The 112,560-nt window shown below is 72.0% G+C and carries 108 protein-coding genes (2 of these 108 cut by a window edge); 66 read left to right on the forward strand and 42 right to left on the reverse strand.

The annotated features are described in order from the left end of the window. On the reverse strand, positions 1-902 hold the 5' portion of the coding sequence (locus tag LTT61_RS28980; protein WP_233017182.1) for an acyl-CoA dehydrogenase family protein. Its footprint begins 259 nt before the window's first position; only the first 902 of its 1,161 coding nucleotides appear in the window; the start codon lies at positions 900-902; its stop codon lies off the left edge, out of view. A gap of 144 nt (positions 903-1,046) precedes the next feature. Between LTT61_RS28980 and LTT61_RS28985 the strand changes: the two genes are divergently transcribed. From LTT61_RS28985 to LTT61_RS29005, 5 genes are all read left to right on the forward strand, one after another. Next, positions 1,047-1,973 (forward strand): PDR/VanB family oxidoreductase, encoded by a 927-nt coding sequence (locus tag LTT61_RS28985; protein WP_233017183.1) that lies wholly within the window; start codon positions 1,047-1,049, stop codon positions 1,971-1,973. Positions 1,974-2,031: 58 nt separating this feature from the next. Continuing rightward, complete coding sequence (locus LTT61_RS28990; RefSeq protein ID WP_420094709.1) at positions 2,032-2,736, forward strand: hypothetical protein; 705 nt, start codon at positions 2,032-2,034, stop codon at positions 2,734-2,736. 145 nt (positions 2,737-2,881) lie between these two features. Further along, positions 2,882-3,148, forward strand: a complete 267-nt coding sequence (locus LTT61_RS28995; protein ID WP_233017184.1) for a hypothetical protein — start codon at positions 2,882-2,884, stop codon at positions 3,146-3,148. Positions 3,149-3,308: 160 nt separating this feature from the next. Beyond that, positions 3,309-3,770, forward strand: coding sequence for a GNAT family N-acetyltransferase (locus tag LTT61_RS29000; RefSeq protein ID WP_233017185.1), 462 nt, complete (start codon positions 3,309-3,311; stop codon positions 3,768-3,770). A gap of 43 nt (positions 3,771-3,813) precedes the next feature. Further along, positions 3,814-4,593: a hypothetical protein gene (locus tag LTT61_RS29005; protein WP_233017186.1), complete on the forward strand. Its 780-nt coding sequence runs from the start codon at positions 3,814-3,816 to the stop codon at positions 4,591-4,593. A 5-nt stretch (positions 4,594-4,598) separates the two neighbouring features. Here LTT61_RS29005 and LTT61_RS29010 read toward each other — a convergent pair whose 3' ends face one another. The 4 genes from LTT61_RS29010 to LTT61_RS29025 are packed head-to-tail and all read right to left on the reverse strand — an operon-like array spanning position 4,599 to position 9,334. Beyond that, on the reverse strand, positions 4,599-5,570 hold the full coding sequence (locus LTT61_RS29010) for an SCO2521 family protein (RefSeq protein WP_233017187.1): 972 nt from the start codon (positions 5,568-5,570) through the stop codon (positions 4,599-4,601). Position 5,571: 1 nt separating this feature from the next. After that, positions 5,572-6,579: an SCO2522 family protein gene (locus LTT61_RS29015; protein ID WP_233017188.1), complete on the reverse strand. Its 1,008-nt coding sequence runs from the start codon at positions 6,577-6,579 to the stop codon at positions 5,572-5,574. Positions 6,580-6,582: 3 nt separating this feature from the next. Then, positions 6,583-7,497, reverse strand: a complete 915-nt coding sequence (locus tag LTT61_RS29020; RefSeq protein WP_233017189.1) for an SCO2523 family variant P-loop protein — start codon at positions 7,495-7,497, stop codon at positions 6,583-6,585. Positions 7,498-7,504: 7 nt separating this feature from the next. Further along, a complete protein-coding gene (locus LTT61_RS29025; RefSeq protein WP_233017190.1) occupies positions 7,505-9,334 on the reverse strand; it encodes an SCO2524 family protein in 1,830 nt (609 codons plus the stop codon). 702 nt (positions 9,335-10,036) lie between these two features. Here LTT61_RS29025 and LTT61_RS29030 point away from each other — a divergent pair. From LTT61_RS29030 to LTT61_RS29045, 4 genes are read left to right on the forward strand one after another with little or no spacing between them, the layout of a single operon-like run. Next, the gene (locus LTT61_RS29030; protein ID WP_233017191.1) at positions 10,037-11,920 is read left to right on the forward strand and encodes an SCO2524 family protein; all 1,884 of its coding nucleotides are present in this window, start codon (positions 10,037-10,039) and stop codon (positions 11,918-11,920) included. Then, positions 11,917-12,843, forward strand: coding sequence for an SCO2523 family variant P-loop protein (locus LTT61_RS29035; RefSeq protein ID WP_233017192.1), 927 nt, complete (start codon positions 11,917-11,919; stop codon positions 12,841-12,843). The genes LTT61_RS29030 and LTT61_RS29035 overlap by 4 nt, the downstream gene beginning before the upstream one ends. A 42-nt stretch (positions 12,844-12,885) precedes the next feature. After that, the gene (locus LTT61_RS29040) at positions 12,886-13,893 is read left to right on the forward strand and encodes an SCO2522 family protein (protein WP_233017193.1); all 1,008 of its coding nucleotides are present in this window, start codon (positions 12,886-12,888) and stop codon (positions 13,891-13,893) included. Continuing rightward, positions 13,893-15,005 (forward strand): SCO2521 family protein, encoded by a 1,113-nt coding sequence (locus LTT61_RS29045; protein WP_233017194.1) that lies wholly within the window; start codon positions 13,893-13,895, stop codon positions 15,003-15,005. The genes LTT61_RS29040 and LTT61_RS29045 overlap by 1 nt, the downstream gene beginning before the upstream one ends. Before the next feature lie 24 nt (positions 15,006-15,029). Here LTT61_RS29045 and LTT61_RS29050 read toward each other — a convergent pair whose 3' ends face one another. Further along, positions 15,030-15,566 carry a GNAT family N-acetyltransferase gene (locus LTT61_RS29050; protein ID WP_233017195.1) on the reverse strand — a complete coding sequence of 179 codons (537 nt, stop codon included), beginning with the start codon at positions 15,564-15,566 and terminating at the stop codon, positions 15,030-15,032. A gap of 656 nt (positions 15,567-16,222) precedes the next feature. Between LTT61_RS29050 and LTT61_RS29055 the strand changes: the two genes are divergently transcribed. The 10 genes from LTT61_RS29055 (at position 16,223) to LTT61_RS29100 (ending at position 28,271) form a co-directional block, all read left to right on the forward strand. Next, positions 16,223-17,860: an ABC transporter substrate-binding protein gene (locus LTT61_RS29055; RefSeq protein ID WP_233017196.1), complete on the forward strand. Its 1,638-nt coding sequence runs from the start codon at positions 16,223-16,225 to the stop codon at positions 17,858-17,860. A gap of 4 nt (positions 17,861-17,864) precedes the next feature. After that, positions 17,865-18,890, forward strand: a complete 1,026-nt coding sequence (locus LTT61_RS29060) for an ABC transporter permease (RefSeq protein ID WP_233017197.1) — start codon at positions 17,865-17,867, stop codon at positions 18,888-18,890. Continuing rightward, on the forward strand, positions 18,887-19,750 hold the full coding sequence (locus tag LTT61_RS29065; RefSeq protein WP_233017198.1) for an ABC transporter permease: 864 nt from the start codon (positions 18,887-18,889) through the stop codon (positions 19,748-19,750). The genes LTT61_RS29060 and LTT61_RS29065 overlap by 4 nt, the downstream gene beginning before the upstream one ends. After that, positions 19,747-21,384 (forward strand): dipeptide ABC transporter ATP-binding protein, encoded by a 1,638-nt coding sequence (locus LTT61_RS29070; protein WP_233017199.1) that lies wholly within the window; start codon positions 19,747-19,749, stop codon positions 21,382-21,384. Before LTT61_RS29065 ends, LTT61_RS29070 begins: the two co-directional genes overlap by 4 nt. Continuing rightward, positions 21,381-22,619, forward strand: a complete 1,239-nt coding sequence (locus LTT61_RS29075) for an acyl-CoA dehydrogenase family protein (protein WP_233017200.1) — start codon at positions 21,381-21,383, stop codon at positions 22,617-22,619. Before LTT61_RS29070 ends, LTT61_RS29075 begins: the two co-directional genes overlap by 4 nt. After that, positions 22,616-23,854 (forward strand): LLM class flavin-dependent oxidoreductase, encoded by a 1,239-nt coding sequence (locus LTT61_RS29080; RefSeq protein ID WP_233017201.1) that lies wholly within the window; start codon positions 22,616-22,618, stop codon positions 23,852-23,854. The genes LTT61_RS29075 and LTT61_RS29080 overlap by 4 nt, the downstream gene beginning before the upstream one ends. Positions 23,855-23,868: 14 nt before the next feature. Next, positions 23,869-24,855: an LLM class flavin-dependent oxidoreductase gene (locus LTT61_RS29085; protein WP_233017202.1), complete on the forward strand. Its 987-nt coding sequence runs from the start codon at positions 23,869-23,871 to the stop codon at positions 24,853-24,855. Next, entirely contained in the window at positions 24,852-26,213 is a 1,362-nt protein-coding gene (locus tag LTT61_RS29090; protein ID WP_233017203.1) for an acyl-CoA dehydrogenase family protein, read from the forward strand. The genes LTT61_RS29085 and LTT61_RS29090 overlap by 4 nt, the downstream gene beginning before the upstream one ends. A 28-nt stretch (positions 26,214-26,241) precedes the next feature. Continuing rightward, positions 26,242-27,273 (forward strand): aldo/keto reductase, encoded by a 1,032-nt coding sequence (locus tag LTT61_RS29095; RefSeq protein WP_233017204.1) that lies wholly within the window; start codon positions 26,242-26,244, stop codon positions 27,271-27,273. Positions 27,274-27,389: 116 nt separating this feature from the next. Continuing rightward, a complete protein-coding gene (locus LTT61_RS29100; protein ID WP_269821814.1) occupies positions 27,390-28,271 on the forward strand; it encodes an alpha/beta fold hydrolase in 882 nt (293 codons plus the stop codon). A gap of 7 nt (positions 28,272-28,278) precedes the next feature. Here the strand turns inward: LTT61_RS29100 and LTT61_RS29105 are convergent, their stop codons facing one another. From LTT61_RS29105 to LTT61_RS29125, 5 genes are all read right to left on the reverse strand, one after another. Further along, positions 28,279-29,478 (reverse strand): MFS transporter, encoded by a 1,200-nt coding sequence (locus LTT61_RS29105; protein ID WP_233017205.1) that lies wholly within the window; start codon positions 29,476-29,478, stop codon positions 28,279-28,281. Continuing rightward, positions 29,475-30,542: an LLM class flavin-dependent oxidoreductase gene (locus tag LTT61_RS29110; RefSeq protein WP_233017206.1), complete on the reverse strand. Its 1,068-nt coding sequence runs from the start codon at positions 30,540-30,542 to the stop codon at positions 29,475-29,477. Before LTT61_RS29110 ends, LTT61_RS29105 begins: the two co-directional genes overlap by 4 nt. Before the next feature lie 22 nt (positions 30,543-30,564). Continuing rightward, positions 30,565-31,674: an acyl-CoA dehydrogenase family protein gene (locus tag LTT61_RS29115; protein WP_233017207.1), complete on the reverse strand. Its 1,110-nt coding sequence runs from the start codon at positions 31,672-31,674 to the stop codon at positions 30,565-30,567. A gap of 220 nt (positions 31,675-31,894) precedes the next feature. Then, complete coding sequence (locus LTT61_RS29120) at positions 31,895-32,353, reverse strand: PPOX class F420-dependent oxidoreductase (protein ID WP_233017208.1); 459 nt, start codon at positions 32,351-32,353, stop codon at positions 31,895-31,897. A 22-nt stretch (positions 32,354-32,375) separates the two neighbouring features. Further along, a complete protein-coding gene (locus LTT61_RS29125) occupies positions 32,376-32,573 on the reverse strand; it encodes a hypothetical protein (RefSeq protein WP_233017209.1) in 198 nt (65 codons plus the stop codon). Between the two features lie 100 nt (positions 32,574-32,673). Here LTT61_RS29125 and LTT61_RS29130 point away from each other — a divergent pair, with 100 nt between their 5' ends. Continuing rightward, complete coding sequence (locus LTT61_RS29130; RefSeq protein ID WP_233017210.1) at positions 32,674-32,991, forward strand: helix-turn-helix domain-containing protein; 318 nt, start codon at positions 32,674-32,676, stop codon at positions 32,989-32,991. A gap of 31 nt (positions 32,992-33,022) precedes the next feature. Here the strand turns inward: LTT61_RS29130 and LTT61_RS29135 are convergent, their stop codons facing one another. From LTT61_RS29135 to LTT61_RS32750, 4 genes are all read right to left on the reverse strand, one after another. Continuing rightward, the gene (locus LTT61_RS29135; protein ID WP_233017211.1) at positions 33,023-33,619 is read right to left on the reverse strand and encodes a ClpP family protease; all 597 of its coding nucleotides are present in this window, start codon (positions 33,617-33,619) and stop codon (positions 33,023-33,025) included. After that, positions 33,616-34,221: a ClpP family protease gene (locus LTT61_RS29140; protein WP_233017212.1), complete on the reverse strand. Its 606-nt coding sequence runs from the start codon at positions 34,219-34,221 to the stop codon at positions 33,616-33,618. Before LTT61_RS29140 ends, LTT61_RS29135 begins: the two co-directional genes overlap by 4 nt. Before the next feature lie 84 nt (positions 34,222-34,305). Continuing rightward, positions 34,306-35,469 carry a phosphotransferase family protein gene (locus tag LTT61_RS29145; RefSeq protein ID WP_233017213.1) on the reverse strand — a complete coding sequence of 388 codons (1,164 nt, stop codon included), beginning with the start codon at positions 35,467-35,469 and terminating at the stop codon, positions 34,306-34,308. Between the two features lie 86 nt (positions 35,470-35,555). Continuing rightward, on the reverse strand, positions 35,556-36,137 hold the full coding sequence (locus tag LTT61_RS32750; RefSeq protein WP_269821815.1) for a TetR/AcrR family transcriptional regulator: 582 nt from the start codon (positions 36,135-36,137) through the stop codon (positions 35,556-35,558). Positions 36,138-36,205: 68 nt separating this feature from the next. On the opposite strand from LTT61_RS32750, the gene LTT61_RS29160 reads away from it, so the two are divergent. Together LTT61_RS29160 and LTT61_RS29165 are read left to right on the forward strand one after the other, a co-directional pair. Beyond that, a complete protein-coding gene (locus LTT61_RS29160) occupies positions 36,206-37,060 on the forward strand; it encodes an SDR family oxidoreductase (protein ID WP_233017214.1) in 855 nt (284 codons plus the stop codon). Between the two features lie 4 nt (positions 37,061-37,064). Further along, entirely contained in the window at positions 37,065-37,808 is a 744-nt protein-coding gene (locus LTT61_RS29165; protein ID WP_233017215.1) for an amidohydrolase family protein, read from the forward strand. Here the strand turns inward: LTT61_RS29165 and LTT61_RS29170 are convergent. Further along, a complete protein-coding gene (locus tag LTT61_RS29170) occupies positions 37,793-39,979 on the reverse strand; it encodes a molybdopterin-containing oxidoreductase family protein (protein WP_420094710.1) in 2,187 nt (728 codons plus the stop codon). The two genes, LTT61_RS29165 and LTT61_RS29170, sit on opposite strands and share 16 nt — an antisense overlap. An 80-nt stretch (positions 39,980-40,059) precedes the next feature. Further along, complete coding sequence (locus LTT61_RS29175) at positions 40,060-40,722, reverse strand: lysophospholipid acyltransferase family protein (protein ID WP_233017216.1); 663 nt, start codon at positions 40,720-40,722, stop codon at positions 40,060-40,062. Positions 40,723-40,761: 39 nt separating this feature from the next. Between LTT61_RS29175 and LTT61_RS29180 the strand changes: the two genes are divergently transcribed. Together LTT61_RS29180 and LTT61_RS29185 are read left to right on the forward strand one after the other, a co-directional pair. Further along, positions 40,762-41,208 carry a hypothetical protein gene (locus tag LTT61_RS29180; protein ID WP_233017217.1) on the forward strand — a complete coding sequence of 149 codons (447 nt, stop codon included), beginning with the start codon at positions 40,762-40,764 and terminating at the stop codon, positions 41,206-41,208. Next, positions 41,205-41,936: a 2-phosphosulfolactate phosphatase gene (locus LTT61_RS29185; RefSeq protein WP_233017218.1), complete on the forward strand. Its 732-nt coding sequence runs from the start codon at positions 41,205-41,207 to the stop codon at positions 41,934-41,936. The genes LTT61_RS29180 and LTT61_RS29185 overlap by 4 nt, the downstream gene beginning before the upstream one ends. A 55-nt stretch (positions 41,937-41,991) precedes the next feature. Here the strand turns inward: LTT61_RS29185 and LTT61_RS29190 are convergent, their stop codons facing one another. Continuing rightward, positions 41,992-42,702, reverse strand: a complete 711-nt coding sequence (locus LTT61_RS29190; RefSeq protein ID WP_233017219.1) for a GNAT family N-acetyltransferase — start codon at positions 42,700-42,702, stop codon at positions 41,992-41,994. A gap of 241 nt (positions 42,703-42,943) precedes the next feature. Here LTT61_RS29190 and LTT61_RS29195 point away from each other — a divergent pair, with 241 nt between their 5' ends. Both LTT61_RS29195 and LTT61_RS29200 read left to right on the forward strand, forming a co-directional pair. Next, on the forward strand, positions 42,944-44,158 hold the full coding sequence (locus LTT61_RS29195; protein WP_233017220.1) for an LLM class flavin-dependent oxidoreductase: 1,215 nt from the start codon (positions 42,944-42,946) through the stop codon (positions 44,156-44,158). An 11-nt stretch (positions 44,159-44,169) separates the two neighbouring features. Further along, positions 44,170-45,531 carry an NtaA/DmoA family FMN-dependent monooxygenase gene (locus LTT61_RS29200; protein ID WP_233017221.1) on the forward strand — a complete coding sequence of 454 codons (1,362 nt, stop codon included), beginning with the start codon at positions 44,170-44,172 and terminating at the stop codon, positions 45,529-45,531. Positions 45,532-45,583: 52 nt separating this feature from the next. On the opposite strand, the gene LTT61_RS29205 is transcribed toward LTT61_RS29200, so the two are convergent. Both LTT61_RS29205 and LTT61_RS29210 read right to left on the reverse strand, forming a co-directional pair. Next, positions 45,584-46,930, reverse strand: a complete 1,347-nt coding sequence (locus tag LTT61_RS29205) for a permease prefix domain 1-containing protein (RefSeq protein ID WP_233017222.1) — start codon at positions 46,928-46,930, stop codon at positions 45,584-45,586. Beyond that, a complete protein-coding gene (locus tag LTT61_RS29210) occupies positions 46,927-47,283 on the reverse strand; it encodes a PadR family transcriptional regulator (RefSeq protein ID WP_233017223.1) in 357 nt (118 codons plus the stop codon). The genes LTT61_RS29205 and LTT61_RS29210 overlap by 4 nt, the downstream gene beginning before the upstream one ends. 137 nt (positions 47,284-47,420) lie before the next feature. On the opposite strand from LTT61_RS29210, the gene LTT61_RS29215 reads away from it, so the two are divergent. Both LTT61_RS29215 and LTT61_RS29220 read left to right on the forward strand, forming a co-directional pair. Continuing rightward, positions 47,421-48,278 carry a haloalkane dehalogenase gene (locus LTT61_RS29215; RefSeq protein ID WP_233017224.1) on the forward strand — a complete coding sequence of 286 codons (858 nt, stop codon included), beginning with the start codon at positions 47,421-47,423 and terminating at the stop codon, positions 48,276-48,278. Continuing rightward, a complete protein-coding gene (locus tag LTT61_RS29220; protein ID WP_233017225.1) occupies positions 48,275-49,213 on the forward strand; it encodes an RNA polymerase sigma factor in 939 nt (312 codons plus the stop codon). The genes LTT61_RS29215 and LTT61_RS29220 overlap by 4 nt, the downstream gene beginning before the upstream one ends. Before the next feature lie 230 nt (positions 49,214-49,443). Here LTT61_RS29220 and LTT61_RS29225 read toward each other — a convergent pair whose 3' ends face one another. The 6 genes from LTT61_RS29225 to LTT61_RS29250 are packed head-to-tail and all read right to left on the reverse strand — an operon-like array spanning position 49,444 to position 55,454. Next, a complete protein-coding gene (locus tag LTT61_RS29225) occupies positions 49,444-50,421 on the reverse strand; it encodes an NAD-dependent epimerase/dehydratase family protein (protein ID WP_233017226.1) in 978 nt (325 codons plus the stop codon). Positions 50,422-50,457: 36 nt separating this feature from the next. Continuing rightward, a complete protein-coding gene (locus LTT61_RS29230) occupies positions 50,458-50,604 on the reverse strand; it encodes a hypothetical protein (RefSeq protein WP_233017227.1) in 147 nt (48 codons plus the stop codon). Positions 50,605-50,645: 41 nt separating this feature from the next. Then, entirely contained in the window at positions 50,646-52,217 is a 1,572-nt protein-coding gene (locus tag LTT61_RS29235; RefSeq protein WP_233017228.1) for a serine/threonine-protein kinase, read from the reverse strand. A gap of 27 nt (positions 52,218-52,244) precedes the next feature. Then, positions 52,245-52,994 (reverse strand): SDR family oxidoreductase, encoded by a 750-nt coding sequence (locus tag LTT61_RS29240; RefSeq protein ID WP_233017229.1) that lies wholly within the window; start codon positions 52,992-52,994, stop codon positions 52,245-52,247. After that, on the reverse strand, positions 52,991-54,250 hold the full coding sequence (locus tag LTT61_RS29245; RefSeq protein ID WP_233017230.1) for an acyl-CoA dehydrogenase family protein: 1,260 nt from the start codon (positions 54,248-54,250) through the stop codon (positions 52,991-52,993). The genes LTT61_RS29240 and LTT61_RS29245 overlap by 4 nt, the downstream gene beginning before the upstream one ends. Before the next feature lie 55 nt (positions 54,251-54,305). Further along, on the reverse strand, positions 54,306-55,454 hold the full coding sequence (locus LTT61_RS29250) for a DUF3089 domain-containing protein (protein ID WP_233017231.1): 1,149 nt from the start codon (positions 55,452-55,454) through the stop codon (positions 54,306-54,308). A 118-nt stretch (positions 55,455-55,572) separates the two neighbouring features. On the opposite strand from LTT61_RS29250, the gene LTT61_RS29255 reads away from it, so the two are divergent. Continuing rightward, positions 55,573-56,859 carry an NtaA/DmoA family FMN-dependent monooxygenase gene (locus tag LTT61_RS29255; protein ID WP_233017232.1) on the forward strand — a complete coding sequence of 429 codons (1,287 nt, stop codon included), beginning with the start codon at positions 55,573-55,575 and terminating at the stop codon, positions 56,857-56,859. A gap of 3 nt (positions 56,860-56,862) precedes the next feature. Here the strand turns inward: LTT61_RS29255 and fabG are convergent, their stop codons facing one another. Both fabG and LTT61_RS29265 read right to left on the reverse strand, forming a co-directional pair. After that, positions 56,863-57,624, reverse strand: a complete 762-nt coding sequence (gene fabG, locus LTT61_RS29260) for a 3-oxoacyl-ACP reductase FabG (protein WP_233017233.1) — start codon at positions 57,622-57,624, stop codon at positions 56,863-56,865. A gap of 68 nt (positions 57,625-57,692) precedes the next feature. Continuing rightward, positions 57,693-59,153 (reverse strand): flavin-containing monooxygenase, encoded by a 1,461-nt coding sequence (locus LTT61_RS29265; protein ID WP_233017234.1) that lies wholly within the window; start codon positions 59,151-59,153, stop codon positions 57,693-57,695. A 161-nt stretch (positions 59,154-59,314) separates the two neighbouring features. Between LTT61_RS29265 and LTT61_RS29270 the strand changes: the two genes are divergently transcribed. Genes LTT61_RS29270 through LTT61_RS29280 form a run of 3 tightly spaced genes read left to right on the forward strand, consistent with a single transcriptional unit; the run spans position 59,315 to position 62,450 of the window. Then, the gene (locus LTT61_RS29270) at positions 59,315-60,649 is read left to right on the forward strand and encodes a flavin-containing monooxygenase (RefSeq protein ID WP_233017235.1); all 1,335 of its coding nucleotides are present in this window, start codon (positions 59,315-59,317) and stop codon (positions 60,647-60,649) included. Further along, complete coding sequence (locus tag LTT61_RS29275; protein WP_233017236.1) at positions 60,646-61,284, forward strand: TetR/AcrR family transcriptional regulator; 639 nt, start codon at positions 60,646-60,648, stop codon at positions 61,282-61,284. Before LTT61_RS29270 ends, LTT61_RS29275 begins: the two co-directional genes overlap by 4 nt. Next, on the forward strand, positions 61,281-62,450 hold the full coding sequence (locus tag LTT61_RS29280; protein WP_420094711.1) for an alpha/beta fold hydrolase: 1,170 nt from the start codon (positions 61,281-61,283) through the stop codon (positions 62,448-62,450). Before LTT61_RS29275 ends, LTT61_RS29280 begins: the two co-directional genes overlap by 4 nt. 61 nt (positions 62,451-62,511) lie before the next feature. On the opposite strand, the gene LTT61_RS29285 is transcribed toward LTT61_RS29280, so the two are convergent. Next, positions 62,512-63,105, reverse strand: a complete 594-nt coding sequence (locus LTT61_RS29285; protein ID WP_233017237.1) for a helix-turn-helix domain-containing protein — start codon at positions 63,103-63,105, stop codon at positions 62,512-62,514. Between the two features lie 94 nt (positions 63,106-63,199). On the opposite strand from LTT61_RS29285, the gene LTT61_RS29290 reads away from it, so the two are divergent. Then, positions 63,200-64,171 carry an NAD(P)/FAD-dependent oxidoreductase gene (locus LTT61_RS29290; protein ID WP_233017238.1) on the forward strand — a complete coding sequence of 324 codons (972 nt, stop codon included), beginning with the start codon at positions 63,200-63,202 and terminating at the stop codon, positions 64,169-64,171. Between the two features lie 144 nt (positions 64,172-64,315). On the opposite strand, the gene LTT61_RS29295 is transcribed toward LTT61_RS29290, so the two are convergent. Both LTT61_RS29295 and LTT61_RS29300 read right to left on the reverse strand, forming a co-directional pair. After that, positions 64,316-65,359, reverse strand: coding sequence for a dihydrodipicolinate reductase (locus tag LTT61_RS29295; RefSeq protein WP_233017239.1), 1,044 nt, complete (start codon positions 65,357-65,359; stop codon positions 64,316-64,318). 7 nt (positions 65,360-65,366) lie between these two features. Continuing rightward, a complete protein-coding gene (locus LTT61_RS29300; protein ID WP_233017240.1) occupies positions 65,367-66,200 on the reverse strand; it encodes an SDR family oxidoreductase in 834 nt (277 codons plus the stop codon). Positions 66,201-66,306: 106 nt separating this feature from the next. On the opposite strand from LTT61_RS29300, the gene LTT61_RS29305 reads away from it, so the two are divergent. Beyond that, on the forward strand, positions 66,307-67,263 hold the full coding sequence (locus LTT61_RS29305; protein WP_233021246.1) for an LLM class F420-dependent oxidoreductase: 957 nt from the start codon (positions 66,307-66,309) through the stop codon (positions 67,261-67,263). Positions 67,264-67,392: 129 nt separating this feature from the next. Here LTT61_RS29305 and LTT61_RS29310 read toward each other — a convergent pair whose 3' ends face one another. Next, complete coding sequence (locus LTT61_RS29310) at positions 67,393-67,701, reverse strand: 2Fe-2S iron-sulfur cluster-binding protein (RefSeq protein ID WP_233017241.1); 309 nt, start codon at positions 67,699-67,701, stop codon at positions 67,393-67,395. A gap of 70 nt (positions 67,702-67,771) precedes the next feature. On the opposite strand from LTT61_RS29310, the gene LTT61_RS29315 reads away from it, so the two are divergent. The 6 genes from LTT61_RS29315 to LTT61_RS29340 are packed head-to-tail and all read left to right on the forward strand — an operon-like array spanning position 67,772 to position 72,659. Beyond that, entirely contained in the window at positions 67,772-69,172 is a 1,401-nt protein-coding gene (locus tag LTT61_RS29315) for a class I adenylate-forming enzyme family protein (RefSeq protein ID WP_233017242.1), read from the forward strand. Beyond that, complete coding sequence (locus LTT61_RS29320) at positions 69,150-70,085, forward strand: acyl-CoA dehydrogenase family protein (RefSeq protein WP_233017243.1); 936 nt, start codon at positions 69,150-69,152, stop codon at positions 70,083-70,085. The genes LTT61_RS29315 and LTT61_RS29320 overlap by 23 nt, the downstream gene beginning before the upstream one ends. After that, complete coding sequence (locus tag LTT61_RS29325; protein ID WP_233017244.1) at positions 70,072-71,160, forward strand: acyl-CoA dehydrogenase family protein; 1,089 nt, start codon at positions 70,072-70,074, stop codon at positions 71,158-71,160. The genes LTT61_RS29320 and LTT61_RS29325 overlap by 14 nt, the downstream gene beginning before the upstream one ends. 2 nt (positions 71,161-71,162) lie before the next feature. Next, positions 71,163-71,927: an enoyl-CoA hydratase/isomerase family protein gene (locus LTT61_RS29330; RefSeq protein WP_233017245.1), complete on the forward strand. Its 765-nt coding sequence runs from the start codon at positions 71,163-71,165 to the stop codon at positions 71,925-71,927. 58 nt (positions 71,928-71,985) lie between these two features. Further along, entirely contained in the window at positions 71,986-72,228 is a 243-nt protein-coding gene (locus LTT61_RS29335) for a CopG family transcriptional regulator (protein WP_233017246.1), read from the forward strand. Then, on the forward strand, positions 72,225-72,659 hold the full coding sequence (locus tag LTT61_RS29340) for a type II toxin-antitoxin system VapC family toxin (protein ID WP_233017247.1): 435 nt from the start codon (positions 72,225-72,227) through the stop codon (positions 72,657-72,659). Before LTT61_RS29335 ends, LTT61_RS29340 begins: the two co-directional genes overlap by 4 nt. A 133-nt stretch (positions 72,660-72,792) precedes the next feature. Here the strand turns inward: LTT61_RS29340 and LTT61_RS29345 are convergent, their stop codons facing one another. Next, positions 72,793-73,557, reverse strand: a complete 765-nt coding sequence (locus LTT61_RS29345; RefSeq protein WP_233017248.1) for an SDR family NAD(P)-dependent oxidoreductase — start codon at positions 73,555-73,557, stop codon at positions 72,793-72,795. A 76-nt stretch (positions 73,558-73,633) separates the two neighbouring features. On the opposite strand from LTT61_RS29345, the gene LTT61_RS29350 reads away from it, so the two are divergent. After that, positions 73,634-74,779: a thiolase family protein gene (locus LTT61_RS29350; RefSeq protein WP_233017249.1), complete on the forward strand. Its 1,146-nt coding sequence runs from the start codon at positions 73,634-73,636 to the stop codon at positions 74,777-74,779. Between the two features lie 114 nt (positions 74,780-74,893). Here LTT61_RS29350 and LTT61_RS29355 read toward each other — a convergent pair whose 3' ends face one another. Then, positions 74,894-75,559 carry a TetR/AcrR family transcriptional regulator gene (locus LTT61_RS29355; protein WP_378612280.1) on the reverse strand — a complete coding sequence of 222 codons (666 nt, stop codon included), beginning with the start codon at positions 75,557-75,559 and terminating at the stop codon, positions 74,894-74,896. A gap of 158 nt (positions 75,560-75,717) precedes the next feature. Between LTT61_RS29355 and LTT61_RS29360 the strand changes: the two genes are divergently transcribed. Together LTT61_RS29360 and LTT61_RS29365 are read left to right on the forward strand one after the other, a co-directional pair. After that, entirely contained in the window at positions 75,718-76,500 is a 783-nt protein-coding gene (locus LTT61_RS29360; protein WP_233017251.1) for an enoyl-CoA hydratase, read from the forward strand. Between the two features lie 44 nt (positions 76,501-76,544). Further along, positions 76,545-77,045 (forward strand): hypothetical protein, encoded by a 501-nt coding sequence (locus tag LTT61_RS29365; protein ID WP_233017252.1) that lies wholly within the window; start codon positions 76,545-76,547, stop codon positions 77,043-77,045. 65 nt (positions 77,046-77,110) lie between these two features. Here the strand turns inward: LTT61_RS29365 and LTT61_RS32755 are convergent, their stop codons facing one another. The 6 genes from LTT61_RS32755 to LTT61_RS29390 all read right to left on the reverse strand — a co-directional run bounded on the left by LTT61_RS32755 (position 77,111) and on the right by LTT61_RS29390 (position 82,460). Further along, positions 77,111-77,827 (reverse strand): amidase family protein, encoded by a 717-nt coding sequence (locus LTT61_RS32755; RefSeq protein WP_332909260.1) that lies wholly within the window; start codon positions 77,825-77,827, stop codon positions 77,111-77,113. Continuing rightward, the gene (locus LTT61_RS32760; RefSeq protein ID WP_269821816.1) at positions 77,764-78,561 is read right to left on the reverse strand and encodes an amidase family protein; all 798 of its coding nucleotides are present in this window, start codon (positions 78,559-78,561) and stop codon (positions 77,764-77,766) included. The genes LTT61_RS32755 and LTT61_RS32760 overlap by 64 nt, the downstream gene beginning before the upstream one ends. A 138-nt stretch (positions 78,562-78,699) precedes the next feature. Then, entirely contained in the window at positions 78,700-79,653 is a 954-nt protein-coding gene (locus LTT61_RS29375; RefSeq protein WP_233021247.1) for an acyl-CoA dehydrogenase family protein, read from the reverse strand. A gap of 29 nt (positions 79,654-79,682) precedes the next feature. Further along, positions 79,683-80,813 carry an acyl-CoA dehydrogenase family protein gene (locus tag LTT61_RS29380; protein WP_233017253.1) on the reverse strand — a complete coding sequence of 377 codons (1,131 nt, stop codon included), beginning with the start codon at positions 80,811-80,813 and terminating at the stop codon, positions 79,683-79,685. Between the two features lie 32 nt (positions 80,814-80,845). Then, positions 80,846-81,262, reverse strand: coding sequence for a nuclear transport factor 2 family protein (locus LTT61_RS29385; protein WP_233017254.1), 417 nt, complete (start codon positions 81,260-81,262; stop codon positions 80,846-80,848). Continuing rightward, entirely contained in the window at positions 81,249-82,460 is a 1,212-nt protein-coding gene (locus LTT61_RS29390) for a metal-dependent hydrolase family protein (protein ID WP_233021248.1), read from the reverse strand. The genes LTT61_RS29385 and LTT61_RS29390 overlap by 14 nt, the downstream gene beginning before the upstream one ends. A 223-nt stretch (positions 82,461-82,683) precedes the next feature. On the opposite strand from LTT61_RS29390, the gene LTT61_RS29395 reads away from it, so the two are divergent. The 14 genes from LTT61_RS29395 (at position 82,684) to LTT61_RS29460 (ending at position 97,285) form a co-directional block, all read left to right on the forward strand. Further along, a complete protein-coding gene (locus tag LTT61_RS29395) occupies positions 82,684-84,069 on the forward strand; it encodes an ABC transporter substrate-binding protein (RefSeq protein WP_233017255.1) in 1,386 nt (461 codons plus the stop codon). Between the two features lie 16 nt (positions 84,070-84,085). Then, positions 84,086-86,209 carry an ABC transporter permease gene (locus tag LTT61_RS29400; RefSeq protein ID WP_233017256.1) on the forward strand — a complete coding sequence of 708 codons (2,124 nt, stop codon included), beginning with the start codon at positions 84,086-84,088 and terminating at the stop codon, positions 86,207-86,209. Continuing rightward, positions 86,187-86,900: an ABC transporter ATP-binding protein gene (locus LTT61_RS29405; RefSeq protein ID WP_233017257.1), complete on the forward strand. Its 714-nt coding sequence runs from the start codon at positions 86,187-86,189 to the stop codon at positions 86,898-86,900. Before LTT61_RS29400 ends, LTT61_RS29405 begins: the two co-directional genes overlap by 23 nt. Next, positions 86,897-87,655, forward strand: coding sequence for an ABC transporter ATP-binding protein (locus tag LTT61_RS29410; RefSeq protein WP_233017258.1), 759 nt, complete (start codon positions 86,897-86,899; stop codon positions 87,653-87,655). The genes LTT61_RS29405 and LTT61_RS29410 overlap by 4 nt, the downstream gene beginning before the upstream one ends. Then, positions 87,652-88,035 carry a hypothetical protein gene (locus LTT61_RS29415; protein ID WP_233017259.1) on the forward strand — a complete coding sequence of 128 codons (384 nt, stop codon included), beginning with the start codon at positions 87,652-87,654 and terminating at the stop codon, positions 88,033-88,035. The genes LTT61_RS29410 and LTT61_RS29415 overlap by 4 nt, the downstream gene beginning before the upstream one ends. Before the next feature lie 192 nt (positions 88,036-88,227). Beyond that, on the forward strand, positions 88,228-89,394 hold the full coding sequence (locus LTT61_RS29420; protein ID WP_233017260.1) for an acyl-CoA dehydrogenase family protein: 1,167 nt from the start codon (positions 88,228-88,230) through the stop codon (positions 89,392-89,394). After that, entirely contained in the window at positions 89,394-90,158 is a 765-nt protein-coding gene (locus tag LTT61_RS29425; RefSeq protein ID WP_233017261.1) for an SDR family NAD(P)-dependent oxidoreductase, read from the forward strand. Before LTT61_RS29420 ends, LTT61_RS29425 begins: the two co-directional genes overlap by 1 nt. Further along, positions 90,158-91,381, forward strand: coding sequence for a CaiB/BaiF CoA transferase family protein (locus LTT61_RS29430; RefSeq protein WP_233017262.1), 1,224 nt, complete (start codon positions 90,158-90,160; stop codon positions 91,379-91,381). The genes LTT61_RS29425 and LTT61_RS29430 overlap by 1 nt, the downstream gene beginning before the upstream one ends. Continuing rightward, a complete protein-coding gene (locus LTT61_RS29435) occupies positions 91,378-92,199 on the forward strand; it encodes an enoyl-CoA hydratase/isomerase family protein (RefSeq protein WP_233017263.1) in 822 nt (273 codons plus the stop codon). The genes LTT61_RS29430 and LTT61_RS29435 overlap by 4 nt, the downstream gene beginning before the upstream one ends. 2 nt (positions 92,200-92,201) lie before the next feature. Further along, entirely contained in the window at positions 92,202-93,335 is a 1,134-nt protein-coding gene (locus LTT61_RS29440; RefSeq protein WP_233017264.1) for a thiolase family protein, read from the forward strand. 2 nt (positions 93,336-93,337) lie between these two features. Then, positions 93,338-94,489 (forward strand): acyl-CoA dehydrogenase family protein, encoded by a 1,152-nt coding sequence (locus LTT61_RS29445; protein WP_233017265.1) that lies wholly within the window; start codon positions 93,338-93,340, stop codon positions 94,487-94,489. A gap of 196 nt (positions 94,490-94,685) precedes the next feature. Next, the gene (locus LTT61_RS29450) at positions 94,686-96,008 is read left to right on the forward strand and encodes an aromatic ring-hydroxylating oxygenase subunit alpha (protein WP_233017266.1); all 1,323 of its coding nucleotides are present in this window, start codon (positions 94,686-94,688) and stop codon (positions 96,006-96,008) included. After that, a complete protein-coding gene (locus LTT61_RS29455; RefSeq protein ID WP_233017267.1) occupies positions 96,001-96,330 on the forward strand; it encodes a hypothetical protein in 330 nt (109 codons plus the stop codon). The genes LTT61_RS29450 and LTT61_RS29455 overlap by 8 nt, the downstream gene beginning before the upstream one ends. Before the next feature lie 64 nt (positions 96,331-96,394). After that, positions 96,395-97,285, forward strand: a complete 891-nt coding sequence (locus LTT61_RS29460; protein ID WP_233017268.1) for an SGNH/GDSL hydrolase family protein — start codon at positions 96,395-96,397, stop codon at positions 97,283-97,285. Between the two features lie 74 nt (positions 97,286-97,359). Here LTT61_RS29460 and LTT61_RS29465 read toward each other — a convergent pair whose 3' ends face one another. After that, a complete protein-coding gene (locus tag LTT61_RS29465) occupies positions 97,360-98,235 on the reverse strand; it encodes an alpha/beta hydrolase (protein ID WP_233017269.1) in 876 nt (291 codons plus the stop codon). Positions 98,236-98,431: 196 nt separating this feature from the next. Here LTT61_RS29465 and LTT61_RS29470 point away from each other — a divergent pair, with 196 nt between their 5' ends. The 7 genes from LTT61_RS29470 to LTT61_RS29500 are packed head-to-tail and all read left to right on the forward strand — an operon-like array spanning position 98,432 to position 108,555. Then, positions 98,432-101,122, forward strand: a complete 2,691-nt coding sequence (locus LTT61_RS29470) for a phosphoenolpyruvate synthase (protein WP_233021249.1) — start codon at positions 98,432-98,434, stop codon at positions 101,120-101,122. Beyond that, positions 101,112-104,462, forward strand: coding sequence for an AMP-binding protein (locus tag LTT61_RS29475; protein ID WP_233017270.1), 3,351 nt, complete (start codon positions 101,112-101,114; stop codon positions 104,460-104,462). The genes LTT61_RS29470 and LTT61_RS29475 overlap by 11 nt, the downstream gene beginning before the upstream one ends. Then, a complete protein-coding gene (locus LTT61_RS29480; protein ID WP_233017271.1) occupies positions 104,459-104,716 on the forward strand; it encodes an acyl carrier protein in 258 nt (85 codons plus the stop codon). Before LTT61_RS29475 ends, LTT61_RS29480 begins: the two co-directional genes overlap by 4 nt. Then, positions 104,713-105,759, forward strand: a complete 1,047-nt coding sequence (locus LTT61_RS29485) for an SDR family oxidoreductase (RefSeq protein ID WP_233017272.1) — start codon at positions 104,713-104,715, stop codon at positions 105,757-105,759. Before LTT61_RS29480 ends, LTT61_RS29485 begins: the two co-directional genes overlap by 4 nt. Next, the gene (locus tag LTT61_RS29490) at positions 105,756-106,658 is read left to right on the forward strand and encodes a nucleoside-diphosphate kinase (protein WP_233017273.1); all 903 of its coding nucleotides are present in this window, start codon (positions 105,756-105,758) and stop codon (positions 106,656-106,658) included. Before LTT61_RS29485 ends, LTT61_RS29490 begins: the two co-directional genes overlap by 4 nt. Further along, entirely contained in the window at positions 106,655-107,656 is a 1,002-nt protein-coding gene (locus LTT61_RS29495) for a ScbA/BarX family gamma-butyrolactone biosynthesis protein (protein WP_233017274.1), read from the forward strand. Before LTT61_RS29490 ends, LTT61_RS29495 begins: the two co-directional genes overlap by 4 nt. Next, positions 107,653-108,555 (forward strand): hypothetical protein, encoded by a 903-nt coding sequence (locus tag LTT61_RS29500; protein ID WP_233017275.1) that lies wholly within the window; start codon positions 107,653-107,655, stop codon positions 108,553-108,555. Before LTT61_RS29495 ends, LTT61_RS29500 begins: the two co-directional genes overlap by 4 nt. Here the strand turns inward: LTT61_RS29500 and LTT61_RS29505 are convergent. Beyond that, positions 108,527-111,130 carry a cytochrome P450 gene (locus LTT61_RS29505; RefSeq protein WP_233017276.1) on the reverse strand — a complete coding sequence of 868 codons (2,604 nt, stop codon included), beginning with the start codon at positions 111,128-111,130 and terminating at the stop codon, positions 108,527-108,529. The two genes, LTT61_RS29500 and LTT61_RS29505, sit on opposite strands and share 29 nt — an antisense overlap. A 26-nt stretch (positions 111,131-111,156) precedes the next feature. On the opposite strand from LTT61_RS29505, the gene LTT61_RS29510 reads away from it, so the two are divergent. Then, positions 111,157-112,437, forward strand: a complete 1,281-nt coding sequence (locus tag LTT61_RS29510) for a glycosyltransferase (protein ID WP_233017277.1) — start codon at positions 111,157-111,159, stop codon at positions 112,435-112,437. Continuing rightward, positions 112,434-112,560 carry the beginning of an ABC transporter permease gene (locus LTT61_RS29515; protein WP_332909214.1) on the forward strand. It continues 635 nt past the right edge of the window, so only the first 127 of its 762 coding nucleotides appear in the window; it begins with the start codon at positions 112,434-112,436; its stop codon lies off the right edge, out of view. Before LTT61_RS29510 ends, LTT61_RS29515 begins: the two co-directional genes overlap by 4 nt.

The raw sequence follows: 112,560 nt of genomic DNA on the forward strand, positions 1-112,560 counted from the left end.
GTGCGGATGACGCCGCGCGCCGCGACGATGTCCATCTCGCTGTCCGCGACCAGTGCCTGCGCCATGCCGTGCTCGGCGATCGGCGACCCGAACGAGGTGCGCGCGTTGATGTGCCGCAGCGCCAGGTGGTGCCCGCGCACCGCGAGCCCGAGCCAGTTCATCGCGAACACCAGCCGCGAGGGTGCCAGCCGGACCTGGGCCAGCGGCAGCCCGTGGCCGACCGCGCCGAGCACCGCCGAGTCGGGCACCTCGCACTCCTCGAAGAACACCTCGCAGTGCCCGCCCGGCGCGCTGGTGTAGTCCATGGTCGGCATCCGCCGCCCGACCCGGAAGCCCGGATTGTCCGCGTCGACCAGGAACATGGTGGCGCCGTCATCGGTGTTCGCCACGCAGATGACGAAGGCCGCCCCCTGCGCGCCGGTGCAGAAGTGCTTGGCGCCGTCGATCACCCAGCCGCCGTCGGTCTCCCTGGCGTAGGTCCGCAGCATGCCGGGATCGGAGCCCGCCCCCGGCGCGGGCTCGGTCATGGCGATGGCCGAGCGGACCTCGCCCGCGGCCAGCGGAGCCAGGTAGCGGCGCTGCTGCTCCTCGTTCGCGACGTGCGCGAGCAGGTGGATGTTGCCGTCGTCGGGCGCCCAGGCGTTCAGCGAGAGCGGGCCGAGCAGGCTGGCGCCCGCCGCCTCCAGCACCTGCGCCTGCTCCGCGGTGTTCAGTCCGAGCCCGCCGTAGCGCGGATCGGAGAGCGGCCCGAAGACCCCCGCCTCCCTGGCCAGTTTCTGCAGCTCCAGCCGCAGCGCGTCGTCCATCACCCGGCCGTCGACGACGACCTCGCGCTCCACCGGGACAACCTGCTCGTTGATGAACTGCGTGGTCCGCTCCACCAGATCCGCGACGTTGTGCATGGCGCCAGTCTGGGTCGGCTGGTTCCGGGCGTGTCGGGGCGATAGGCGTTGTCGATCGACCGAATCATCCACCCGTTCGCGCCCTGCGCGGCGGTCGGTTTCCGGTGACGGTTACCGCGTCACACCGTCCGGTGAGGAGACCAGATGACCGACATCACGGCACGGGTGCGCGCCCGCAGGGACGAGGCGGAAGGCGTCTTCGCGCTCGACCTGGCCGACGCCTCCGGCGCCCCGCTGCCGCGCTGGCGTCCGGGTGCCCACATCGACGTCGCCGTGGGCCCGACCGGGGTCAGGCAGTACTCGCTCTGCGGCGACCCCGGCGACTCCGCGAGCTGGCGCATCGCCGTCCTGCACGAACCCGGCGGCCGGGGCGGCTCGGACCACCTGCACCGCACCGCGCTGGAGGGCTCGCTGCTCCAGGTCTCCGAGCCCCGTAACAACTTCGAGCTGGTCGAGGCCGAGGAGTACCTGTTCGTGGCGGGCGGGATCGGCATCACCCCGATCCTGGCCATGACCACCACCGCCGCGGCACCGTGGTCGCTCTACTACGGCGGCCGCAGCCGTGCCCACATGGCCTTCGCCGGATTGCTGGCGGAGCGCCACCCGGACGCCACGAGATTGCTGCCGCAGGACGAGCACGGCCTGCTCCCCATCACCGAGCTGCTTGACCGCCACCCCCGCGCCACCGTCTACTGCTGCGGCCCCGAACCGCTGCTCGCCGCCACCGTCGCGGCGGGCACCGAGCGCGGAATGCCCGTACACGTCGAACGATTCGCGCCCAAGCCGGTCGTGGCGGGGGCCGACACCGAGTTCGAGGTGCGGCTGGCGAGCACCGGCCGGACCTTCGTCGTGCCACCGGGACGATCCATCGCCGACGTGCTGGAGGGCGCGGGCGTCCCGGTCATCACCTCCTGCCGCGAAGGCACCTGCGGCAGCTGCGAGACGACCGTGCTCGCCGGCGCCGTCGACCACCGCGACTCACTGCTCACCGAGGACGAACGGGCCGCCGGGAAAACCATGATGCTCTGCGTCTCCCGCGCCCGGCAGGAGCTGCTCGTCCTCGACCTCTGAACTTCCCGCGGCCCGACCGGGCCGCCGGGTGCACCGAAAACCGAGAGGAAACATCAGGATGAGGAAGATCGTCGCGGTGGCCGCGGGCCTGGTCGCCGCCTGCGGAATCGCGTCCGGCACCGCCGGCGCGGCCCCGGCCGGTGACGGCACCGTCGATTTCACCGCGCACGCCACCGACACCCAGAGCATCATCAGCGTCGACGAGGGCTCCCTCGTGATCGAGGACGCCGCGCTGAAGATCAAGGCCCCGAACGGCGACCTCATCGCCGGGACGCCCCTGAGCTTCCGCGTCGACGACTTCGAGTTCCCCATCGTCGCGCAGATCGCGGACCGCACCGCGACCCTGACCCCGCAGCTCGACGTGGCGCAGGCCGTCTACAAGCCGGTCGCGCTGCCGTACGAGGACAAGGCGCCGTTCAAGAACGAGTACGACCGTGAGGTCGCCGCCTGGTCGCGGCTGACCAGCACGATCAGCGCCGGCGCCACCATCGGCACCCTGGTCGGCGGGCTCGTCGGCGGCGCGGCCGGTTGCGTGCTCGGCGGCATCGCCGGGGCGACCGTCGCCTCCGCGACCATCGTCGGGCTGTTCGGCCCGTTCGTCCCGGCGGCGGCCATCGGCTGCATCGGCGGGATCCTCGCCATCGGGGCGCTCGGCACGCTGGTCGGGCAGATCGTGGTCACCGCGCCGGTGATCATCGGTGCGGCCATCCAGTACTTCTCCACGATCAACGCGCCCGCGCCGGTTCCGCCGGCGGCGAAGTAGGGCGTACAGGCCCGGCGGTAGGTCCGGGGGACAGGCGGCTCCATCCGGGTTGGTCCGGGTGGAGCCGCTGTGCGTTTCGCCACCGGGTTCCTGCTACCCCGCTGAGCGGCGTTTATCCGATTCGCAGGCGGGCATCTCCGGCGATGTGCTGCTCCTGCCCGCCCCCGAATCCGCCGCCTCCGACTCGGTGCTCCCGAGCACCTCCGGCCCACCCGCCGATGACCGCGCCGCCGCCGTCATCATGCTGGTCTACGGCCTCACATCGGACCAGGGCGAGTACCTCCTCGGCCTGTGCGCCGAGCGCTCCGGCGAACCACGCGATCGTTTCGCCGCCGAATTGTGCCGAGCCGCGGAACAGTCCGGCGCCCCGTCCGCGACGGTCCGCGCGCGCCTCGACCCGCTGCTCGGCTGACTGTTGCCGTGACGGAGTTGCTGTGACCGAAGCTGCGACATACAGCGGGCTTCAAATCCGTTCGGATTTTCGGTCGAGCGATGTTCAGTCCCGTGACTGCGGTGCCCATCTAGACTGACGTAGGCCGTCTCGGCGGTGTCGCGACCAATCGGAGGGCAGCATGAGTACACCTACCGAACTCGAGCTGAAGTGCCGACCGGCCTGCTCGGCCGACCTCGCCCGGATCGTTGCCATCGAAGCGGACGCTTTTCCCGACCCCTACCCCTACCTTGTGCTGCGCCAGCTATTCGACGTGCACAGCAGTACCTGGCTCGTCGTGGAGGCGGAGGGACTGGTGATCGGATACGCTCTGATGCTCGAGAATGATGGCGAGGCAATGCTTTTCACCTTCGCCGTCCATTCGGACTACCGAGGCCACGGTTACGGCAGCGCGCTGTTGCGTGACGCGCTGACAGATCAGGAGAAGGCCGGGAGCAAGCGGGTGTGGCTGACGGTGCGGCCCGACAACGAAGAGGCCATCAGGCGGTTCGCGCGTGCGGGCTTCCGGCCGTCGGGCTATGAGGAAGAGTATTTCGGACCGAACGAACCCAGGTTCGTCTACGAGTATTTGATCGACCGATGAAGTAGGACGCTCTATGGGGGGCTTGGAATCGTCGGACGCCTCGATGCAGGATCGCATCCTCAATCGTGCGCTCCGCTATCGCCCGGACGAGGATGCGAACCGACCGATACTTCACGAATTCGATGAGAAGGTCGAGGAACTTCTCGTTCACTACACGCCGTCGGTTGCCCGAAATCGCTCGCATGCCCTGTTCTTCCACCAGTTGTACAAAGCCGCGATCGATCCCGAACCCGATGATGTGCCCGGCCCGGTGCCGAGTGCCGTTATCGCTGCCTTCCTGGCCGCAGAATTGGAGTACCGCAGCCCGCTGCGGCTGAGCGGCAGGCAGAGCATCCAGCTCGCGGAGGAATTCGAGGCGGTAGCCGGGGCCTGCTCGGCGGCCGGCCTGCATCGGCACGCGGTCCGGGCCTATCAGCGGGCGAAGGCGCTGCACCGGATGACCGAGGACACCGAGGGCGAGGACAGGTGCGGGCTGCTGCTCGCCAGAGCCCGCACGGCCGCCCAGCCAGATCCCTGGCGCCGCCGGCTGGGCCGGCTCGCCGACATTCTGTGCGGCTACGGCTATCGGCCCTCGTGGCTGCTCGGCTGGGTTGTGGCGCAGCTGGCGTTCTTCACCGCCCTGGTGCTGGCGATCGGGGGTGGCGAGTCGAACTGGAACCTCACCTACATGGCGCTGACCACCTTCCTCGGCCCGCTCGGCCCTGGCAATCTCGGGCAGGTCGACGGTGCTGCGCACGTGGTCTTCGGGGTCGAATCCTGGGCTGGAGCCCTCACCATGGCGGTCTACTTCGCCCTGCTCGTCCGGCGCTGGTTCCGGCTGTAGCCTGCCTACCGGTCGAACCCCAGCGCCCGCTGTCGGAGGAATTCCAGCGTCGACACCGCGATGCCGTCGCGGATCCGCGCTGCCAGGATGTTCCACTGTCGAGTGAATCCCGGGTCGGTCTGCAGCTCCTTCCACAGGGTGCGCATGGAGGCGGGGGTGTGTGCCCCCGGCATCCACAGCCCCGTGAGGTGCACGAGGGCCGGGCTCAGGATCTCGAGCTGGTCCCTGCTCGCGACGCCGAAGCGGTCCGCCTCCGCGAGCAGCGCGGTGAGCACGGTCAGCAGCCAGTCGTGCGCCGCGAGGTCCTCGCAGAATCGTTGCGCGTCCTCGATCCCGGCCTCGTCGCGGATGACGAGCCGCACCGAGCGGGTGGTGTCGTCATCGAGCGACATGGAGATCGACGGCCCGGTATCACCGCCGATACGAGCCGTCCACCGCAGGCGGGTGGCACCCACCCGTACCGGGGGCCGCTGATCCAGCATGGGGTGACTGCGGGCGCCGGCCAGTAGTCGCTCGCTGATCGAGCCGAGATCGAGGATGTCGCCGTGGCGGGTGCCGCCGAGGAACCCGTCCTCGAGCATCGGGCTCGCCACGGCGCGCGCCGGAATGGAATCGATGACCTCGACCGTCCCCTTCCGGTGCAGATAGTGCGGCCACGGCCGCCGCCGCTGTTCCGCCGCTCGCACCACCGCTGTGCCGGCCGACGACTGCAGTACCCGGCCGCCCGCCAGCCGGAGATTCGTCGCGACTGTCCCGACGACACGGGCGGGCCCGGGACGCAGTGCGAGCAGGCAATCGACCCCGACGGCCAGCGACGGCGAGATCGCCAGCGTGCCCGGCCGCTCCCGCCACCACACGGAACGTCCCGGAATCAGGCCGAGGAACTCCCCGGCCGCCGGCCGATCGAGCGCGACCGCCGACGGCAGCAGGCAGGTCCGGGTCTCGCCCAGCACGATCAATGGAGTGTCCGACGGCATGTCACGAACCGTCGAGCAGTAGGTGTGACACTCGCTCGTTGATGTTGCGGGACACCACGATCGGAATGTCGTCGCCGGCGCCGCGGGAGACGATGTCGTGGGTGACGTCGTCGTCCAGATCCAGGTGGTCCAGGATCACCCGGACGGCGTGCTCGATCGGAAGATGATGTTTCGGCAGCATCGACAGGGTCTTGAAGGCGGCGAACGGCGCTGCCGTCGGGTTCAGCTGCATGACGGGCGGCAGGTCTTGCCACTCCTCCGGCCATGGCCTGCCCTGCCAGAGATGCGGCTCGGCCACCACCGCTCCGTGGTGCCGCAGCATGCCGAGCCGGAACAGGTGCCACACCGCTGCCAGGAACTGACAGGACCACTGTTTGCCGGGCTGCCCCTGCGCGCTCCGGGTGGTCCAGAGCTCGACGTCGAGGAAGATCGAGTGCGACCGTCGGCCGAACTCCTCCGGCGGCCGGTAGGAGCGGGTCCGCATCGCCTGGCTCGGCTCGTACTCGGAGGACCGTCGCCCATTGCACAGCCATCCCGACTGGGCGGTGGGCGGCCTGCTGCCGTTGTCGGGCGGTGCGGGCTCCGAAACAATTCGCGCCGCTGCCATTTCGGCGACCGGGAGAGGTTCACCACGGGGCGCGCCGTTGGCGAACGGCGCGGCTCGCCAGCATCCCGACTCCCGCCCCAGGTAGTCGATCACCAACCCCGCCTCGCTCGCCGCGGTGAGCAGTTCGGGAATGATCTCCGACGGATCGGAGTCCGGCTGGAAGTAGTCGTCGAGCAGGTAGCAGGTGCTTATGCGGGCCCCGTCGCCGTAGCGGAGGCGGGTGGATTCCACGAAGGCCGAGATCAGCGGCACGATCCGGCGGAACTCCGTGCGCACGAGGGCCGGGTCGTCGGTGATCTCTTTCAGCCGGAAGTGTCCGACCTCGATCGACAGGTGCGACAGCGGAACGTGGGCGACCGGTGCGTGCTCGGTGGCCTCGTCGTAGGAGGGGTGAAGGGGCATCGGCTACATCTCCCAGGCGGCGTCGTCCACGAGACGCCGGGCGAGTTCCTGATAGGCGGTCACGGTTTCGGGATTCGCGATGTGGGCGTTGATGTCGTTGTCGAGGATCACCTGCTCCCGCCAGAGCAGGATCGGTTCGATCGGGGTGGTACCGAGCACCTTGGTCTTTCCGACGTTGTTGGTGGCGGCGAGCCTGCGGAGCACTTCGTCCTGGGCTTGCAGCCACGCCGCCTGAGCACCGCGCTCGGCTCCGACCTGGCCGGGCGAGACCGGCACGGCGGTGCGGACGAATCGGGTGGCACCGAGCAGCCGACTCCTGTCGTGACCGGACTGGACCCCGAGATCCAGGAGCCCGTGCGGTTCGTAGACGAGGCCTGCGGCCGCCAGGATGTGCTGTCTCGTCCACCGGTGGAAGACCAGCCAGCGCGCTGTCGTCCCACGCAGCGGGCTCAGCGCTGTCGCCCGGAGCGCGATGTCGAGCGCGCCGGTGCGGCCCGCGCTGAGGTCGACGATCACCACATGGAATTCGCTCGCGAGGTGCGCCAGCAGCTCGGCGCAGCGCTGGACGACCTCGTCGTTCGTGGTGAGCAGGTCGGCGCCGCCCTCGTCACCGGGGAACAGTGCCAGCCTGCCCGCGCGCTGGGCCACCCGCTTGAATTCCGCGCGCTCCGTCACTGAGCCGACATCGAGCCGAACCGCTTCTCCGGTCCTGCCGAGAAGGTAGGAGTGCACTCCGCCACCGGCCTTGACGCCGCGCTCGTAGCCGTCGATCTCGAACAGCGCACCCGCGGTGGGGGAGCCGAAGTCGAAGTCGACATAGGCGACATTCCGCCCCGCGAGGGTGAGCCGATGGGCGATATTGCAACTGGTGACCGAGCGCCCGGTGCCGCCCTTGTCGGACGTCGCGAAGACCAGCATCACGGCCTCACCGAGTCGCTTGCCTGCGCGCGTAGGCCAGGTCGTCCAGCGCGACGAGGGCCTCCGCTGCCAGGCTGTGCGCGGTGGCGGGTTGCTCGGTCAGGATGTCGCGTGCCCGGTCGAGTTTCTGCCGGATCCGGCCGACCTCGCGCTCGCTGTGCGAGAGCTGATAGCCCTCGATGCGCAGCTCCTCGCGATTGAGCAGATGCTCGGCCTCGCTGATCAGATCGACCGCGCGATTGACCATGGTGCCGGGCGCGAGCGGATCCGTCTCGAAGGTGTTGTGCGCGACAACCAGGCATTCCATCATCCGTTCGGTGATGAACCAGGAGACGCCCGAGTCGCCACCCGCGACCGCGGGGTCCGGCTCGTCCCACAGCCCGGCGGCCGCGCCGCCGCGCTTCATCCGGGCGGTGAGGTGCTCCATCGCCGCCTCCGCGAGGCTCATCAGCTGATCGCGGGTCCGTACGTCGGTACGCAATCTGCTCGCCTGCAGGCAGCGTTTCAGCAGCATGGTCGCGTAATCGGAGACGTACCAGTGCAGCAGCGAACCACCGTCGATATCGCTGCCCGCGAGCTCCATCAGGACGCCGGGGTGATGCAGCGCGAGGGCGGGGTCGGCGGTCGTGGCCCGGCTGGTGATCCGGCCGCGCCGGGCCAGCTGGTCGAAGACCGCAACGGTGCGCGCCAGGTCGTCGGTGCTGTCCCGGTAGACGAGATCCTGGATCAGGATGGCCGTCACCACCAGGCTGTAGTAGTCGGACTCCTGACCGTCCGAGGTACGCCACGGAATGTCCTCCAGCGGCCAGCGCCCGCCGCCGAACCGGGCGACCGTGCTCCAGTAGGTCCGCGCCAGCTCGAATCGCAGCTGCAGGGCGTCGCCCAGGGCTCGCTGCTCGTCGTTCAGCAGCTCGAGTTCCCGGATGCGTTGCGAGGAGAGATCGCTGATTCCGTCGAGCGCGACCGCCGTGAAGTAGAGGTACGGGCGGGGTGCGGCGTGCCCCGGTGCGCTGCCGAGCCGGGTGGGCACGATGTCGACCTCGGCCGCGGTCCGGACGATGCCCCAGCCCCAGCCGCACTCGAACAGCCGCCGGTCGTCGGCGACGTCGACCCCGGAGAGCTGCCCGAACTCGACCTCGTTCGAGGCGCGCACCCGCAACCGCTCGAGTTCGCGAGTGAGCCGCGGGAGCGTCTCCGAGGGAGAGCGGTTCTGGCTCACCATCCGGAGTATCTCGCCGTGCGCATCGTCGGCCGACGCGGGAGTGTTGATGACGAAGCTGCGGACCAACCCGGTCATCGCCGCGGTGAGCCTTGCGCTCGTCTTCGCGCGGAGCGGCCCTATTCGCTCGTAGACGTCCCGGTCGGACTGACGTAGCTCCCCCGCCAGCGCACCCTCCAGTCCGCGGAGGAAGCGGAGCGCCGCGATGCACAGGCTCAGCGACATGGAATAGGAGTCGACGACGTCGAGCGCGAGTTGCGCGTCGGTGGGGTGGCCGTCGGCTGCGCGAAAGTAGGAGCCCGCGCTGAAGACCGGCTCCCCGTCCGGATCGGTGTAGCGCTGGAAATACTCCTCGAGCAGCCCGACGAGCAGGCCACCGGCCTCGGTCGAATCGCCCCACGGCTCCAGTGCCCGATGCACGTCGGGCGCGACCCTGTCCGGCTGATCGAGGGCGAATGCATCGATCTCGGTCGCCGGGTACAGCAGGCACAGCAGCTGCTCGGCATCGCTGATCGAATTCGAATCTTCGCGACCTCCGCCGAGCCAGGCGTCGGCCGAGCGATAGGTCACAACCGCTCGCCACAGCTCCAGCAACTGCTGCCGTGGCTTGATCCGCACAGATCCCCCTGCGGGCCCGTTGCCCGGTTCTTTTACCGACCTTCGTTCCGACAGTGTGCCCGAATACGGGCACTGTGCCCAGGAAAGTACCCAACTATGCCGTTCAGCGCGCTCGGTGCACCAGGATGCGACAGCTACGATAATCGAATTTCGTATTGAGAGCTTTGATGCGAAGCCACGCCCGGATCGTTGCGTGACGCGCCGATCGAAGTGTGGCTCGGTGACGAATATGCTGCGATGCAACGACTTTGCGAACGGCTCGACAGCGAGGGGAGCGGGGTACCGCGAACGGGCCGGCCGCGTGAATCGGGGCTGGAGTGTCTGCCCGCGAGGCTCTGTGCCAAAGAGTAGCCTGGCCGCCGTGACCATTGTGGATTCTTCGTCTTCGGCTCTCACTGGGGATGATATTCGTCCTGTCAGGGGCATTGTCGATGCGAAACTTCGACCTGCGAGCCGGAGTGAACGGGATGTTTGCCGAGCGCTTGTACCTGGGGTGTGCGGGCGCCATTTCGGACCGATTGGTATCCATCTGGACGGCGCTCGCCCGATCGCTTACGCTGGCGCGCGCGCCTCTTGGATCGAAAGGCGTAGAGGCGCAATGGATTGCGGTATAGTGGTACTTTTCTCGGAACGACGCTCACGCGAGTCGGTTCGCGGTGGCCTGGATGCGGCTCGCACACTCGGGGGAAGGACTGCGGGCAGGTGCGAATAAGACCGCGGCAGCAAATTCTGGAAATCTGGGCTGCACTGCTCTCCTGCTGCTGGGACGGAAAGAATTGGAGCTGGGCCGGGCGGGATGCCGAGGGCGAACCGCTCTCCGGGGGCAACTCCATCAGCGATTCCGAGCAGTTGCTGTGTCTGCTGTATCCCGCGACCGAGATCGAGAGCCTCGCGCTCGATCGTCCGGACGACATGGCCGACGACGTCCGCGCGGTGCTCGAGCCGCTGGGCGGGCAGACTCGCATCGGCTCCGTCGTGGTGCGGTTGCTCGAGGAGTACATCGAACGCAATACGAAACCGGACGGCACCCCGGACTTCTCGGCGGGTGACTATCTCCGCGGCCAGGAAGATCTGCCACCGGTCAGCGCGCAGCGGGCTATCGAGGTGGTCGACTCCTACTCGATGTCCACCACCCTGTGCATCGCCGGGCTCGGCTTTCTCCGGGTCTTCGAGATCTGGGTCAGGTCGGGGGCGAGAGATGAATTGGTGGCACGGATCGAGCTGCTGCGTTCGGCGCTGAGTGCCCGGTTGACGGCGGCGATGGCCGGCCTCGTGCGCAGTTTCGTCGTGCACACCGCGACCCCGAAGTCCCCGGCGGGGCAGAACATGTTGCGTATGCTCAATCCGGCGAAACTGCCCGAGCGCGTCGTGGTGGACAAGATCGCCCAGGATCTCGAGCGGGTCCGCAACCGCCTGCGCAGTGACATCAGCCTCGGGCAGAGTCCGGACACCGAACTCGACGACGAGGGCAAGCTCTTCGAATGCGGGTGGAGCTGGGGCATCGTCGAGAACTCGTCCGAAATCATCGACGCCGCCGATATCCCCATCGCCAAGCAGCAGGGATATGCCGAAGCGCGACCGTTCCTGTACTTCACCATCATCGCGCTCGACGGCAGTAACGACCTCATCTCGCCGCGCACCCGTGAGCTGAATCTGCTCAACGAGGATCAGCGGCGGTTGACCGAGGCGCTGCGGCTGCGCTGGGACCTGACCCAGGGCTACTGGTCGACGATCGCCCGCTTCGGCGACCCGAGCTGGCCGCTGGAGGATATTCCGTGGCGCACGTCGGACGGTGAGGAATCCGACTACTTCAGCCTCATCGTCTCCGCGGTGCTGATCCAGGACCTTATTCGTCGCGCTGCGACGGACGACGATCTGACTCGGTCGATCGGAGTCTTCGACGAACTCGCCCGACGGGGCCGGATACTGCGCCGCGCGACGCGCGAGGACCCCGCCGTCGCGCTGCACACCACGGGCGTTGGGCTCGCACTGCGCGGTAGCGAGAAGGTCGGCGAAGGTCCGGAATTGCGCTGGATGGTCTCGGATTTCGCCGCCGTGCTGCTCAAGCGGGTCCTGCAGGCCGCGCACCTCTCCGGCAATATCGGGTCGCGGGACAGGCTGATGGAGCTCGCCAAGTCGGTGATGGATCACCTGGACTCACGGGTTCTGCGCAGCGCGTTCGGAAAGGGGCTGTGGGACAACCCGACAGCGATTTTCGACCCCGGGTCGGCCGAGCCGACGCACCCCTCGTGGTACATGACCGAGCGAGTTGTCGAATGCCTGGTGGCAGCGGACCGGAACTTCCGGGAGGCTCCCCTCACCTCCCCCGCCATGATCAACCGGGCCGTGGAGTTGCTGAACGAAGCGGAACACCTGCTCAATCAGGAGTTGCTGAACGTCGGCATCGATGACGTGTCGGAGAAGCGCGTGACCCTCGATCGCGTGGAGAACAATCTGGAGCAGGCGCGGCAGCTCGTGGCGCGGCGGCAGGCCGGCACCGCGTTCGTGCTGGCCTCGGACGCGCTGCGGGACCTGAACCAGCTCGCGTTCGCGCGGCGGGACGCCACGAGGAGCGTGTACTCGTGATCGTCTTCTCGACCTCGGACAAGGGAGGCACCGGGCGCTCGGTGACGAGCTGCAACATCGCCTACCGGCTGTGCGCCGGAGGGCGGAGTGTCGCATACCTGGACTTCGATTTCGGATCGCCGACGGCGGGTGCCCTGTTCGAAATCGGCGGGGTCGAGCAGGGGGTGCCGGAGAAGGGGCTGCACTCCTATCTGACGCACGGGAGTGAGCCGGTGGCGCGGGTCGATATCCGTGCCGCGACGGACCGTCCCGCACTCCGCAATATCCGGTCGCGCACCGGACAGCTCGTTCTCTTTCCCGGCGACGAGGGCGGCGCGGAGTTCAACGGCATCGATGACGAGACCGATGCGGTCGTGGATCGCTGTATCACCCTGCTGGCGGCACTCGAGCAGGAATTCGACGTCGCCGTCGTCGATCTCAGCGCGGGGCGCTCGCTCGCCATGGAGCTCGCGCTGCGCGCGACCGCGAGCCCGCACCTCTCCTCCGCGACCGTGCGGTGGCTCGTCTTCCATCGGTGGACGCGGCAACACATCCTCGCTGCCAGCGGCCTCGTGCACGGGCATCACGGTCTGCTGGCGGGCGCGGCGCTCTGGGGCCACGACAAGAAGAAATTCCTCGAGAACCTGCGTTATGTGCGGACAGCGGTGCCCCGGCTGAACAAGTCGGTGGACGGCGTTTACCGGGGAGCGCAGGCGGCGTGGCTGACGGAGCAGAACGCCGCACTCAAGGCGCTGGCCGCACGGCACCTGATCGGCGCCACTTCCCTCCTCGGCGAGACACCGGTCGAACCGGTGCTGCAGTGGCGGGAGCAGGTCATTCTCGACACCGATGTCGCGAACAAAATCGCAAATCTGGAAACCGCGGCGGCATTCGACGAGCTGACTGCTCGCCTGATCGACACGGAATACTGGGAACAGTTTTGATGTTCGGACTCCCGCACTTCTTCGGAAAGGAAATCGGCGACAGTGGAGCATGGCAGCGGATACGATGAGGCCAGCACACAACTACGTGTAGCCCGGGTTCCGCTGTCCCACTTATCCATCGAGGTGGGGCATCTGTACATGTCGGACCTCCGCCGGGGAGGCGAAGCGATCCGTCGGCAGCTGAAGCGGGTCGCGCCTATGCTCCACGCGATCACGGCGAGTGCGGAGGCGGAGTTCGGGAGCAACGCGCGCATCAGTACCTGTTTTCTTCTCGATGACTACTTCGACGACGGTGGAAATCCAGCGGAGGTCATCGGCAAGCTGCTGGAGATCACCTCCGAATTCGGAGTCGGGATCGATTACCTCGGCCGGGAGTCGGCTTGTCACGAAGCTCCGGCCGCGCGTGCCGGGGAGTTCGTACCTCTCGCGGAGATGGTGGCCGCCCGAATCGTAGAAGAGCCGGCCAAAGGCGAGACCGGAAGCCGGCCGCCCGCGCTGAAATCCGGCTGGCTCGCCAATGGGAAGCGGGGATCGGATGGTATCCGCGTCGGCCAGGCCATGCGTTCACGCAGCTATCAACACCCGGAAGAACTGAGCCGCCGGGAGCACTCGATCTTTCTCGACGTCGAGATGTGGCGGAAGAGCCGCACCGGCGTGAACGGTACGGCGACGACGACGGTGAAGTGGTCCTGCCCCTTCCTGGCGTCGGTCTGGCAGCTGCTCCGGCTGGGAATTCTCCGTGATCAGGGGAATCCGGTGGCTCAGCCGGTCAACTGGGAAGATCGCACGGTCTGGCCCGATCGCTGGGCGGACCTGCCCGCGATCGTTCAGCTCGAGCCGAGGGCCAAACCCTTCGCCGCATACCGCTCGTTGTCGATCATGCCTCGGTACTATCTGGGTATCGAACACGCGGTTCGTGTTGTCATCGACCACCTCCAGCTCGATAGCGAAATCGTGGACGACATCGTGGATCGCGGCACCGCCGAGTTGGTGGATGTCTCACGCGATGCCGGTGAGCGGCTGGACTATGTCTTCCTCGGCGGTTGCTGATGGACACACCGAACGCGGTCGGTTTCGCGGAGCCCGATTACACGCTCGCGCAATTCGGCGGCTTGGAAGCGGTCGACGGAGTCGAGCATGCTCCCCCATTCGAAACGCTCCACGGCGTTCTGCCCGACCTACAGCGGGGGGTGGCTCGAGCCGGAGCGGTTGATCCGATCCTCGTCACCGGGGAGATTCATACGCGCCTCGTTCCCCATTCCACTGCCCTGACCCGAGCCTCCGCGGAAGAAATGCTGACCATCGTGCCCGGCTACCCGGTGCGGTGGCGTACCAGGCCCAGCAGTGTCGGCACCTCGCCGACGATCGCCGCGGGATTCGACTGCGGACTCCCGCGGGTGTCGGGCGCCGCGGTACACGCGATCGGTACCGCAGCGGTGCATGCGGTCGTCTGCGGCGGTCGGGTCCTGCAGAGCTCGGCCCATACGGGGGTGGTGGCGGCGGAATCGTCGCAGCGGCAGGTCTGGTCGCACTACCTTTCCAGGGTGGGGGTCGCCGAGGTGGTCAGCCGGGTTACTCCGCAGACCCGGAAGCGGCTCGTCGACGGATTTCTCGGCTTCGTCGACCCGCCGCCGGGCACCGTGGACATGCCGTCGATCACGCAGCACCTGCTCAATCGAGTGAGTATGTGGAGCGGGCTCGATCAGCGAGCCCCGTTCCGCGCGGTCACGACCAGGTTGCGCTGGGCCGCGCACATCGGTGCCGCGGCAACCCTGCGATTCCGGCTCGAAGAGGGGCGGGTTCGCACTGTCGTGGTGACTGTGCGGAACGAGACCGAACTCGCCGCTGTCGGCGCGTTCTGCGAAGATCTGGCCCGGCACGATTGGCTGCTCACCGTTGTCGAGGCCATCACCGACCAGGTGGATGCGATGCCGTTGGGGGCGGATGTGACGCAGGCCGTCGCCCCGGTACTCGCCGGTGTCACACACCTGTGGACGCCGGGCGTCCACACTCCGGCTGTGCTCCGGCCGCTGTGGCGCCAGCTGGAGGCCGACCCCGCCTTCTCGGCGGAATGGTTCGCGCGGCTCGGTCACCTCCGTAGCCGCACGGATTTCGTGGCTCCGGCCGCGTCCCAGCGCGAATTCGCGGTCAAGACCTGGTGAGGTGGCGGACGCGAACGTCCCGGATCATCGGAGTCCGGGGCGTTCCTTCTGCCACGGGTCGGTAACCGTATCGGTCAGCGGACGGGGTTCCGGGCGGTCGAACCGGCAGATGAGGACATCCCTGCCCTCGCCAGGGCCGAAGTAGTCCGGGTCGTGTTCGATGCGGACGAAACCGGATTTGCGGTAGAGCCCGACGGCCGGATGATCGCTCGGCCGGACGGTCAGGAGGATCTGCGGTACGGCCGCCGAGCGGCAACGGTCGACAGTGCTTCGCAGCAGTATGCCGCCGTAACCGCGGCGGTGATATCGCGAGTCGACTGCGAGGCCGAGGATCCACGCGGTACCCCCATCGCTCGTGGCGACCATGGAGTATCCGCAGAGCTGCCCCTCGATCTCCGCGATCAGCCACTGTGGCCCGTGGACGTCGAACAACTGACGCAATGCGAAGTACGGGTAGGCGAAGCGATCGAACTCGGCTCGTTCGAGCGCGTCGATCGCGGCGAGGTCTTCCAGGCGGGCCGCCCGGAAAGTGGGTGTCTCCGAACTCGTCGACAGAATCACCGTTGTCTCCCCTTCGGCGATGGGCGACGGGGGCCCAGCGTGGGTCGGAATGTGCTCCGGGAATACCGGATGCTCGCGGATTGCGGACCGGTGGCGATCCGGACGGCTGCGACGGACCCAGCGGCCAGCGCGGTCCGTAACGCATAAATCCCTTGCTCGTCCGTGCCCGGCGGCTACACGCCGGCACCGTTCCTAGAGTGTGCCCTGTGAACTCGCAACCGGCCGAAGAAACGGGAGAGTGTGAGCAACAACGTCAATTATGGTGACGCGCAACTGCTTAGAGGAATTCGAATGTGACAGTTCGAGATGAGAGACTCCTGATTCTCCTGCCCCGCCGGGTGAGCACTCTCCTCCCGCGCTGAGCGAGTCCGACTCGGGCTTCGCGAGGTGCCGGCGGGGCGGGGTCGTGGGTGCCGTTGGTGCTCAGCAGGACGACGGCACCGGGGGCGGGGAGTGGGTGAGGTGGTCGACGGCGACCTTCGTCCCGAAGCGGGAAGGTGCGCACCGACCCGTGCGCGGCCAAGGCGAAGTGCCCACGCCGGGAGTTCGAATCACGGTGAGCTGACCCGTCGTCCCGGCCGGTCCGGGAATGGTCAACTCTCTGGCGACAGCGCCGGACCTTCGGCGTGCGATTTCGAGGAAGACCCACCACCGCCATGAGGAATATCCGTTTCCGCAGACTTCTGGCCGCCGCGACGGTGGCGACCGCTCTCGTGACAGCGCTCGCCGGGTGCGGCGGGCCGTCGAATTCGCCGGAGGCGGAGGGGGGTACTCCGGTGTACGGGGGGACGCTGAACTTCTACGATCCGGTGCAGTACACGGCGTGGTTGCCGACGGCGTCGATCTGGTCGAACAGCCAGGTCGCGAACAACCTCGCGGACCGGCTGACCTGGCAGGATCCGGAGTCGGGCGAGGTGAAGCCGTGGCTGGCGAAGTCCTGGGAAATCAGCCAGGACAAGCTGAGCTACACCTTCACGCTGCGCGAAGGGGTGACGTTCAGCAACGGTGATCCGGTGGACGCGGCGATCGTGAAGGCCAATTACGACCAGCACGGTTTCGGGGACAAGGCGCTCGGAATTCCGGCGGATTCCTTCTTCGCCAATTACACGGGCAGTGAAGTCGTGGGCCCGCTCACCGTGAAGGTGAACTTCAGCAAGCCGAATGTGGGCTTCCTGCAGGTGACCTCTTTCTATCGGGCCGGCTCGATTCTGGCGAAGCCGTTCCTGGAGAGGGATCTGAACGGGCAGGGGCAGGCGCAGAACTGGATCGCCTCGGGGCCGTTCGTGGTGGAGTCGGTGAACGGCACCACCGGGATCACGCTGAAGCGGCGCGAGGATTACAACTGGGCGCCGACGGGCTCCGGCCACGAGGGCCGGGCGTACCTGGAGCGGGTGGTCTTCAAGACGGTGCCGGAGGCGGGCACCCGGGTCGGCGCGCTGCAGTCCGGTGAGGCGCACATCTCGCGCAATATCGCCCCGTACGACGAGGAGACGGTCGGCGCGCAGGGCGGGCGGATCGCGGCCTTCCCGGTGCAGGGGCAGACGAACAAGCTGTCGCCGCAGCTGGATTCGACCGCACCGGTGATCGACAAGAACGTGCGGCTGGCGCTGCAGGCGGCGACGAACCGGGAGGAGATCAACCAGACGGTGCTCTCCCCGAGCTACCCGATCCCGGGCAGCATCCTGGTGCAGGGGACGCCGCAGCGGCCGGACGCGGGCGACGCGCTGAAGTACGACCTGGACAGGGCGAATTCGCTGCTGGAGCAGGCGGGCTGGCAGAAGGGCTCGGACGGGATCAGGGCGAAGGACGGCAAGCGGCTGCGGATCGAGATCTGGATCGCGCCGTATTACCAGGTCGCGCAGCCGGTGCTGGAGCTGCTGCAGTCGCAGTGGAAGAAGGCCGGGATCGAGCTGAACATCAACGCCACCTCGCTCACCGAGTACGAGGCCACCCAGACCGCCCGCGCCGACAGCTGGGCGCTGGTGCAGGGGCAGCTCTCCCGCGCGGAGCCGGACGTGCTGCGCTCGGCCTACGACAGCACCGCCACCAACGAGCTGCACAACCCCACCCCGGACGCGAAGCTGGACGAGCTGGTCCGCGCGCAGGCCTTCGAGTTCGACCCGGCCGAGCGGGCGCGGGCGGTGCGGGCGATCCAGGACCACCTGCTCGCCGAGGGGTACGTGATCCCGCTCTACGACGAGACCCAGGTGTTCGGGCTCGCGCCGTCGGTGCACGGCTTCGGCACCGAGTCGACCGCCCGCACCTGGCTGTACGACACCTGGATCGCGGAGTAGCGGGATGCGCGGCTACGTCCTGAAGCGGCTCGCGCAGGCGGTGCTGGTGCTGCTCGCGGCCTACACCCTGTCGTTCGCGCTGCTCAGCGCCTTGCCGGGGGATTCGGTGAACAACCGGATCCAGAACCCGGACGCGCAGATCTCGCCGGAGGCGGGGCGGATGATGCTGGAGTACTACGGGCTGGACCGGCCGCTCCACGAGCAGTACCTGCACGGGCTGGCGGCGGCGCTGCGCGGTGAGTTCGGCTTCTCGCTCTCCACCGGGACCCCGGTCGCGGAGATGATCGGGACCGCGCTGCCCGGCACGCTGGCGCTGACCGGGCTGGCCCTGGTCTTCGGGCTGGTCTTCGCCGGCGTGGTCGCGATCGTGATCAACTACGCCCGGTGGGCGTGGCTGCGCGACCTCGCCGGGTCGGTGCCCGCGCTCTTCGCCTCGGTGCCGACGTTCGTGGTCGGCATCCTGGCGCTGCAGTTCCTCTCCTTCCGGTTCCACCTCATCCCGTCGGTGGACGACGGGTCGGCGCGGGCGCTGGTCGCGCCGGCCGCGACGCTGGGGCTGCTGGTGGCGGCGCCGATGTCGCAGGTCTTCGCCACCTCGATCCGCGGCACGCGGCGGCAGCCCTTCGTGCACGTGCTGCGGGCCAAGGGCGCGGGGGAGGGCTTCGTCTTCCGCAAGGACGTGCTGCGCAACTCCTCGCTGCCGGTGCTGACGCTGCTCGGGCTGACCTTCGGCGAGCTCATCGCCGGCTCCGTCGTCACCGAGGCGGTCTACGCGCGGGACGGGATCGGGCAGCTCACGGTCGGCGCGGTGGAGACCCAGGACCTGCCGGTGGTGCAGGGCGTCGTGCTGCTCTCCGCGGCGGCGTACGTGCTGGTGAATCTCGCGGTCGACCTGGTGTATCCGTTCGTCGACCCGCGGGTGCTCGTCGACGGCCGGACGCAGCGGTTCACCAGGGCCCGTGCCGGTCTCGCCCGCACGCGCGTGGTCGTTCCGCCGCGCGGGCTCCCGGCCGAGGTGGCAATGCCGTGACCGCCGTCCTGGAACCCGAGAAGAACTCGCGGGCGCCCGAGCGGAAGGCGGCCCGGCCGCGCCGGCTCGGCGCGAACTGGACGCTGGTGCTTGCGCTCGCCGTGGTGGCGACCGCGCTGCTCTGGGCGCTGGTCCCGCAGCTGTTCGTCGGCTACGACCCGCTGCTGCCGGACCCGGCGAACAAGCTGAAGCCGCCCTCGGGCGAGCACTGGTTCGGCACCGACCAGCTCGGCCGCGACCTCTACACCCGGGTGGTCTACGGTGCCCGCGCCTCACTGCTCGGCTCGGCGGTGGCGGTCGGCGTCGGCGTGCTGGTCGGCTCGCTGCTCGGCGCGCTCGCCGGATGGTTCTCCGGTTTCACCGACAGCGCGCTCATGCGGGTGATCGATGTGGTGCTGGCGATCCCGGGGTTCCTGCTCGCCATCACCATCGTGGTGCTGCTCGGCTTCGGGGTGCTGCAGGCCGGGATCGCGGTCGGGCTCACCACCTCGGCGACCTTCGCCCGGCTCATCCGCTCCGAGGTGCTCAAGGCGCGGACCAGCAGCTACGTGGAGGCCGCGATCACCAGCGGCGCCTCGACGCTGGACATCCTGCGCAGGCACGTGATCCCGAACTCGATCGCGCCGACGGTCTCGCTGATCACGGTGCAGTTCGGCATCGCGATCATCTGGATCGCCTCGCTCAGTTTCCTCGGGCTCGGCGCGCAGCCGCCGGAGCCGGAGTGGGGGCGGCTGGTCTCCGACGGCCGCAACTACATCGCGACCCGCGGCTGGCTGACGCTGTGGCCCGGGCTCGCCGTCGTCGCGGTGGTGCTGGCCACCAACCACATCGCGCACCACATCACGAGGAGGCAGCCGTGACCCTGGTCGACGCGGAGCTCAGCACCACCGCGACCGCCGTGCTCTCGGTGCGCGACCTGAGCGTCGGGTACCGCACCGGCCGCGGGCTCACGCCGGTGCTGCGCAACGTCTCCTTCGAGGTGGCGCCGGGGCAGGTGCTCGCGCTGGTCGGCGAGTCGGGGTCGGGCAAGACCACCACCGCGCACGCCGTGCTCGGGCTGCTGCCGGAGAACGGCGAGGTGCTCGGCGGGCGGATCTCGTTCGCCGGGCAGGAGCTCACCGAGCTGTCGGAGAAGGGCTGGCGGGGCATCCGCGGCCGGGCGGTGAGCCTGATCCCGCAGGACCCGGCGGTCTCGCTGGATCCGGTGCGCCGGGTCGGCCACCAGGTCGAGGATGTGCTGCTGCTGCACACCGACCTGGACGCGGCGGCGCGCCGGGCCCGGGTGTACGAGCTCTTCGAACTGGTCGGCTTCACCGAGGTGGAGCGGCGCTACCGGCAGTACCCGCACGAGCTCTCCGGCGGCATGCGGCAGCGGGTGCTGATCGCGGCCGCGGTCGCCGCCGAGCCGGAGCTGATCATCGCCGACGAGCCGACCTCCGCGCTCGACGCCACGGTGCAGAAGCAGGTGCTCGACCTGATCGACGACATCCGGCGCCGCCTCGGCACCAGCGTCGTCCTGGTCACCCACGACCTCGGCGTCGCCGCCGACCGCTCCGACGTGATCGGCGTGATGCGCGGCGGCGAGCTGGTCGAGGTCGGTCCGACGCGGGAGATCGTCGCCGGGCCGCGGCACGAGTACACCAGGACGCTGCTGGACAGCGTGCCGTCCCGGATCGGCCGGATCCGGCCCCGAGCGGCCGCCCCCGCGGACCGGGAGACGGTGATCGAGGTCGCCGGGCTGCGCAAGGAGTACGGCGACGTGACCGCCGTGGACGGGATCACGTTCCAGGTCGAGCGCGGCGAGACCTTCGCCATCGTCGGCGAATCCGGGTCGGGGAAGTCGACGACCGCCCGGATCCTGACCGGGCTCACCGAGGCCACCGGTGGCAGCGCCACCCTGCTCGGCACCGACATCACCCGGCTGCGGCGCAGCGAGTTCCGCGCGCTGCGCCGGAACGTGCAGATCGTCTACCAGAACCCGTACTCCTCCTTCGACCCGCGCTTCGACGTCTACGACGTGGTCGACGAGCCGCTGCGCTCGTTCGGCGGGAAGCGCCGGGGAAAGCGGCCGAACGAGGAGCAGGTCGTGGCGGCGCTGGAGGCGGCCGCGCTGCCCGCCGACTTCGTCCGGCGGCACCCGCGCGAGCTCTCCGGCGGCCAGCGGCAGCGGGTCGCGATCGCCCGCGCCCTCGTGCTCGAGCCCGAGGTGGTGGTGCTGGACGAGCCGATCTCCGCGCTCGACGTCTCGGTGGCTGCCCAGCTCCTCGACCTGCTGCGCACCCTCCAGGAGGAGCGCGGCCTGACCTACCTGTTCATCTCGCACGACCTCGCGGTCGTCCGGGCCATCTCGGACCGGGTCGCGGTCATGCGGCAGGGCCGGATCGTCGAGCAGGGCCCGGTCGAGCAGGTCTTCGCGCACCCCGCCGACGACTACACGGTCCGGCTGGTCGACGCCATCGCCGGGCGCGACCTCATCTCTGGAGGACAGCCATGAGCACACCACACGAGACCCTGGCCGCCGCGCTGGAGCACATCCGGGCGGTGCTGCTGGAGCTGGCCAAGGGCGTCGGCGAGCGCGACCTGGCCTTCGAGCACCCGGAGGCGCTGATCCAGGAGCTGGCCGACGCCGGCTTCGGGCGGCTGCGGGTGCCGGTGGAGTTCGGCGGCTTCGGCGTCGAGCTGCCGGTGCTGTTCGAGCTGCTCGCCGAGGCGGCGCAGGCCGACTCCAACGTCCCGCAGATCTTTCGCGGCCACTTCACCACGGTCGAGATCCTGCTGCGGGAGACCGATCCCGAGGTGCGCGCGCACTGGCTGCGCCGGATCGGCGACGGCGCGGTGTTCGGCAATGCGCAGTCGGAGCCGTCGGCGGTGGTCGCGGAGGCGGTGAGCGCCGGTGACGTGGCGCCGGGGTGGGGTGGGTCGACCACGAAGGTGCGGGTCGCCGCAGACGGGCGGCGGCTGGTCTCCGGCACCAAGTTCTACTCGACCGGCGCGCGGTTCGCCGACTACATCCGGGCGGCGGTGGCCGACGACGAGGGTGGCCGCGGCTTCGTGGTGATCCCGGCCAGGCACCCCGGCGTCACGCACGTGGACGACTGGGACGGCATCGGGCAGCGCCAGACCGGCAGCGGGACGACGCTGTTCGCGGACGTCCCGGTGGAGCCGAACGGCGATGTCGGGAAGTTCAAGGAGTCGCTGCGCGGGCTGGACTCGTTCGTGCAGATCGTGCACCTGGCCAACCTGACCGGGATCGCGCGCAGCATCGTCGCCGAGACGGTCGACATCGTGCGCGCCCGCACCAGGACCAGCCTGCACGCGCTCACCCAGAAGGCGGCCGATGACCCCGAGGTGCTCGGCGTGGTCGGGCTGCTGGAGGCGCGCAGGCTCACCGCCGAGACGTTGCTCCGGCTGGCCGGTGAACGACTGCAGGCGGCGCACGACAGCGGCGAGGAAAGTGCCTACACGCGGGCGTATCTCGACACTTCGGCCGCGCAGATCGCGGTGATCGAGGCGGTGCTGGACGCGGCGAACCGCGCCTTCGACGCCGGTGGCTCCTCGACGGCGCGGAACAGCGCGCACCTGGATCGGCACTGGCGCAACGCCCGCACGCTGGCCTCGCACAACCCCGTCGTCTACAAGCCGCGGGTGGTCGGGGCGTATTTGGTGAACGGGGAGTCGCCGGAGCCGGGGTACTACCGGAACCGCCCGTCGGCGGAGGTGTCGGCATGACGAAGCAGCTGCATCTCAACGTCAATATCTTGAATTCCGGTGTGTTCGGCGGGTCCTGGCGGTTCCCCGGGACCGACGGGCTGGCCTCGTACACGATCGAGCACTACACCTCGATCGCGCGCAAGGCCGAGGAGGCACGGCTGGACGCCGTCTTCCTGGCCGACGGCCCCTCGCTCGACCCGTCGACCAAGCACCGCACCGGCAACAACCTGGAGCCGACCACGGTGCTGGCCCGGATCGCGGCGCGGACCGAGCGGATCGGGCTCATCGCCACGCTCTCGTCGTCCTACAACGACCCCGCCGAGCTGGCCGGGCGCCTCGGCGACCTGGACCACCTGAGCGGCGGGCGGTTCGGCTGGAACGTGGTGACCACGGCGGGGCCGGTGGCCGCGGCGAACTTCGGCCGCGCGGGCGAGCCGGAGCACGGGCTGCGGTACCGGCGCGCGGGCGAGTTCGTCGAGCAGGTCGTCGCCGCGTGGGCGGCGCGCACCGAGTACGTGTCGCCGCAGGGGCGGCCGGTGGTGGTGCAGGCCGGTGGCTCGGCGGACGGCAAGCGGCTGGCCGCGCGGGTCGGCGAGGTGATCTTCTCCGCCGAGCAGGACATCGACGCGGCTCGGGACTTCCGCACCGAACTGCGGGAGGGCGCGCGGCGCTTCGGGCGCGACCCGGACGAGATCGTGGTGCTGCCCGGGCTCTCCACCGTGCTCGGCAGCACCGAGGCCGAGGCGCGGGAGCGCCGCGAACTGCTGGACGACGTCCTGCCGGACGCCTACGCGCGCGCCCGGCTCGCCGGGCAGCTCGGCTTCGCCCTCGACGGGCTGCCCGACGACGAGCCGCTCCCCGCCGAGCTGCTCGAGGCCCCCGACGCCGGCGCTGGTTCGCAGACCTTCAACCGGGTCGTGCGCGACATCATCGCGCGGGAGAACCCGACGCTGCGGCAGCTGCTGCTGCGACTCTCCGGCGGTGGCGGGCACCGGATCGTGGTCGGCACCCCGGAGCGGGTCGCCGACGATATCGAGCGCTGGTTCCGGCACGGCGCGGCCGACGGCTTCAACGTCATGCCGGACGTGCTGCCCTCCGGTTTCGACGATTTCGCCGACCACCTGGTGCCGGAGCTGCGGCGGCGCGGGCTCTTCCGCGCCGAGTACGACGGGACCACGCTGCGCGACCACCTCGGGCTCGGGCTGCCCGCCGCTCCGGCGGCGGAGCGCGGGCCCCTCGAAGCGGCGCGCTGAGGGGGAGAGAAGCGATGACTGTTCCTGTTCTGCTGGAAATCGCCGTCGGCGGGGTGGCGACGCCCACCGCGGGTGACGCATTCGCCGCGGGCGGATCGCTCGCTGCGGGCGGATCGCTCGCCGCAGGCGGACTGCTCGCCGCGGGCGGATCGCCCGGTCTCGTGCCGCTCGCCGCGGCGGCGGAGGTGGCGGCCGCGGCCGAGCGCGCCGGCGTGGTGGCGCTGCGGGTGCGCGCCGATGCCGTCGGTGCCGGCGGCGCGGCGCCGGCGCTCGATCCGAGCGTTGTGGCCGCCTACCTCGCCGGGCGCACCACCGAGCTCGGCTACCTGATCGACCTGCCGACCACCGGCAACGCCCCCTACAACGCGGCGCGCCGGGTGCTCTCCTTCGACCGGGCCGTCGGCGGCCGGGCCGGGGTGGTGCTGCGCCCCGGTGCCGGCGACGAGGTGAGCGCCGCCGCGGCCCCTGATCCGGGCGCAGATTCGCCCGCCGAGCGCTGGGCCGAGTACGCGACCGTGCTGACCCGGCTCTGGGAGTCGTTCCCGCGCTCCGCGCTGCTCGGCGACCAGGAGCGGGCACTCGTGCTCGACGACGCCCTGATCACGCCGATCGACTTCGCCGGCCGGTACTACCGGGTCGCCGGGCCGCTGGACGGACCGTCCTCGGTGCAGGGCCGCCCGGTGCTCGCGGTCGAGGCGGCGGCGGCTGTCGCGGACCGCGCGCTCGCGGACGTGGTGATCGTCGAACGCGGCGCGGCGGCGCCCGCCGGTTCCTTCGCGCTGATCGGGCGCGCGGAGGTCTCCGCGGCGACCGACCCCGCGGAGCTCGCCACCTGGGCATCCGGCTTCGACGCGGTCCTGCTGGCCCCGGTCGGCGGCGCCGAGGCGGTGCGCGACACCATCGACCGGGTGGTCCCCGCGCTCGCCCGCCACGAACCGCACCCGACCCTGCGGGCCGCACTCGGCCTGCCCGTCCCGACGATCGAGGAGGTCCCGGCATGACCGCACTGCAGGAACCGGCGGGCGGCTCCGGGCCGGAGGCACCTACCGCCGACACCACCACCTTCGCCGGCGGGGACGATGCCCCCGGTCGCCGCGCCGTCTTCACCGGTCCCCGGGTGACCGGAGACGACGGGAGCCCCGCAGCACCGCCCGCCGAAGGCGAACCCGATCCGGCCGCGGAGCAGCTCACCGTGGCGGGGATCCGCGCGGCGATCGCCCCGATCCTGGCCCGCCTCGCCGCGACCGCGAAGCACCGCGAGGAGACCCGCGACTACGCCTTCGCCGACGTCCGCGCACTGGCCGAGGCCGGCATCGCGCTCACCGGCATCCCGGCGCACGAGGGCGGCGCGGGCGGCTCGCTGCGCGACGTCGCCGAGGTGATCATCGAGATCGCCCGCGCCGACTCCAATATCGCGCAGGCGCTGCGCAGCAGCTTCCTCACCGCCGAGCAGGTGGTGGCCCGCCCGGACCGCCCGCAGCGCGACCGCACCCTGGCCCGGCTGCGCGCCCGCGACCTCTTCGCAGGCACCGCCAACGAGCGCACCGGCGGGGCGAGCGGCCGGATCAACGCCACCGCGCGGCCGGACGGCGCCGACTGGATCGTGAACGGCGAGAAGTACTACTCCACCGGCGGCCTCTACGCCGCCTGGTTCTCCACCCAGGCGCGCGCCGATGACGACACCGTGGTGCGCTTCACCGTCCCGCTGGATCGGGACGGCATCGAGCGGCTGGACGACTTCGACGCCGTCGGCCAGCGCCTCACCGCCAGCGGCACCACCCGCTTCACCGAGGTCAGGGTCCGGGCCGACGAGGTCACCGAGCTCGGCACCCCGGAGCCGGCCAACCCGTGGACCGGTGCCTTCGCCCAGCTCTACCTGGCCGCGGTGCAGGCGGGGGTGGCGGCGCGGGCGCTGGACGACGCGGTCTGGTACGTCCGGGAGAAGGCCCGCCCGATCAAGCACAGCACCGCGACGGCGAGCGTGGACGACCCGTACGTCCGGCAGACCGTGGGCGAGATCGCCGCCCGCGCCCAGGCCGCGCGGGCCGTGGTACTGCTCGCCGCCGAGACCCTCGCCGGCGTGCACGGGCTGACCGGCGACGCGCTCCGGGCCGCGGGCGCCGCGGCGTCGGTGCACGTGGCCCAGGCCGGCGTGATCGCCATCGAATCCGCGCTCGCCGCCGCCGAGCTGCTCTTCGATGTCGGCGGCGGCTCGATCACCAGCCGCGACCTCGGCTACGACCGGCACTGGCGCAATGCCCGCACCGCCGCCAACCACAATCCGCGGCAGTGGAAGTCGGCCGTCGCCGGCGCCTACCACCTCACCGGCGAGGAACCGCCGACCACCGGGCTCTTCTGAACCTCGACAGCAAAGGAACGCACATCCGATGTCCCATGGAGCATTCGAACCGACCTACACGGCCGCCCCGAACCGGTACGAGCGGATCCCGTACCGGCGCACCGGGAACTCCGGGCTCGACCTGCCCGCCTTCTCCTTCGGGCTGTGGCAGAAGTTCGGCACCGACTACGCCTACGAGACCCAGCGCGAGATCATCCTGCACGCCTTCGATCTCGGCATCACGCACTTCGACAACGCCGACCGCTACGGCCCGCCGCACCGCGCCGCGCAGCAGAACTTCGGCCGGGTGCTCGGCAGGGAGCTCGCGCCGTACCGGGACGAGCTGATCCTCTCCACCAAGGCGGGCAACCCGATCGGCCCGAGCCCCTACCTGAGGGGCGGCTCGCGCAAGTCCATCCTGACCTCGCTCGACCACAGCCTGCGCGACCTCGGCACCGACTACGTCGACATCTTCTACCACCACAGCCCCGACCTCACCACGCCGCTGGAGGAGTCGGTCGGCGCGCTGGTCAGCGCGGTGCAGCAGGGCAAGGCGCTCTACGTCGGCATCTCCAACTACCAGCCGGACCGCACGCACGCCGTCGCCGAGCTGCTCCGCGAAGCCGGTGTGCCGCTGCTCATCCACCAGGCGCGCTACAGCATCTACGACCGCCGCCCGGAGCAGAACGGGCTGCTGGAGACGGCGCAGGACGACGGCTTCGGCGTGATCGTCTACTCGCCGCTGGCGCAGGGGCTGCTCACCGACAAGTACCTGGGTGGCATCCCGGAGGGGGCGCGGGCGCAGAACAGCACCTTCCTCTCGCCGGACGTCATCGACGACACCTACCGGCAGCGCACCGCCGAGCTGAACAAGCTCGCCGAGTCGCGCGGCCAGTCGCTGGCCCAGCTGGCGCTGCAGTGGGTGCTGCGCAGGCCGGAGGTCACCTCGGCGCTGATCGGCGCCAGCTCCACCGCCCAGCTGGACCACAACCTGGCCGCGGTGAGCTTCCCCGAGCTGACCGCCGACGAGCTCGCGCTCATCGACGAGCACGGTGTGCACGGGACCGGGCTGAAGCTCTGATCTCGTCCTGAAGCGGGCCGGAACTCGATAGGTTCCGGCCCGTTTTTCGTGCTCTGATACGGACATATCAGTTTTCGTGGTACGTTCATATTAACAACTCAGGGAGGGTGGAGAGCATGGCGAAGGTCGGTAGGTTCAGTAGCGCGGCGGGCGCGGCGCGGTTCCGCGCGGCCTACGACGCGCTGGCCGCGCGGTGGCCGGTGCCGTCGACGGAGCACGAGGTGCCGACCTCGTTCGGCAGCACCTATGTGCGGAGGTCCGGCACCGGGACCGGTGCCCCGATCGTGCTGCTGCCCGGCATCGGCGGCAACGGGCAGATCTGGTACCCGTTCATCGAGGAGCTGGCGCGCGACCACGTCGTCTACACCCCGGACGTCATCGGCTGGGCCGGGCGCTGCGTCCAGACGGCCCCGGTGCGCGATACCGCCGATATCGCCGCCTGGTTCGCCGAGGTGCTCGACGGACTCGGCGAGCGGCGGGTGCACCTGGCCGGGAACTCGCTCGGCGCCTGGCTCGCCGGCGCTGTCGCGGTGCACCGCTCGGACCGGCTCGCCAGCCTGACGCTGCTCGAGCCGAGCGCCGCCACCTTCGCCCGGCCGCGGCTCGGGCTGCTGTGGAAGTTCATCGTGGGCGGGATCAACCCGACTCCGGAGCGGATGCGGAAGTTCAACCGGTGGCTCATGCCGCGCTACGTCATGGACGACGCCGGTATCGAACTGGCGGGCGCCATCACGAAGTTCCGGATGGCCATGCCGTGGGACCGCGCGTTCACCGACGAGCAGCTCGCCGCCATCGACGCCCCCACCCTGGTGCTCTTCGGCGCGGAGACGATCGTCGCCGACCCCGAGTTCGGCGCCGCCCGGGCGCGGGAGGGGATCGCCCGGGCGCAGGCCGAGATCATCCCCGGCGTCGGCCACGACCTGCTCTGGGCCAACCCGGAGCAGGTCGTCCCGCGCTTCCTCGCCTTCGTCGAGAGCCACGAGCAGGCCAGAACCTGAGCGGTGCTCAGGGCGCGGGCGGCCGCGCGACCGGAAGCAGCGCGAGCGCCGCGAGCAGGCACGCCGCGCCGAGCAGCACCAGGAAGCGCCAGTCCCCGATCCAGGCCGCCGCCAGCGGAGTGCCAGCCCTGGAGAGCGCGATCGGCACCGTCATCAGCGCCAGGATGCTGCCGAAGCGCGCCACCCCGAAGGTCTCCGCGACGATCGACGGCCTGGCCACCACGCTGATCCCGTAGCCGAGGCCGAAGGCGCCGACGCAGGCGAGGGTGAGCGGCAGCGAGGTGCCCGCCAGCGGCAGCGCCAGCAGTCCGGCGCCCTGCACCGCGAAGGACACCGCCGTCACCCTGGCCATGCCGAACCGGCGGGCCAGCGGCGCCAGCCCCATCCGGGACGCGACCTGCAGCACCCCGACCCCGATCGGCAGCGCCGCCGCCACCGTGGGGGAGAAGCCGACATCGCGGAACCAGGTCACCATCATCAGCAGGAACGCCGAGGTCGCCCCGCTCTGCGCGACGAAGGCGACGACCAGGAACCAGAAACCGGCGCTGCGCAGCGCGGCACCGACCGGCACCCCGTCCCGCCCGGTGACCCGCAGACTGTGCGCGGTGCGCCCGGGAACCGCCCACAGGTGCGCGGGCACCGCCACCACCGCCAGGATCAGCGCCAGCACCACGAGCGTGTGCCGCCAGCCGAGCTGCCCCTCCAGCCAGCCGGCCAGGAAGTAGTAGAAGCTGGTGGCGAGGCCGCAGATCATGGTCACCGCGATGATCGCGCCGTCCCGGTGCCGCGCGTCGGTGACCACAACCAGCACCGCGAACGCCGCCTCGTAGGTCGACATCGCCAGCGCCGGCCCGGCCAGCACGAAGGCGAGGTAGAGCTGGGGCAGCCCGGTGGCCTGCGACCACAGCAGCACCGCGACCACCCCGATCGCCGACCCCGCGGTCATGAGCAGCCTGCCGCCGTACCGGTCGAGCATGGTGCCGATCGGCACCGCCGCGAACGCCCCGATCAGCGTGGAGATGGTGGCCGCCACCGCCACCTCGGTGCGCGAGACGCGCAGCGCCTCCGACATCGGGACGAGCAGCACCGTGAACGCCTGGATGAGCGCGCCGTAGGTGACGGTGTTGGTCAGCGCGAAGACGCCGACCAGGCGCTGCCGGCGCAGGTCGGGCGGGGCGGCGGGAGCGGAGGTGAGCTCCGCGCTCATCCTCGGAGCAGCGGGAGCAGCTGATCCCCCTGCCTGCCGATCTCGCGCAGGTACGGGGTGTCGGAGAGCACGAAGTGCGTGATGCCGAGATCCTGGTAGCGGCGCAGCGATTGCGCGACGTCCTCGGCCGAGCCGACCAGCCAGGTGGTGCCCGCGCCGCCACCGCCGTAGCGGCCGGGCGCGGTGTAGAGGTTGTCGTCGAGCACGTCGCCGCGCTCGGCCAGGTCGAGCAGCCGCTGCTGCCCGACGGCGGTGCGCCGGAACGGGTTCCGGTGGTCGAGGTCGCCCTGCTGCGCCGCCATCTCGGCGACCTTGGCCTCCGCCTCCGCCCACGCCTGCTCGGTGGTGTCGCGCACGAAGGTGGTGACCCGCAGCCCGAATTCGAGCGGGGCGTGCTCGCGGCCCAACTCTGCGCCGAGCGCCTTCAGCCGCTCGATCCGCTCCTGCACGCCGGAGAGCGGCTCACCCCAGAAGAGCTGCACGTCGGCCTCGGTCGCCGCCACCCGCTCGGCCGCCTCGGAGGCGCCGCCGAAGTAGAGCTTCGGGTGCCTGCGCTCGCCGCGCCTGGCGATGCGCGGCCGCACTGTGGAGTTGGTGACCCGGTAGTGCTCGCCGCGGTAGGTGACGTCGTCCTCGGTCCACAGCTTGCGGACCAGCTGCATGAACTCCCTGGTGCGGCCGTAGCGGTCGGCCTGGTCGCCCTCGGTGTCGCCGTAGGCGCCGAGATCGTCCTTGCCGGAGACGATATTGACCCGCACCCGGCCGCCGGTCAGGTGGTCGAGCGCGGCGGCCGACGCGGCGAAGTTCGCGGGCCGCCAGTAGCCGGGGCGCACCGCGATCAGCGGCTCGAAGGTGGTGGTGCGGGCGGCGAGCGCGGTGGCGACGGTGAAGGTGTCCGGGCGGCCCCAGCCCGCGCCGAGCAGCGCGCCGCGCCAGCCGTGCTCCTCCAGCGCCCTGGCCTGGGCGGTGAGCGTCTCCAGGCTGTTGTGGTCCGCCGAGACGGGCTCGCCGCGGTGGCCCGCGACGACCTGATTCGGGATGTACCAGAGGAATTCGAGCGTCATCGAGCGTGGTTCCTGTTCGTGTTCAGCGGGCGAGCCGGGTGAGCTGGGCGCGCCGGACATCGCCGGTCTGCCCCTGGACCAGCACGAAGAGCGCGGAGCGCGCGTGCAGCTGCGCGGTGTCGTCGCTGCCGAGGCCGCGGCCGGAGCGGACGATCAGCAGCGCGCGGGTGAGCGTGCCGAGCGCCTCGCCGCTGGCCGCCTTGGTGGCGAGCCGCTCGGCCAGCCGGTGCGGGCCGCCGCCCCGGGCCAGCGCCTCGTCGGCGAGCGCGTAGGCGGAGTCCCTGAGCCGGGCGACCCGCGGGCGCCAGGTCGCGGCGACCGCGTCGGCGTCCGGGTCCGGGGCGGCCTCCAGTTCGCGCAGCACCGTCTCGGCGAGGCCGAAGTGGTGGCCGCGGGCATCGCTGGCGGTGCCGATGTCGTCGTATCTGGTCTTCTCCAGGGTCTGCGCGGTGAGCACGTTGGCGTCCGGTACGAAGACCGACTCGATCCGCACCCGCGCGGTCCGGCTGCCCGCGACCGCGCCCAGCTCGAGCAGCCCCTCGCTGTGCACGCCGTCGGCGATCGGGACCAGCGCGGTGACCACGGTCTCCGTCGCCGCCTGCACCGCCGCGACGGTGAGCACCGAGTTCAGCCCCCAGCCGCTGACCCAGGAGATGGTGCCGTCGAAGACCCAGCCGCCCTCGACCCTCCTGGCCGCGATGTAGTGGTCGGGGAAGCGCCGCACGTCGCTGACCCCGGCGCCGAGCAGCAGCTCGCCGCGCAGGATCCGCTCGGCCAGTTCGGGAATCGGCTTGTCCCGCTTACGCAGCTCGGTGATCCGCCCGGCCAGCGGCGCGTGCTGCGCCCACACCAGCCAGGTGTCGAAGCAGGCGCCCGCGACGATCTCGTGCAGCCTGCGGTCGGTGTTGCGGTCCAGCGCGAGCCCGCCGTACTCCGCGGGCGCCAGGTGGTTGAGCAGCCCGAGCCCGGCCAGGTCGTCGATGTGCGCGCGCGGGACGCCCTCGCGATCGGTGCGCAGCGCGGCCGGGCGCAGCACCCGCTCGGCGTATTCGCGCACCCGGGCGACCACGGGATGCCCGTCCGCCGCCGTGACCGCGGCGCCCGCACCGAACTCCGTCTTCGCCGCCGTCATCGCGGTCCCTTCGTCCGAGCGCACGCCGAACGCGGGCCGCATCCGGACTCGGAGAATTATTGCCCCGGCTACCGATCCCGCCCCGGGTTCGCGGCCGCTCCGGCGCCTCGATGACCGCCTCGACCAGCCGGTACTTCCTTCGGCGGGAAATAAATTCTCACCGATTCGAGCGCCTGCACCCGGGCCGCCGCCGACCGCGCGCTCCACCGGCCCGACTCGCTCACGCGAGTTCCGGGGGGAACCCGCCGGTCGCGATCGGACCCCAGCGCTCGATCGTCACCCGGATCAGCGATTTGTCCTGCCTGGCCATGGCCGCGCGGTACTCGTCCCAGTCCGGGTGCTCGCCCGCGATGCAGCGGTAGTAGTCGACCAGCCCGTCCAGCGCCGCGGGCATGTGCAGCACCTCGGCGGTGCCGTCCACCTGCACCCAGGCGCCGTCCCAGTCGTCGGAGAGCACCAGCACCGAGACCTGCGGCGTGCGCTCGAGATTGCGGGTCTTGGCCCGGCCCGGGTAGGTGGAGATCACGATCCGCCCGTCCTGATCCACCCCGCAGGTGACCGGCGAGATCTGCGGCCGCCCGTCGGCCCGGACCGTGCTGAGCAGGGCGTGGTGCCGCGGCCGCAGGAAATCCAGCAGCGCCGGGCGCTGCACCACGTCGGCGGTGGCGATACGGGGCACGGGGTGTCCTTCCTCGAACGGGTCAGTGGTCCGCGCTGCCCGCGCGGCCGCCGATGTAGGCGCGCAGCGCCGGATCGTCCGACACCAGCCGGTCGACCTCCTCGCCGCCGGTGCAGGGCAGCAGCGCGACGGTGATCGCGCCAGCACCACCGGCGACGACCCGCCAGGTGCCGCCGGAGTCGGTCCAGCGGCGCAGCGCCGCCACGGGATCGTCGGTCATGCCCTCCGAGCCTAGCCCCGGCCCGCAGCGCCCTGAGCGGCTGTCCGCTCTGCGCGAAATCGGGGGTCGGACCGGGTGGGTGCGGCTCTAGGCTCGATCCATGAGCGAGCAGCGGCGATTCCAGGTGATTCCGGGCGGGCGGGCCGAGGCCGAGCCGCTGTGGCGCGAGGTGCTCGGCGAGCGGCTGCGCGCCCTGCGCACCGAGCGCGGCGAGCGGCTGGTGGAGACGGCGGGGCGGGCGGGCATCTCGCCGCAGTACCTCTCCGAGGTGGAGCGCGGGCGCAAGGAGCCGTCCAGCGAGATGATCGCCGCGCTGGCAGGCGCGCTCGGCACCTCGCTCGGCGAGCTGGCCGGTGCGGTGGCGGGCGAGCTGAGCCGCCCCGCCGCCGCGCCGACCGCCATGCTGCGCGCCGCCTGATCCGCGCGCGGCGTGCGATGCCGCGCGCCGCCTAGACCGACCGGGCCGGCAACACCCGGTCCACCAGCCCGTACTCCACCGCGGCGCTCGCGGTGAAGACCCGGTCCCGGTCGGTGTCGTGGCGCAGCCGCTCCACCGGCTGCCCGGTGTGCCGCGCCAGGATCGCCTCGATGTCGGTGCGCATCCGGACCAGCTCGTCGGCCTGGATGATCAGGTCCGGGATGGTGCCGCGGCCGCTGGCGGCGGGCTGGTGCAGCACCACCCGCGCGTGCGGGAGCAGGCTGCGCTCGCCCGGTTGGCCGCCCGCGAGCAGGACCGCGCCGACCGCGATGGCCTGGCCGACGCAGGTGGTCTGCACCGGGGCGTTGATGTGCTGCATCGTGTCGTAGACGGCGAGCATGGCGGAGAGGTCGCCGCCCTCGCAGTTGACGTAGAGCTGGATCGGCTGCTCGTGGTTCTCCGACTCCAGGTGCAGCAGCTGCGCGATGAGCGCGTTCGCGACACCGGAGTCGATCACCGTGCCCAGGTAGACGATGCGCTCGCTGAGCAGGTGCGAGTAGATGTCGGTGATCCGCTCGCCCCCGCGCGGGTGCGAGGCGACGACGTTGGGGATCGTGTAGCCGCTCACGACGTGATCCCCACCCGCTGCCGCTCCGGCACGACCTGCCCGAACGAATCCACGATGTGGTCGATGAAGCCGTACTCGCGCGCCTGGGTGGCGGTGAACCACCGGTCGTGCAGCGAGTCCTCGTACACCCGGTCGTAGGGCTGGCCGGTGTCGGCCGCGATCAGCCCGAGCACCGTCTCCACGGTGTAGCGCAGATCCTCCGCCTGCACCTCCACCTCGACCGCGCTGCCGCCGATCCCGGCCGAGCCCTGGTGCATGAGGATGCGCGCGTGCGGCAGCGCGTACCTGCGCCCCGGCGAGCCCGCGGAGAGCAGGAACTGCCCCGCGCTGCACGCCAACCCGAGCGCCAGCGTGCTCACCTCGCAGGGCACGAGCCGGAGCACGTCCCTGATCGCGAGCATCGACGGCACCGAGCCGCCGGGGGAGTGGATCCAGAGCGCGATCCCGGCCCGCGCGTCCTCCGCGGCCAGGGTGAGGATCTGGGTCATGAGCAGGGTGCCGTTGTCGTCGTCGAGCGCGCCGTCCAGCACCACGATGCGGCGGGCGAGCAACTGCTCACGGGCCCGCCGATCGAACATCGGGATTTTGTCGTCGTGTGCCATGGCTCCACCGTGCCGCAGCCGCAACGGTTTCCGCGGCCCGTGCTGCCCTGAGCGGATCCGCTCAGGGCAGCACGGGCGGGCGGTTCAGTTCTTGCGCGCGTCGATCAGCTCGGTGAGCAGCCCGAACCCGTCGTGCGCCGCGACCGCGGCGACCGCGCGCTGCACGCCGACCGCGGAGACCTCCAGCGGCTGCATCCGGTCGCTCGCCTCCGCGGTGCAGACCGCGTTCAGGTAGAACTCGGTGGTGGCGGCGCGGTACAGGGTCCACATCCGCTCGGCCTCCACCTCGATCCCGGCCGCCGCCAGCCGGGCCGTGTACCGATCGACCAGCCCGCGCTCGACCTTGCGCAGCAACTCCGGCTCCATCGAGGCGGTGAGGCTGTAGGCGACGTCCCTGATGCCGGGGCCCGCGGTCGCGATCTGCCAGTCCAGGAAGCCGGGGCCCGCGTCGGTGAAGTACAGGTTGCCCAGGTGCGGGTCGCCGTGCATGAGCGTCTGCGGCACCGACGCCCAGAAGGCGTCGATCTCGGGGGCGCGCTGGTAGAAGATCCGGCACTGCGCCTGCATCTCCGCCGGGATGAGCTCGGCGGCATGGCCGTTGATCTTCTCCAGGAAGCGGCGCCGGATCAGGTTCGCCAGCTGGATCGATGCCGTGGTGCGCGCGGCCAGCGGGGCGAGGTCGGTGGCGAAGCGGTCGGTGCCCCAGAAGGCGGCGTGCAGGTCGGCGAAGGCGTCGACCAGCGCCTCGGCCTCGGTGTCGCTGATCGAGTCGAGCACGGTGCGGAACCGCGCCACCTCGGAGAGGTCCTCCAGCACCAGCAGCGACCGCTTCCGGAACCCGGACACCTTCGCCGCGTAGCAGCGCGGCACCCGCACCGGCGGCTCGTCGCCGAGCGCCCGGTAGGCGATGGTCTCCTTGATGCCCATGCCGAACACGTTCATCATCACGTGCTGCAGGTAGTTCTCCGGCGGCAGCTTGAGGAACAGGTGCTCGGGGATGTCCGCGGTGCTCCGCACCGCGATCCGGGCCCGCGCCGCGGTGCCCGAGTGCTCGTCGAGCACCTCGATGGCGGTGATGCTGCCCTCCGGCAGCCCCAGCACGTTCTCCAGCCACCGCGGCTTGATCCGCTCGGCCTTCAGCGGGATGTCGGCGCCGAAGCCGATGCTCCGGTCGAATGCGGCGCGCAGCGCTTCGCGCACACCCATGCCGATACTCATGGCCGTCGCCACCGGGGTGGGAATCGTCACGTCTGTCCTGTCTCGTCTCCGTGCCTGCAACTCTCGAGGGATCCTAACGAGTTTCGCTCCGGCGTGTGGCGGCGTGTGACCCCGCACTACCGGGAAGCCGCAGTGCCGGTATCGGATTCGGCGCCGTTCAGGGCCAGGGTGACCAGGCGGGCGGCCTGCTCGGGACCGCTGTGCTCCCCGGTCCAGGCGGCGGCGCCGATGAGGGCGGTGAGGTCGGCGGGGGTCAATGCGGGGAGGGCGCCTGCCGCGTTGGCGGCGGTGAGCAGGGTGGCGCCGATGTGGTCCATGCGCAGGCAGGCGGCGTGCAGTTCGCCGTCGGCGTCGTCGAGGCCGGTGGCGAGGACGTCGGCGAGGCCGCGGTAGATGGCGGCGTGTTCGATCACGGCGGTGATCCAGGCGGTGAGCGGCTCCCGGCCGGGGGGAGTGGCGGTGAGGCGGTCGCCGGTGGCGAAGAGCTCGGCGTTGCGGTCGGCGAGGAGGGCGGCGATGAGGGCGCGGCGGGTGGGGAAGTGGCCGTAGAGGGTGCCGATGCCGACGCCGGCGGCGCGGGCGATCGGCTCCAGGGGGGCGTCGGTGCCGTCGGCGGTGAAGGCTCGGGCGGCGGCGGCGAGGATCCGGTCCCGATTGCGGCGGGCGTCGGCGCGCAGCGGGCGGGCGGGGGTGTCCATGTCGCACCTTCCAAGTCGAGGGTTCCTCGAGTTAGTATTCCGAGGGTGTTTCGACTTCAGCAGACCACATGATCCTGGTGACCGGTGCGACCGGTTCCATCGGCCGCCCGCTCGTGGCGGAGCTCCATCGGCGCGGGGCGGCGTTCCGGTCGCTCGTCCGCGATCCGGCGCGGGCGAACCTGCCCGGCGCGGTGGCGGTGGGCGACTTCGACGACCCCGCCTCGCTCGACCGCGCGCTCGACGGCGTCACCCGGGTCTTCCTCTGTTCGCCGGGCGCCGTACCGGCACCGGGGCCGCAGCCGATGATCGCGCAGCAGGGCGCGGTGATCGAGGCCGCGGTGCGGGCGGGGGTGCGGCGGATCGTCAAGGTGTCGGTGCAGGGGGCCCGGGCGGGCGGGCTGCTCGCGGAGGGGGCGCACGCGGTGCTCGAGGAGCGGCTGCGCGCGGCCGGGCCGGAGTGGGTGCTCCTGCGGCCCTCCGGTTTCATGCAGAACTTCCGCACCGGGACCGGCGCCTTCACCGCGGACGGTGATCTGGTCGGCGCCTACGGCGAAGGCCGGGTCGCCTACATCGACGCCGCCGACATCGCGGCCTGCGCGGTGCCGCCGCTGCTCGAATCCGGCTACGCGGGCGAGACCTTCGTGCTCACCGGCCCGGAGGCGCTGAGCCACACCGAGATCGCGGCCCAGCTCACCGCCGCGACCGGGCGCGCGGTCCGCTACCGGGACCTGCCCGCGGCGGAATTCGCCGAGACGCTGGTCGCGCAGGGGTTGCCCGCACCGTTCGCCGCCGACGTCGCCGCGCTCTTCGCCGAGGTGGCGCGGGGCGGGCTCGCCACGGTCACCGACACGGTCGAGCTTCTCACCGGCCGCCCCGCCACCACCTTCCGCGCCTTCCTGGCCCGCGAGCGCGCCCTAGGGTGAGCGGATGCGCCTCTTCGACGCCCACCTGCACATCATCGACCCGCGCTTCCCGCTGACCGAGAACAACGGCTACCTGCCGCCGGAGTTCACCGCGGCGCGGTACCGGGAGCGGGTGGCGGGGTTGGAGATCGCGGGCGGCGCGGTGGTCTCCGGCTCGTTCCAGGGCTTCGACCAGGGGTATCTGCGGGCGGCGCTGGCCGAGCTCGGTCCGGGGTTCGTCGGCGTGACGCAGGTTCCGGCCGAGGTCACCGACGCGGAGATCGCGGAGCTGGACGCGGCGGGGGTGCGGGCGGTGCGGTTCAACGTGCGGCGCGGGGGGTCGGCGGCGCCGACCGAGCTGGATCGGCTGGCGCGGCGGGTGCACGAGGTCGCCGGGTGGCACGCGGAGCTCTACATCGACGCCCGGGATCTGGCGGAGCTGGCGGGCACGATCGCGGCGCTGCCCGCGGTGAGCATCGACCACCTCGGGCTGCACGCGGACGGTTTGCCCGAGCTGCTGCGGCTGGTCGAGCGGGGGGTGAAGGTGAAGGCGACCGGGTTCGGGCGGGTCGAGCTCGATCCGGCGGTTGCGATGCGCGCCGTGCTCGAGGTCGACCCGTCCGCGCTGCTCACCGGCACCGACCTGCCGTCCACCCGGGCTCGAAGGCCGTTCGCCGACGCCGATCTCGAGCTGGTGGCCGAGGTGGCCGGCGCGCACGCGGCGGCCGTGCTGTGGGACAACGCCGCCACCTTCTACCGGCTCGGCTGAACCCGCTCGACCGCGACGTGGACCGCGTTCAGCGCCGCGGTCTGGGAGAGCGGGTCGACGGTGGTGTCGGCGAGCAGGTTGCGGTTGGCGCCGTATACCTCGGGGCCGGCGCCGCCGTGCGGGTCGAAGACGCGGGAGCCCCAGCCGTGGTCGACCACGACGATGCCGCGGCGCGGCCGGTCGCTCAGCGCGGCCCGCAGCTCGATGGCGCCGGTGGGGGAGCTGACCCGGACGAGGTCGCCGTCGGCGATGCCGAGCGCGGCGGCGTCGTCGGGGTGCAGCAGGGCGTCGTTGCGTTTGCCGCCCGGGTGCAGGCCGGGGATTTCGTTGAGCCAGGAGTTCATCGAGTGTCTGCGGCGGCGGTTGCCGAGCTGGAACGGGAACCCGGGTGGGGCCGCGGGCACCGGCTCGGCGAGCAGCTCGCGGGTGCGGGCGATGAACTCCGGCGGCGCGATCCGGACCCGGTTGCCCTCGGTGCGCAGCGCCTTGCGGAAGTGCCCGTACTCGCGCGGGCCGAGCACGAGCCCGTGCGGCGCGGCGGCGATCTCCCGCCAGCGCGGTTTGCGCCCGCCGAAGCGCCGCGCGGAGGCGACCATGAGCCGGTCCACCCAGTGTGCGCCGAAGGCGAGCCCGGGGCGGCCGGTGCGCGCGGCGAGCAGGCGGGTGGCGCGGACGAAGCCGTTCAGCCCGCGGGCCCCGAACAGCGGAACGTCCATGGCGAGCGCCAGATCGAGGAAGATCCGCCACTCCTCGCGCACCTGCGGCGGTGGGCGCAGCACCGCGCGGCCGTAGTGCACGAAGGGCTCGTCGTGCATGCCGCTGGTGAGCGCCAGCAGGTCGTCGCGCTCCAGCCAGTGCGTGGCGGGGAGCAGCCAGTGCGCGTGCCGGTGGCTCTCCCGCTGCACGACATCGATGGCGACGAGCAGCTCGAGGTCGGCGAGCGCGGCGTCGAGCGCCGCGCCGTCCGGGCCGGAGACGACGGGGTTGCCGCAGTTCAGCACCAGTGCGCGGAGTTGCCCGCGGCCGGGCGTGGTGATCTCGGCCGGCAGCTCGCTCAGCGCGTGCGCACCGGCCACCAGCGGGCGGCCCGCGATCCGGCTGCGGTGCGGGGTCGCCGGGGCGAGCGCGGTGATCCGCAGCGCGTCCAGCACGCCGGGCTCGAAGCGGCGCCCGCCGGGGCGGTCCATGCGGCCGGTGACGAGGTTGAGGACGTGGCCGAGCCACTCGGCGACGGTGCCGGAGGTGTGCAGCGCGGTCCCGGTGCGGGTGACCGCCATGGCCGCGGGGGCGGTGGCGAAATCCCTGGCCACCTCGCGGATCAGCGGCGCGGGGATGTCGCAGCGGGCGGCCAGGTCGTCGATGTCGGCCGCGGCGGCCATGGCGCGCAGCTCGGGCAGGCCGGTGACCAGGTCGGCGCAGTCGCCGTTGTGCTCGAGCCCCTCGCCGAGGATCACCGCCACCAGGGCGAGCAGCAGCGCCCAGTCCTGGCCCGGCCGCACGGCCAGGTGCAGGTCGGCCCGGTCGGCGCTCTCGGTGCGCAGCGGGTCGACCACCACGATCCGGGCACCGGCGCGCTGCCGCTCCAGGGCCCGCTGCCAGCCGGCGGGCGCCGACTCCAGCCAGTTCCAGGCGCTCACCGCCGGGTTGGCGCCGACCAGCAGGAAGTAATCGCAGCGGTCGATGTCCGAGGTCGGGATCATGATCGGGGAGCCGTAGAGCGCGTCGGCCACCACGTGCGCGGCGTTCTGGTCGACCGAGCCGACGGCGTAGCGGTTCTGCGTGCCGATCCCGTCCAGCCAGGCGTTCATGAACACCAGGTTCGAGGTGGAGAAACCGGCCGGGTTGCCGTAATAGGCGCCGACCGCGTCCGGCCCGCCGCGCTCGACCAGCGCGGTCATCCTGGCCGCGATATCGGCGAGCGCCTCCTCCCAGGTGGCCTCGACATACCCGTCGCCGACCCGCCGCATGGGCGCCAGGATCCGGCGCGGGTGCTCGACGAGCTTGCCCGCGGTGCGGCCCTTGCCGCAGAAATCGCGCCAGCTGTGCGGGTTCTGCTTGTCCGGGAAGATGGTGAGCACCCGGTTCTCCTCGACGGTCACCTTCAGCCCGCAGGCCGCCGGACAGTAGCGGCAGAAGGTGTAGCGGGTCTGCGGGATCGGCTCGGCGGCCACAGCGGCTCCTTACGTTCTCCTTCGAGGAGAGTTCCGTTCTCGGAACGGTACGAGGGATCCGGCCGTCTGTCGAGGGGTGGTCAGCCGCGCAGCTCCTCGATGCGCTCGCGCAGGTGGCTCAGCAGCGCCTCCGGCGAATCGAAGTCGGCGGGATCGATGGGCAGGCCGAAGCGGATGGTCACCGGGCGGGTGCGGTCGAAGCGGCCCGTGCCCTCCGCGCCGCGCAGCGGGAGCACGTCGTCGGTGCCGGTGGTGCCGACCGGGATGATCGGCACCCCGGTGCCGAACGCGAGCTTCGCCACGCCCGGCTTGTACGGCTCGACCTCGCCGGGCCGCACGCAGCGCCCCTCCGGGTAGATGATCAGCACGCCGCCGTGGCGCAGCACCCATTCGGCCTGCTCCAGCGCCGCGCGGCCGGAGTCGGGGTCGCGGCGGATCACCGGGATGTGCCCGAGCCCGCGCACCAGCACCCCGACCACCGGCCAGGTCCACAGCTCGGCCATGGCCACCGCCATGGCGCGGCGGCGCAGCGCGCCCCAGAGGAAGACCGCGTCCAGCATGGAGATGTGGTTGCTCGCCACCAGCACCGGCCCGCGCGCCGGGACCATCTCGCGGTCGATCACCGTCACCCGGACGATCCGCGACCAGGCCAGGAACCGCAGCACCCGGCGCACCAGTTTCGTGGTGACCCAGGCCCGCAGCCCGAGCCCGACCGGGCGCCGCCGATCCTGCTCGCGCGTCATGCTCGCTCCTCCCCGGCCCGAGCCGGTTAGGCTGCGGCCGTGACAATCCTGCTGATCGTGCTTCTGGTCATTGTCATCGTCGGGCTGGTCGGCGGTGTCATCGCACTGACCGTCGTCTTCGTCACCGGCCGGGTCGGGCAGTCGTCGGCGAGCGCCGTCGAGGCCGCCTTCGCGCCCGGCGAGGTGCTGCGCAGCGACCCCATGGCGAACTACTTCGGCTGGGCGTCGAAGGGCGGCAAACAGATTCGTGGCAACGGCGCGCTGGTGCTCACCGGGCAGCGGCTGTGGTTCCGCCGCGCCGGATCGTCCGAGCCGCTGGAGATTCCGCTCACCGCGGTGACCGGGGTCGATATCGTGGGCTCGCACAACGGCAAGTCGGTGCGCCGGGACCTGCTGCGGATCTCCGTCGACGGCGACAGCGTGGCCTGGTTGGTGCGCGAGCCGAAGGTCTGGGAGGGGCACCTCCGCTCGCTGCTGCCGCGGTGAATCCCGAGCATCGGCAGGGGGAGTACCGGGTCCGCTTCGACTGGGGGCCCGTCGGCGCGGAGGCCGTGCGCGCCGAGGTGACCGTCGTGGTCGACGTGCTCTCCTTCACCACCACGCTCTCGGTCGCCGCCGACCTCGGGATCGAGGTGTTCCCGTACCGGTGGGGGCACGACGGGGTCGCCGAGTACGCCGCCGCGCGGGGCGCCGTCGGCGCGGTCGGGCGCCGGGTGGCCGGGCCGGGGCAGGTGAGCCTCTCACCGGGGACCATTCGCCGGGCCGCGCCCTTCGAGCGGCTGGTGCTGCCCTCGCCCAACGGTTCGACGATCGCGCACCGGCTCGCCGCGGCGGGGTCGCTGTGCGCGGGGGCGTCGCTGCGCAATGCCGCCGCGGTGGCCGAGTGGATCGGGGGGCGCAGCGTCGCCGTGGTGGCGGCGGGGGAGCGCTGGCCGGACGGGTCGCTGCGGCCCGCCGTCGAGGATCTGTGGGGGGCGGGGGCCGTGCTCGCGAATCTCCGCGGCCGGGAGGGGTTCTCGCCGGAGGCGCGGATGGCGGTGCAGGCGTGGCTGGCGGTCGAGGGGGAGGTCGGGAGTGCGCTGCGCGAGTGTGGTTCCGGGCGGGAGTTGATCGCGGGCGGGTACCCGGAGGATGTGGCGATCGCGGGGGAGGTCGGGGTGAGCGGGGTGGTGCCGGTGCTGGCGGGCGAGCGGTTCCGGCCGGGCGGCGGCTGATCGGCCCGAGCCGGTGCAGCCCGCGTCGCGAAACCGCGGCGTTGGCAGGCGAACCTCAGCCCGGTGCCCGCACCAGCGTCACCCTCGACCGCTTCCGCAGCGTGAACCCCAGCGTCTCGTACAGGCTGATGGCCGTGTGGTTGTGCGCCACCGCGTGCAGGAACGGCACCTCCCCGCGCTCGCGCACCACCGCCCCGACCGCCCGCACCAGCCGCGACGCGTACCCGCGCCCGCGGAACTCGGCATCGGTGCAGACCGCGCTGATCTCGGTCCACCCGGTCGGGTGCATCCGCTCCCCGGCCATGGCGACCAGCCGCCCGCGCTCCCTGATCCCGAGGTAGGTGCCCATCTCGATGGTGCGCGGGGCGAACGGGCCGGGTTCGGTGCGGGCGATGAGCTCCAGGATCTCCGGGACGTCCGCGCCGGTGAGCACCTCGAGGGCGGGGTCGGGCTCGGTGCGCAGGGCGCTGCCGTCGAGCTGGACGGAGTCGAACTCCCTGAGCATGGTCCAGCCGTCCGGGAGCACGTGGCCGAAGCCGCGCAGCCCGGTGCTGCCGCCGGGGCCGAGGACGGCGGCGAGATCGAGCCAGTCCCGGTCGTCGAGGGCGGGCGGGTGGCCGACGAACGCGGCGACCTCGGGGTGGTAGCGGGCGATCCGCCCGGTCCAGGTGGCGAAGCGGCGGTGCGCGCCGCGCAGCGAGGACCGCACCGGGTCGTCCAGCGGGTGCAGCGCGATCTCGGGTTCGATGGCCGTGTCGATGGTCAACGCACGCTCCTCCTGCAACGGTGTCCGGCCTTGGACGTTAGCGAGGCGCACGATCGCGGGCACGGGTTGCGCTCACCGCAATTCCATTCGGGGTGCTGTTCCCGCGCGCTCGAGCTGATCCGAATCGTTGACACCCGAGGCGACCAGCGGGGCCGGTTCGACGGCCCGGTGCACGGCGTTCGTCGCACCGCCGGACGACGTTGCACGGAGTGACCATCCACGCGCACAGAAACGGGAGACGATGGCACCGAAACCCCTCCACATCGGCGTCGCGCTCGACGGTGCCGGGTGGCACCCGGCCGCATGGCGGGAGCCGAACTCCCGGCCCACCGAGCTCTTCACCCCCGGGTACTGGACCGACCTGGTCGGCACCGCGGAGGCCGGGCTGCTCGACTTCGTCACCATCGAGGACAGCCTGCGCACCCCCGGCGACCGGCACGACGAGAACCCCGGCTCCGCCGACCAGGTCAGGGCCAGGATCGACGCGCAGCTGATCGCCGCGCGGGTGGCGCCGGTGACCGGTCACATCGGGCTCATTCCGACGGTCACGGTCACGCACACCGAGCCGTTCCACGTCTCCAAGGCGCTGGCCACGCTGGACTTCACCTCGCGCGGCCGGGCCGGCTGGCAGGCGAGGGTCTCCGCCTCCGGCTCCGAGGCGAAGCACTTCGGCCGCAGGGAGATCCGCGATCTCACCGCCGCCGAGCACGCCGAGGCCATCGCCACCGGCACCTACCCGGCGCACATCCCCGAGCTCTTCGAGGAGGCCGCCGACGTGGTCGAGGTGGTGCGCCGGCTCTGGGACTCCTGGGAGGACGACGCCGAGATCCGCGACGTCGAGAACCGCCGCTTCATCGACCGCGACAAACTGCACCGCATCGACTTCGAAGGCCGCTTCTTCTCCGTGCGCGGCCCCTCCATCACCCCGCGCCCGCCGCAGGGCCAGCCGGTGGTGACGGCGCTCGCGCACGCCCCGCTGGTCTACGAATTCGCCGCGCGCGGCGCCGATCTGGTGTTCGTCACGCCCGGCAGGAAGCACGGCCCCGCGCCGATCGTGGCGCAGGTCGCCGCGGCCGCCGAGAAGGTCGGGCGGAGCGGCGAGCCGCTGCGGATCTTCGCCGACCTCGTCGTCTTCCTCGACACCGAAGCGGAGAGCGGCGCGCGGCGGCTGGCCCGGCTGAACGAGCTCGCCGGCGCCGAGTACCGCTCGGACGCGGTCGTCTTCACCGGCAGCGCCGACGAGCTGGCCGAGCTGCTCACCGCCTGGGGCGGGCAGGGGCTGGACGGCTTCCGGCTGCGCCCCGGCGTCGCCGTGGACGACCTGGCCGCGATCACCGCCGCGCTCGTCCCCGCGCTGCAGCGGCGCGGCGCCTTCCGCACCGGCTACCCGGACGGCGGCCTGCGCGCCGTGCTCGAGCTGCCGACCACCGTTCCCAACCGCTACGCGACCGCCTGAGCGAGGCCACCATGAGCAGCAGCAACCGCAAGCAGGTCATCCTCGGCGCCTACCTGGGCGGGGTCAACCACCACACCGCGTGGTGGGATCCGCGGGCGGGCAGCCAGATCGACTTCTCCAGCTTCGAGCACACCGCGCGCACCGCCGAGCGCGGCAGGTTCGACTTCTTCTTCCTCGCCGAGGGGCTGATCCTGCGCGAGCGCGCCGGGCAGGTCTTCGACCAGGACGTCATCGGCCGCCCGGACACCTTCACCGTGCTCGCCTCGATCGCCGCCGTCACCGAGCACCTGGGGCTGGCAGGCACGATCAACGCCACCTTCAACGAGCCCTACGAGCTGGCGAGGCAGTTCGCCAGCCTGGACCACCTCTCCGGCGGCCGGGCCGCCTGGAACGTCGTCACCTCGTTCGACGCCTTCACCGGGCAGAACTTCCGGCGCGGCGGCTTCCTGCACCGGGACGACCGCTACGTGCGCGCCGAGGAGACGGTGCACGCGGTGCGCGAGCTCTGGGACTCGTGGGCCGCCGACGACATCGTCGCCGACAAGGAGTCGGGGCAGTTCCTGGCCCGGCCGGACGCGGGCGCCTTCGCCATCCGCGGGCAGCAGTTCGACATCGAGGGCCGGTTCACCGTGCCGCGCAGCCCGCAGGGCAGGCCGGTGCTGCTGCAGGCCGGGGTCTCGCCGCAGGGCCGGGCCTTCGCCGCGGGCAATGCCGACGCCATCTTCTCGCCCTACGGCCAACTGCCGGAGGCGGCCGACTTCTACCGCGACATCAAGGCGCGCGCGGTGGCGGCGGGCAGGCAGCCGGATGACATCAAGATCCTGCCCTCGGCGAGTTTCGTGCTCGGCGACACCGAGGCCGAGGCGATCGAGAAGTACCACGACGTGCGCAATCAGCAGGTCACCGGGCAGACCGCGCTGATCCTGCTGGAGCAGATCTGGAACCGCGACCTCTCCGCCTTCGACCCCGACGGCCCGGTCCCCGACATCGAGCCGGACCCAAAGGCGCCGCCGATCATCCAGGGCCGTGCCTTCGTGCACCAGGACCGTTTCGCCACCGTGCGGAGGCTGCGCGAGGTGTCGGAGGCCAAGAAGCTCTCGCTGCGCGAGGTGGTCATCGACCAGTTCGAGCGCGGTCCGCTGGTCGGCACGCCGGAGCAGGTGGCGCGGCAGATCGACGACTTCGTGCAGAACGACGGCTCGGACGGCTTCATCCTCGGCTCGCACCTGGTGCCGACCGGGCTGGACGAGTTCGTCGACCGGGTGGTGCCGCTGCTGCAGGAGCGCGGCGCGCTGCGCACCGAGTACAGCGGAACCACGCTGCGCGACAACCTCGGCCTGCCCAATGCCGATCGGGTCGCCGCCGACGCCTGAGCGCGCCGGGACGGGCGGCACCGCGCCGCCCGGCCCCGGCCCCGGCCCCGGCTCAGGCGAAGTCGAACAGCGGCGGCCAGAGCGCGAGCACCACTGCCGCCCAGATCCCGAAGACCGGGAGGTAGCCGGTCTGCCAGCGCTCGATGGCGGCGAAGCCGCGCCTGCGGCGCAGGAACCCGGCCGCCAGGTAGGCCGCGCCCGCCAGGTTCACCAGCAGCACCAGGTTCATCCCGAGCGCCGCCGTCTTGTTGGCGGTGGCGCCGAACTCGGCGATCCTGCTGGTCATCACCGCGAGCATGAGCAGGTCGGCCGCGAGCGCGAGGGCGATCAGCAGCAGCTGCAGGTGGTCGAAGAGGTCGGGCGGGCGCAGCGGGTCGCGCGCGGAGACGGCGTAGAGCACCAGCCCGAACACCAGGATCAGGATGGCGTCCATGGTGATCAGCAGGCCGCGATCCACGTCGGCGACATTGCCGCTCGCGGCCAGCGCCACCAGCAGCGCCAGCAGCATGAGAATCGTGAGCGGGGTGAAGACGCGGGTGAGCACCGGCGCGATGTTCTCCACCACGCTCTGCTTCGCCTCGACCAGCCAGGCCGCCACCACCAGCGCGGCGCCCGCGTAGATCGGCAGCACCCACTCGACCACGAAGTCCTCGGCGTCCAGCCCGACCGCGTCGAAGGCGCCGACGGTCAGCCCGATCAACACGCCGCCGCCGAGCGCGAGCAGCGTCAGGTAGACCACCCACTCGCCGGTGAACCGGACGAAGTCCATCCGGCGCCGGTCCGAGCGCCACTCGCCGCCGAGATAGGCCAGACCGACCGCGAGCCACAGCACGATCGGCGCGTGCACGACGACGACGACCTCGACATCGCCGTCCTCGACGAACGGGTAGACGTTCAGCAGCACCCCGGCCAGCACGAACGGCACCGGCAGCAGCGCCGCCGCGCGCAGCGGCATCCGCCGCTTCCAGGCGAAGTAGATCGCGAGGAAGGGCAGCACGAAGAGCCCGATATTCCGCGCGACCAGGTTGTCGTCCGGCTCGAGCAGCCGCACCAGCTCCAGCGTCAGCCCGGCGCCGAGCCCGAGCGCCAGCACCACCAGCAGCTCCAGGTCGGGCTTGCGGCCGCCGGCGCGGGCCGGTTCGGGCGGCAGCACCAGCTGCTTCCACAGCCGGTCGGAGTGTTCGCGGGCGAATTCGCGGGAGATGTCGTCCACCCGGCCCATGCGCTTCACCGCCACCAGGAACGCCTCGTCCGGCTCCAGCCCGGCGGCGCCGAGCTCGGCGATCTGATCGCGCAGATGGTCCTCCATCTCGTCGGCGTCCGCGGCCGAGATCGCCCGGTGCCGCACGACGTAGCCGCGCCACTGCCCGATCTGCGCGTCCAGCGCCACGTCGGTCACGCGGGGCTGCCCGCGGTGACCGGGGGAAGGCCGCGCCAGACCTGGTCGAGCGCGTCGGCGACCACTACCCACTGGCTGCGGCGCTGCGCCAGCGCCTCGTGGCCGGTCGGGGTGATGGCGTAGTGCTTGCGCCGCCGCCCGGTCGCCGAGCTGCCCCAGCTGGCCGAGACGTACCCGGCGCGCTCCAGCCGGTGCAGCAGCGGGTAGAGCATGCCGTCGGACCACTGCATCCGCCCGCCGGACAGCTCCCTGACCCGTTGCAGGATCGCGTAGCCGTAGGACTCGCCGTCGGCCAGGATGCCGAGCACCAGCGGCGTCGCCGACGCCGCCACCAGATCCTTGTCGATATACATGGCACCCCTATGCCTAGTTCCACTAGGTATGTGCGGCCAGCCTAGCAGCTCGAGGTATGGGTGACGTGGATCACGGTCACAGCGGGCCGGGCGCGGTGTCGAAACCGGTATCCGACCCCGGCGAAGGGATGCCAGCCGTGCCCGCACTGCCCGTACTCGATTCGTTCCTGCACTACCTCGACACCGGTGCCGGTGCCGTCCCGGTGGTGTTCCTGCACGGGAACCCCACCTCCTCCTACATCTGGCGGAACGTGCTCCCGCACGTGGCGGCCGACAACCGCTGCCTCGCGCCCGACCTCATCGGCATGGGTGATTCCGGTAAGCCGGAGATCGGCTACCGGTTCGCCGATCACGCCCGCTACCTGGACGCCTGGTTCGACGCGGTGGTCGAAGGTGAGGTGGTGCTGGTCGGCCACGACTGGGGCGGGGCGCTCGGCATGGACTGGGCGGCAAGGCACCCGGGGCGGGTGCGCGGGATCGCGCTGGTCGAGACGTTCCTGCGGCCGCTGCGCTGGGCCGAGTTGCCGCCGCGGGGGGCCGAGCTCTTCCGTCGGTTCCGCTCGCCGGAGGGGGAGGCGATGGTGTTGCGGGAGAACATGTTCCTGGAGTTCAACCTGCCGAGTCAGGTGCCGGGGCTGACGGTGGAGGATCTCGACGTCTACCGGGCGCCGTACCCGACGCCGCGGTCGCGGTTGCCCATGCTCGCCTGGCCGCGCGAGTTTCCGCTGGATGGGGAGCCCGCCGATGTGGTGGCGATCGTCGAGCGGTACGGGCGGTGGATGGCCGGGTCGCCGGAGGTGCCCAAGCTGCTGATGGCGGTCGAGAACGGGGTCGGGCTCGGCTCGCCCGAGATGATCGACCTGGCCCTGCGGGAGTTCGCCGCGGTCGAGGTGGTGTCGATCGGGGCGGGCGGGCATCACGCGCCGGAGGAGCGGCCGGACGAGATCGGCGCCGCCGTCGCGGCGTGGCTCCGGCGGCCCGGGCTGACCGGGTGAGCGCGCTTGCCGCGGGGTCGGGCGGGGGTGACGATCAGGGCATGGTGGACGAGGCCGACGCGGAGCCGGACGATGACCGACCGGTCGCCGGTGCCGGGGTTGCGGAGCCGGGCGATGCCGAACTGGTCGCCAGGGCGGTGGGCGGCGAGGTCGCCGCGGTCGACGCGGTGCTCCGGCGGGTGCAGGACCCGCTCTACCGGCTGGCGCTGCGGATGACCGGCAACCGCGCCGACGCGGAGGACGCCACCCAGGAGATCCTGCTCCGCGTGCTCACCCACCTCGCCACCTGGCGCGGCGAGGCGGCGCTGCTCACCTGGGCCTACCGGATCGGCGTCAACCACCTGCTGAACCAGCGCCGCCGCTCCCCGCAGGAGCGCGGCGGGATCGACCTGGAGATCTTCGCGAACACCCTGCTCGACGGCCTCGCCACCACCGATCAGCGCGGCCCCGAGGCCGAGCTGCTCGCCACCGAGGTCAGGTTGCAGTGCAGCCAGGCCATGCTGCAGTGCCTGGACCGCGCCGAACGGGTCGGCTTCGTGCTGGCCGAGGTCTTCGAGCTGAGCTCGGCCGATGCCGCCTGGATCCTCGGCATCGCCCCGGCGGCGTACCGGAAGCGGTTGCAGCGCACCAGGGCCAGGCTGGGTGCCTTCCTCACCGCCAACTGCGGCCGGGTCGACAGCGGGGCCCGCTGCCGCTGCACCCGACGGATCGAGGCCGCCACCGCGCGCGGCCGCATCGACCCCGCCCGCCCCGCCTTCACCGGCCACCCGGTCACCCCCGGTGGGCGCGATGCCGCCGCGGCCGAGCGGCAGATGGTCCGGCTACACGACGCCGCCGCCGTCTTCCGCGCGCACCCGGACTACGCCGCCCCGGCGGAGAAGGTGGAGGGTGTCGTCGCGCTGCTCCGCTCGGGCCGTTTCCCGCTGCTCGGCTGAGCCGCCCGCCGGATCAGCCTGCGGGCGGTCGCCGGGGCGCCCGCCGCATGACCGAAAGTACGGCCGGTAGCCCGGCTGCTCATTCAGCGGACGAGACGGCTACGGCCTACTGCATCCCCTGCGTGACAACGGCGTTCAGGGCGTCGATCGCGGCCTGCCCTGTTCACCGGAGAGGCGGGCGGTGCCGCCGCAGGTTCAGGCCCAGAGGGCGAGGTCGGTACCGGAGCGGGTCAGCGGGAGGCGGCGAGCGCGGCGAGGGTCTCCGCCGCGGTGTGTGTCGGCTGCCAGCCGAGGTCGCGCTTGGCGCGGGTGGTGTCCATGACCACAGGGGTGCGCACGATGTGCAGCCACTCCAGGGTGGCGGGGACGAAGGGGAGCCGGGCCAGCGCGGCGGAGGCGACGGTGGCGGTCGCGGCGGGGACCCGCACCGGGCGGCCGCCGAGCGCGGTGGCGACCTCGGAGAGGGTGAGGGTGCCGTCGCCCGCGATGTTGTAGGGGCCGGGCGCGGCTGAGGTGGTGGCGGCGAGCGCGATCGCGGCGGCGACGTCGTCGTGGTGCACCAGCTGCAGCGGGTGCCCGGGGTCCGGGACGACCGGTTTGAAGAGCGGCGCGGAGCGCATCAGCGCGCGGATCGGGCCGGGCACCTTCTCCCACGGGAGGTCGTGCAGGGCAGGCGCTTTCGGCCCGGCGACGATGCACGGGCGGAGCACGTAGACCTCGAGGCCGGAGTTCGCGGTGAGCTCGAGCAGCGCGCGCTCGCAGGCGGCCTTCTGCTCGGAGTAGTAGTGCTCGGGGGAGCCGTTCGGCGGCACGTCCTCGGTGATCGGCGACGGGTTCTCCGGGTGGTAGCCGTAGGCGGCGACCGAGGAGGTGTAGACGAGGCGGCGCGGACGGCCCGCGGCCACGGTCGCGGCGAAGACGGTGCGGGTGCCCTCCAGGTTGACCCGGGCGCTCTCCGCGCGCGAGCCCATGATGACGAAGGCCAGGTGGATCACGACGTCGGCGTCGGCGACCAGGGCGTCGACCGCGGCCCGGTCCAGGATGTCGCCGCGCCGGTACTCGGTCCGGGTCCAGCCGTGCGCGGCCGGGTCGAAGGGGCGGCGGGCCATCCCGATGATCCGGTCGACGGCGGGGTCCTTTTCCAGCGCGGTGACGGCGGAGATGCCGATCTCACCGGTCGGACCGGTGACGGCGACGGTGATTCCCATGGAGCCGGGATGCCCGCGCCGCCACCGGTGAAACAGTCAGTCGGGGGGCTCGACGTCGCCGGCGTCCTCGTTGACGTCCTCGTTCTCCGGGATCTTCCGCTGCTCGGATTCGTAGTCGTCGGGGTGCGTGGTGTCGGTGTGCTCGCCGAGATCGGGCGCTGTGGTGTTTCCGGGTTCGGTCACGGAAGCGGGTTTACCCATTCGGGGCGCGGAATACGCGGGATTCAGTTGATCTGCTCGGCGGCGGCGATCAGGTAGGAGCCGCCGTCCGGTTGCAGGGTGAGGACCCGCTGTTCCCGGCGGACGCTGCCGTCCGTCCCGGTCAGGACCAGGTCGAGGGAGACCCGGTTCCGGGGCGCGTCCACGCCGGTGACGGCGACCGAGAGCGCGGCGATGCCCGACCAGAACTCGGTGTGCGCGGTCCGGCCGATTCTGCGCTGGTAGGCGGGGGTGAAGCGGGTCCAGCTGGAGGCGGGGTCGGCGGGGAGGTCGGCGTAGTGCGCGCGGACGAAGTTCGCCATCGCGTCGTCCACCGGCGGGCCGGGCGGGATGGGCGGGGTGGTGAGCGGGGCCGCGGCAGGCGGGGTGGCGGTCGGTGTGGTCGCGGAAGCGACGGGGGTGGTCGCGGAAGCGCTGGGTGTGGTCGCGGAAGCGCTGGGTGTGGCGGAGCCGGTGGCGTCGGCGAGGCCGATGGCGGAGCCGGTCGAATCCGGACGCAGGATCAGCGCCGCGACCGTCGCGATCGCGAGTATCGGCACTGCGACCGCCGCGCCGATCACCAGCCGCCTCCGCCGCCCGCGCGTGGTGCCCGGCGTCCTCCGCTGCCCGCGCGCAGCGCCCGGCGTCGTCGCCGCCGTCCGGGTCTCGTGCGCGGCCGGTACTGCCGAGGCCGATCCGAGTTCGGTCGGCGCGGTGCGCGGCTCGCGTCCCGGTACCCCCGCCCCGAGCACCGTGGGCGCGGTCCGAACCCGGTGCCCCTGCCCGCCCGCGACCGCCGCGGCCTGTGCCGCCGCCGCGAGCGCCCCCGCGGTGGCGTACCGCGTGTCCGGCTCCTTCGCCATCCCGCACCGGATCACCGCGTCGAACTCCGCGGGCACCCCGGGAAGCACCTGCGAGGGTGCGGGCGGCGGCGTGTTCAGGTGCGCCACGATCTGGTGCTGAATGCTGTCGCCGGGAAACGGCAGCTGCCCGGTCAGCGCCTGGTGCAGCACGCAGGCCAGCGCGTAGACGTCGGCGCGGGCGTCGACCTCGGCCGCGCCGAGCCGCTCCGGCGCCATGTAGGTGAAGGTGCCGATGGTGGCGCCGGTGCTGGTGATCCCGGTCGCGGCCAGATCCTTGGCGATGCCGAAGTCGATGAGGTAGGCGAAACCGGTGCGGGTGACGATGACGTTCGACGGCTTGACGTCGCGGTGCAGCAGCCCGGCCCGGTGCGCGGCGTCGAGCGCCTGCGCGACCTGCTCGACGTAGTGGACGGCGTCGGCGGGCGCGAGCGGCCCCGCCGCGATGATCTTCCCCAGGTCGGTGCCGTCGACCAACCGCATGTCGAGGAAGAGCTGCCCGTCGATCTCGCCGTAGTCGTGGATCGGGACGACGTGCGGGTCGGTGAGCCGGGCGGCGGCATGCGCCTCGCGCCGGAACCGCTCGCGGAACCCGGCGTCCGAGGCGTACTGCTCGGGCAGCACCTTGAGCGCGACGGTCCGGTCGGTGCCGGTGTCGTGCGCCCGGTAGACCCGGCCCATGCCGCCCGCGCCGAGCAGATCGAGCAGCCGGTACCGGCCGAACTGTGTGCCCTCCATCCCGTACTCGTACCACGAGCTCGCGCGTCAGGTGAGCCTGCGCACCACCGAGAGCGGCAGCCCCCGCAGCGCGTAGCCGAGCGGAATCCACGGCCACGCGGGCACGTACGCCTGTGCCTTCTCCTTCTCGACGGCGGCGACGATGGCCCTGACCCCGGTCTCGGTGTCGACCATGAACGGCGTCTTCTGCGTGACGTGCTCGTTCATCTCGGAGCGGATGTAGCCGGGGTAGACGGTCGTGACCTTCACCCCGGGGATCCGCTCCGAGCGCACCCCCTCGGCCAGGTGCGCCAGCCCGGCCTTGGTGGCGGCGTAGGTGGTGAGCGTCTTGCGCATGCCGCGCAGCCCGGAGATCGAGGAGATCACCACCAGGTGCCCGCCGCCCGCGGCGCGGAAGATCTCCAGCGCCGCCTCCATCTGGGCCAGCGCGCCGACGAAGTTGGTGAGCGCGGTTTCCCGGTTGGCGTCGGCGCGGCCGGTGCCGAGCGGGGCGCCCTTGCCGAGCCCGGCGTTCACGATCACCCGGTCCAGCCGCCCGAACGCCTCCGCGATCTCCGCGAAGACCCCGGGCACCGCGTCGAAATCGGTGACGTCGAGGGTGCGCACCTCGACCCTGGTGCCCGGGTGGATGGCGGCGATCTCGCCCGCCAGCTGCTCCAGCCGCTCGGTGCGGCGCGCGGTGAGCGCGAGATCGTAGCCGCGCGCGGCGAACTGGCGCGCCATCTCGGCGCCGAGCCCGGAGCTGGCGCCGGTGATCAGGACGACCCCGCGGCTCATCGCCTCGCCCCGTGCTTGCCGAGCTCCAGCCGCGCGATGACGCCCTTGTGCACCTCGTCGGGCCCGTCGGCGAGCCGCAGCGCGCGGGCACTGGTCCACGCCGCCGCCAGCGGGAAGTCGTCGGAGAGGCCGCCGCCGCCGTGCAGCTGGATGGCGAAGTCGATCACCCGCTGGGCCATGGTCGGCGCCGCGACCTTGATCTGGCTGACCTCGCTGAGCGCGTTCAGCGGCCCGCCCTCGTCCAGCTTCCACGCGGTGTTGAGCACGAGCAGCCGGGTGGAGTCGATGGCGATCCGCGCCTCCGCGATCCGCTCCCGGTTGCCGCCGAGGTTCACCAGCGGCTTGCCGAACGCGGTCCGGGCGAGGCCGCGCTCGCAGGCCAGCTCCAGCGCCTTCTCGGCGAGCCCGATCAGCCGCATGCAGTGGTGCACCCGGCCCGGCCCGAGCCTGCCCTGGGCGATCTCGAAGGCCCGCCCCGGCCCGGCGATCACGTTCGACAGCGGCACCCGGACATCGGTGAAGGAGACCTCGCCGTGGCCGAACGGCTCGTCCTGCATCCCCATGGTGGAGAGCATCCGCTCCACCTTCACGCCGGGGGCGTCGCGCGGCACGAGCACCATGGAGTGCCTGCTGTGCCGCGCGGCCTCGGGGTCGGTGAGCCCCATGACGATCAGGATCTTGCAGTCCGGGTGGCCGACGCCGGTGGACCACCACTTGCGGCCGTTGATCACCATCTCGTCGCCGTCGACGACGGCGCTGAGCTCCATGGTGGTGGCGTCGGAGGAGGCCACGTCCGGCTCGGTCATGCAGAAGGCGCTGCGGATCCGGCCCTCGAGCAGCGGCTCCAGCCACTCCGCGCGCTGCGCCTCGTCGCCGTACTTGAGCAGCACCTCCATGTTGCCGGTGTCGGGGGCATTGCAGTTGAACAGGTACGGCGCCAGGAAGGAGCGGCCGGTGACCTCGGCGATCGGCGCGTAGTCGGCATTGCTCAGCCCGGCGCCGCCCGCGGTGCCGTACCGCGCGGCGTAGGCGTCGCCCTCGCCGGCGGGCAGGGAGAGGTTCCACAACCCCTGCGCCCGCGCCTTCTCCCGCAGCTCGGCCAGGAGCGGCAGCGGCTGCCACGGGTCGCCGCCGGATTCGCGGAGCGCGGCCACCTCGTGGTGGTACCGCGCCTCCACCGGCTCGATCTCGGTGTCCAGGAACGCGCGGGCCGCGGCGGTGAGTTCGGCGGCGCGGTCGGAGGGCCGGAAGTCCATGTCCCGACCCTAACCCACTATTGATCGCTGATCGATAAGATCCCGTGCACCGCGCTCAGTGCCGCCGGTACGCGCTGATCTGGGCGGCCACCGTGTCGACGGCGTCGCCGAGCGGGAGCGTCAGGTCGGCGACGTGCAGCCCCCAGCCGGGGTCGGGGAACGGGCCGAGCGGCGGGGCGCCCGGCTCCGGCGCGGCCAGCAGCACGTGCGCGCCGCCGACGTGCGCGCACTGCGCCCGGTAGCGCTGCGCGGGCCGCAGCCAGGGGGTCGGCGGGGTGGGCAGGGCGGTGCCGAGCGGCTGCGGCGCGCTCCCGGTGCGGACCAGCGTGTGCAACGCGACCTCGTCGGTGCTGCCGGGCGCGGCCGGGTGCACGCAGGCCACCTCGTAGCCGGCGCCGTACGGCTGCGGCGCGGCCTCGGGCGTGGTCGGCGTGGTGCCGTAGCGCGCCTCCGCGGGCGGAGTCTCGCCGAAGAGCGACCAGGCCAGCGCGCAGTGCGTCTGCGCGCGCTCGCGGCAGAGCGGCACGGTGCGGAAATCGCCGCCGACGTCGGCGCCGCGCGGTACCACCACATTGCCGCCCGCCAGCACCGCCGACACCAGCCGCGCGTTCACCGCCGGATCCGGCTCGATCCGTTCGCCGAGCAGTTGCCGGAGCATCCTGGTCCCCTGCGAGTGCCCGATCAGCACGACCCCGCGGCCGCCATTGTCGTTGACGAGGTACTGCTCCCAGGCCCGCGCCACGTCGGCGAAGGCGAGCTCGGCCGCGGCCCGCGCCTGCTCCGGCGAGCCGGGGGAGCGCAGCGCGAGCAGGGTGCGCTGCCGGTAGACCGGCGCGTACACGTCGCACACCTGGGAGAAGCGCTGCGCCTGCTGCGCGGCGATGAACCGCAGCGGCGGCGCGACCTCCCTGCTCGCGGAGTAGGAGAGCTCGGTGGAGACCGTCGGGTAGACGTAGAAGCAGTCCACGTCGCGCGGCCCGGCCGCGGGCCGGACCACCTCGGGCGGCTGCCCGTCGCGGTAGACGGTGGTGCCGAGGTCGCCGCGGCACGGGTCGGCGGGGAGGTCGGGGCGGCAGAGCCAGACCACGTCGTCCGGTTGCTCCGGCAGCGCCACCGCGCCCGCCGCGGCGGCGACCAGGGCGAAGAGCAGGGCCAGCAGCGTCGTCACCCCGCGCCGCGGGGACACCGGAGAGACAGGGGCCACCGGAACCTCCTTCGATCGGGCTCACTGTACGGCGCTCACCCCCGGTTCCGGGGTGGGTACGAATCCGGCTGAGCGCAAACGGTGCCCGGCGCGGCGGCGGCTCGTAGCGTCGGCTGTCATGGTCCGTGCGCGCCGCCCCCTCAAGACCGTGACCGGAGTCAGCGGAGGGGCGGACGTCTACGCCGCCGCCGTCGACCCGGCCCGCTCCACCCTCGACACCGCGATCGAGATCGCCCGGCTGGCCGAGGAGCACCGGATCGACGCGCTCTTCGCCGCCGACCTGCTCTCCTTCGGCAAGCAGGGCGCCATCGGCGCACAGGAGCCGCTGATCTTCCTGGCCGCGCTCGCCGGGGTGACCAGCGGGGCCGGGCTGATCGCCACCGTCACCACCACCTTCCACCACCCGTACAACCTGGCCAGGCTCTTCGGCACGCTGGACCACGTCAGCAACGGCCGCGCCGCCTGGAACGCCGTCACCTCCTCGCTCGGCGAGGAGAACTACGGCGCCGGGGAGCTGCCCAGCCCCGAGGAGCGGTACGCCCGCGCGACCGAGGTGCTCGAGGTGACCAACGCGCTCTTCGACAGCTGGGCGCCGGGCGCGCTCACCCCCGACGGCAGCGGCGGCGCCGTGCTCGACCCCGCGCTGGTGCGCCCGATCGAGCACACCGGCGAGTACTTCTCGGTGCGCGGCCCGCTGAACATCCCGACGCTGCCGCAGCGCAGGCCGGTGCAGTTCCAGGCCGGGCAGTCCGCGGGCGGCGTCGAGCTCGGCGCGCGCTTCGCCGAGGTGGTCTTCACCTCGCTCGCCACCCTGCAGGACGCGCTGGTCTTCACGAAGCGGATCCGTTCCCGCGCCGCCGAACTCGGCCGCACCGACGGGCTGCCGCTGATCTTCAGCTCGCTGCACGCCACCTACGGCGGCACCGAGGATGAGGCCCGCAGGCTCGCCGCCGAGCGCGCCGAGAACACCGACCTGGAGGCGGGCCGCAGGGGGCTGGAGGACATGCTCGGCGGCGGCGTCGACCTCGCCGAGCTGCCGCTGGACCGCCCGCTGCCGGAATCGCTGCTCCCCGACGTCACCGCGGTGAACCGGCGGCGCGGCCGGGCCGAGATCTTCACCCGGCTCGCCCGCTCCGGCAAGACGCTGCGCGAACTCATCGTGGCGGCGAAGGACACCGGGCACTGGGCCGAGGTGGGCACCGTCGAGCAGATCGCCGACGCGATCGCGGAGCGCTACGACGCGGGCGTGCTCGACCTCGTCACCCTGGGCGGGCTCGCCGACCCGCGCGGCCGCGAGTACGTGCTCGACGGCCTGCTTCCGCTGCTGCGGAAGCGCGGCATCGTCGGCGAGGACTACATCGGCGGCACCTTCCGGGAGAACCTGGAGCTGCCGCCGCTGCCCTGACGGTCAGTCCGTCGGGCCGCCCGCCACGTAGATGACCTGGCCGGAGACGAAGCCCGCGCCCTCGCTCACCAGGAACGACGCGGTGTGCGCGATGTCGTCCGGCTGCCCGGCCCTGCCCACCGGGATCTGCCCGACCACGGCCTCGGTGAACTGCTCGAAGGTGACGCCGACCCGCTCGGCGGTCGCCGCGGTCATGTCGGTGGCGATGAAGCCGGGCGCGATGGCGTTCACCGTGACCCCGAACTTGCCGAGCTCGATGGCGAGCGTCTTGGTGAAGCCCTGAAGCCCGGCCTTGGCCGCGGAGTAGTTGGCCTGGCCGCGGTTGCCGAGCGCGGAGGTGCTGGAGAGGTTCACGATCCGGCCGAACTTCGCCTCGGTCATGTACTTCTGGGTGGCCCTGCTCATCAGGAAGGCACCGCGCAGGTGCACGTTCATGACCGCGTCCCAGTCGCCCGTCGTCATCTTGAACAGCAGGTTGTCGCGCAGGATGCCGGCATTGTTGACCAGCACGGTCGGCGCGCCGAGCTCCTCGGCGACCCGGCTCACGCCGCGCTGCACCGCCTCCTCGTCGGAGACGTCGACCGAGAGCCCGATCGCCCGGCCGCCCGCCGCGGTGATCTGCTCCGCGGAGGCCAGGCTGGCCGCCTCGTCGAGGTCGAAGACGGCGACCGCGAGGCCGTCGGCGGCCAGGCGGCGCGCGGTGGCGGCGCCGATGCCGCGCGCGGCTCCGGTGACGATCGCCGTGCGGGGTGCGGTGCTGGTCATATCGGTCCTCTCGTCGGATGTCCTCGATGATTCATACTCGATCGGGTTCCCGGCCGGTGTGGACGGGATCAGCCGGGCGGCGGTGACAGCAGGCGGTAGTCGCGCTTCCGCGGGCGCCGGGCGCGCAACCGGTACTCGATGAGCGCGCCCGGCCAGTTGTGCGCGTCCCGGCCCGCGGCATCGCGGTACCAGCTGAGGCAGCCCGAGTTCCAGGCCAGCGGGCGGGCGAAGCGGCGGTCGAGCAGCCGGGACCAGCGGGCGAAGGCGGTTTCGGTCACCTCGAGCGCGCTGCCCGGCGGGGCGGCGGCGAGCCGGGTGACGGCGGCGGCGATGTGCGCCGCCTGGGTCTCCAGCATGAAGACGATGGAGCCGGAGCCGAGGTTGGTGTTCGGGCCGTAGACCAGGAAGAGATTCGGGAAGCCGGGCACGGTGAGCCCGAGGTGCGCGCGGGCGCCGCCCGCCCACTGCTCGGCCAGCGTCGCGCCGGTGCGGCCGGTGATGTCGAGGGTGGTGGCGAAGCCGCCGGTGTCGAAGCCGGTGGCGAAGACCAGGGTGTCGGCCGGGTGCCGCCCGGCGGCGGTGCGCACGGCGCCCGGCTCGACGGCGGCGATCGGCGCGGTGACCAGCGTGACGTGCGGGCGGGTGAGCGCGGCGTGGTACCCGTCGGCCATCAGGATGCGCTTGCACCCGGCCCGGTCCGCCGGGGTGAGCGCGGCCCGCAGCGCGGGGTCGGCCACGGTGCGCCGCAGCGTCCGCGCGTGCGCGCGCTCGATCGGCCGGAGCAGCGCGGGCCAGCGCCAGAAGCCGAGGGTCATCGCCTCCAGCCCGGCCCAGAGCGCGGCCCGCGTCGCCCGGCGCACCGCGGGGAAGCGCCGGTGCAGCGCCCGCACCCGGTACGGCACATCGGGTTTCGGCAGCACGTAGGGCGCGCTGCGCTGCACCACGGTGAGCGCCGCCGCCCGCCGGGCGAGCTCCGGGATCAGCTGCACCGCGCTGGCCCCGGTGCCGACCACCGCGATCCGGCGGCCGGTCGGGTCGAAATCGTCCGGCCAGTCCGCGGTGTGCAGCACCCGGCCGCCGAACTCGGCGAGTCCGGGCAGCGGCGGCACCGCGGGCACCGCGAGCTGCCCGGTGGCGGCGACCAGCACGTCGAACCGCTCGGCGGTGCCGTCGCCGAGCCTCAGCAGCCAATCCCGGCCGGACCACGTCGCGGCGGTGACCGCGGTTCCGGTGCGCAGGGTGAGGCCGGCGGCGCAGCGCTCGAGGTAGCCGCGGATCTCGGCGCCCGGCGCGAACCGGCGCGACCACGCGGGCGGCTCGGTGAAGGAGTAGCTGTACACGTGCGAGGGGGCGTCGCAGGCTACCCCGGGGTAGCGGTTCGCCGCCCAGGTGCCGCCGGCCCCGTCCCGTGCGTCGAACACCGTGACTTCCCGGTGCCCGGCCGCGCGCAGCCGCAGCGCCGCGCAGATCCCGCCGAACCCGGCGCCGACCACGGCAACCCGGACCGCACGGAAATCGTTGCTGCACATGGCTTCTCCCGATCACCCCGGTGACCCGGGGCATCGATCACCGTAGCTGGAACCTGTTCCAGAAACAAGCGTGGATTTTTATTGACGCGCGTCGAATAGCGGCTTAGAGTGCGTGTGATCGCCGTCACGCTACCGTCGACGGCACAGTGGCAGGAGGCCCGATGCCCCATCCGACGGTCGCCGTGATCGGCGCCGGGATCAGCGGTTTGACCACCGGGAAGATGCTCGGCGACTACGGGATCCCGTACACCTGCTTCGAGTCGTCCGACCGGATCGGCGGCAACTGGGCCTTCGGCAACCCGAACGGGCACAGCGCCGCCTACCGCTCGCTGCACATCGACACCTCGAAGTACCAGCTCTCCTTCCGGGACTACCCGATGCCGGAGACCTACCCGGACTTCCCGCACCACAGCCAGATCAAGGAGTACCTGGAGGGGTACGCCAGCGCCTTCGAGCTGAAGCGCCGGATCGAGTTCGGCAACGGCGTCGCGCACGCCGAGCGGCTGCCCGACGGCGGCTGGAACATCGCCACCCAGCGCGGCGAGCAGCGCCGCTTCGACCTGCTGGTGGTGGCGAACGGGCACCACTGGGACCCGCGCTTCCCCGACTTCCCCGGCGAGTTCACCGGCGATGCGATCCACTCGCACGCCTACGTCGACCCGCGCACCCCGCTCGACCTGTACGGCAAGCGCATCCTGATCGTCGGCATCGGCAACAGCGCCGCCGACATCACCGTCGAGCTCTCCTCGCGCGCCATGGACAACGAGGTCTGGCTCTCCACCCGCTCCGGCGCCTGGGTGGTGCCGAAGTACCTGGCGGGCACCCCCGCCGACCGCTACTACCGCACCCTGCCGTACGTGCCGCTGCGCTGGCAGCGCAAGCTGGCGCAGCTCTTCACCCCGGTCATCTCCGGCAACCCGGTGAACTACGGGCTGCCCGCGCCGAACCACAAGTTCATGGAGGCGCACCCGACCCAGTCGGTCGAGCTGCCGCTGCGGCTCGGCAGCGGCGACGTCACCGCGGTCGGCAACGTCGCCCGGCTGGACGGGCGCACCGTGCACTTCGAGGACGGGCAGGCGAAGGACTTCGACGTCATCATCTACTGCACCGGCTACAACATCACCTTCCCCTTCTTCGACCCGGAGTTCCTCAGCGCGCCGGGCAACCGGATCCAGCTCTACAAGCGGATCTTCAAGCCGGGGCTGGACGATCTGGCCTTCGTCGGCTTCGCGCAGCCGTTCCCGACGCTCTTCCCGTTCGTCGAGTGCCAGGCCCGGCTGGTCGCGGCCTTCGCGGCCGGGCACTACCGGCCGCCGTCGGACTCGGAGATGCAGGCGGTGATCGACGAGGACGAGCAGAAGTTCATCGGGCACATGATGAACACCGCCAGGCACACCCAGCAGCTGGACTACTGGCTCTACGAACACGACCTGCGGGTGCGCGAGCTGCCCGCCGGGTACCGCAGGGCGGGGGCGCTCGCCGGGCGGGCCACGTGAGCGCTCGGGCGCGCACCGACCGCCGCGCGCCGCACCGCGGCGACCTGCGGCGCTCCGCCCTGCTCGGCGCGCTGGCCGAGCTGCTGAAGGACAGCGGCGGCGACCTGGACCCGATCACCATCGCGGAGATCTCCAAGCGCGCCGGGGTGACCCGCTCCGCCTTCTACTTCTACTTCGAGAACAAGGCGGCCGCGGTGGCCGCGACGCTCGAGGAGATGTACGACGAGATCTTCGCGGTGACCGACGTGCTGGTCGGCGCGGGCGACCCGGCGGTGCGGATCGAGCACACCGCGCGCGGCCTCGTCGAATTCTCCGAGCGGCACCGGCACCTGCTGCGCGCCGCGCTGGAGGCGCGCTACGCCTCGCCCGAGGTGCGGCGCATGTGGGAGGCGGATCGGCAGGCCTTCATCCCGGCCATCGCCGCCATGATCGACGGCGAGCGCGCGGCGGGCCGCGCCCCCGACGGCGCGGACGCCACCGCGCTCGCCGATGTACTGCTGCTGCTCAACGAGCGGCTGCTGGAACGGCTCACGCTCGGCGACGGGCTGGAGCGGGAGAACTACGTCAATGCCGTGGTCACCGTGTGGCTGCGCACCGTCTACGGCCGGACGCCGGCCGATCGGGGAACGTCATGACCACAACGCTGCCGGTGGGCGCCACCGCGCTGACCTTCGACTCGGCCGGGATACGCTGCGAGGCGTGGCATTTCGCGGCCACCGCGGACGATCTCGCCGGCCCGGCCGGGCGGCCGGTCGCGGTGCTCGCGCACGGGTTCGGCGGGACCAAGGACTCGGGGCTCGCCCCCTTCGCCACCGCGCTGGCCGGGGCCGGAATCGACGCGCTCGCCATCGACTTCCGCGGGTTCGGCGGGAGTGCGGGGGAGCCGCGGCAGCGCATGCGGATGGGCGAGCAGATCGCCGACTACCGCGCCGCGATCTCGGCCGCCGCCGGGCTGCCCGGCGTCGATCCCGAGCGGATCGTGCTGTGGGGCGTTTCGATGTCGGGAGGCCATGTGCTCGCCCTGGCGGCCGAGTACGGCGCCGCGAGTGCGCAGGGCGTGAACAGCGCGCGGGCTGCCAGCGGCGCGCAGGCCCCGAATGGCGCGCAGGCCCCGAATGGCGCGCAGGCCCCGAACGGCGCGCAGGCCCCGAACGGTGCGCAGGCCCCGAACGGTGCGCAGGCCCCGAACGGTGCGCAGGCCCCGAACGGTGCGCAGGCCTCGAGCGATGCGCTGGGGCTCGTGCCGGACGGCGTGGGTGCTTCGGTACCGCGGATCGGCGGCGTCGAGCCGCTGGTGGCGGCGGTGGTCTCGATGACCCCGCTGGTCGACGGCCGCGCAGCGGTGCGGCACGCGCTGCGGCACGGCGGCCCGCTCGCCTCGCTGCGGGGCGCGGCGGGCGGCGTGCGCGCCGGAATCGCCCGGCTGCGCGGCAAACCCGGGCTCATCCCGCTGGTCGGCGCGCCCGGCAGCGGCGCGGCGCTCTCGCTCGACGGCTACGAGCGCTCCTACCGCGCGCTCAGCGGCCCCACCTGGCAGAACGGCATCGACCCCGCCGTGCTGCTGACGCTCCCGGGCTACCGCCCGGCTCGCCGCGCCGCCGACATCACCGTGCCGGTGCTGGTGCAGATCGCCGACTTCGACCGCGCCGCCCCGCCGCACGCCGCCGCCAAGGCCGCCTTCGCCGCCCGCGCCGAGGTCAGGCACTACCCGTGCGACCACTTCGACGTCTGGCCCGGCGGCGAATTCCACACCGCCACGGTCGAGCACCAGCTGCACTTCCTGCGCAGGCACCTGGGCTGAGCCGCCCTCGGAGCGCGGCAGGCGCGACCGGATGCCGAGATAACCGCGGCGGCAGCAGGTCTCAGCCCGGCTCGGCGCGCGGGCGGGCGCGCAGGTGCGCGCGCTCGCCCTGCTTGCCGAAGAGGCTGAGGAACTCGACCGATTCGGCGTCCGCGGAGCCGAACCAGTGCGGCACCCGGCAGTCGAACTCGGCCGCCTCGCCCGGGGTGAGCACCAGGTCGTGCTCGCCGAGCACCAGCCGCAACCGGCCGTTCAGCACGTAGATCCACTCGTAGCCCTCGTGCGTCTGCTGGGTCGGTTCGCGGCGGCTGTCGCCCGCCGGGATCACCAGCTTGTAGGCCTGGATCCCGCCGGGGCGCTTGGTGAGCGGGAGGAAGGTCATGCCGCCGCGGCCCGGGACCGGGCGCAGGTGCACCCGCGGGTCGCCGGTCGGCGGCGCGTCGACCAGCTCGTCCAGGGTGACGCCGTGCGCCCTGGCCAGCGGGAACAGTAGCTCGAGGGTCGGCTTGCGGCTGCCCGACTCCAGCCGGGAGAGCGTGCTCACCGAGATGCCGGTGGTCTCGGCGAGCGAGGCCAGCGTGGTCTCGCGCTGCTTGCGCAGGGCCCGCAGCCGGGGGCCGACCGCCTCCAGCGCGCGGTCCAGGTCGTCGTCCATCGCCCCATTCTGCCCAGCGAGTTGCCACTTCGGCAAACAAAGTTGCCGCTTTCCTAGGTCGGCGGGCACCCTCGGAGCCGAGGAGGTGGTCAGGGTGACCGAAGAATTGCGGGACGACTACGACGTGGTGGTGATCGGTGGCGGCGCCGCCGGGCTGAACGGGGCGCTCATGCTGGCGCGCTCGCGGCGCTCGGTGCTGGTGATCGACGCGGGCGCGCCGCGCAATGCCCCGGCGGACGGGGTGCACGGCCTGCTGGCCAGGGACGGGACCCCGCCCGCCGAGCTGGTGGCGCGCGGGCAGGCCGAGGTGCGCGGGTACGGCGGGCAGATCGTGCGTGGCGAGGTGCGCGAGGTGACCCGCGCGGGCGACGGCTTCACGGTGACGCTCGCCGACGGTCGGGCGGTGTCGGCGCTGCGGCTGCTCGTCGCGACCGGGCTGGTTGACGAGTTGCCGGAGATTCCAGGGGTGCGCGAGCGGTGGGGGCGGGACGTGCTGCACTGCCCCTACTGTCACGGCTGGGAGGTGCGCGACCGGGCGATCGGGATCATCGCCACCGGGCCGAACGCGGTGCACCAGGCGCTGCTCTTCCGGCAGCTGAGCGCCGACGTCACGGTGTTCGCGCACACCGCGCCGCCCGGCGCCGAGCAGGTCGAGCAGCTCGCCGCGCGCGGGATCGCGCTCGTGCCGGGCACCGTCGAAGAAGTGGTGATCGCCGATGACCGGATCACCGGGGTGCGGCTGGGCGACGGCACCGTGCTGTCGCGCGAGGTGATCGTGGTCGGGCCGCGCATGGTGGCGCGCGGTGGGCTGCTCGCCGGGCTCGGGCTGGCGACCGAGGAGCACCCGTCCGGCATGGGCGAGACTGTGCCCGCCGACGCCCTCGGCCGCACCGCGGTGCCTGGCATCTGGGTCGCGGGCAACGTCGCCGACCTCTCCGCGCAGGTCGGCGCCGCAGCCGCGGCCGGGGCGATGGCGGGGGTGCAGATCAACGCCGACCTGGTGCTGGCGGAGACGCAGGCCGCGGTCGAGCTGCACCGCGCCGGTACGTCGGTGGCCGCCGGATAGCGGTGACCGGGGCCGCCTCGGCAGCGTCCCGAATCGCCCGCGCCGGGTTCGCGGCGGGTCGGCGGCGCTGGTGGTGCCTCAGCCGGGCGCAACAGCTCGGCCCGGCCGTAGCCCTCGACCCGGCCGTACCCGGCCCGGCCGTACTCAGCCCAGCCGGGGGATGATCTGCGGCAACTCGACGCTGCTGCGGATCCCCGGCCCGGCCGCGCACACCGCCGCGACCACGTTCACCGCCCGGTTGGCGGTGAACGCGGGCGAGACCGCCGCCATCCGCTCCAGCGGCACCGCGAACCGGAGGTCGACCTCGAGCGGGGCGTCGCCGCGCACCGAGATGTGCCAGCCGGTGTCGCCGATCGGCCACTCGACCGCCAGATCGGGGGTGCAGTACCAGGTGGCGCGGAAGGTGAGCAGCGGCGCGCCCGCGCGGATGCCGTTCACGGTGATGCGCTGCGCGGCGACGGTTCCCGCCGGGATGGTGCCCGCCGCGATCCGCACCTCGGTGCGCGCCGTCGCCAGCTCGGCGTGCGCCACCACGTCGTCCAGCACCAGCCCGAGCGCCTCGGCGACCAGCCGCAGCGAGGGCCCGAAGCTGCTCAGCATGTGCGGGGCGAGGAACTCGCTCACCGCCGTCTGCTCCCGCCCGAACCCCATCACGTCGAAGAGCAGCTCGGGCGAGTCCCGGCGGGAGAGGTCGGCGTACTCGTCGATGACGATCCCGGTGAGCTCGCGCTGGATCGAGGCGAGCACCAGCGGCACCGCCTCGGTGATGAACCCCGGACTGCTCCCGGTGCTGTGCAGCGTGCTCCCGCCCGCCGCGCAGGCCGCGGTGACCCGCTCGCGCAGCGCCGGCTCGGTGCTCGCCGGATGGTGGAAGAGCCCGCAGGTCGTCACCACGTCGCTGCCTGCCGCGAGCAGCGCGCAGACCTCGTCGGCGTCGAAGGCGAGCGGCATGTAGAGGACGCAGTCCGGGCGCAGCGCCAGCACCTCGTCCAGGGTGCCGACCGCCGCGATGCCGATCGGCGCGATCCCGGCGAGCTCGCCCGCGTCCCGGCCGACCTTCGCGGGCGAGTGCACGCGCACGCCGACGAGTTCCAGCCCGGGGTGCGCGTGCACCGAGCGCAGCGCGTAGCCGCCGATGGTTCCGGTCGCCCACTGCACGACACGCAGCGGGGCGGGGGGTTGCGTCATGGAAACCTCAGTCCAGGAAGAGATCCGGCGTCGGGTTGGCGCCGCCGCCGTAGCGGGCCAGATCATCGATCCCGGCGTAGACCGAGACGGCGTCGGCGTCGAGGAAGCAGTTGCCGGTGACCGACTTCGCCTGCTGCGTCACGATGGCGACCGCCGCGTCCGCCATGATCCGCGGGCTGCGCGCCGCGGCCAGCTGGTTCTCCGCGTCCGGCAGCGCGGCCACCGCCGAGGTGGCGATGAAGGTCTGCGGCCACAGGCAGTTGAAGGCGATCCCGGCGTCGGCGTACTCGGCCGCCCAGCCCTGGGAGAGCAGCGTCATGCCGTACTTGGAGAGCGTGTAGACCGGGTGCGCGCCGAGCCAGCGCGGATTCAGGTTCACCGGCGGCGCGATGGTGAGCACGTGCGGGTTGGCCGAGTCCCGCAGGTGCGGCAGGGCGGCGGCGGTGAGCAGGAAGGTGCCGCGCAGGTTGATGTCCTGCATCAGGTCGAAGCGCTTCGGGCTCAGCTCGTGCGTCGGCTCGGTCGCGATGGCGGAGGCGTTGTTCACCACGACATCGATGCCGCCGAACCGCTCGACGGCGGTCTGCACCAGCCGCGCCACGTCCTCCTCCCGGCGCACGTCGCCGACGACCGCCGCGGCCCTGCCGCCCGCCGCCTCCACCTCGGCGGCCGCGGTGTGCACGGTGCCTGGCAGCCGGGGGTGCGGCTCCGCGGTCTTGGCCAGCAGCACCACGTTCGCGCCCTGCTCGGCGGCGGCCACCGCGATGGCGAGGCCGATGCCCCGGCTGGCGCCGGAGATCACCACGGTGCGATCGAGCAGCGGACGGTCCTGGTCGGGCATGGTTCTCCTCGCGGCGGCGGTATTGGCATTCTCATTTTCTGGAAGTAGCATATCCGTCAATGAACAACCACGTGCAAAATTGGTCTCGGACCTGGTGGGAGGCACCGTGCGCATCGGCGTGATGATCGGTCCGGAGAAGGGCGATTCCGGCCGCAAGCTGGAGCGCATGCTGCGCGACATCGAGTGGGCCGAATCGGCGGGAATGGACACCGCCTGGATTCCGCAGATCCCCACCGATTTCGACGCGCTCATCACCATCGCGGCGATGGGGCTGAAGACATCGCGGATCGAGCTCGGCACCGCGGTGGTGCCGCTGCAGGCGCAGCACCCGATCGCGCTGGCCAGGCAGGCGCTCTCCGCGCACGCCGCGGCGGGCGGGCGGCTCGCGCTCGGCGTCGGGCCGTCGCACCACTGGATCGTGCGGGACATGCTCGGGCTGCCCTACGAGAAGCCTGCCGCCTACTCCCGCGACTACCTCGACGTGCTGAACGCCGCGCTGCGCGGCACCGGCTCGGTGGACGTGGAGAACGACACCTTCACCGTGCACAACCCGCTGGACCTGGGCCCGGTGGCGCCGGTCCCGGTGCTGATCGCCGCACTCGGCCCGGTCATGCTGCGGATCGCGGGCGAGCGCACCGACGGCACCGTGCTCTGGATGGCCGACGAGCGCGCCATCGAGCACCACGTGCTGCCCAAGATCAGCAAGGCGGCCGCCGACGCGGGCAGGCCCGCGCCGCGGATCGTGGCCGGGCTGCCGGTCTGCCTCTGCGCCGCCGACCAGGTGGACGAGGCGAAGGCGCGGGCCAACCGGATCCTCGGCGAGGCCGAGGTCTCGCCGAACTACCAGCGGCTGCTGGAGCAGGGCGACGCCCGCGACATCGGCGACCTCTGCATCGCGGGCGACGAGGAGACCATCGCCGCCGGGCTGCGCCGCTACGCCGAGGCGGGCGCCACCGACCTCTCCATCCGGCTGCTCCCGATCGGCGACGATCGGGACACGCTGGTGGCGTCCAAGCGCCGCACCAGGGAGATGATCGCGGTTCTCGCCCGCGAACTGCGCTGAGCGAGTGCGCCTTCCGGCGTCGACCTGCCCGAATGCGGATCGGTCGGCGCCGGGACGCGTGCACCGTCGTGCGGCCCCGGGGCGGGGAAGGGGCCGTCGGCGGGCCGCTCCCGCCGACAGCGGGCGCTGCTACTCGTAGTCGACCGTGATGTCGGCGGTGTCCGGCACGGCCTGGCAGGTGAGGATGTACCCCTCCTCGACCTCGTCCTCGGCCAGCGCCTCGTTCTGCCGCATGGTGGCGTGCCCCTCGGTCACCACGGCGATGCAGGTGGCGCAGTTGCCCTGTTCGCAGGAGAACGGCGGGCTGAGCCCCGCGCGCCTGGCGGTCTCGAGCAGCGTCTCGCCCGAACGCCGCGGCACCGCCGTCTTCCTGCCGTTCAGGATGACGGTCACGGTGCCGTCCGTCGGACCTGAAGAACTGGGACTCGCCATGAACATCCTCCTCCTGGTACGTATATTCTAATGCAAAGAGAATTACATTCTCACCTATGCGACGGGAACTTCCAAGATGGCGGCTGACGGGACGCTCCTCTTCGAGGATCGCGCCTACACCCGGCCCGAGCTGAGCGCGCTCGCGGCCGGGTTGGCGGCCGAGCTGGCGGCCCGCGGCGTCCGCGCGGGTGACCGGGTCGCGCTCATGTCCGGCAATCGCCCCGAGTTCGTGATCGCGGTGCTCGCGGTGTGGCGGCTACGCGCCGCGGTCGTGCTGCTGAGCCCGGCCTGGAAGGCGGGCGAGGTCGCGCACGCGCTGGCGATCACCGAGCCCGCGCACGCCGTCGGCGACAACGGTGAGCTGGCCGCGCGGCTGCCGATGCGGCACCTGGACGAGCCGATCACCCCGGCCGAAGCGGTGGACGCCGCGCCCGATCCGGACGCCGACGCGGTGCTGGTCTTCAGCTCGGGCACCACCGGGCTGCCGAAGGCGGTGCGGCACACGCACGGCTCGCTCGCGGTCGCGGTGCGGCAGTGGATCGAGGTGCTCGGGCTGACCGCCGCCGACCGGCTGCAGATCGCCACGCCGCCCTCGCACATCCTCGGGCTGCTCAATATCCTCACCGTGCTGGAGGCGGGCGCGAGCATGCGGCTGCACCGCCGGTTCGACCTGGACACCGTGCTCGGCACCATCGCCGCGGAGCGGATCACGGTGGAGATGGCGGTCGCGCCGATCGCGCTCGCCCTCGCCGCGCACCCGGAGCTGGAGCGCTACGACCTGAGCTCGCTGCGCTACATCATGTGGGGCGCCACCCCGGTCACCGCCGAGGTCGCCGAGCGGGTCACCGCGCGCACCGGCGTGCCGTGGCTGCCCGCCTACGGCGCCAGCGAGCTGCCGGTGATCGCCTGCAACCCGCTGACCGGAGCCCGGCTGGACACCGTCGGCCGCGCCGCGCCCGGCGTCGAGATCCGGGTGGCCGAGCTGGGCAGCGGTGCACCGCTGCCGCCGGGCGAACTCGGCGAAATCCAGTGCCGCGCCGCCTCGATCATGGCCGGATACCTGCCGGACTCCGAGAACGCGAGCGCCTTCGCCGACGGCTGGTACCGCACCGGCGACGTCGGCCTGGTCGACGCCGACGGCTGGATCCGGCTCACCGACCGGGCCAAGGAGATGATCAAGGTGCGCGGCTTCCAGGTCGCGCCCGCCGAGATCGAAGCCGTGCTGCACGGCCACCCGCAGGTGCACGACTGCGCCGTCTTCGGCACCCCGGACGAACGCGACGGCGAGGCCGTCGTCGCCGCCGTGCGCGCCGACGGCGTCACCGCCGATGAGCTGATCGCCCTGGTCGGCACGCACCTGGCCGGCTACAAGCGGCCCCGCCGGGTCGTGTTCGTGCCCGAGATCCCGCGCCTGCCCTCCGGCAAGGTGCTGCGCCGAGTCCTCGAGGAGCGCTATGGACGTCCGACTGACCAGTGAGCAGCGGCAGCTGCGCGATGCCGCGGCGAAACTCGCCGACGACCTCGGCCCCGGTTCGGTGGCCGAGCTGGACGACGCGAAGCGGCTGGCCCGGCTGGAGAAGGCGGTGAGCACCGCGGGCTGGCGCACGCTGCGCTCGGACGGCGCCACCGGCGTCGAGGTCGCGCTCGTCGCCGAGGAGTTCGGGCGCGGGCTGGTCGACGTGCCGTTCCTCGGCCCGGTCCTCGCCGACGACCTGCGCGGGCCGGTCGACGGCTTCGCGACCATCGGGCTCGGCGGCCGCGCGATCGACATCGCGGTGCCGGGTGGCGCCCCCGACCGTCCCGCGGATGCCGCCGGGCGGCAGCGGGTGCTGCTGCTCGACGGCCGGCAGCTGCTCGCCGCCGAGGTGGGGGAGCGGCTGCCCGGCGCCGACCTCACCCGGCACACCGCCGAGATCACCGGCACCACCGAGCAGCTCGGCGAGCTCGCGCCCGAGCGGATCACCCAGTGGCAGGCGCTCGCCGTCACCACGACCACCGCCGACCTGCTCGGCGCCGCGCGTGGCGTCCAGGATCTGGCCGTCGAGTACGCGCGGATGCGCGAGCAGTACGGCCACACCATCGGCTCGTACCAGGCCGTCGCGCACCTGCTCGCGGAGAGCAGGGCGCTGATCGAGGGCTCGATCAGCGTGCTCAGGCACGCCGCCTGGGCGGTGGACGAGCTGCCGCCCGCCGAGGCGCTGCGCGCCGCTCGGATCGCCAAGATCTACACCGCCCGCGCCGCGCGCACCGTCTGCGAGACCTCGATCCAGGTGCACGGCGGCATCGGCAACACCTGGGAGTGCCTCGCGCACGTGTTCCTGCGCCGGGTGCTCACCTCGACCGAACTGTTCGGCGTCCGTCTGGAGGAGATCGACCATGGACTTTCGTGATTCGCCCGCGGAGGCCGAGTTCCGGGCGCGGCTGCGGACCTGGCTGGCCGGGGTGGCCGGCGAGTTCCCGTCCTCCGGCGACGCGTACTGGGCGCGCGCGGGCGAGTGGCACCGCGCGCTCTACGGCGCCGGGTTCTTCGGCCTCTCCTGGCCCGCCGAGTTCGGCGGGCACGCGCTTCCCCCGGTCTACGACGTGATCCTGGACGAGGAGCTGGCCGCCGCGGGCGCCCCCGCCCGGCCCAGCCTCGGCTACCTGGTGGTCGGGCTCGGCAGGCACGCGAGCCCCGAGCTCCAGCAGCGCTTCCTGCCCGGCATGATCGACGGCACGCAGCGCTGGTGCCAGGGCTTCAGCGAGCCGGGGGCCGGCTCCGACCTGGCCTCGCTGCGCACCACCGCCACCAGGGACGGCGACGACTACGTCCTGCACGGCCACAAGATCTGGACCAGCTACTCCGACGTCGCCGACTGGTGCCTGCTGCTGGCCCGCACCGACCCCGACGCGCCGCGGCACCGCGGCATCTCCGGCTTCATCGTGCCGATGAAGCAGCCCGGGATCGAGCAGCGCCCGCTCACCATGATCAGCGGCGTCACCAAGGAATTCGGGCAGGTGCTCTTCGACGGTGCCCGGGTGCCCGCCGCGCAGATGGTCGGCGCGCCCGGCGACGGCTGGAAACTGGCGATGACCGTCGTCGGCCACGAACGCGAGCCGTCCACGCTCGGCTTCGCCGCCCGCTACGCGAAGACGGTGCGGCAGTTGCAGTCCCGGGTGGACGGCCCGCAGCCGGAGGAGCTGGCCTGGGCCGCCGTGCAGACCGAGATGCTGCGGCTGCACGTCCGGCGCAGGCTCTCCGAACAGCTCGACGGCGTCACGCACGGCCCCGACGGCTCGCTGGACAAACTGCTCATGACCTGGGTCGAGCAGTCCGTCGGGCACGCCGCGCTCACCGTCGCCGGGACCGGCGACGAGGAGATGCTCGGCCACTACCTCTACAGCCGGGCCCAGAGCGTCATGGGCGGCACCTCGCAGATCCAGAAGAACATCATCGCCCAGCGCATTCTCGACCTAGGAGCCTGATCATGTACGACCTGCCCGCCGAGATCCGCGTCGACGCCGAAGGCCCGCTCCGGATCATCACGCTGAACCGCCCCGACGCGCTCAACGCGGTGAACGACAGCCTGCACACCGGGCTGGCGAAGCTCTGGCCGCAGCTCGACGACGACCCCGAGGCGCGGGTCGCCGTGCTCACCGGCGCGGGCAAGGCCTTCTCCGCCGGCGGCGACTTCGCCTACCTCGCGGAGCTGGCGCAGGACGCGCCGCTGCGCGCCAAGACGATCCGGCACGGCCGCGAGATCGTGCTCGGCATGGCCCGGCTGCGGCTCCCGCTCGTCACCGCCGTGAACGGCCCCGCCGTCGGCCTCGGTTGCAGCCTGGTCGCGCTCAGCGACATCGCCTACATCGCCGAGACCGCGTACCTGAAAGACCCGCACGTGCAGGTCGGGCTGGTCGCCGCCGACGGCGGCCCGCTCACCTGGCCGCTGCACACCAGCCTGCTGCTCGCCAAGGAGTACGCGCTCACCGGCGCCAAGATCCCCGCCGAGCGGGCCCGCGAGATGGGGCTGGTGAACCACGTCGTCGCCGACCCCCTCACCGAGGCGCTCGCCGCCGCCAAGCGCATTCTCGAGTTGCCGCAGCAGGCGGTCGAGAGCACCAAGCGGCTGCTCAACCTGCACCTGGAGCGCGCGGTGCTGGCCACGCTCGACTACGCCAACGCCGCCGAGGATCTTTCGTTCCAGCATCCGGATTTCCACGCGACGATCGCGAAGCTCACCGCGGGGAAGTAGGGGTCCCGGCGGGCAGGCAGCCCATTGGGTGGTGGACGTGGGTGGTACCATATGTGGCATGGTGAAGACGACGGTGTACCTGCCGGACGAGCTGGAACTCAGGCTCGATGCGGAAGCGTCGGCGACCGGGGTGAGCAAGGCGGAGCTCATTCGCCGTGGCATCGCCATGCTGCTCGACGCGTCCGACCGCCCGCGCAACGACGCGCCGCTGCCGGTGTTCCGCAGCGGGCGCTCGCGCGATACCGATGAGATGCGTGACGATATCTATCAGCAGATCAAGCAGCGGTCGGGCCGTCGGTGATCGTTGTCGCCGACACATCGGCGCTCTTCGCGGCGTTCGATGCCGACCAGGATGAACACGAGCAAGCGCTGCGGGTGATGGAGCGGGAAACCCTGATCATCTCGCCGCTCGTGCTGACCGAGCTGGATCATCTGACTCGGCGCGATCTCGGTTTCGCGGCGGCCATGAACATCACCGATGCCCTGCTGAATCGTGCTATCGAGGGACGGTATCGACTCGCCGAGCTGAAGCATGTCGATCTGTCGACAGCGCAGAGTGTTCGGGCCAAGTACGAAGGCTTACAGCTGGATCTCGCCGACGCTGTCGGCGTCGCGCTCGCCGACAAGTACAAGACCGATCAAGTCTTCACCCTCGATCAGCGTGATTTTCGCGCAATCGAACCCCTGACTCCGGATTTCCGCTCGTTCCGGATCCTTCCCGCTGATCTCTAGGTCGGCTGCGTCGCGAGGCGGAGGAGACGAAGCGGCAGAAGCGGGGTCGAGGTCGAGGTCGAGGCCGGGTTCGCCCTTTCGGGCGGCCCGGCCTTCGTCATGTCGGTCGCCGGCGCCTCGGCGCCGACCGGCACTACCTCGGCGGGAAGCGCAGGGCGCCGTCCAGGCGGATGACCTCACCGTTGAGGTAATCGTTCTCGATGATGCTCACCGCGAGCTTCGCGTACTCGTCCGAGCGCCCCATCCGCTTGGGGAACGGGATCTGCGGGGACCAGTACGCCTCGAGCTTGTCGGCGTTCTGCCCGTAGGCGGGGGTGTTGATGGTGCCGGGGGCGATGGAGACGACGCGGATGCCGAGCGGGGAGAGGTCGCGGGCGGCGACCAGGGTGATGGCGGCGACGCCGCCCTTGGCCGCGGCGTAGGGGAGCTGGCCGATCTGGCCCTCGTAGCCGGCGATCGAGGAGGTGGTGACGATGACGCCGCGGGCGCCCTCCTCGAGCGGCTCGCTGCGGGCGATGCCCTCGGCGGAGAGCCGGAGCACGTTGAAGACCGCGGTCAGGTAGAACTCGATCGTGGTGCGGAAGCCGTCGAGAGAGAGCGCCTTTCCGTCCTTGCCGATCAGCCGCCCGCCGGTGGCGGGGCCGCCGTGGGTGTCGACCGCGATGCGCAGCGGGCCGAGCGACTCCGCCTCCTCGACGGCGGCGCGCACCGAGTCCTCGTCGGTGGCGTCGGTGTGCACGTAGCGGATGCCGAGTTCGCTCGCGAGCTCCTTGCCCTTGTCGTCGGCCACGTCGGCCACGACGATGCGCGCGCCCGCGGCGTGCAACCTCCGCACGGTCGCCTCGCCCAGCCCACCGGTACCGCCGACGACGAGCGCGGAGCCTCCATCGATCTGCATGTCGCAATCCCTTCTCGCAAGTCGTACTCTCGAATACAAAGAATACTATTCTCACCACGAACCGGGGAGGCCCTCCATGCCCGAAGCCGTCATCGTCTCCGCGCTGCGGACACCGATCGGTACCGCCAGGAAGGGGACGCTGCGCGACACCAACGCCTTCGACCTGGCCCACCACGTGGTGAGCGCGGCCGCCGAGGGGCTGGATACCGCGCGGCTCGACGACGTCATCCTCGGCGAGGGCCGCTACGGCGGCGGCGTGCTGGCCAGGCACGCGGCGGTCACCGCCGGGCTCACGACGGTGCCGGGGCTGGCGCAGAACCGGCACTGCGCGGCCGGGATGGCCGCGGTGCAGTCCGCGGCGGCAGGCATCAGGTCCGGGATGGACGAGCTGATCATCGCGGGCGGCGTGAACAGCGACTCCACCGCGCCGCGCGCCCGCTTCAAGGTCGGCGAGGACGAGTGGATCGACCCGTGGACCTCGCCCAGCCACCCGGACCGCCCGGACGCCCCGGCCATGGACATGTCCATCACGGTGGGCTGGAACGCCGCGGTCCGCGCCGGGCTCACCCGCGAGGAGCAGGACGCCTGGGCGCTGCGCTCGCACCGCAACGCCATCGCGGCGATCGACGAGGGGCGCTTCAAGGAGGAGATCGTCCCGATCGAGACCCCGCACGGCCTCTTCGACACCGACGAGCACCCGCGCCGGGAGACCAGCCTGGAGAAGCTGGCCTCGCTCAAGGTGCTGCACCCGGAGATCGAGGGCTTCTCGATCACCGCGGGCAACGCCTCCGGCGCCAACGACGGCGCCGCGGCGCTCGCCATCGCCAGCGACAAGCTGGGGCTGCCCGCGCTCGGCTACATCCGGGCCTGGGCCTCGGTCGGCGTGGATCCGGCGGTCACCGGGCTGGCGCCGATCGAGGCGATCACCAAGGTGGTGCGCCGGGCCGGGATCACGCTGGGCCAGGTGAAGCTGATCGAGATCAACGAGGCGTTCGCCTCGGTGCCGATCGCCACCATCAAGGCGCTCGACCTGAATCCGGAGATCGTGAACTACAGCGGCAGCGGGTGCTCGCTCGGCCACCCGGTGGCGGCGACCGGCGCCCGCATGATCGTCACGCTGGTGCACGAGCTGCGCCGCCGCGGCGGCGGCTTCGGCATCGCGGCGCTCTGCGCGGGCGGCGGCATGGGGTCGGCGACCGTGATCGAGGTCCCCGCCCCCTGAAACGGGTGAGCGAGCGGAGGGCGGCGTCCCTCCGCTCGCTCCCGCGTGCGTTCGTTCTCTCCGGCGGCCCACCGGACACCCTCACCGTGTCCGGACCCGGGGATTCGTTCCTTGCTACCCGCGCGCGAAACCGTGCGCGCAGAAGTTCCACACCTCGGTGGCGGTGATCGGATGCTGCGTCTCCTCGTCCACCGCGCCGGTGGACTGGGCGGTGAACATGACCGTCTGCATCACCATGGCGGCGGTGCGGCGGGAGTTCATGTCCTGGCCCAGCTCGCCCTTCTCCTTGGCCTGGTCCATCAACTCGGTGAAGAGCGCGAGCATGGGCGCGTGCGCCACCTTGACGTGACCCGGGTGCGAGACGAGCAGCTGCGGGGCGAAGTCGGTGAAGAGCGGGCGCTGCGCCGCCGGATCCGGCCGGCACAGCTCGAAGAGCAGCTCGACCGCGACCTGGAGCTTGTCCATCGGGTCGGTCTGGCCGTCGGCGGCCGCGCGCAGCTGCTCGGAGGTGCGCGCCAGCGCGTCCTCGAAGAGCGCGAGCAGCAGCTCGTGTTTGCCGTCGAACTGCAGGTAGAAGCTGCGCAGCGACTGGCGGGAGCGGTCGACGACCTCCTGCACGGTGAAGTCGGTGCTTCCCTTCTCCGTGATGATGGCCTGGGCGGCGTCGAGGAAACGCTGCACGCGCTCCTCCGCGCGTAGCTTCGCCGAGCGCAGCGACCGCTCGATCGCGCGCTGCTTCCAGGCCGGCTTCTCGCTCGGGCTGGTCACGGGCACCTCGATCCCCGGTCATATGAAGAGAACATGAATGCACTGTACCGGAGAACGTCATGCGACAGTGCCGTCACGGTACGCATGTTCCGTCTTTCCAGAGACTATAACTTCCGCAACTGAGAATGTTATTCTCGCTCTCATCGCACCCCGGCGGCAAGGAGCACGTCTTGTACATCCGTTACGAAGTCGCTGACCGTATCGCCACCATCACCCTGGACCGGCCCGAAGTGGCCAACGCCCAGAACAGTGAGCTGCTGGACGAACTCGACGCCGCGTGGACCCGCGCCGCCGAGGACACGGAGGTCGCGGTGATCGTGCTGCGGGCGGAGGGCAAACATTTCTCCTCCGGGCACGATCTCAAGGCAGGCAAGGGCTGGACGGACAAGATCACGCTGGAGCAGATCTACGGCTCCGAGTCGCAGCGGTACCTCGGGTACTCGCTGCGCTGGCGCAACGTGCCCAAACCGTCCATCGCGGCGGTGCAGGGCCGGTGCATCGCCGGTGGCCTGCTGCTGTGCTGGCCCTGCGACCTGATCGTGGCCGCCGAGGACGCGCTGTTCTCCGATCCCGTGGTGATGATGGGGATCGGTGGCGTCGAATACCACGGCCACACCTGGGAGCTCGGCGCCCGCAAGGCGAAGGAGATCCTGTTCACCGGCCGGCCGGTCACCGCCGAGGAGGCGCGCCAGACCGGCATGGTGAACACCGTGGTGCCGCGGGACGAGCTCGACTCGCACACCAGGCAACTGGCCGCGCACATCGCGACCATGCCCGCCTTCGGCCTGCGCCAGGCCAAACGGGCCGTCAACCAGACGCTGGACGTGCAGGGCTTCTACGCGGCCATCCAGTCGGTGTTCGACTCCCATCAGACCGGGCACGGGAACGCGTTGAGCGTCAACGGTTTCCCGGTTCTGGTTCATCTGGACGATATGAAGGCCAAGATGCAGTAGGTCCGGAAATCGTCCGTTCCCTCCCCCTGAAACGAGGAAGTTTCATGCGCGAATCCCTCTTCCGCAAGGCGACAGCGTGTATCGGTCTCGCGGTCGTCGCGTCCGCCGTGCTGGTCGGCTGCGGCTCGGACGACGAGTCCGACGCGGCCACGAGCACCAAGGCCGCCGCCACCACGACGGCCGCGCCCGCCACCGCCGACGCGGCGACCACGCAGGCGATCACCCAGGCATACACCACCTTCTTCGACGCCACGCAGCCCGCCGACAAGCGGGCCGCGCAGGTGCAGAGCGGTGATGCCTTCCTGCAGATCCTGCAGGCGCAGGCGAGCAACCCGCAGGGCCAGGGCACCACGGTCTCGGTCGGCGCGATCAAGCTGGTCGACGCGAGCAATGCCGATGTCGGCTACTCGCTGCTGATCAACGGCGCGCCGGTGCTCCCGGACCAGACCGGGCAGGCGGTGAAGGAGGGCAGCACCTGGAAGGTCGCCTCGGCCACCTTCTGCGCGCTGATCGCCATCCAGGGCGGCACCTCGACCGCCTGCTGACCCGTCGGGTCCGCCGAACGCCCGGTACCGGAGATCGCTCCGGTACCGGGCGTTCCGGTAGGCGGCTACCGCGGTGGCAGGAAGCCGCCGAGTTTCCGCTCGAGCAGCTCGGCCAGCCGCAGCGGGGTGCGGTCCTCGAACATCGGGCCGAGGAGCTGCACCCCCACCGGCAGCCCCCCGGGGGATCGGCCCGCGGGGACGGCCGTGGCGGGCAGCCCGGGCAGGCCGGCCACACCGGCCCAGACGAGCTGATCGAAGTACGGGTGTTCGACGCCGTCGATATCGACGCGCCGGGTCTCCAGATCGCCGCTGTGGTCGTGCGGGAAGGCGGGGGTGGGCGTGATCGGGCACACCACGGCGTCGAACTCGCCGAAGAGCCGCCGCCAGTCGTGGCGGTGGAGTTCGCGGCGGGTGTTCGCCTCGACCCAGTCGCGATGGCTGAGAACCATGCCGCGCGATCGTGCCGCAGCCAGACCGCGGTCGTCCGCGCCGAGGGCGGCGGCGTGGGTCCGGAGCTGGTCGTAGACGTCGGTGGGCAGACCGGCGGCGGCGTTCGACAGCATCAGCAGCAGGTAGAGCGTCGCCGCTTCGGTCAGGTCGGGCAGTAGCGGGCTGTGCCGTTCGACGCGGGTGCCCCCGTCGAGGAGTGCGTCGGCGACCCGGTTCACGGCGGCCCGCACGGCCGAGCCGGTCGGGATGAGGGGGTGGTCCTCGACGATCAGGACGCGGAAGTCGGCGAGCCGCTCGTGGCGCGGGGGTGGCAGGGCGAGGTGGTAGGCGATGCCGTGGGTGAGCGGGTCGGGTCCGCCATCACGTCGAGCAGCAGCGCGAGGTCACCGGCGGTGCGCGCCATCGGCCCCGCGACGGCGATGTCGAGGTCGATCGGCAGGGCGGGCGCGGGCGGGGCGGCCATGCCGCGGGTCGGCGCCAGCCCGAGCGTCGGCTTGTGCGCGTAGACGCCGCAGAAGTGCGCGGGGGTGCGCAGCGAACCGGCGAGGTCGGAGCCGATGGACAGCGCGCCGAAACCGGCGGCCAGCGCCGCGGCCGACCCGCCGGACGACCCGCCCGGGGTGCGGTCGTGGTCCCACGGGTTGCGGGTGGTGCCGTAGATGTCGTTGAAGGTCTGGATGTCGCGCAGCATGAACGGCACGTTGGTCTTGCCGAGGATCACCGCGCCCGCCGCCTGCACCCGCGACACCTGCACCGCGTCCTCGGTCGGGATGTGGTCCCGGTGTGCGGGCATGCCCCAGGTCGTCGGCAGCCCGGCGATGTCGTAGGACTCCTTGACCGTGATCGGGATACCGAGCAGCGGCCGCTCCGCGCCGCGGGCCCGCGCCCGGTCGGCACGGTGTGCCGCGGCCCGCGCCCGGTCGAAATCCGGGACGCAGATCGCGTTGATCGCCTCGTCGTCGCGTTCGATGCGGGCGATCGCCTCGTCGGTGAGCTCCACCGAGGTCACCTCGCCCGCCCGCATGGCCGCTGAAAGCTCTCCTGCCGAGCACAGACTCCACTCCATGGCTCCGACGCTAGCGGCCCGCCGCCGAGGGCATGAAACGCGCGTTCGCGCAACGGGATACCGACCTCGAGATCCACTCGGCACGGCCGCGCCGAGCACGATCGGCCGCGCGGCCGTGCGTGCCCGCTGTGGTGCCGGTCAGAGCTGGGCGAGCCGGGGTGCCGCGCCCGCGTTCCGGATGTAGGCGCCTGCCTCGCGGGTGAGTTCCCGTGCGCTGCCGAGCAGTCCGTCCAGCACCAGGGTGCGGCGCACGTGGCCCTGCAGCGCGTGCTCGGCGGTGAAGCCGATGCCGCCGAGCACCTGCTGGCAGTGCCTGGCCGCGGTCAGCCCCGCCTGCCCGGCCGCGGCCTTCGCCAGCAGCGCGGCGTGCGTCGCGGCCTCGGCCGGGTCGAGGCCGTGCACCGCCGGGGCGGTACCGGCCACGGTGGCCGCCGCGGCCGCCTCGTCGGCGACGAGCAGCGCGGCCTCGGCGCCGTCCAGGGCGACGAGGGTTTCGGCGAGGCGGTGCCTGACCGCCTGGAACGAGGCGAGCGGGCGGCCGAACTGGGTGCGCTCCAGCACGTGCGTGCGGGCGAGGGCGAGCATGGCGTGGCCGGTGCCGAGCAGCCACCAGCCCAGCGCCCGGCGCCCCTCGGCGAGCGCGTGCGCGGGCAGCGTCGCCCCCGCCGCGGCCGCGCGCAGCGGCAGCGCCTCGTCCACCGAGCCGGGAACGAGGTCGCCGCCCGACCCGTCTCTGTCGGGCCGGTGCCCGCCCGCGCTGGTCTCGCCCGCGTGCCGGCTGTTCGCGTCGTACCCGATCCCGCTGGAGCCGACCCCGTCCGCGCCGGGTCCGCCTGCCGAGGGCGATTCGGACCACTCCACCCACCGGCCGCCCGCGAAGGGCAGGGCCGAGGGGGCGGCGCCGGCGTGCCGGAGCACGTCGAGCAGCAGCGGGGCGTGCGCACCGGTCTCCCCGAGCAGCCGGAAGACCAGCGGAACGGCGAGCTCGGGCGCGTCGTCGAGCAGGTCGGGCCAGCCGAGCTCGCCGAGCGCGGTGACCAGCTCCGGGCCGGAGGCGCGGGACAGGGTGCGGCGCAGGGTGTCGGTGAGCATCGCCAGTTCGGCGGCGTCCAGGGTCACGCCTACTCCTTTCCGAGGTCGAGCAGGCGGCGCGCGATGATGTTGCGCTGGATCTCGGCGGTGCCGCCGTAGATGGTGGCCGCCCGCGAGTACAGGAACTCGGTGCGCCACGGCCCGTCGTCCAGCTCGACCGCGCCGGGCAGCAGCTCCCGCGCGGTGTCGAAGAGCCGCTGCTCGGCGGTGGCGAGCAGCACCTTGTCGATCGAGGTCTCCGGGCCCAGCCTGGCGCCGGCGGCGAGGTTGCGCTGGGTGCCGCGGGAGCGGCTGCGCACCTGGTGCAGCGCCAGGTAGGCGGCGCCGAGCGCGGCGTCGTCGGTCTGCGTGGTCTGCTCGAGCACCTGGTCCAGCCGGGTGAAGAGGTAGGCGATGCGGTGCCAGAAGCAGGTGGAGCGCTCGTGCGGGAGCAGGTCCATGGCGACCCGCCAGCCGTCGCCCGGTTTGCCGAGCATGCGGTCGGCGGGGACGACCACGTCGTCGAAGAACACCTCGGCGAACTCGTCGACGCCGTGCATGGTGCGCAGCGGGCGGACGGTGATGCCGGGGGAGTCCATGTCGACGAAGAACGCGGTGATCCCGTCGTGGCCGGGCCCGGTGCGGGTGAGCAGGACGCAGCGGGCCGCGTACTGCGCCAGGCTGGTCCAGACCTTCTGCCCGGAGACCACCCAGGTGTCGCCGTCGGGGACGGCCTTGGTGCTGAGCGAGGCCAGGTCGCTGCCGGAGCCGGGCTCGGAGAAGCCCTGGCACCACTGCTCGCGGCCGGAGAGCAGCAGCGGCACCATCTCGGCGGCCAGCTCCGGGCGGGCGTAGGAGATCATGGTCGGCGCGAGCACCTCGATCATCGACCAGATGCCGGGCTCGGCCAGGTCGCGGGAGGCGATCTCCTCGCCGAGCACGGCGCGCAGCGCGGCCGGGCCGCCGAGCCCGCCCACCTCGGTGGGCCAGCCGTAGCGGATCCAGTCCGCGTCGAAGAGCGCGCTCCGCACCCGCAGCAGCTGCGCCACCTGCCCGTCGAGGGAGTGGTCCGGATCGGGGGAGAGGTCGTGCTCCGCCAGCCAGGCCCGCAGCGCCGAACGGAACTCCGCGACGCCAGGCGCACCGGCGAAGCCTGCCCCCGCCGCGCCTCCGCCGCTCACGCCCGCTCCCGCGGCCGGGTCCGCATCACCGCTCATCCCTTGGTGCGCTCGAAGGCGTGCGGAATCCCGGAGTCGTGATCCCCGCTGCGCCGGATGAAGGTCATCCGCCGCGTCTTGATCCGCCACCCGTCCGCGGTGCGCACCAGCGCGTCGGTGTAGTACCCGATGCGCATGTCGTGCGTGCTCTGGTCGATGAAGCAGAGCGGCTGGGTGCCCTCGGCGGTGTCGCCGTCGATCTCCAGCACCGGGAGCCCGGTCAGGAAGAGCCCCTTGGGCGCCGCCGCGACGAGGTCGGGGAAGAGGTCGAGGGTGTAGGTGTCGCCGAAGGCGCTGTAGCTGCCGTCCGGGGTGAAGACCGCGAGCAGCCCCTCGATATCGCCCTTGGTGATGGTCACCGCGTACCGGGCCAGTGTCTGCTGGATCTCCAGCAGGTCGTCACTTCTGGACATGGATCTTTCCGCCTTTCATCACGAACCGCACGTCCCTGGTGTGCGTGATGTCCTCGATCGGGTCGCCGGGGATGCCGATCACGTCGGCCAGCAACCCCTCGGCGAGCCGCCCGCGGTCCTCGACGCCGATCAGCTCGGCGCCGCGGATCGTGGCCGCGCGCAGCACGTCCACCGCGGGCAGTCCGCGCTCCACCAGCGCCACCAGTTCGTCGGCATTGCGGCCGTGCGGGATCGCGGGCGCGTCGGTGCCGACGGCGATCTTCACCCCGGCCTTGTACGCGGCCAGCACCGAGGTGCGGGCCTTGGGGAACATCAGCGCGGCCTTGGCCTGCAGCTCCGGCTCGGCCTTCGACACGTCCATGGCGTCGGCGAGCCGGGTGGTCGGCACCAGCCAGGTGCCGTGCTCGACCATGAGGTCGATGGCCTCGTCGTCGATGAGGAAGCCGTGCTCGATGCAGTCGATGCCTGCCGCGACGGCGTGCTTGACCGCGTCCGCGCCGTGCGTGTGCGCGGCGACCCTGAGCCCGCGGCGGTGCGCCTCGTCGACGATGGCGCGCAGCTCCTCGTCCGAGTAGTGTTGCGCGCCGGGCGCGCCGGTGAGCGACATGACCCCGCCGGAGACGCAGATCTTGATCAGCTGCGCGCCGTGCTTGATCTGGTACCGGACGGCCTTGCGCACCTCGTCGACGCCGTTGGCGAGCCCCTCCTCGACGGTCAGCTTGAGCACGTCGGGGGCGAAGGCGGCGAACATGGTCGGGTCCAGGTGCCCGCCGGTGGGGGTGATGGCGTGCCCGGCGGGCACGATCCGCGGCCCCTCGATCCAGCCCTGGTCGATCGCCTTGCCGAGCGCGACGTCGAGCAGGTAGCCGCCGGTCTTGACGAAGAGCCCGAGGTTGCGCACCGTGGTGAACCCCGCGCGCAGCGTGCGCCGCGCGTTGCCGACGGCGCGCAGCACGCGCAGCGCCGGGTCGTCCTTCACGCTGGAGGAGAGCCCGGTCTCGCCGCGCCCGCCCATCAGCAGGTTGACCTCCATGTCGAGCAGCCCCGGCAGCAGGATGAGATCGCCGAGATCGACGACCTCACCCCGCGCCGGACCACCGACCCCGACGATCCGATCGCCCTCGATGTGCAGGATGCCGGGCCGGACGATCTCACCGGAGTCGACATCGAGCAGCCCAGCCGCCTCGAGCGTCAGCACAGTCATCGGCGGCACCTTCCTTTCCTGCAAGGAGAATTACGTTCTCAAAATCCAACTAGTAGATTTCCATGCAGGCGGGGCCCTGTCAACGTCGGTCGCGGGCCGACTCGGCCGGGCGCTCGACATGCACCATGCATAGTGGCACTCTCTCAAAATCAGATATTGATTATCCAAATCTGAGAAGATAGTTTCCGTTGCAGTGCAGCGGCAGAGGAGGACCACGGTGAAACCGCAGCGAACAGTCGTCGCCCTGATGGCGATCGCGCTCCTGATAGCGGGGTGCGGTCGTGATGGCGGCTCCCGCGAGGAGACCCCGACCGGCGGTGGCAACGCCCCGGCAGCCTCCGGTGACTTCGGCTCCCTGAGCGATGTCTGCAAGCCGGGCAGCCCCGGGGCCTCGTCGGCCCAGGGCGTCTCCGACACCGAGATCGAGGTCGGCGTCTTCTCCGACATCGGTTTCACCAAGAACCCCGACTTCGTTGATGCCGCCAAGGTCTTCACCTCCTGGTGCAACGCCGCGGGCGGCATCAACGGCCGCAAGATCTCGACGAACCTGCGCGATGCCAAGCTCATGGAGGTGCGCCAGCGCATGCTGGAGGCCTGCCGGGAGGACTTCTTCCTGGTCGGCGGCAGCGCCGCGCTGGACGGGCTCGGCGTCAAGGACCGGCTGAACTGCCTGCTCCCCGAGTTCCCCGCGCAGGTCACCCAGACCGCGAACACCGGCTCGGACCTGCAGCTGAACGCGGGCTCGACGATGTCGGAGAACGTGAACCCCTACACCGGCTTCCAGGATTGGCTGATCAACACCGCCTACCCGGACTCCAAGGGCGCGATCGGCATGATCAACGGTGACAATCCGATCACCAAGGTGATGGGCGAGAAGCTCACCGAGTCGCTCAAGGCGGCGGGCGCGACCATCACCTACAGCGATCTGTACCCGATCTCCGGCGTGCCGGACTGGACCCCCTACGCGCAGGCGATCAAGGCCGCGAACGTCAAGGGGCTCATCTTCTTCGGCGAGTTCCGCTACCTCGCGAAGCTCGAAGAGGTGCTGACCAGCATGAACTATAAGCTGGACTGGATCGACGCGAACTCCAACTCCTACAACGAGATCTTCCTGGACGCCGCCAAGACCTCGCTCGGCTTCCAGAACAACGTGGCCGACCTGACCGACACCGCGCCGCTCTCGGCCGCGGCGAAGGTGCCCGCGGTACAGCAGTTGAAGGATCTGTACGCGCAGTACTCACCGGACAGCGACATCACCTTCCAGGGGCTCAAGGCCTTCGGCGCCTGGCTGCTCTTCGCCAAGGCGGCCACCGCCTGCGGCGACGACCTGACCCGCGCCTGCGTCTACAACACCGCGGCGAAGGAGACGAAGTGGACCGGCGGCGGGCTGCAGGCCCCCGTCGACCTCTCCAAGCCCTTCGCCGAGCAGCCGCGCTGCTTCAACGTGCAGCAGGCCACCCCCGACGGCTGGAAGCCGGCGGACTTCAAGCCGAACACCGAGGGCGTCTTCAACTGCGGCTTCACGCCGTACAAGTACACCGCCGACTTCGGCAAGCCGCTGACCCTCGCCGACGTCGGCAAGAGCATCGCCGATCTGAAGTGACGGAGCACGGGCGCTGATGGAACAGTTCCTCGCCTTCGGGATCGTCGGTCTCAGCACCGCGGCGATCTATGCCATCATCGGCAGCGGATTGGTGCTCACCTACACCACGACCGGCGTGTTCAACTTCGCGCACGGCGCGGCGGGCATGGTCTCGGCGTTCGTGTACTGGCAGCTCTCGGTGGGCTGGGGCTGGCCGGTGCCGCTGGCCCTTGCCGCCGTGCTGCTGGTCTTCGCCCCCGGTTTCGGGTTGCTCTTCGGCAAGGCGCTCGCGCCGACCCAGGGGCTCGGTGACGCCGAGAAGCTGGTGATGACGATCGCGCTGCTGAGCGGGCTCATCGTGGTGGCCCGCTGGATCTGGAATCCGAACGAATCCCGTTCGCTGCCCCGGTTCTTCGCGGACAAGTCGTCGATCGACCTCGGCGTGGTGACGCTCACCTGGCACCAGGCGCTCACCATGATCGTCGCGATCGTGGTCGCGGTCGGGCTGCGCGTGCTGCTGACCCGCACCAGGACCGGTGCGGAGATGCGGGCCACCGTCGACGACCGCGCGCTGGTCGGGCTGACCGGCGCCGACCCGCGCAAGGCCAATCGGATCGCCTGGATCCTCGGTATCGAGCTGGCCGCCATCGGCGGCATCCTGATCGCGCCGACGGTCACCCTGGACGCCGCGCAGCTCTCGCTGCTCATCGTCTCCGCCTACACCGCGGCGATCTTCGGCAGGCTGCGCAACCTGCCGATGGTGTTCCTCGGCGCGGTCGTGGTCGGCCTGCTGGAGAGCTACCTGACCGGCTACCTGCCGCAGAACGAGTACCTGCCCGGCCTCCGGCTGGCGGCGCCCGCGCTGCTGCTCTTCCTGGCGCTGCTCGTCTTCCCGCACGGCCGGCTTCGCGGGCGGGACCGCAAGCTCGGCGCGGTGCCGCTGCCCACCCTCGGCGGCTCGGCCGCCTTCGCGGCCGCGGTGGTCGTGCTCGGGCTGATGCTCGCGAGCATGCTCAGCGAGCCGGACCTGATCACCTACGGGGCGATGTTCGCCTGGGGCATGATCGCGCTCTCCTACGTGCCGCTGCTCGGCTTCGCCGGGCAGATCTCGCTCTGCCAGCTCAGCCTGGCCGGGATCGGCGCGGTGGCCTACGGGCACCTCGGGCCGGACGGCCAGTGGTGGGCGCTCTTCGCCGCCATGGGCATCACCGCGGTGGTCGGGGCGGTGATCGCGATCCCGGCGCTGCGGCTCTCCGGCGTCTACATGGCGCTGGCGACCGCCGCCTTCGCGGTGATCCTTGACCGCTGGATCTTCACGCTGCCCTCGTTCGAGCTGTTCGGGGTGAAGATCTCGCTGTTCGACCAGGGCTCGGTCTCCATCGTCGGCCCCGACCTGTTCGGGCTGAAGGTCGAGACCACAGCGGGGATCACGGTCTTCGCCGCGGTCTGCCTGGCCCTGGTCGGAATCGGGATCGCGCTGCTGCGGCGCAGCAAGTACGGCCGCAGGCTGATCGCGCTGCGCGACAGCGAGGCCGCCTACGCCACGCTCGGCGGCAACCTGCTGGTCGCGCGGGTGCTGGTCTTCGCGCTGAGCGCGGCCATCGCCGGGCTCGGCGGCGCGCTCTACGGCATGCAGATCAGCGCGGTGGCGCCGGAGCAGTTCAACCTGGTCGCCGGGTTGCCGATCTTCCTGATCGTCACCATCGCCGGGCTGGGCGCGGTCGGCGCCGGGCTCTTCACCGGCCTGGTCTTCGCCGGGCCGCTGAACGTCATCCCGGTGCTCTGGCCGGGGCTGCTCAACCTCTCGCAGGTGCTGCCCTCGCTCGGCGGCATCCTGTTCGGCGGCGGCGTGCTCAAGGATGGCGCGATCACCCCGCTGCGCCGCGAGTGGTTCCCGATGCTGCGCGACCGGCTGGTCGCCCCGCTGCTCATCGCCGTGATCCTCGGGCTCTGGGGGCTGCGGCTGCTGGAGACCATCGACGGCTGGGAGTTCACCGGGGGCGTCGTGCTCGCGCTGATCGCCGCCCGGGTCTGGCACAGCTCGCGCACCAGGCCCGCCCCGGATCCGGCGGTCGTTCCGGTCGAGTGGTGGGGCGTGAAACGGCCGTTCAAGACCGAGGACGAGGAGGTGCTGGACCGTGCCGTCACTACTGGAAGTTGACGACGTGACCGTGGTGTTCGGCGGCAACCGGGCGCTGGACCGCGCCGGGCTGCGCGCCGAGCGCGGCGCCGTCACCGGGCTGATCGGCCCGAACGGCGCGGGCAAGAGCACGTTGTTCGACGTGATCTGCGGCCTGCGCAACCCGACCACCGGCAGCGTCGCGATCGGCGGCAAGGACGTCACCAAGCTCGGTCCCGCGCGCCGCGCCAAGCACGGGCTGGCCCGCACCTTCCAGCGGCTCGAACTCTTCGGCCGGCTGAGCGTGCGGGACAACCTGCTGGTCGCCGCGGAGCTGGGCCCGGCCAAGCGCAAGGCGGCCCAGGTGGTCACCGAGATCATCGAGCGGCTCGCGCTGCACCACGTCGCCGACCACTCGGCCGACGAGCTGCCCACCGGCACCGCGCGGCTGGTCGAGGTCGGGCGGGCCATCGCGGCCAGGCCGCACCTGATCCTGCTGGACGAGCCCGCCGCCGGCCAGGACCACACCGAGACCGACCGCTTCGCCGGGCTGCTCCGCTCGCTCGCCGACGACGGCACCGCGGTGCTGCTGGTCGAGCACGACATGGGGCTGGTCATGAACGTCTGCGACGAGCTCTACGTGCTCGATCTCGGCAAGATCATCGCCTCCGGCCCGCCCGCGGTGGTCCGCTCGGACGCCTCCGTGCTCGCCGCGTACCTGGGGGAAGTATGACCACCGGATTCACGGCGGAGGCCGTGTCGGCCAACGGCTCCGGACCGGCGCCGCTGCTCGCCCTGGACGGCGTCAAGGCCGCCTACGACGCCATCACCGTGCTGCACGGCGTCGACCTCGAGGTGCGGGCCGGACAGGTGGTGGCGCTGCTCGGGCCGAACGGCGCGGGCAAGACCACCGCGCTCAGCGTCATCTCCGGCACGCACCCGGCCGCCGCGGGCAGGCTGCTGCTCGGCGGCCGCGACGTCACCGGCGCCAACCCGCGCGACCTGGCCAGGGCGGGCGTCTGCCTGATCCCGGAGGGGCGCGGCGTCTTCCCGAACCTGACCGTGCGCGACAACCTGCTCATGATGACCTTCACCGGGCGCCCCCGCGCGGAGATCGAGGAGATCGCGTTCAGCCGCTTCCCGATCCTCGGCGAACGGGCGAACCAGCTGGCGGGCACCATGTCCGGCGGCGAGCAGCAGATGCTGGCGCTGGCCCGCGGCCTGGTCACCGACCCGGCGGTGCTGCTGCTCGACGAGCTCTCCATGGGGCTGGCGCCGCTGGTGGTCGGCCGGCTGTACGAGGAGGTCGCGGAGATCGCGCGGCAGGGCGTCGCGGTGCTCGTGGTCGAGCAGTTCGCCGCCGCCGTGCTCGACATCGCCGACCACGCCGCCGTGCTGGTGCGCGGCCGGGTGGTGCGCCAGGGCCACCCGGACGACGGAATCCGCAACGAATTGGCCGCCCTCTACCTAGGAAGTCACACCCCATGACCGAAACCCGCGCGGACCGTTTCGTCCGCGAACTGCAGGAACTCAAGATCCCCGACCCGGCCGCGGGCCGCTCCGGCCTCTGGCTGCGCACCGGCGTCGTGCTCATGGGGCTCGGCCTCGCCGTCGCGGTGATCTCGTACTTCCTCGCGCACGGCACCACCGACCCGCTGGCGCAGCGCGACGCCATCACCCTCGCGCTCGGCGGCGTGGCCGCGACCATCGTGGGTTCCGCGCTGTTCCTGCGCTATTCGATCACCAACTTCCTCCGCTTCTGGCTCGCCAGGCAGTCCTACGACCTGGACGCGCTCGGGCACCGGGTGGCGGGGGAGACGCGCCTCGACGATGCGGCGCCGACGCCGGTGAACTCGGCGTCGCTCTGACCCGGTGCCACGGCACCCGGGCGACCCGCGCTCGTCCGCGCGCGCCCGCCTCGACTGGGGAGGCACAGGGGTAGCGCGCCGGATGGACGATCGCCGGTCGAAGCCGCCGGTGCGGGAGGTTGGATCGGCCTCCCGCACCGGCGTGCGTTCGACCCGCACGACGAGAAGTGGAGGTGCACAGTGTCCGAAGGAATGAACTTCGAACTGTCCGAGGATCAGCAGCTGATCCGGTCGTCGGTGGCCGAGTTGTGCCGCAAATTCGACGACAACTACTGGATGGAGAAGGACCGGGCGCACGAATTCCCGACGGAGTTCTACGAGACCATCGCGAGCGGCGGCTGGCTCGGCATCACCATCCCCGAGGAGTACGGCGGGCACGGCCTCGGCATCACCGAGGCGACGCTGCTCGCCGAGGAGGTCTCCCGCTCCGGCGGCGGCATGAACGCCGCCAGCTCGATCCACATGTCGATCTTCGGCATGCACCCGGTGGTCGTGCACGGCTCCGAGGAGCTCAAGCAGCGCACCCTGCCCCGGGTCGCCGCGGGCGACCTGCACGTGTGCTTCGGCGTCACCGAACCGGGGGCCGGGCTGGACACGCCGCGGATCACCACCTCGGCCAGGCGCGACGGCGACCACTACGTGATCAACGGCCGCAAGGTGTGGATCTCCAAGGCGCTGGAGTCGGAGAAGATCCTGCTGCTCACCCGCACCACGCCCTACAGCGAGGTGACCAAGAAGACCGACGGCATGACGCTGTTCCTCACCGACCTGAACCGCGATCACGTCGACATCCGGCCGATCGCCAAGATGGGCCGCAACGCGGTGAGCTCCAACGAGCTCTTCATCGACGACCTGCGGGTTCCGGTCGAGGACCGGGTGGGCGAGGAGGGGCAGGGCTTCCGGTACCTGCTCGACGGGCTGAACCCGGAGCGGATGCTGATCGCCGCCGAGGCGCTCGGGCTCGGCCGCGTCTCGCTGGACCGCGCCGCGCGCTACGCCAAGGAGCGGGTCGTCTTCGACCGGCCGATCGGGCAGAACCAGGGCATCCAGTTCCCGCTCGCCGACTCGCTGGCGCACCTGGACGCCGCCGAGCTCATGCTCCGCAAGGCCACCTGGCGCTACGACAACGGCAAACCCTGTGGCCGCGAGGCGAACACGGCCAAGTACCTGTGCGCCGACGCCGGCTTCACCGCCGCCGACCGCGCGCTGCAGACCCACGGCGGCATGGGGTACTCGGAGGAGTACCACGTCGCCCGCTACTTCCGGGAGGCGCGCGTCATGCGGATCGCCCCCGTGAGCCAAGAAATGATCTTGAACTACCTGGGCACGCACGGCCTGGGACTGCCGAGGAGCTACTGATGGCGCAGCGCAACCTGTTCGACCTCACCGGCCGTTCGGCCCTGGTGACCGGCGCGGCCGGCGGCATCGGCTCGGCGGTGGCCGAGGCGCTCGCCGCCGCGGGCGCGGCGGTGCTGGTGACCGACCTGGACGGTGCCGCGGCAGCCGCGGTTGCCGAGAAGATTACGGGAAACGGCGGCACCGCGGCGAGTTTCGCGCTGAACGTGACCGATCGGGACGCGGCGGGCGAGGCGGGTGAGCGCGCCGCCGCGCTCACCGGCGGCACGCTGCACATCGTGGTGAACAACGCGGGCGTCACCGCGCCTGCCATGTTCAAGGACACCACCGCGGAGTCGGTGCGCCAGCTCTTCGAGATCCACGCGCTCGGCACGGTGAACGTCACCCAGGGGGCGCTGCCCTTCCTGGCCACCGACGGCACCGGGCGGGTCATCAACGTCACCTCGGCGGCCGGGCTCGTCGGCACGCTGGGGCAGGTGAACTACTCGGCGGCCAAGGCGGCGATCATCGGGATCACCAAGTCGCTGGCGAAGGAGTTCGCGCGCAAGCAGATCCTGGTGAACGCGCTGGCCCCGCTGGCGGCCACCCCGATGACCGCGACCATCCGCACCGACGACCGCTTCGCGCCCGCGATGCTGGACCGGATCCTGCTGCGCCGCTGGGCCGAGCCGGAGGAGGTCGCGGGGGCGTTCGTCTTCCTCGCCTCGGACGCGGCGTCGTTCATCACCGGGCAGGTGCTGCCGGTGGACGGCGGCACGGTGATCTGATGGGGCCGCTCGCGGGCGTCACCGTCGTCGCGCTGGAGCAGGCGGTCTCGGCGCCCATGTGCACCCGCACGCTGGCCGACTTCGGGGCGCGGGTGATCAAGGTGGAGAACCCGGCGGGCGGGGATTTCGCCAGGCACTACGACGACGTCGTGCTCGGGCAGGCGGCGCACTTCGTCTGGGTGAACCGGGGGAAGGAGTCGGTGGCGCTGGATCTCAAATCCGAGGCCGGCGTCGCCGTTCTGCACCGGCTGCTCGCCGAGGCCGACGTGCTGGTGTCGAATCTGGCGCCGGGTGCGGTCGGGCGGCTCGGGTTGTCCTCGGCCGAGCTGGCCGAGAAGTACCCGGAGCTGATCTCGGTGGAGATCGACGGGTTCGGGGCCGGTGGACCGCTCTCGCACAAGCGGGCCTACGACCTGCTCGTGCAGGCGGAGTCCGGGGTGTGCGCGGTGACCGGCACCGCCGACGCGCCCGCCAAACCCGGGCCGCCCATGGCCGACGTGACCACGGGTTTGTACGCCGCACTGTCCATCCTCGCCGCGCTGTACGAGCGGGACCGTGCTCGTGGTGGCGCGGCAGCCGGCGGCGCGAGTATCGCGGTGAGCCTGTTCGACACGATGGCCGAGATGATGGGGTACCACCTGACCTACGCCAGGCACTCCGGCATCGACCAGCTGCCGCTGGGGATGAGCTCGCCCGCGGTGGCGCCGTACGGCGCCTACCCGACCCGCGACGGCCGCACCGTCGTCCTCGGCACCACCAACGACCGCGAATGGCAGCGCCTCGCCACCGCCGTCATCGACCGCCCCGACCTCGCCGCCGACGACCGCTTCCGGACCAACCCCGGCCGCACCGGGCACCGCGCCGAACTCGACGAAGCCATCGCCGCCTGGTGCGCCCGGCACGACCTCGCCGACATCCAGCGCGTCGCCGACGCCGCCGGGATCGGCAACTCCCGGTACAACCGCCCCAGCGAGGTCCTGAACCACCCCCAGCTGGTCCAGCGCGACCGCTGGCGCGAGATCGACACCCCCGCGGGCCCCATCCCCTCCCTGCTGCCCCCCGCGATCCTCTCCGGCTTCGACCCCCCGATGAACCCGGTCCCCGGCCTCGGTGAACACACCGACACGGTCCTCGCCGAGTTCGGCTACGACGCGGGGGAGATAGCGACCCTGCGGTCGTCGGCGGTCATCGGCGGCGAGTCCCGAGCCGAGGCCACCCCGTGAGCAGCCCGGACGGCGCCGTCCTGCTGACCGACGACCACGACGGCGTCCGGACGTTGACCCTGAACCGCCCGCACCGCAGAAACGCCATCGACGCCGAGCTCTGGCAGGCCCTGGCCGACGCCTTCCGCACGGTGGCGACCGACCGCACCGTGCGGGCTCTGGTACTCCAGGGCGCGGGCTCGGCATTCTGTTCGGGCGCCGACATCTCGGTCCCCGACAACGCCCACCCCATCTACCGCATGCGCGCCCTCACGGACGTGGCGGTCCTCCTGAACGAACTGCCACTGCCGACCATCGCGAAGGTCACCGGCCCGGCCATCGGCGCGGGCTGGAACCTGGCGCTCGGTTGCGACCTCGTGGTCGCCGCCGCATCGGCGACCTTCGCCCAGGTCTTCACCAAGCGCGGCCTGACGATGGACCTCGGCGGCTCCTGGCTCCTTCCCAAACTGGCGGGCATGCAGCAGGCCAAACGCCTCACCATGCTCGCCGAAACCATCGACGCCACCGAGGCGAAAGCCCTCAACCTCGTCACCTGGGTCGTCCCCGACGCCGAGATCGACCCCTTCACCGACGAGCTCGCGCACCGACTGGCCGCGGGCCCCCCGGTGGCACTGGCCCAGACCAAAGCCCTCCTGCACGAGGGCGCCGATCACACCCTGCGCCAGGCCCTCAGCGCCGAGGCCCGCGCCCAGGGCCTCAATTTCGCCACGGCGGACGCGCCGGAAGCCTTCGCCGCGTTCGCCGAACGACGGGAGCCGCGATTCACCGGGCGGTGGACCATCCACCGCCCGCCGATCCGCCCCGAGAACGGGAGCTGAACATGCCCGAGGTAGTCATCGCCGGAGCGGTCCGCACCGCCGTCGGCAAGCGCAACGGCGGCCTGTCCGGGGTACACCCGGCCGACCTCTCCGCCGTCGTGCTGAACGCGCTCGCCGAGCGCACCGGGCTGGACCCGGCCCTGGTGGACGACGTGATCTGGGGCTGCGTCTCCCAGGTGGGCGACCAGTCGAGCAATATCGGCAGGTACGCGGTGCTTGCCGCGGGCTGGCCGGAGAGCATCCCCGGCACCACGGTGAACCGCGCCTGCGGATCGTCGCAGCAGGCCCTCGACTTCGCCGCGCAGGCGGTGCTCTCCGGCCAGCAGGACGTGGTGGTCGCCGGCGGGGTCGAGTCCATGAGCCGGGTGCCGCTCGGCGCGGCCAAGGCGGGCGGCGCGCCGTACGGGCCGCGCGCCCTTGCCCGCTACAACGGCTTCGAGTTCAACCAGGGGATCGGCGCCGAGCTGATCGCCGAGAAGTGGGGCTTCGACCGCACCCGGGTGGACGAGTTCTCCGTGCTCTCGCACGAGCGCGCCGCCGCCGCCCAGGACGCGGGGGCCTTCGCCGACCAGATCGTCGCGGTCGACGGCATCACCGCGGACGAGGGCATCCGCCGCGGCAGCACCGTCGAGAAGCTGGCCGGGCTGAAACCCGCCTTCCGCGAAGACGGCGTGATCCACGCGGGCAACTCCTCGCAGATCTCCGACGGCGCCGCCGCCCTGCTGCTCACCACCCCGGAGAAGGCCCGCGAGCTCGGCCTGACCCCGCTGGCCCGCTACCACGCGGGTGCCGTAGCAGGCTCGGATCCGGTGCTCATGCTCACCGGCCCCATCCCGGCCACCGAGAAGGTGCTGCGCAAGACCGGCCTCGGCATCGGCGACATCGGCGTGTTCGAGGTGAACGAGGCGTTCGCCCCGGTCCCGCTGGCCTGGATCGCCGAAACCGGCGCGGACCCGGCCCTGGTCAACCCGCTCGGCGGCGCCATCGCGCTCGGCCACCCGCTCGGCGGCTCCGGCGCCGTGCTGATGACCCGGATGCTGCACCACATGCGCGACAACGGCATCCGCTACGGCCTGCAGACCATGTGCGAGGGCGGCGGCACCGCCAACGCCACCGTCGTCGAGCTGGTGAGCTGACCGTGCGCCGCGATCTCTTCACCCCCGACCACGAGTCCTTCCGCGAACTGGTGCGGACCTTCGTGGAGAAGCAGGTGGTGCCGAACTACGTCGGCTGGGAGAAGGACGGCAAGCTGCCGCGCGAGCTCTTCGCCGAGATGGGCGAGCTCGGCATGCTCGGCATCGCGCTGCCCGAGGAGCACGGGGGAGCGGGGCTGCGCGACTACCGCTACAACGTGATCCTGCAGGAGGAGGCGTACCGGGCGCAGGTCACGCTCGGCACGGTCCGCACCCAGCTGGACGTCATCCTGCCGTACTTCCTGGAGTACGCGAACGACGAACAGCGGGCGCGCTGGTTCCCCGGGCTGGCGAACGGCACCCTGCTCACCGCCGTCGCCATGACCGAGCCGGGCACCGGCTCCGACCTGGCCGGCATGCGCACCAGCGCGGTCAGGGACGGCGACGAGTACGTGCTGAACGGCGCCAAGACCTTCATCACCGGCGGGCTCCTCGCCGACCTGGTGATCGTGGTCGCGCGCACCTCGACGGACCCGGAGAACCGCCGTGCCGGGCTCACCCTGCTGGTGGTCGAGGACGGCATGCCCGGCTTCGAGCGCGGCCGCGAGCTGGAGAAGATGGGCTGCAAGGTGCAGGACACCATGGAGCTCTCCTTCACCGACGTCCGGGTGCCCGCCCGCAACCGGCTCGGCGAAGAGGGCGCCGCCTTCGGCTACCTCGGCCACAACCTGCCGCAGGAGCGGCTCACCGTCGCCGTCGGCTCGGTCGCCCAGGCGCGCGCCGCCATCGCCGCCACCATCGACTACACGAAGGAGCGCAAGGCCTTCGGCACCCCGGTCGCCTCGTTCCAGAACACCAAGTTCGAGCTGGCCGCCATGAGCGCCGAGGTCGAGGCGGCGCAGACCATGATCGACCGGGCCGTGCTCGACCTGGTGGACGGCGTGCTCTCCGGCGCCGACGCCGCCCGGGTGAAGCTCTTCTGCACCGAGACCCAGGCCAGGGTGGTCGACCGCTGCCTGCAGCTGTTCGGCGGGTACGGCTACATGATGGAGTATCCGATCGCCCGGCTCTACACCGATGCCCGCGTGGCCCGGATCTACGCCGGGACCAGCGAAGTGATGAAGATGATCGTCGCAAGGGACCTCGGGCTCTCCTAGCTCTCAGCGCGCGAAAAACGGCCGGTCGGGCCCTCCTCGGCGGAGGGAACCCGATCGGCCCTTCGGCGTGCCCGCGGCACCGGGGCAACAGTGGTGGTTGACGATTCGCCCGCGGGGTGAAAGTCTGTTGTTCAGATATGAGAATGCTATTCTCGTAGCGGAGACGGCCACTGCCAGTATTAGAGGAGACCGACAAATGCCCTTCTTCCCGAAGCCCGAGGCGGGTACCTGGACCGAGAACTGGCCCGAACTCGGCACGGCTCCCGTCAACTACAACGACTCGGTCGACCCCGAGCACTGGCTGCTCGAGCAGCAGGCCATCTTCAAGAAGACCTGGCTGCAGATGGGGCGCGTGGAGCTGCTGCCGAAGAAGGGCAGCTACGTCACCCGCGAGCTCCCCTCGGCCGGTCCGGGCACCTCGCTGATCATCGTCAAGGACACCGAGAATGTGGTGCGCGCCTTCTACAACATGTGCAGGCACCGCGGCAACAAGCTGGTGTGGAACGACTACCCCGGCGAGGAGGTGTCCGGCGTCTGCCGCCAGTTCACCTGCAAGTACCACGCCTGGCGGTACAGCCTCAAGGGTGATCTGACCTTCGTCCAGCAGGAGGGCGAGTTCTTCGACCTGGACAAGAACCAGTACGGGCTGGTCCCGGTGCGCTGCGAGGTCTGGGAGGGGTTCATCTTCGTCAACCTCGACGACAACGCGGAGCCGCTGGAGGAGTACCTCGGCGAGTTCGGCCAGGGGCTCAAGGGCTACCCGTACCACGAGATGACCGAGCACTACAGCTACCGCTCGGAGATCAACGCCAACTGGAAGCTCTTCATCGACGCCTTCACCGAGTTCTACCACGCGCCGATCCTGCACATGAAGCAGGCGGAGCGGGAGGAGGCGGAGAAGCTGGCCAAGTTCGGCTTCGAGGCGCTCGCCTACGACATCAAGGGCGACCACTCCATGGTCTCGTCCTGGGGCGGCATGTCGCCGCCGAAGGACCTCGGCATGGTCAAGCCGATCGAGCGGATCCTGCACAGCGGGCTGTTCGGGCCGTGGGACCGGCCCGACATCGATGGCATCAAGCCCGACGAGCTGCCGCCTGCCATCAACCCCGGCAGGCACAAGTCCTGGGGCACCGACTCCTTCGAGTTCTTCCCCAACTTCACGCTGCTGTTCTGGGCGCCGGGCTGGTACCTCACCTACAACTACTGGCCGACCGCGGTCGACAAGCACATCTTCGAGGCGGACCTGTACTTCGTCCCGCCGAAGAACCTGCGCGAGCGGCTGTCCCAGGAACTCGCCGCGGTGACCTTCAAGGAGTACGCGTTCCAGGACGCGAACACCCTCGAGGCCACGCAGACGCAGATCGGCACCCGGGTCGTCACCGACTTCCCGCTCTGCGACCAGGAGATCCTGCTCCGCCACCTGCACATGACCGCCCACCAGTACGTGGACCGCTTCAAGGCCGAGCAGAACGGCACGGCCGCCGCCGCCACCAACGGAAAGGATCGCGCCAATGTCTAAGCTGCCCGAGGAATTCGCCGATCTGGAGCGGTTCAGCGACTGGTGCCTGCCGACCGAGGAGGAGCGCTACGCCAAGCGGCTGGCCTCAACCATGGACGAGATGCAGGAGCTCTACGACGCCGGCATGGCGCGGCTCGAGGACATCATGGTCTACGTCGACGCGCGCTTCCCGCTCGCCTCGATGCCGGACGACGCCAAAGCGCTGGTGCACCTCGGGCAGTCCGTCGTCATGGTGAGCTTCCCGATCGAGGTCTGGAAGCAGCCGCGGGTGCTCGACAGCGGCGCCGCCTACATCCAGCTCGTCAAGGAGCCGGTGGTCTAGGCGGTTGCGGCCACGTCCCGCCGAACGCGGGCGGGCGCGGCCCGCACCGGGCCACGGTGGCGGGGTGAAGGTCTTTCTCGCGGCCGTCGCGGTGGCGGCGGCGTTCGCGCTGCCGCACCCGGCGGCCGCCGCCCCGCCGGCGCGCGGCAGCACCCTGGTGGTGCTCGGCGACTCGTTCGCCGCCAACGCCGTGCACTGGGACGCCGCGGAGTGCGTGCGCGGCGCCACCTCGTGGCCCACCCAGCTGAGCAGGCTGCTCGGGGTGGCGGGCACCCCGGACTTCCTGGACGAATCCTGCGCGGGCGCCGCGCTGGAGTCGGCGACCGGCTACACGCCGGCCCTGGAGGCGGTCGAGGCCGATCGGGCCGGTGGGTTCGGGCCGGAGACCGCGCTGGTCGCGATCCAGTTCGGCTTCAACGACGCCTGGGGGAGCGAGAACCCGAAGACGCTGTGGGGATCGCTGGTCTCCTGCGTCTACAACCTGGTCGACGGCTGTGACCGGGAGGCGGCCGCGCAGGGCCGGATCACCGACTTCCGCGCGGTCTCCGGCCCCGCCTACGCCGAGCGGATCGAGCAGGTCGTGCGGTACCTGCGCTACTACGCGCCCGCGGCCCGCATCGTCCTGGTCGGCTACCCGGAGCTCTTCCCGCCGGGCGACACGGTCTGCCTCAACGTGCTCGGTGTCGCCGACTTCACGCAACCCCGCGGCGGTGCGGTAACCGAGTACCTGAACCGGCTCGACACCGCCCAGCGCGAGGCGGCCGCGCTGCTCGGCACCGACTTCTTCGACACGCGCGCGCTCACCGCCGGGCACGGGCTGTGCTCGCCCGAACCGTGGGTGAACGGCACCCTCGACCCGCGCGCCGACCTCACCGGCATCCCCTTCCACCCGTCCGCGCGGGGCGACGCGGTGCTGGCTGCCGCGCTGCACGAGCGGTACGGGAGCCGCCGCTGAGCGCGGGGCCGCGCCCGGCCCCTGCCGAGACGGACGGGTACCTCGCCGCACCGCGGCGGTTCGCCGTCCGCTCGTTACCGCAGTCCGGTCGTCCCGAGGTGCCGATGCAGAAAGTCGAGCTGGTCGGTGACGAGCGCTTCGTGCGCCGGGCCGTCGTAGATGTCGAAGTGGTCGACCCCGGGGTAGATCCGCAGCTCCCCGTGTGGCGCGCTGCGGGCGGCGCGGATGGCCGGGCCGGGCGCGGCAACCCGATCGGCGCCACCGACGCAGACCAGCCACGGGCAGTGCAGCCCATCGGCCGAGCGGATCGGCCGGAACGCGGGCCCGAGCAGCCACCGCGCACTGGCCCGGTTCCGCCACCGGGAATCCTCGCCGGTGGCGACGACCCGGCGCCACCCCCGCTCGCTGTCCGGGGCATTGATGAAGGCGGGCTCGTCGGGCCGGCCGACGGCGGGCAGGTGACCACCGCGGGCGGCGACCAGCAGCATGCGCAACCGCACCGAGGTGGCGGCGCGGTAGGCCTGGGTGCGGATATCGAGGAACGGCACCTGACTGATCACCGCGGCTATCCGCAGGTCGGCCGCGGCTGCGGCCAGCGCGTTCCCGCCGCCCATGGACGAGCCGAAGGTGACGATCCGCTCGGGGTCCGCCTGTCCGCGTGACCGGGCGAAGGCGATGGCGGCGTGCCAGTCGGCGAGCTGGCGGGCGGGGACGAACAGGTCGCGCTCGCCGCCGCTCTCCCCGAAGCCGCGGTGGTCGAAAAGCAGGGCGCCGCAGCCGGCGTCGGCGAAGCGCTCGGCGAACGCGCCGAGCCGGTCCCGGCGGGTGCCGCTGAGGCCGTGTGCCATGACGACGACCGGCGCCGGTGCGGTGGCGCCGCGCGGCGGGTACCACCAGCTCGCGCAGTGCTCGGCGCCGGCGGGGAAGGTCAGGTCTTCGCGTGCGTGCATGGTTCGACTCTGCGGGTGGCCGATCGCCCATGCTGGCGGCTATCGGCCGCGGCGCTGCACACCCGTGGCCGATCCCGGCAATGCCCGGAACTCTGGGGGCGGACCCTCCGACCCATTCCCCGATAAACAGGGCGCTCGTCGGGTTTACTCGAGCGAGCGAATCACGTCGCGCGGGTGGCTGGGAGGCGTCTTGGAGGTGCTCGGAGCGGGCGGCGGCGGGAAGGCGGCCGGGCTGCGGGCCCTGGTGGCCGCCGGGGCGCGGGTGCCGGAGTGGACGGTGCTCGGGACCGAGGTGTTCGCCGGATTCCTGGCGGCCGCCGGGCTGGGCGAGCGGCTCGCCGCCTTCGCGGGCGCCCCGGATCTCGACTCCGCCCTGACCGCCGCCGCCGACCTGCGCAAGGCTGTCACCGAGGCGGCGCTGCCCGCGGAGGTGCTCGCGGTGATCGAGACCGCCTACGGGCGGGTCGGCGGGACCGTCGCGGTGCGCTCGTCCGGGGTCGGCGAGGACGGTGGCGCGGATTCCTTTGCCGGGCAGTTCGATTCCTTCCTGCACGTCACCGGCGCCGAGGCGGTGGCCGAGCGGGTGCGGCAGTGCTGGGCCTCCGGCTTCGCCGAGCGGGCGGTGCGCTACGCCTTCGCCCGCGACCGGCCGCCGATCACCGAGCTGGCGGTGGTGCTCCAGCGCTTCGTCGCGGCGCGGGCGAGCGGCGTGCTCTTCACCGTCGACCCGGTCACCGGCGACGCCGACCGGCTGGTGGTCAGCGCGGTGTACGGCCTGGGCGAGGGGCTGGTCTCCGGCGCCGTCGACGCCGACACCGCCGTCATCGACCCGTCCGGCGCCGTGCTCGAGCTGACGGTCGGCGCCAAGGAGCAGGAGTATCTGCCCGGCCCCGGCAACGGTCTACAGGCCGTCGACGTCTCCGCCGAGCGGCGGGCAGCCCAGGTGCTCGACGCCGCCGAGCTGGCCGACCTCGCCCGGCACGGCCGCGAGCTGGCCGCCGCGCTCGGCTCCCCGCAGGACATCGAGTGGGCCGTCGACGCCGACGGCCTGTGGTTCCTGCAGGCCCGCCCGATCACCACCATCGGCGCCCCGCCGCGCACCCTCGACCAGGCGCTCGACCAGGGCGCGGGCGAGGACGTGCCCGCGGGCGAGCTGCGTATCTGGGACAACTCGAACATCATCGAGAGCTTCAACGGCATCACCTCGCCGCTCACCTTCACCGTGGCGGCCGGCATCTACGGCCGGGTGTACCGCGGCTACGCGGAGTCGCTCGGTGTGCCGGAACCGCAACTGCGACAGCTCGATTCGTGGACCCCGTACCTGCTCGGCCGCTTCAACGGCCGGGTGTACTACAACCTGCTGCACTGGTACCGCATGGTCGGCATAGCACCCGGCTACCCGCTGAACCGCAAGGTGCTGGAGGCGGCGCTCGGCGTCGCCGAGCCGCTGCCGGACGAGATCGCGAAGACCCTGCGCCCCTTCACCTTCGGCTCCCCGCTGCGCCGAGCAGGCTCCCGGCTGCGCACGGCTGTTATCTATCGGCGCAGGCTGCGCGATATCGACAGTATGATGGCGGCGTTCAGCGCTGAATTCTACCGGGTCTACGACCGCTACGAGGCGGTCGAGTACACCGGCGGCGCCGAGGCGTACGCCGCCTACCGCGAGGTGGACCGCGACCTGGTCGAGCGGTGGGGCCCGATGATGGTGCTCGACGCCATCCTGCTCACCCTCACCGGCACCATGTTCCTGCTCACCAAGCTGTTCCTGCCGCGCGCGCCGGAATCGCTGCTCTACGCCCTGCTCGGGCCCGGCGCCGACGTGGAGTCGGCCGAACCGGCCCGCGCCATGACCGACCTCGCCGAACGCGCGTACGCCGACACGGCGGTCGCCGAACTGGTCCGCGGCACCGACCCCGGGCAGACCCTCGCCGCCCTGCGGGAAGCGGGCCACCGCGAATTCCTGCACGAGGTGGACGACTACCTCGACCGCTACGGCTACCGCAGCCTGGACGAGCTCAAGCTGGAGATCCCCGACCTGCGCGAGGACCCGGCCGGGCTCTTCGTCATGCTGCGCTCCGCGCTCGGCCGGATCGGCGCCGACGGCACCGCGGTCCCCGGCTCCGACACCATCGACCCCGACGCCTACCTGGACGAACACCTGCGCGGCATCCGCCGCCGGATCTACGACCGGGCGCGGGCCAAGACCACCCGCTGCGCCGCGCACCGCGAGCGGCTGCGGTTCTGCCGCACCCGCGCCTTCGGCATGGTGAAGCGGATGATCCGGGCCATGGGGCGCGACCTCGCCGCGCGCGGCGTGCTCGACGATTTCACCGACGTCTTCACGCTCACCGTCGACGAGCTGTGCGAGTGCTACGACAGCGCGCCCGCCCCCGAGCTGCGCGACCGGATCGCCGCGCGGCGGGTCGCGCGCACCGCCGATGCCGCGCTGGTCGCCCCGGCCCGGTTCGAGACGCGCGGAACGGATTTCACGCCGGCGGCGCTGGCAGCGCAGGGCTGGGTCCCGGTCACCGACATCCCGGCGGCGGAGCCGGGCGACGTGCTCGGCGGCATCCCGTCGGCGGCGGGCGTGGTCGAGGGCTACGCGGTGGTGGTGGACGAACCGCGCGACGTGGCGGGCGGCATCCTGGTCACCTACCGCACCGACCCGGGCTGGGTGGCGGCGCTGCCGTCGGCGTCGGCGCTGGTGATCGAGCGGGGCAGCCCGCTCACGCACGTGGCGATCGTGGCGCGCGAACTCGGGGTGCCGACGGTGGTGCAGGTGCCCGGCAGCACCCGCAGGCTGCGGACCGGGATGCGGATCCGGGTGGACGGGACAGCGGGCACGGTCACCGTGCTCTCCGGAGGAGGAGCCGAGAGTGGAGCCTGACGAGCACGTCGCGACGATCCGGGACTGGCTGGCCGCCCCCGCCACCGACGCCGGGGTCTACTTCGCCGAGGAGGGCGACGGCTGGGAGTACCGCAGCTACGCCGAGCTCGCCGAGTTGAGCTGGTCCATCGCCGCGCTCATGCGCGAGCGCGGGCTGCCCGGCGGCGCCGGGGTCTGCGTCATCATGCCGACCGGGTTCCCCTGCGCCGCCGCCTTCTACGCGGTCTGGGCCTGCGGCGGGATCTTCACGCCGGTGGCGCCGCCGCTCTTCGGCGACCTGGGCCAGTACATCGCGCACGTCGCCGCCATCCTGGAGCAGGCGCAGCCGCGGCTGGTGGTGACCTCGGTCGAGTTCGCCGACCTCGCCCGCCAGGCGCACGCGGCCGCGGGCCGCACCGACGAACCCCTTGTGGTCGACCCGGCGACCCTGCCCGCCGCGGGCGATCGGGAGTTCTCCGACCCGGACGAGTGCGCGCTGCTGCAGTTCACCTCCGGCTCCACCGGAACGCCGCGCGGGGTCCGGGTGAGCTGGCCCAACCTGGCCACCAATGTCGGCATGATCTCGCGGCTGGTGGACTGGCGGCCGGGCGAGGCCATGGTCTCCTGGCTGCCGCTCTATCACGACATGGGGCTCGTCGGGGCGTTCCTCACCACCGTCACCAACCAGGGCGACCTGTACCTGATGCGGCCGGACCAGTTCGTCCGCGACCCGGCGCGCTGGCTGCGCGCCATGACGAAGGCGCAGCACTCGCCGTCGCCGTCGTTCGCGCTCGGGTACGTGGCGCACCGGGTGCGGGCCGAGGAGATCGCCGGGCTCGATCTCTCCGGCTGGCGCACGCTCGCGGTCGGCTCGGAGCCGGTGGAGCTCGCCGACCTGCGCTCCTTCGCCGCGCTGACCGGGCCGCTCGGCTTCTCCACGCGCGCGTACACGCTCGCCTACGGGCTGGCGGAGTCGACGCTCATGGTGACCTCGTCGGCGCGGGACCGGCCGATCACCGCGCTGCGGGTGGACACGGCCGGGCTGCGGTTCGGTGCGCCGGTCCCCGTGCTCGAGGTCGCGGAGCTGCGCGACGGGGCGAGCGTCGAGGGGACGGGGTGGATCACCGGGCTCGGCTTCTCGACACCGGAATCGACGGTGCGCGTTGTCGATTCGGCGGGTGTCGAGCTGCCGGACGGCACGCTGGGCGAGATGACGGTGGTCGGCGGGTCGGTGGCGCTCGGGTACTCCGGGCCGCCGGGGCCCGCCTCGTCCACCCGGATCGAGGGCGGGGTGCTGTACTCCGGGGATGCCGGGTTCCTGTATCGCGGTGAGGTTTTCGTGCTGGGGCGGATGGGGTCGAGCCTGAAGGTGCGGGGCAAGCCGGTGTTCATGGAGGACATCGAGTCCCGGGTGGCGCAGGAGGCCGGGATCACGAAGGGGAAGCTGGCGGCGGTCGCGGTTCCGGATGCCGGGAATCAGGGGATCGTGCTCTTCGCCGAGTCGGCGCCGGGGGAGTGGTTGGCGAAGGCGCACAACATCATTCGCGGTGAGCTGGGGCCCGCGCAGACCGTGCGGATCGTGACCGGGCCGCGCGGGATCATTCAGCGGACCTCGAGCGGGAAGCCGCGGCGGCGGCACATGTGGGAGCTGTTCCGTTCGGGTGGGATTCCGGGCAGTGAAGTCTACGAGCCGGATCCATCGGTGGTCGGGGCGGATGGGCGCGAATCGCGCGCGGCCCGAGCGCGGCCGGGGCCGGCGCTGCCCGCGGAGCGAGTGGCCGGGCTACTGGAGGCGGCGCTGCGGCAGGTGCGGGTGCCGGAGGGGGCGGCGGTGCTGTTCGAGGGGTCGCTGGCGGAGGGGTTCGGCAATGCCGGCTCCGACGTGGACTTCCTGGTGGTGGCGGCGGGCGACGAGGAGCTGCCGACGCTGCCGACCGTGCTCTTCGTGGACGGGCGGCGGGTGGAGATCCGCACCCGCTCGGTCGCCCAGCTGCACCGGCAGCTGGTCACCGTCGCCGAGGGTTCGGCGCTCGGCGAGGACGTGCTGAACCGGTGCCAGCGGTTCCTCGGTGCCACCGTCGTCCGGTCGGGGGCCGCGGTGGACCTCGACGCGCTGCGCGCTCTGCTCCCGGTCGATGAACTCGCCGCCCGGCTCTCCGGCTGGTGGAGCGAGCGGGCCCGGCAGGCGCTGCGGTACGCCGTGCTCTGGCGCGCGCTCGGCGCCGACGCCGAGGCGCTGGAGTGGGCGAGGGACGGGGTGAACCAGGCGCTCAAGGGGTGGGCGGCGCGGTCGGGGGAGACCTATCTGGAGAGCAAGTGGCTGCCCGAGCAGCTGGCACGGGCCGGTTCCGAGGGGCGTGCGCGGGCGGCCCGGGTGCCGTCCGGGGTCGCGGAGTCGCTCGCCTTCGCGGCGGAGCTCGGGGTCGACGGGGTGCCGGACGACCCGGGGCAGCTGCGCTTCGCCCGGCGTCCGGGGGTGACCACCTGGCAGATCGGCGATCGGGTGCACGTGCTGCGCGGGGACGACGTGTTCGTGCTCGCCGACGAGGCGGCGCGGGCCTGGCGGTCGGTGGTGTTCCGGCGGCCGGTGGCCGCGGTGCTGGAGCGGGGCGGTGCGATCGGGGCCGAGCTGGCGGAGTTCGTGCGGCTCGGATTCGTCGGGGTCGAGTGGCGCGGAGCCGGGGTGCTGAACCCCGCACTCGCCATGTGCGACCCGGTCCGGCCGTACACCCCGGTTCCGCACGGCGCCGCGCCCGCGCTCGGCGTGCGCGGGGCGGCGGGGAGCGGAGCCGCGGTGACGCTCTCGCCGCTGCCCGCGCGCCGTTTCACCGAGTGCGCGCTGCGGCTGGTGTGGTCGAACATCGTGCTGGAGAACGCCAGGGAGGATCTGGCCGGTGCGGTAAAGGACGGGCAGTGGGCGGTCGCAGGCGTCGCGGCGCACCGCATGCTCGCCATGGCGGTCCGGGTGCTGCTCTCCGCCTTCGGCGTCCACCCGCTGCCCGCCGACGTCGCGGCCGCGGTAACGCTCGAGCGGCTGCTGCCCGCCGCCGCCGAGCACCGCGCCGAGCTGCTCGGCGCGCTCGCGACCGCGCAGGGTGCGCGGTTCGACGGGGCGGGCGATCCGACCTCCGCCCTCGCCCTGCTCGACGACTTCGTGGCACTGGTCCGCCGGGTCGCGGGCGGCACCGACTTCCCCGCCTCCTTCGACTCGAGGGAACAGTGGCGCCGCACCCTCGCCATCGGCTACGACTGGCTGCGCATCGCCGGCTATCTGAACACCGACCTCCCGCTGGACGAGGCGCGCGACCTGCTCGCCTCGGGCGGGCAGCAACCGCATCTCCGGGAAGGAGCGCAGGCATGAGCGACCCCACCGCGGCCGCGCGGGTCCGTGAACTGGTCGCCGCCATGGCGCCGCGCCCGGCCGCCGAGCTCACCGCCGAGCACCGCCTCATCGAGGACCTCGGCTACGACTCGCTGCGGCTCATGGAGCTCACCGTCGTCCTGGAGCGCAGCTTCGGCCTGCCCGGGTACAAACCCGAGCAGCTCGCGGGCGTGCTCCGGGTCGGCCAGGTGGAGGCACTGATCGGCTCCTCGCTCGCGGAGCGCACCGCGTGACCGGCGCCGTGCTGGTGACCGGAGCCAGCGGCCTGGTCGGCGCCGAGGTGGTGGCCCGGCTCCGGGCCGCGGGCCGCCCGGTGATCGCGCTGCTGCACGCCGCGTCGGCCATCGTCGGCAACGACGGCACCCTCCTCGAACCGGACGAGCGGCTCTCCGGCGACATCCGCGAGCCCGGCTTCGGCGGCGCGGCGACCGATCTCGACGGCCGCGTCGCGCTGATCGTGCACTGCGCCGCCACCACCGCCTTCGACGCCACCGAGCGGCAGTACGCGGAGCTGAACGTCCGCGGCACCGAGAACGTGCTCGCGCTGGCCAGGCGATGGGCCGTCCCGCTGGTGCACGTGAGCACCGCCTACGTCTGCGGCATGCGTGGCGGCACCGTGCTGGAGGACGAGCTGGAGCACGGCCAGACCTTCGGCAACGGGTACGAGGCGAGCAAGTACCGGGCCGAGCAGCTGGTCCGCGAGTCCGGCGCGGATTGGGCCGTGGTGCGGCCGGGCATCGTCACCGGCGCGAGCGACACCGGCGCCATCCGCGACCGCAAGAACCTGTACACCGTGCTCAAGCTCATGGTCGAGGGCAAGCTGCGCTCGCTCCCCGGCCGCTACGACGCCACCCTGAGCCTCGCCCCGGTCGACCACGTCGCCGATCTGATCGCCACCGCCGCACTCGATTTCGACCGGGTGCGCGGCCGGACGCTGCACGCGGTCGGGCGGGACACGCTCTCCCTGCGCGAGGTCTCCGACGTGCTGGCCGAGTACCCGTCGTTCGCCGTGGCGACCTTCGTCCCGGAGTCGACCTTCGCGGAGACCGACCTGCCGCCGATCGAGCGCGAGTACTACCGGCGCATCGGCGCGCTCTACACCAGCTACTTCGTCCGCAGGCTGCGCTTCGACACCCGCGCCGCGGACGTGCTGTGCCCGGCGCCCGAGTCCGGCGCCGAGTACCTGCGGCTGCTGCTCGACCACTGCCTCGAGGTCGGCTACCTGGGCGACCCGCTGCCCTCGATCGAGGAGATCCTGGCCGGGAGCAGGCGGTGAGCGGGGACGCGCTCGGGGCGCTGCTGGCCCGGCTCACCCCGCAGCCGGAGAAGGTAGCCGCCTACCGCGGTGACACCTACGTCGCCGAGAGCGTCGAGCAGCTCGAGCGGCTCGGGCTCGACCCGGCCGCCTTCGCCATCGGCCACTCCATGCTGCTGCTGAAACCGGACGCGATCGTCGCGCGCGCCGTCGACCCCGCCCTGAAGTGGTTGCACGACAACGGGTATCGAGTGATCGCCGCCGAGGTCGTTCCGGTGAACCGGCACCTGGCCCGCGCCCTCTGGTACTACGCCTGGAACATCGCCTCGCCCGAGCGCCGCCGCCTCGCCGACCTGCTCGTCGGCATCTCCGACGCCCTGCTCCTCGTCGTCACCGCCCCCGACGACCCCATCCCGGTCTCCCTCCGGCTGGCCCGCGCCAAGGGGCCGACCGACCCGCGCAAGCGCCGCCCCGGCGAGCTGCGCCACCTCCTCGGCCGCGACAACTACCTCCTCAACCTGGTGCACACCCCCGACGATCCCGCCGACGTCCTCCGCGAACTCGCCATCTACTTCCCGGAACACGCCCGCGCCGAGGTCATAGCAGCCGTCGGCGATGCGCCGGTCGCCCCGCCCGTACCGGCGGATCGAGCCCGCGCACTGGCCGAGGAGCTGTACGCCCGAACCCCCGAACGCTCCTTCGACCCCGGCACCGCCCTGGAGCGAATCCGCGCCGACCTCGGTGCATCCGACAGCGACGACTACCCCACCCTGCTCGACACCGCACTGACCCGAGGCACCCCGGTCGACCCGTGGTCGGCGATAGTCCTCGGCTCCCAGGTACTGCCCATGCGCACCGGCACCGAAGCCCAGACCCTGCGCCCGGTAACCGCCACCGACTGGACGGAGAAATTCGGATGAGCCTGGAAGCCGTCGTCGCCGGCGTATCCCACCAGCAACCCATACGCCGCGAGCTGACCCACCGCGCCGCCGTGGCCGAGGTCTTCGTCACCTCGCTCGCGGGCCGGGACACCGGCGGCTACCTGGCCGGTGCGCAACTCCCGAGAATGCACGCCTACTACGGCGACCACACCGGCGCCCCCGCCCGTCTGCACGACCCGCTGCTCATCATGGAGACCGCCCGCCAGGCATCGATCGCGCTCACCCACGAGTTCTTCGGCGCACCGCTGGATTCGGCGTTCCTGGTCCGCACCTTCAACGGCACCGGTGTCCGGGGAGTCGCCTGGGAGTGCACCCCCGACCCCACGAATCTGGTTCTCGCGGTCGATGTCCCGCGCGTGCACCACCAGGCGGGCGCGGTCTGCGGCATGGACATGATCCTGGAGATCTCCTGCCCCGCGGGTCCCCTGATGACGGTGGACGGCTCCTTCTCCTGGACCTCCCCAGACCGCTGGTCCCGCCTGCGCAGCGCCTTCCGGCAGAGCCTCGAACTCCCGCCCGCCCCCGGCCCGACGGTCGCCGCCGAGCCGGTACCGCCCGGAGCGGTCGGCCGGGAGAACCGGCGCAACGTGATCGTCGGTGCCCCCGAACAGCTCGGGGCCCCTGCGCGGGCCGGTGCCGCGCCGCGGATCGGCGATGCCGTCCGGGTACCGCTGGCGGTCGACCCGCTGCACCCGTTCCTCTTCGACCACCACCTCGACCACGTGCCCGGCAGCGTCCTCCTGGAAGCCGCGAGACAGAGCGCCCTCACCCTGCTGAACGCCGAATCCGCGAACCCGCAACTCCTCTCCGTCACCAGCCGCTTCGACCGCTTCGCCGAACTCGACCTCCGCACCGAATGCCGAGCCGAGATCACCGCCCGCACCGGCGACCTGACCACGGTGCGCTGCGTGATCGCCCAGGAAGCCACCGCCGCCGAGATCGAGCTGACCTTCCTGGACGGCCGGGAACCCGGGTGACCGGCACTTTCGCCCGCCTGACCCACTTCACCCGGGTCATGTACAAGCCGCACTACCTGCTCTACGGCGTCCTGTGGGTCTTCGCCCTCGAGGCCACCCTCGCCCTGCTCGCGGCGCCGGAGACGCCGTGGCGACCGTCCTGGTCGACGGGGCTCCGGGTGCTGATCGTCGCGATCGTGCTGCTCTACCTGCGCATGGTGGACGAGCAGAAGGACCTCGCCTACGACCGGGTGCACAACCCCGACCGGCCCCTGGTCACCGGGGCGGTCACCGCCACCGACCTGCGGATCGGCATGGCGGTCATCGCCGTCCTCGCCGTGGCCGGGAGCCTGCTGCTCTCGGCGGGATCAGCGCTCGCCATCGCCGCGGTGCTGCTCTACGGGCTCGGGCTGTGGGGGCTGGAGCGGGTCTCGGCGTGGGTGCGGGACGACATCCTGGTCAACCTGGTGGTCACCTACCCGGTGCAGCTGCTGGTCACCGCCTACGTCCTGGTCTCGGTGCTGGACACCGAGGGGCTGAACGCCGGCTTCTGGCGGCTGGCCCCCGCCGCGCTGATCTTCGCCGGCGCGTTCCTGCAGTTCGAGTTCGCGCGGAAGACGGCGCACGAGCCGCGGCCGGGGGAGCACTACTACTCGAACGTGCTCGGCGCGCGGGGAAGCACGGCCGTGTCGCTGCTGTTCGTGGCGCTGGCGGTCGGGGCCGAGCTGGCGCTGGTGCGGCCGTGGGAGTTCGGGGGCGCCCGCTTCGCCGTGGGGTCGCTGGTGCTGCCGCTGGCGTTGCTGCCCGCCTCCGGCGCTCTGCGGTTCCTCCGCGGGGCGGAGTTCCCGCTGGGACCGCCGGTGCTGTTCATCCTCGGGCTCTACGCGGTGCTCATCGCCCAGTCCGCGGTCGGAGCGTGACCGGAAGCCGGGACGGCGCCGCGACGAAATCCCCGCTGGACGGTTTCACGCGGTAACCGCTGTCCAGCACCGGGTCCCAGTGCGTGAAGAGCGCGGCGGTGGCGAGCGTGATGGTGAGCAGCGCGAAATTGTTGCCGGGGCAGTGCCTGGCGCCGACACCGAAGGGCAGCACCGCCTTGCGGTCGATGTCATCCACCCGCTCCGGGGCCCAGCGCTCCGGGTCGAAGCGGGCGGGGTCGGGGTAGTACCGGGGATCGTGGTGCACCAGGTAGGGGCTGTAGACGATCATGGCGCCGTCCGGCAGGGTGAGGCCGTCGAAGGTGACCGGGCCGTCGGCGTTCTGCGTGCTCACCCACGGCCCCCAGTACCGCAGCGTCTCCAGGATCACCCGGCGCAGGTACGGCAGCCGGAACAGGTGATCGGGCTCGACCGGGCCCGCGCCGACCTCCGTATCCAGTTCGGCGCGAACGGCTTTCCGGATATCAGGCGAGCGCAGCGTCTCGTACCAGACCCAGGCCAGGATGGAGGCGGTGGAGCCGACGCCGGCCGCGAGCATGAGGATCAGCTCGTCCACGATCTCCTCGTCGCCGAGCGTGGCGCCGGTCTCCGCGTCGACGTGGCCGATGAGCGCCGAGAGCACGTCGCGGTGGTCCCGCCCGTCGGCGCGGTAGGCGCGCACCACCGCGCCGATCTCCCCGCGCAGCGCCGCGGCCTTGGCGGCGAACCTGCGGTCGGCGAGGAACCTGGCCCGGTTCACGGCGTCGGGCAGGGCGGCGCGCTGCACCACCTGGGCCAGCAGCCACGGAATGTTCTGCCTGACCTCGGCCTTGGCGGCGGCGCCGAAGTCGGCGGTGAAGAGGGTGGCGGAGATGGTGTCGAGGACGAGGGCGTGCGCCGATTCCATCAGGTTCACCGTGCCGGGCAGGGCCTCGGCCCAGTCGTCCGCGATCGCCGCGGTGACGGCCGCGTAGTCCTGGAGGCGGCGCCGGCGCAGGGCGGGGGCGATCATGCGGCGGCGCAGTTCGTGCGGGGTGCCGGAGAGGACGTTGGAGGCGCCGCGGACCACCTCGTGCATGGCGGCGCGCAGGTCGTCGCGGTGGAATTCGCCCGCCGTGCCGAAGCCGACCTGCCGGACGAGCTCCGGGGTGGTGAGGACGTAGGCCGGGCGCGGGCCGAGGTAGACGCGCACCACCGGGCCGACGGCGGCCAGGGAGCGGACGAAGCCGAGGCTGTCGCGGAGCGCCGCGATGCTGTGGCCGAGCAGGGGGAGCCGGCCGGGGGCTGTCGGCACCTCGGCGGGGGTGCGCGGCATGCGGGCGCCGGGCGGGTCGGTGAGCAGGTCGGTGTAGATGCCGATGAGCTCGGTGCTGAGCACGGATTGGCGGGCGGAGAACTCCGTCGCGGTGACGGCGTCGCGCAGGGTTTCCAGCTCGGCGGGCGATTCCGCCAGTGCGCGGAGGGCGGCGGCGATGGCGGCGGGTTCGGGGGCGGTCAGGATGCCGCCGCCCGGGGGCACCGATTCGCCGAGCGCGGCGTCGCAGTACAGCACCGGCAACCCCGTCGCGGCGGCCTCGAGCAGCGCCATGCCCTGGGTGTCGAAGCCGAGCGAGGGGAACAGGAGGATGTCGTGGTCGCGCATGGCTCGCAGGCAGTCGCGCTGTGCGCGGGCGCCGTGGAAGTGGATTCTCGGGTCGTCGCCCGCCAGCTCGCGGGCGGCCGCCAGCTGGTCGCCGTCGCCGTAGACGTCCAGTACGGCGCCGGGCACCCGGAGTACGGCCTCGATCGCGGCCAGTGGGCGTTTCTCCGCCGAGAGGCGGGCGCACCAGAGCACGCGCAGGGGTCCGGCCCCGTCGGGATCGTGCCCCGAGCCGGTGGCTCCGGAGCTGTCGGCCGCTCTCCGCTCCTCGGCGGGCGGTACCGTCGCTCCCGGCTCGTCCAGCAGGTCGTCGTCGACACCGTTCGAGACGACGTGCAGCCGCCCGGCCAGTCCGTGCGCCCGCAACCGCTCGGCGAAGTGCGCCGACGGCACGATCACCGCGTCCGCGGCCTGCGCCTGCGCGATCATGGTGTGCCAGGCGTGCCGGGCGGCCCGCGGTTCCGGATTGCGCGGCATCCGCCCCCGATGCGGGAGCACGCTGTTGTGCAGTGCCCGCATCACCAGCGCCGCCGGGTAGGGGGCGGGCGAGGTGTGCTGGATGAAGACGTCGTCCCGGCTGTGGATCGTCTGCACCAGCGGAATGCCGTGCCGCCGCGCCGCTTTCACCCCGGCGACGGCGACCCCGTAGGTGGTCTGGGTGTGCACGATGTCGACCGGGCCGCGCTCGGCGAAGACCGCGTCGATCAGCCGCGCGTTCGCCCGGGTCGGCAGCACCGCGGCGAAGCCGTTGACCGAGAGCGCGCGCACCGGCGAAAGGACCACGAGCTCCGGGTCCGGTTCGGTAGATTCCGGACCGGGCGCGGTGAATACCGTGACGCGGTGCCCGAGCCGCCGAGCACCGCGGTACTGGGCGGCGACCGAGGTCTGGATGCCGCCGACGGTCCCGGGGTGGAAATCGGTGAACAGCGCGATGTGCATACGGCCACGGTAGTGAGGGAACTGGTGTGAAGATCGCAATTCCGTTGACCGGGACCAGAGGTGACGTGCAGCCCGCCGTCGCGCTCGGGCTGACGCTGCGCGACCGCGGCCACGAGGTGATCGTCGGCGCCCCGCCCAACCTGGTCGACTTCACCGCCGGCACCGGGCTGAAGGCGCAGCCCTGCGGGCCGGACGTGCAGCAGCTCTACTCCTCCGAGGAGGGGCAGCGGGCGCTCGCCGCGGGCAGCAGCCTGCGGCTCATGCAGCTGGTCGGCAAGCAGATGGCCGAGTACGCGGAGCGGATGAACCGCGAGGTCATCGAGGTCTGCGCGGGCGCCGAGGTGATCGTCTCCACCCTGCTCACCGAGGACCGGGCGGTCTCGGTGGCCGAGGCCTCCGGCGCCGGGCTGGTCACGCTGCACGGCTTCCCCGGCCGCAAGACCGGCGCGTATCCGTTCCCCGGCGCGCTGCCGCCGCACTGGCGGCCGCCCGCCGCGGTGAACCGGGCCACCTGGTCGGTCGCGGAGAACCTGCGGCGCGTGGTCTTCCTGCGCTACCTCAACCAGCTGCGCGGCGAGCTCGGGCTGCGCAAGACCACCAAGAGCCCGGCCGCCATGTGCGCCGAGCGCGGGGTGCGCGAGGTGCAGATCTACGACCCCGCGCTGGTGCCGGGGCTGGCCGAGGACTGGGGCGATCGGCGGCCGCTGGTCGGCTTCCTCGCGCTGCCGCGCGCGGCCCGCGAGGCCGTCGGCGAGCTGGCCGACGACCACACCGAGCTGCTCGCCTGGATCGACGCGGGGGAGCCGCCGGTCTACTTCGGCTTCGGCAGCATGCCGATCCGCGACACCCACCAGGTGCTCGCCATGGTCACCGAGGTGAGCGAGCGGCTCGGGCGGCGCGCGCTGGTGAGCGCCGGGTGGAGCGATCTGGACGCGGCGGAGGCCGAGTCCGGCGACGCGGTGCGGGTGGTCGGGCCGCTGGCGCACGACATCGTCTTCCCCCGGTGCGCCGCCGCGGTGCACCACGGCGGGATCGGCACCACCTTCGAGAGCCTCCGGGCCGGGCTGCCGACGCTGGTCTGCTCGGTCTCCTTCGATCAGCCCATGTGGGGCGGGCAGGTCGAGCGGCTCGGGGTCGGGGTGCACCTGCCGTTCGCCGAGCTCGACGCCGACCGGCTCACCGCGGGGGTGCGCACCCTGCTCGAGCCGGAGACGGTGGCGCGCACCCGCGAGCTGGCCGGGCGGCTGGCGGCGCGCTCCGATGCCGCCGAGCGCGCCGCCGACCTGGTCGAGGCCGCCGCTCGGTGAACCGCTTCGCGGCCGGGTGCGCCGACTCCCTCGTCATGTTCCGGCGCGCGCTGCGCCGGACCGTGCGCGGCCGCGACACGCTGCTGGTCTCGGCGCTGCTGCCGATCCTGCTCATGCTGCTGT

This window comes from Nocardia asteroides, from assembly GCF_021183625.1.
Classification (GTDB): Bacteria; Actinomycetota; Actinomycetes; order Mycobacteriales; family Mycobacteriaceae; genus Nocardia; species Nocardia asteroides_A.

What these genes read in the sequence shown, in the direction of transcription:
- LTT61_RS28985 (WP_233017183.1), top strand. Translation starts at nt 1,047, where the DNA reads ATGACCGACATCACGGCACGGGTGCGCGCCCGCAGGGACGAGGCGGAA.
- LTT61_RS28990 (WP_420094709.1), top strand. Translation starts at nt 2,032, where the DNA reads ATGAGGAAGATCGTCGCGGTGGCCGCGGGCCTGGTCGCCGCCTGCGGA.
- LTT61_RS29000 (WP_233017185.1), top strand. Translation starts at nt 3,309, where the DNA reads ATGAGTACACCTACCGAACTCGAGCTGAAGTGCCGACCGGCCTGCTCG.
- LTT61_RS29005 (WP_233017186.1), top strand. Translation starts at nt 3,814, where the DNA reads ATGCAGGATCGCATCCTCAATCGTGCGCTCCGCTATCGCCCGGACGAG.
- LTT61_RS29010 (WP_233017187.1), bottom strand. Translation starts at nt 5,570, where the DNA reads ATGCCGTCGGACACTCCATTGATCGTGCTGGGCGAGACCCGGACCTGC.
- LTT61_RS29015 (WP_233017188.1), bottom strand. Translation starts at nt 6,579, where the DNA reads ATGCCCCTTCACCCCTCCTACGACGAGGCCACCGAGCACGCACCGGTC.
- LTT61_RS29020 (WP_233017189.1), bottom strand. Translation starts at nt 7,497, where the DNA reads ATGCTGGTCTTCGCGACGTCCGACAAGGGCGGCACCGGGCGCTCGGTC.
- LTT61_RS29045 (WP_233017194.1), top strand. Translation starts at nt 13,893, where the DNA reads ATGGACACACCGAACGCGGTCGGTTTCGCGGAGCCCGATTACACGCTC.
- LTT61_RS29055 (WP_233017196.1), top strand. Translation starts at nt 16,223, where the DNA reads ATGAGGAATATCCGTTTCCGCAGACTTCTGGCCGCCGCGACGGTGGCG.
- LTT61_RS29060 (WP_233017197.1), top strand. Translation starts at nt 17,865, where the DNA reads ATGCGCGGCTACGTCCTGAAGCGGCTCGCGCAGGCGGTGCTGGTGCTG.
- LTT61_RS29075 (WP_233017200.1), top strand. Translation starts at nt 21,381, where the DNA reads ATGAGCACACCACACGAGACCCTGGCCGCCGCGCTGGAGCACATCCGG.
- LTT61_RS29080 (WP_233017201.1), top strand. Translation starts at nt 22,616, where the DNA reads ATGACGAAGCAGCTGCATCTCAACGTCAATATCTTGAATTCCGGTGTG.
- LTT61_RS29085 (WP_233017202.1), top strand. Translation starts at nt 23,869, where the DNA reads ATGACTGTTCCTGTTCTGCTGGAAATCGCCGTCGGCGGGGTGGCGACG.
- LTT61_RS29090 (WP_233017203.1), top strand. Translation starts at nt 24,852, where the DNA reads ATGACCGCACTGCAGGAACCGGCGGGCGGCTCCGGGCCGGAGGCACCT.
- LTT61_RS29095 (WP_233017204.1), top strand. Translation starts at nt 26,242, where the DNA reads ATGTCCCATGGAGCATTCGAACCGACCTACACGGCCGCCCCGAACCGG.
- LTT61_RS29100 (WP_269821814.1), top strand. Translation starts at nt 27,390, where the DNA reads ATGGCGAAGGTCGGTAGGTTCAGTAGCGCGGCGGGCGCGGCGCGGTTC.
- LTT61_RS29105 (WP_233017205.1), bottom strand. Translation starts at nt 29,478, where the DNA reads ATGAGCGCGGAGCTCACCTCCGCTCCCGCCGCCCCGCCCGACCTGCGC.
- LTT61_RS29110 (WP_233017206.1), bottom strand. Translation starts at nt 30,542, where the DNA reads ATGACGCTCGAATTCCTCTGGTACATCCCGAATCAGGTCGTCGCGGGC.
- LTT61_RS29115 (WP_233017207.1), bottom strand. Translation starts at nt 31,674, where the DNA reads ATGACGGCGGCGAAGACGGAGTTCGGTGCGGGCGCCGCGGTCACGGCG.
- LTT61_RS29125 (WP_233017209.1), bottom strand. Translation starts at nt 32,573, where the DNA reads ATGACCGACGATCCCGTGGCGGCGCTGCGCCGCTGGACCGACTCCGGC.
- LTT61_RS29130 (WP_233017210.1), top strand. Translation starts at nt 32,674, where the DNA reads ATGAGCGAGCAGCGGCGATTCCAGGTGATTCCGGGCGGGCGGGCCGAG.
- LTT61_RS29140 (WP_233017212.1), bottom strand. Translation starts at nt 34,221, where the DNA reads ATGGCACACGACGACAAAATCCCGATGTTCGATCGGCGGGCCCGTGAG.
- LTT61_RS32750 (WP_269821815.1), bottom strand. Translation starts at nt 36,137, where the DNA reads ATGGACACCCCCGCCCGCCCGCTGCGCGCCGACGCCCGCCGCAATCGG.
- LTT61_RS29160 (WP_233017214.1), top strand. Translation starts at nt 36,206, where the DNA reads ATGATCCTGGTGACCGGTGCGACCGGTTCCATCGGCCGCCCGCTCGTG.
- LTT61_RS29165 (WP_233017215.1), top strand. Translation starts at nt 37,065, where the DNA reads ATGCGCCTCTTCGACGCCCACCTGCACATCATCGACCCGCGCTTCCCG.
- LTT61_RS29175 (WP_233017216.1), bottom strand. Translation starts at nt 40,722, where the DNA reads ATGACGCGCGAGCAGGATCGGCGGCGCCCGGTCGGGCTCGGGCTGCGG.
- LTT61_RS29195 (WP_233017220.1), top strand. Translation starts at nt 42,944, where the DNA reads ATGGCACCGAAACCCCTCCACATCGGCGTCGCGCTCGACGGTGCCGGG.
- LTT61_RS29200 (WP_233017221.1), top strand. Translation starts at nt 44,170, where the DNA reads ATGAGCAGCAGCAACCGCAAGCAGGTCATCCTCGGCGCCTACCTGGGC.
- LTT61_RS29210 (WP_233017223.1), bottom strand. Translation starts at nt 47,283, where the DNA reads ATGTATATCGACAAGGATCTGGTGGCGGCGTCGGCGACGCCGCTGGTG.
- LTT61_RS29225 (WP_233017226.1), bottom strand. Translation starts at nt 50,421, where the DNA reads ATGGGAATCACCGTCGCCGTCACCGGTCCGACCGGTGAGATCGGCATC.
- LTT61_RS29235 (WP_233017228.1), bottom strand. Translation starts at nt 52,217, where the DNA reads ATGGAGGGCACACAGTTCGGCCGGTACCGGCTGCTCGATCTGCTCGGC.
- LTT61_RS29240 (WP_233017229.1), bottom strand. Translation starts at nt 52,994, where the DNA reads ATGAGCCGCGGGGTCGTCCTGATCACCGGCGCCAGCTCCGGGCTCGGC.
- LTT61_RS29245 (WP_233017230.1), bottom strand. Translation starts at nt 54,250, where the DNA reads ATGGACTTCCGGCCCTCCGACCGCGCCGCCGAACTCACCGCCGCGGCC.
- LTT61_RS29255 (WP_233017232.1), top strand. Translation starts at nt 55,573, where the DNA reads ATGGTCCGTGCGCGCCGCCCCCTCAAGACCGTGACCGGAGTCAGCGGA.
- fabG (WP_233017233.1), bottom strand. Translation starts at nt 57,624, where the DNA reads ATGACCAGCACCGCACCCCGCACGGCGATCGTCACCGGAGCCGCGCGC.
- LTT61_RS29265 (WP_233017234.1), bottom strand. Translation starts at nt 59,153, where the DNA reads ATGTGCAGCAACGATTTCCGTGCGGTCCGGGTTGCCGTGGTCGGCGCC.
- LTT61_RS29270 (WP_233017235.1), top strand. Translation starts at nt 59,315, where the DNA reads ATGCCCCATCCGACGGTCGCCGTGATCGGCGCCGGGATCAGCGGTTTG.
- LTT61_RS29280 (WP_420094711.1), top strand. Translation starts at nt 61,281, where the DNA reads ATGACCACAACGCTGCCGGTGGGCGCCACCGCGCTGACCTTCGACTCG.
- LTT61_RS29285 (WP_233017237.1), bottom strand. Translation starts at nt 63,105, where the DNA reads ATGGACGACGACCTGGACCGCGCGCTGGAGGCGGTCGGCCCCCGGCTG.
- LTT61_RS29295 (WP_233017239.1), bottom strand. Translation starts at nt 65,359, where the DNA reads ATGACGCAACCCCCCGCCCCGCTGCGTGTCGTGCAGTGGGCGACCGGA.
- LTT61_RS29300 (WP_233017240.1), bottom strand. Translation starts at nt 66,200, where the DNA reads ATGCCCGACCAGGACCGTCCGCTGCTCGATCGCACCGTGGTGATCTCC.
- LTT61_RS29310 (WP_233017241.1), bottom strand. Translation starts at nt 67,701, where the DNA reads ATGTTCATGGCGAGTCCCAGTTCTTCAGGTCCGACGGACGGCACCGTG.
- LTT61_RS29315 (WP_233017242.1), top strand. Translation starts at nt 67,772, where the DNA reads ATGGCGGCTGACGGGACGCTCCTCTTCGAGGATCGCGCCTACACCCGG.
- LTT61_RS29320 (WP_233017243.1), top strand. Translation starts at nt 69,150, where the DNA reads ATGGACGTCCGACTGACCAGTGAGCAGCGGCAGCTGCGCGATGCCGCG.
- LTT61_RS29325 (WP_233017244.1), top strand. Translation starts at nt 70,072, where the DNA reads ATGGACTTTCGTGATTCGCCCGCGGAGGCCGAGTTCCGGGCGCGGCTG.
- LTT61_RS29330 (WP_233017245.1), top strand. Translation starts at nt 71,163, where the DNA reads ATGTACGACCTGCCCGCCGAGATCCGCGTCGACGCCGAAGGCCCGCTC.
- LTT61_RS29335 (WP_233017246.1), top strand. Translation starts at nt 71,986, where the DNA reads ATGGTGAAGACGACGGTGTACCTGCCGGACGAGCTGGAACTCAGGCTC.
- LTT61_RS29345 (WP_233017248.1), bottom strand. Translation starts at nt 73,557, where the DNA reads ATGCAGATCGATGGAGGCTCCGCGCTCGTCGTCGGCGGTACCGGTGGG.
- LTT61_RS29350 (WP_233017249.1), top strand. Translation starts at nt 73,634, where the DNA reads ATGCCCGAAGCCGTCATCGTCTCCGCGCTGCGGACACCGATCGGTACC.
- LTT61_RS29365 (WP_233017252.1), top strand. Translation starts at nt 76,545, where the DNA reads ATGCGCGAATCCCTCTTCCGCAAGGCGACAGCGTGTATCGGTCTCGCG.
- LTT61_RS32760 (WP_269821816.1), bottom strand. Translation starts at nt 78,561, where the DNA reads ATGGAGTGGAGTCTGTGCTCGGCAGGAGAGCTTTCAGCGGCCATGCGG.
- LTT61_RS29375 (WP_233021247.1), bottom strand. Translation starts at nt 79,653, where the DNA reads ATGCTCACCGACACCCTGCGCCGCACCCTGTCCCGCGCCTCCGGCCCG.
- LTT61_RS29385 (WP_233017254.1), bottom strand. Translation starts at nt 81,262, where the DNA reads ATGTCCAGAAGTGACGACCTGCTGGAGATCCAGCAGACACTGGCCCGG.
- LTT61_RS29400 (WP_233017256.1), top strand. Translation starts at nt 84,086, where the DNA reads ATGGAACAGTTCCTCGCCTTCGGGATCGTCGGTCTCAGCACCGCGGCG.
- LTT61_RS29410 (WP_233017258.1), top strand. Translation starts at nt 86,897, where the DNA reads ATGACCACCGGATTCACGGCGGAGGCCGTGTCGGCCAACGGCTCCGGA.
- LTT61_RS29415 (WP_233017259.1), top strand. Translation starts at nt 87,652, where the DNA reads ATGACCGAAACCCGCGCGGACCGTTTCGTCCGCGAACTGCAGGAACTC.
- LTT61_RS29420 (WP_233017260.1), top strand. Translation starts at nt 88,228, where the DNA reads ATGAACTTCGAACTGTCCGAGGATCAGCAGCTGATCCGGTCGTCGGTG.
- LTT61_RS29425 (WP_233017261.1), top strand. Translation starts at nt 89,394, where the DNA reads ATGGCGCAGCGCAACCTGTTCGACCTCACCGGCCGTTCGGCCCTGGTG.
- LTT61_RS29430 (WP_233017262.1), top strand. Translation starts at nt 90,158, where the DNA reads ATGGGGCCGCTCGCGGGCGTCACCGTCGTCGCGCTGGAGCAGGCGGTC.
- LTT61_RS29440 (WP_233017264.1), top strand. Translation starts at nt 92,202, where the DNA reads ATGCCCGAGGTAGTCATCGCCGGAGCGGTCCGCACCGCCGTCGGCAAG.
- LTT61_RS29450 (WP_233017266.1), top strand. Translation starts at nt 94,686, where the DNA reads ATGCCCTTCTTCCCGAAGCCCGAGGCGGGTACCTGGACCGAGAACTGG.
- LTT61_RS29455 (WP_233017267.1), top strand. Translation starts at nt 96,001, where the DNA reads ATGTCTAAGCTGCCCGAGGAATTCGCCGATCTGGAGCGGTTCAGCGAC.
- LTT61_RS29465 (WP_233017269.1), bottom strand. Translation starts at nt 98,235, where the DNA reads ATGCACGCACGCGAAGACCTGACCTTCCCCGCCGGCGCCGAGCACTGC.
- LTT61_RS29480 (WP_233017271.1), top strand. Translation starts at nt 104,459, where the DNA reads ATGAGCGACCCCACCGCGGCCGCGCGGGTCCGTGAACTGGTCGCCGCC.
- LTT61_RS29495 (WP_233017274.1), top strand. Translation starts at nt 106,655, where the DNA reads ATGAGCCTGGAAGCCGTCGTCGCCGGCGTATCCCACCAGCAACCCATA.
- LTT61_RS29505 (WP_233017276.1), bottom strand. Translation starts at nt 111,130, where the DNA reads ATGCACATCGCGCTGTTCACCGATTTCCACCCCGGGACCGTCGGCGGC.